General features: G+C 69.1%; 98 protein-coding genes, 1 rRNA gene and 1 pseudogene. 52 read left to right on the top strand and 48 right to left on the bottom strand.

Annotated elements, in window-relative coordinates; translation table 11 throughout:
• Positions 1-74, bottom strand: a 16S ribosomal RNA gene (locus tag ACZ6YV_RS30945); the annotation flags it as partial.
• 484 nt (positions 75-558) lie between these two features.
• Here ACZ6YV_RS30945 and ACZ6YV_RS30940 point away from each other — a divergent pair.
• Together ACZ6YV_RS30940 and ACZ6YV_RS30935 are read left to right on the top strand one after the other, a co-directional pair.
• On the top strand, positions 559-1,362 hold the full coding sequence (locus ACZ6YV_RS30940) for an alpha/beta fold hydrolase (RefSeq protein WP_465512960.1): 804 nt from the start codon (positions 559-561) through the stop codon (positions 1,360-1,362).
• Positions 1,363-1,370: 8 nt separating this feature from the next.
• The gene (locus tag ACZ6YV_RS30935) at positions 1,371-2,129 is read left to right on the top strand and encodes an SDR family oxidoreductase (protein ID WP_465512965.1); all 759 of its coding nucleotides are present in this window, start codon (positions 1,371-1,373) and stop codon (positions 2,127-2,129) included.
• Here the strand turns inward: ACZ6YV_RS30935 and ACZ6YV_RS30930 are convergent.
• The gene (locus ACZ6YV_RS30930) at positions 2,068-3,675 is read right to left on the bottom strand and encodes an IS1634 family transposase (protein ID WP_465512959.1); all 1,608 of its coding nucleotides are present in this window, start codon (positions 3,673-3,675) and stop codon (positions 2,068-2,070) included. The genes ACZ6YV_RS30935 and ACZ6YV_RS30930 overlap by 62 nt on opposite strands.
• A 143-nt stretch (positions 3,676-3,818) precedes the next feature.
• On the opposite strand from ACZ6YV_RS30930, the gene ACZ6YV_RS30925 reads away from it, so the two are divergent.
• The 5 genes from ACZ6YV_RS30925 to ACZ6YV_RS30905 all read left to right on the top strand — a co-directional run bounded on the left by ACZ6YV_RS30925 (position 3,819) and on the right by ACZ6YV_RS30905 (position 10,638).
• Positions 3,819-6,416, top strand: coding sequence for a bifunctional FO biosynthesis protein CofGH (locus ACZ6YV_RS30925; protein WP_465512958.1), 2,598 nt, complete (start codon positions 3,819-3,821; stop codon positions 6,414-6,416).
• 149 nt (positions 6,417-6,565) lie between these two features.
• Positions 6,566-7,417: a HalD/BesD family halogenase gene (locus ACZ6YV_RS30920; RefSeq protein WP_465512957.1), complete on the top strand. Its 852-nt coding sequence runs from the start codon at positions 6,566-6,568 to the stop codon at positions 7,415-7,417.
• Between the two features lie 16 nt (positions 7,418-7,433).
• Positions 7,434-8,282 (top strand): class I SAM-dependent methyltransferase, encoded by an 849-nt coding sequence (locus ACZ6YV_RS30915; RefSeq protein ID WP_465512956.1) that lies wholly within the window; start codon positions 7,434-7,436, stop codon positions 8,280-8,282.
• On the top strand, positions 8,279-10,057 hold the full coding sequence (locus ACZ6YV_RS30910) for a choline/carnitine O-acyltransferase (protein ID WP_465512955.1): 1,779 nt from the start codon (positions 8,279-8,281) through the stop codon (positions 10,055-10,057). Before ACZ6YV_RS30915 ends, ACZ6YV_RS30910 begins: the two co-directional genes overlap by 4 nt.
• A gap of 35 nt (positions 10,058-10,092) precedes the next feature.
• Positions 10,093-10,638, top strand: coding sequence for a DUF4232 domain-containing protein (locus ACZ6YV_RS30905; RefSeq protein ID WP_465512954.1), 546 nt, complete (start codon positions 10,093-10,095; stop codon positions 10,636-10,638).
• A 15-nt stretch (positions 10,639-10,653) separates the two neighbouring features.
• On the opposite strand, the gene ACZ6YV_RS30900 is transcribed toward ACZ6YV_RS30905, so the two are convergent.
• Entirely contained in the window at positions 10,654-11,229 is a 576-nt protein-coding gene (locus ACZ6YV_RS30900) for a hypothetical protein (RefSeq protein WP_465512953.1), read from the bottom strand.
• A 149-nt stretch (positions 11,230-11,378) separates the two neighbouring features.
• On the opposite strand from ACZ6YV_RS30900, the gene ACZ6YV_RS30895 reads away from it, so the two are divergent.
• Both ACZ6YV_RS30895 and ACZ6YV_RS30890 read left to right on the top strand, forming a co-directional pair.
• Positions 11,379-12,068, top strand: coding sequence for a winged helix-turn-helix domain-containing protein (locus ACZ6YV_RS30895; protein WP_465512952.1), 690 nt, complete (start codon positions 11,379-11,381; stop codon positions 12,066-12,068).
• Positions 12,065-13,534 carry a sensor histidine kinase gene (locus ACZ6YV_RS30890; protein ID WP_465512951.1) on the top strand — a complete coding sequence of 490 codons (1,470 nt, stop codon included), beginning with the start codon at positions 12,065-12,067 and terminating at the stop codon, positions 13,532-13,534. Before ACZ6YV_RS30895 ends, ACZ6YV_RS30890 begins: the two co-directional genes overlap by 4 nt.
• On the opposite strand, the gene ACZ6YV_RS30885 is transcribed toward ACZ6YV_RS30890, so the two are convergent.
• The 3 genes from ACZ6YV_RS30885 to ACZ6YV_RS30875 form a co-directional block, all read right to left on the bottom strand.
• Entirely contained in the window at positions 13,500-14,573 is a 1,074-nt protein-coding gene (locus ACZ6YV_RS30885; protein ID WP_465512950.1) for a hypothetical protein, read from the bottom strand. The genes ACZ6YV_RS30890 and ACZ6YV_RS30885 overlap by 35 nt on opposite strands.
• Before the next feature lie 67 nt (positions 14,574-14,640).
• On the bottom strand, positions 14,641-15,078 hold the full coding sequence (locus ACZ6YV_RS30880) for a hypothetical protein (RefSeq protein ID WP_465512949.1): 438 nt from the start codon (positions 15,076-15,078) through the stop codon (positions 14,641-14,643).
• Between the two features lie 14 nt (positions 15,079-15,092).
• Complete coding sequence (locus ACZ6YV_RS30875; protein ID WP_378241006.1) at positions 15,093-16,430, bottom strand: LVIVD repeat-containing protein; 1,338 nt, start codon at positions 16,428-16,430, stop codon at positions 15,093-15,095.
• A 101-nt stretch (positions 16,431-16,531) separates the two neighbouring features.
• Between ACZ6YV_RS30875 and ACZ6YV_RS30870 the strand changes: the two genes are divergently transcribed.
• Complete coding sequence (locus ACZ6YV_RS30870; RefSeq protein ID WP_465512948.1) at positions 16,532-17,977, top strand: peptide ABC transporter substrate-binding protein; 1,446 nt, start codon at positions 16,532-16,534, stop codon at positions 17,975-17,977.
• On the opposite strand, the gene ACZ6YV_RS30865 is transcribed toward ACZ6YV_RS30870, so the two are convergent.
• Positions 17,957-18,856 carry a LysR family transcriptional regulator gene (locus tag ACZ6YV_RS30865; RefSeq protein WP_378241004.1) on the bottom strand — a complete coding sequence of 300 codons (900 nt, stop codon included), beginning with the start codon at positions 18,854-18,856 and terminating at the stop codon, positions 17,957-17,959. The two genes, ACZ6YV_RS30870 and ACZ6YV_RS30865, sit on opposite strands and share 21 nt — an antisense overlap.
• Positions 18,857-18,927: 71 nt before the next feature.
• Here ACZ6YV_RS30865 and ACZ6YV_RS30860 point away from each other — a divergent pair, with 71 nt between their 5' ends.
• Positions 18,928-19,962, top strand: a complete 1,035-nt coding sequence (locus ACZ6YV_RS30860; protein WP_465512947.1) for an SDR family oxidoreductase — start codon at positions 18,928-18,930, stop codon at positions 19,960-19,962.
• A gap of 24 nt (positions 19,963-19,986) precedes the next feature.
• On the opposite strand, the gene ACZ6YV_RS30855 is transcribed toward ACZ6YV_RS30860, so the two are convergent.
• Positions 19,987-20,727, bottom strand: a complete 741-nt coding sequence (locus tag ACZ6YV_RS30855) for an SDR family oxidoreductase (protein WP_465512946.1) — start codon at positions 20,725-20,727, stop codon at positions 19,987-19,989.
• 221 nt (positions 20,728-20,948) lie between these two features.
• Between ACZ6YV_RS30855 and ACZ6YV_RS30850 the strand changes: the two genes are divergently transcribed.
• Together ACZ6YV_RS30850 and ACZ6YV_RS30845 are read left to right on the top strand one after the other, a co-directional pair.
• The gene (locus tag ACZ6YV_RS30850; RefSeq protein ID WP_465512945.1) at positions 20,949-21,356 is read left to right on the top strand and encodes a YegP family protein; all 408 of its coding nucleotides are present in this window, start codon (positions 20,949-20,951) and stop codon (positions 21,354-21,356) included.
• Positions 21,357-21,512: 156 nt separating this feature from the next.
• A complete protein-coding gene (locus ACZ6YV_RS30845; protein ID WP_465512944.1) occupies positions 21,513-22,601 on the top strand; it encodes a substrate-binding domain-containing protein in 1,089 nt (362 codons plus the stop codon).
• Positions 22,602-22,664: 63 nt separating this feature from the next.
• Here ACZ6YV_RS30845 and ACZ6YV_RS30840 read toward each other — a convergent pair whose 3' ends face one another.
• The 3 genes from ACZ6YV_RS30840 to ACZ6YV_RS30830 all read right to left on the bottom strand — a co-directional run bounded on the left by ACZ6YV_RS30840 (position 22,665) and on the right by ACZ6YV_RS30830 (position 28,031).
• A complete protein-coding gene (locus tag ACZ6YV_RS30840; protein WP_465512943.1) occupies positions 22,665-24,560 on the bottom strand; it encodes a S8 family peptidase in 1,896 nt (631 codons plus the stop codon).
• A 229-nt stretch (positions 24,561-24,789) separates the two neighbouring features.
• Positions 24,790-25,674: a sortase gene (locus ACZ6YV_RS30835; RefSeq protein ID WP_465512942.1), complete on the bottom strand. Its 885-nt coding sequence runs from the start codon at positions 25,672-25,674 to the stop codon at positions 24,790-24,792.
• On the bottom strand, positions 25,671-28,031 hold the full coding sequence (locus ACZ6YV_RS30830; RefSeq protein WP_465512941.1) for a hypothetical protein: 2,361 nt from the start codon (positions 28,029-28,031) through the stop codon (positions 25,671-25,673). The genes ACZ6YV_RS30835 and ACZ6YV_RS30830 overlap by 4 nt, the downstream gene beginning before the upstream one ends.
• 197 nt (positions 28,032-28,228) lie before the next feature.
• Between ACZ6YV_RS30830 and pstC the strand changes: the two genes are divergently transcribed.
• From pstC to ACZ6YV_RS30805, 5 genes are all read left to right on the top strand, one after another.
• Positions 28,229-29,218: a phosphate ABC transporter permease subunit PstC gene (gene pstC, locus ACZ6YV_RS30825; protein WP_465512940.1), complete on the top strand. Its 990-nt coding sequence runs from the start codon at positions 28,229-28,231 to the stop codon at positions 29,216-29,218.
• Positions 29,215-30,351, top strand: coding sequence for a phosphate ABC transporter permease PstA (pstA, locus tag ACZ6YV_RS30820; protein ID WP_465512939.1), 1,137 nt, complete (start codon positions 29,215-29,217; stop codon positions 30,349-30,351). The genes pstC and pstA overlap by 4 nt, the downstream gene beginning before the upstream one ends.
• 41 nt (positions 30,352-30,392) lie before the next feature.
• Complete coding sequence (locus ACZ6YV_RS30815) at positions 30,393-31,193, top strand: phosphate ABC transporter ATP-binding protein (protein ID WP_465512964.1); 801 nt, start codon at positions 30,393-30,395, stop codon at positions 31,191-31,193.
• Complete coding sequence (locus tag ACZ6YV_RS30810) at positions 31,190-32,731, top strand: substrate-binding domain-containing protein (RefSeq protein ID WP_465512938.1); 1,542 nt, start codon at positions 31,190-31,192, stop codon at positions 32,729-32,731. The genes ACZ6YV_RS30815 and ACZ6YV_RS30810 overlap by 4 nt, the downstream gene beginning before the upstream one ends.
• Before the next feature lie 218 nt (positions 32,732-32,949).
• Positions 32,950-33,543 (top strand): hypothetical protein, encoded by a 594-nt coding sequence (locus tag ACZ6YV_RS30805; RefSeq protein WP_465512937.1) that lies wholly within the window; start codon positions 32,950-32,952, stop codon positions 33,541-33,543.
• Positions 33,544-33,567: 24 nt separating this feature from the next.
• On the opposite strand, the gene ACZ6YV_RS30800 is transcribed toward ACZ6YV_RS30805, so the two are convergent.
• The gene (locus ACZ6YV_RS30800) at positions 33,568-34,479 is read right to left on the bottom strand and encodes an NADP-dependent oxidoreductase (protein WP_465512936.1); all 912 of its coding nucleotides are present in this window, start codon (positions 34,477-34,479) and stop codon (positions 33,568-33,570) included.
• 100 nt (positions 34,480-34,579) lie between these two features.
• On the opposite strand from ACZ6YV_RS30800, the gene ACZ6YV_RS30795 reads away from it, so the two are divergent.
• Positions 34,580-35,041, top strand: a complete 462-nt coding sequence (locus tag ACZ6YV_RS30795; RefSeq protein WP_465512935.1) for a GNAT family N-acetyltransferase — start codon at positions 34,580-34,582, stop codon at positions 35,039-35,041.
• Here ACZ6YV_RS30795 and ACZ6YV_RS30790 read toward each other — a convergent pair.
• Entirely contained in the window at positions 35,019-35,972 is a 954-nt protein-coding gene (locus ACZ6YV_RS30790) for a helix-turn-helix transcriptional regulator (protein WP_465512934.1), read from the bottom strand. The two genes, ACZ6YV_RS30795 and ACZ6YV_RS30790, sit on opposite strands and share 23 nt — an antisense overlap.
• Positions 35,973-36,035: 63 nt before the next feature.
• On the opposite strand from ACZ6YV_RS30790, the gene ACZ6YV_RS30785 reads away from it, so the two are divergent.
• The 3 genes from ACZ6YV_RS30785 (at position 36,036) to ACZ6YV_RS30775 (ending at position 38,630) form a co-directional block, all read left to right on the top strand.
• Positions 36,036-37,169 (top strand): epoxide hydrolase family protein, encoded by a 1,134-nt coding sequence (locus tag ACZ6YV_RS30785; protein WP_465512933.1) that lies wholly within the window; start codon positions 36,036-36,038, stop codon positions 37,167-37,169.
• Positions 37,169-38,254, top strand: a complete 1,086-nt coding sequence (locus ACZ6YV_RS30780; RefSeq protein ID WP_465512932.1) for a winged helix DNA-binding domain-containing protein — start codon at positions 37,169-37,171, stop codon at positions 38,252-38,254. Before ACZ6YV_RS30785 ends, ACZ6YV_RS30780 begins: the two co-directional genes overlap by 1 nt.
• Positions 38,255-38,330: 76 nt before the next feature.
• On the top strand, positions 38,331-38,630 hold the full coding sequence (locus ACZ6YV_RS30775; RefSeq protein WP_465512931.1) for a hypothetical protein: 300 nt from the start codon (positions 38,331-38,333) through the stop codon (positions 38,628-38,630).
• Between the two features lie 14 nt (positions 38,631-38,644).
• On the opposite strand, the gene ACZ6YV_RS30770 is transcribed toward ACZ6YV_RS30775, so the two are convergent.
• Positions 38,645-39,415, bottom strand: a complete 771-nt coding sequence (locus ACZ6YV_RS30770) for an FHA domain-containing protein (RefSeq protein ID WP_465512930.1) — start codon at positions 39,413-39,415, stop codon at positions 38,645-38,647.
• A 115-nt stretch (positions 39,416-39,530) separates the two neighbouring features.
• Here ACZ6YV_RS30770 and ACZ6YV_RS30765 point away from each other — a divergent pair, with 115 nt between their 5' ends.
• A complete protein-coding gene (locus ACZ6YV_RS30765) occupies positions 39,531-39,902 on the top strand; it encodes a PH domain-containing protein (RefSeq protein WP_465512929.1) in 372 nt (123 codons plus the stop codon).
• 355 nt (positions 39,903-40,257) lie between these two features.
• On the opposite strand, the gene lpdA is transcribed toward ACZ6YV_RS30765, so the two are convergent.
• From lpdA to pip, 4 genes and pseudogenes are all read right to left on the bottom strand, one after another.
• Positions 40,258-41,643, bottom strand: a complete 1,386-nt coding sequence (gene lpdA / locus ACZ6YV_RS30760; protein ID WP_465512928.1) for a dihydrolipoyl dehydrogenase — start codon at positions 41,641-41,643, stop codon at positions 40,258-40,260.
• 47 nt (positions 41,644-41,690) lie between these two features.
• Positions 41,691-42,461 (bottom strand): lysophospholipid acyltransferase family protein, encoded by a 771-nt coding sequence (locus ACZ6YV_RS30755; RefSeq protein ID WP_465512927.1) that lies wholly within the window; start codon positions 42,459-42,461, stop codon positions 41,691-41,693.
• A 63-nt stretch (positions 42,462-42,524) separates the two neighbouring features.
• Positions 42,525-42,932 carry a nitroreductase family deazaflavin-dependent oxidoreductase gene (locus ACZ6YV_RS30750; protein ID WP_465512963.1) on the bottom strand — a complete coding sequence of 136 codons (408 nt, stop codon included), beginning with the start codon at positions 42,930-42,932 and terminating at the stop codon, positions 42,525-42,527.
• Between the two features lie 66 nt (positions 42,933-42,998).
• A pseudogene (pip, locus tag ACZ6YV_RS30745) lies at positions 42,999-43,937 on the bottom strand (prolyl aminopeptidase); the annotation flags it as partial.
• Between the two features lie 38 nt (positions 43,938-43,975).
• Here pip and ACZ6YV_RS30740 point away from each other — a divergent pair.
• From ACZ6YV_RS30740 to ACZ6YV_RS30720, 5 genes are all read left to right on the top strand, one after another.
• On the top strand, positions 43,976-45,016 hold the full coding sequence (locus tag ACZ6YV_RS30740) for a LacI family DNA-binding transcriptional regulator (protein ID WP_465512926.1): 1,041 nt from the start codon (positions 43,976-43,978) through the stop codon (positions 45,014-45,016).
• Positions 45,017-45,094: 78 nt separating this feature from the next.
• A complete protein-coding gene (locus tag ACZ6YV_RS30735; RefSeq protein WP_465512925.1) occupies positions 45,095-46,246 on the top strand; it encodes a dihydrodipicolinate synthase family protein in 1,152 nt (383 codons plus the stop codon).
• Entirely contained in the window at positions 46,246-47,052 is an 807-nt protein-coding gene (locus tag ACZ6YV_RS30730) for a sugar phosphate isomerase/epimerase family protein (protein ID WP_465512924.1), read from the top strand. The genes ACZ6YV_RS30735 and ACZ6YV_RS30730 overlap by 1 nt, the downstream gene beginning before the upstream one ends.
• 76 nt (positions 47,053-47,128) lie before the next feature.
• Positions 47,129-48,613 carry a nitrilase-related carbon-nitrogen hydrolase gene (locus ACZ6YV_RS30725; RefSeq protein ID WP_465512923.1) on the top strand — a complete coding sequence of 495 codons (1,485 nt, stop codon included), beginning with the start codon at positions 47,129-47,131 and terminating at the stop codon, positions 48,611-48,613.
• 76 nt (positions 48,614-48,689) lie between these two features.
• Positions 48,690-49,394 carry a response regulator transcription factor gene (locus ACZ6YV_RS30720; RefSeq protein ID WP_378245810.1) on the top strand — a complete coding sequence of 235 codons (705 nt, stop codon included), beginning with the start codon at positions 48,690-48,692 and terminating at the stop codon, positions 49,392-49,394.
• Here ACZ6YV_RS30720 and ACZ6YV_RS30715 read toward each other — a convergent pair.
• The 3 genes from ACZ6YV_RS30715 to ACZ6YV_RS30705 are packed head-to-tail and all read right to left on the bottom strand — an operon-like array spanning position 49,388 to position 51,671.
• Complete coding sequence (locus tag ACZ6YV_RS30715; protein WP_465512922.1) at positions 49,388-50,503, bottom strand: FtsX-like permease family protein; 1,116 nt, start codon at positions 50,501-50,503, stop codon at positions 49,388-49,390. The two genes, ACZ6YV_RS30720 and ACZ6YV_RS30715, sit on opposite strands and share 7 nt — an antisense overlap.
• A complete protein-coding gene (locus tag ACZ6YV_RS30710) occupies positions 50,500-51,159 on the bottom strand; it encodes an ATP-binding cassette domain-containing protein (RefSeq protein ID WP_465512921.1) in 660 nt (219 codons plus the stop codon). Before ACZ6YV_RS30710 ends, ACZ6YV_RS30715 begins: the two co-directional genes overlap by 4 nt.
• Positions 51,156-51,671, bottom strand: coding sequence for a P-loop NTPase family protein (locus ACZ6YV_RS30705; RefSeq protein ID WP_465512920.1), 516 nt, complete (start codon positions 51,669-51,671; stop codon positions 51,156-51,158). The genes ACZ6YV_RS30710 and ACZ6YV_RS30705 overlap by 4 nt, the downstream gene beginning before the upstream one ends.
• A 77-nt stretch (positions 51,672-51,748) precedes the next feature.
• Here ACZ6YV_RS30705 and ACZ6YV_RS30700 point away from each other — a divergent pair, with 77 nt between their 5' ends.
• Together ACZ6YV_RS30700 and ACZ6YV_RS30695 are read left to right on the top strand one after the other, a co-directional pair.
• Entirely contained in the window at positions 51,749-53,089 is a 1,341-nt protein-coding gene (locus tag ACZ6YV_RS30700) for a sensor histidine kinase (protein ID WP_465512919.1), read from the top strand.
• A gap of 226 nt (positions 53,090-53,315) precedes the next feature.
• Positions 53,316-53,948, top strand: a complete 633-nt coding sequence (locus tag ACZ6YV_RS30695; protein WP_465512918.1) for a TetR/AcrR family transcriptional regulator — start codon at positions 53,316-53,318, stop codon at positions 53,946-53,948.
• A gap of 99 nt (positions 53,949-54,047) precedes the next feature.
• On the opposite strand, the gene ACZ6YV_RS30690 is transcribed toward ACZ6YV_RS30695, so the two are convergent.
• On the bottom strand, positions 54,048-54,785 hold the full coding sequence (locus ACZ6YV_RS30690; protein ID WP_465512917.1) for a TetR/AcrR family transcriptional regulator: 738 nt from the start codon (positions 54,783-54,785) through the stop codon (positions 54,048-54,050).
• Positions 54,786-54,846: 61 nt separating this feature from the next.
• Between ACZ6YV_RS30690 and ACZ6YV_RS30685 the strand changes: the two genes are divergently transcribed.
• Together ACZ6YV_RS30685 and ACZ6YV_RS30680 are read left to right on the top strand one after the other, a co-directional pair.
• The gene (locus ACZ6YV_RS30685) at positions 54,847-55,716 is read left to right on the top strand and encodes an alpha/beta fold hydrolase (protein WP_465512916.1); all 870 of its coding nucleotides are present in this window, start codon (positions 54,847-54,849) and stop codon (positions 55,714-55,716) included.
• Between the two features lie 91 nt (positions 55,717-55,807).
• Positions 55,808-56,206, top strand: a complete 399-nt coding sequence (locus tag ACZ6YV_RS30680) for a hypothetical protein (RefSeq protein ID WP_465512915.1) — start codon at positions 55,808-55,810, stop codon at positions 56,204-56,206.
• Here the strand turns inward: ACZ6YV_RS30680 and ACZ6YV_RS30675 are convergent.
• Entirely contained in the window at positions 56,122-57,345 is a 1,224-nt protein-coding gene (locus tag ACZ6YV_RS30675; RefSeq protein ID WP_465512914.1) for an acetyl-CoA acetyltransferase, read from the bottom strand. The genes ACZ6YV_RS30680 and ACZ6YV_RS30675 overlap by 85 nt on opposite strands.
• Before the next feature lie 130 nt (positions 57,346-57,475).
• Positions 57,476-58,948 carry a carotenoid oxygenase family protein gene (locus ACZ6YV_RS30670; RefSeq protein WP_465512913.1) on the bottom strand — a complete coding sequence of 491 codons (1,473 nt, stop codon included), beginning with the start codon at positions 58,946-58,948 and terminating at the stop codon, positions 57,476-57,478.
• Between the two features lie 130 nt (positions 58,949-59,078).
• Here ACZ6YV_RS30670 and ACZ6YV_RS30665 point away from each other — a divergent pair, with 130 nt between their 5' ends.
• The gene (locus ACZ6YV_RS30665; RefSeq protein ID WP_465512912.1) at positions 59,079-60,044 is read left to right on the top strand and encodes a winged helix-turn-helix transcriptional regulator; all 966 of its coding nucleotides are present in this window, start codon (positions 59,079-59,081) and stop codon (positions 60,042-60,044) included.
• A 74-nt stretch (positions 60,045-60,118) separates the two neighbouring features.
• The gene (locus ACZ6YV_RS30660; protein WP_378245833.1) at positions 60,119-60,307 is read left to right on the top strand and encodes a DUF5302 domain-containing protein; all 189 of its coding nucleotides are present in this window, start codon (positions 60,119-60,121) and stop codon (positions 60,305-60,307) included.
• Positions 60,308-60,394: 87 nt separating this feature from the next.
• Here ACZ6YV_RS30660 and ACZ6YV_RS30655 read toward each other — a convergent pair whose 3' ends face one another.
• The 4 genes from ACZ6YV_RS30655 to ACZ6YV_RS30640 all read right to left on the bottom strand — a co-directional run bounded on the left by ACZ6YV_RS30655 (position 60,395) and on the right by ACZ6YV_RS30640 (position 64,376).
• The gene (locus ACZ6YV_RS30655; RefSeq protein WP_465512911.1) at positions 60,395-61,465 is read right to left on the bottom strand and encodes a Glu/Leu/Phe/Val family dehydrogenase; all 1,071 of its coding nucleotides are present in this window, start codon (positions 61,463-61,465) and stop codon (positions 60,395-60,397) included.
• A 117-nt stretch (positions 61,466-61,582) separates the two neighbouring features.
• Positions 61,583-62,773 (bottom strand): kynureninase, encoded by a 1,191-nt coding sequence (locus ACZ6YV_RS30650; RefSeq protein WP_465512910.1) that lies wholly within the window; start codon positions 62,771-62,773, stop codon positions 61,583-61,585.
• On the bottom strand, positions 62,770-63,558 hold the full coding sequence (locus ACZ6YV_RS30645) for a tryptophan 2,3-dioxygenase (protein WP_465512909.1): 789 nt from the start codon (positions 63,556-63,558) through the stop codon (positions 62,770-62,772). Before ACZ6YV_RS30645 ends, ACZ6YV_RS30650 begins: the two co-directional genes overlap by 4 nt.
• Complete coding sequence (locus ACZ6YV_RS30640; RefSeq protein ID WP_465512908.1) at positions 63,555-64,376, bottom strand: PaaX family transcriptional regulator; 822 nt, start codon at positions 64,374-64,376, stop codon at positions 63,555-63,557. The genes ACZ6YV_RS30645 and ACZ6YV_RS30640 overlap by 4 nt, the downstream gene beginning before the upstream one ends.
• A 48-nt stretch (positions 64,377-64,424) precedes the next feature.
• Here ACZ6YV_RS30640 and ACZ6YV_RS30635 point away from each other — a divergent pair, with 48 nt between their 5' ends.
• Genes ACZ6YV_RS30635 through ACZ6YV_RS30620 form a run of 4 tightly spaced genes read left to right on the top strand, consistent with a single transcriptional unit; the run spans position 64,425 to position 68,162 of the window.
• On the top strand, positions 64,425-65,150 hold the full coding sequence (locus tag ACZ6YV_RS30635) for a creatininase family protein (RefSeq protein ID WP_465512907.1): 726 nt from the start codon (positions 64,425-64,427) through the stop codon (positions 65,148-65,150).
• Positions 65,147-66,649, top strand: a complete 1,503-nt coding sequence (locus ACZ6YV_RS30630; protein ID WP_465512906.1) for a benzoate-CoA ligase family protein — start codon at positions 65,147-65,149, stop codon at positions 66,647-66,649. The genes ACZ6YV_RS30635 and ACZ6YV_RS30630 overlap by 4 nt, the downstream gene beginning before the upstream one ends.
• Positions 66,646-67,338 carry an SDR family NAD(P)-dependent oxidoreductase gene (locus tag ACZ6YV_RS30625; RefSeq protein ID WP_465512905.1) on the top strand — a complete coding sequence of 231 codons (693 nt, stop codon included), beginning with the start codon at positions 66,646-66,648 and terminating at the stop codon, positions 67,336-67,338. The genes ACZ6YV_RS30630 and ACZ6YV_RS30625 overlap by 4 nt, the downstream gene beginning before the upstream one ends.
• The gene (locus ACZ6YV_RS30620; RefSeq protein ID WP_465512904.1) at positions 67,335-68,162 is read left to right on the top strand and encodes an enoyl-CoA hydratase family protein; all 828 of its coding nucleotides are present in this window, start codon (positions 67,335-67,337) and stop codon (positions 68,160-68,162) included. The genes ACZ6YV_RS30625 and ACZ6YV_RS30620 overlap by 4 nt, the downstream gene beginning before the upstream one ends.
• 81 nt (positions 68,163-68,243) lie before the next feature.
• On the opposite strand, the gene ACZ6YV_RS30615 is transcribed toward ACZ6YV_RS30620, so the two are convergent.
• On the bottom strand, positions 68,244-69,305 hold the full coding sequence (locus ACZ6YV_RS30615) for an aldo/keto reductase (RefSeq protein WP_465512903.1): 1,062 nt from the start codon (positions 69,303-69,305) through the stop codon (positions 68,244-68,246).
• A 116-nt stretch (positions 69,306-69,421) separates the two neighbouring features.
• Here ACZ6YV_RS30615 and ACZ6YV_RS30610 point away from each other — a divergent pair, with 116 nt between their 5' ends.
• A complete protein-coding gene (locus ACZ6YV_RS30610) occupies positions 69,422-70,255 on the top strand; it encodes a helix-turn-helix transcriptional regulator (protein ID WP_465512962.1) in 834 nt (277 codons plus the stop codon).
• Here ACZ6YV_RS30610 and ACZ6YV_RS30605 read toward each other — a convergent pair.
• Together ACZ6YV_RS30605 and ACZ6YV_RS30600 are read right to left on the bottom strand one after the other, a co-directional pair.
• A complete protein-coding gene (locus tag ACZ6YV_RS30605; protein WP_465512902.1) occupies positions 70,198-70,518 on the bottom strand; it encodes a group II intron maturase-specific domain-containing protein in 321 nt (106 codons plus the stop codon). The genes ACZ6YV_RS30610 and ACZ6YV_RS30605 overlap by 58 nt on opposite strands.
• A 12-nt stretch (positions 70,519-70,530) precedes the next feature.
• Positions 70,531-71,478 (bottom strand): helix-turn-helix transcriptional regulator, encoded by a 948-nt coding sequence (locus ACZ6YV_RS30600; protein WP_465512901.1) that lies wholly within the window; start codon positions 71,476-71,478, stop codon positions 70,531-70,533.
• Positions 71,479-71,539: 61 nt separating this feature from the next.
• On the opposite strand from ACZ6YV_RS30600, the gene ACZ6YV_RS30595 reads away from it, so the two are divergent.
• Positions 71,540-72,010 (top strand): VOC family protein, encoded by a 471-nt coding sequence (locus ACZ6YV_RS30595; protein WP_465512900.1) that lies wholly within the window; start codon positions 71,540-71,542, stop codon positions 72,008-72,010.
• Here the strand turns inward: ACZ6YV_RS30595 and ACZ6YV_RS30590 are convergent.
• From ACZ6YV_RS30590 to ACZ6YV_RS30570, 5 genes are all read right to left on the bottom strand, one after another.
• A complete protein-coding gene (locus ACZ6YV_RS30590; RefSeq protein ID WP_465512899.1) occupies positions 72,002-72,919 on the bottom strand; it encodes an SMP-30/gluconolactonase/LRE family protein in 918 nt (305 codons plus the stop codon). The two genes, ACZ6YV_RS30595 and ACZ6YV_RS30590, sit on opposite strands and share 9 nt — an antisense overlap.
• Before the next feature lie 10 nt (positions 72,920-72,929).
• Positions 72,930-73,586, bottom strand: a complete 657-nt coding sequence (locus tag ACZ6YV_RS30585) for a histidine phosphatase family protein (protein ID WP_465512898.1) — start codon at positions 73,584-73,586, stop codon at positions 72,930-72,932.
• Positions 73,587-74,651 carry a phosphotransferase family protein gene (locus tag ACZ6YV_RS30580; RefSeq protein WP_465512897.1) on the bottom strand — a complete coding sequence of 355 codons (1,065 nt, stop codon included), beginning with the start codon at positions 74,649-74,651 and terminating at the stop codon, positions 73,587-73,589. It abuts the gene before it with no gap.
• Positions 74,648-75,400 carry an SDR family oxidoreductase gene (locus ACZ6YV_RS30575; RefSeq protein ID WP_465512896.1) on the bottom strand — a complete coding sequence of 251 codons (753 nt, stop codon included), beginning with the start codon at positions 75,398-75,400 and terminating at the stop codon, positions 74,648-74,650. Before ACZ6YV_RS30575 ends, ACZ6YV_RS30580 begins: the two co-directional genes overlap by 4 nt.
• A gap of 99 nt (positions 75,401-75,499) precedes the next feature.
• Positions 75,500-76,750 carry a S8 family peptidase gene (locus tag ACZ6YV_RS30570; RefSeq protein ID WP_465512895.1) on the bottom strand — a complete coding sequence of 417 codons (1,251 nt, stop codon included), beginning with the start codon at positions 76,748-76,750 and terminating at the stop codon, positions 75,500-75,502.
• Positions 76,751-77,010: 260 nt separating this feature from the next.
• On the opposite strand from ACZ6YV_RS30570, the gene ACZ6YV_RS30565 reads away from it, so the two are divergent.
• Positions 77,011-77,961, top strand: a complete 951-nt coding sequence (locus ACZ6YV_RS30565) for a hypothetical protein (protein ID WP_465512894.1) — start codon at positions 77,011-77,013, stop codon at positions 77,959-77,961.
• Here ACZ6YV_RS30565 and ACZ6YV_RS30560 read toward each other — a convergent pair.
• Positions 77,958-79,592 (bottom strand): acyl-CoA synthetase, encoded by a 1,635-nt coding sequence (locus ACZ6YV_RS30560; protein WP_465512893.1) that lies wholly within the window; start codon positions 79,590-79,592, stop codon positions 77,958-77,960. The genes ACZ6YV_RS30565 and ACZ6YV_RS30560 overlap by 4 nt on opposite strands.
• Before the next feature lie 153 nt (positions 79,593-79,745).
• Between ACZ6YV_RS30560 and ACZ6YV_RS30555 the strand changes: the two genes are divergently transcribed.
• The gene (locus ACZ6YV_RS30555) at positions 79,746-81,452 is read left to right on the top strand and encodes a bifunctional 3'-5' exonuclease/DNA polymerase (RefSeq protein ID WP_465512892.1); all 1,707 of its coding nucleotides are present in this window, start codon (positions 79,746-79,748) and stop codon (positions 81,450-81,452) included.
• Between the two features lie 178 nt (positions 81,453-81,630).
• Here the strand turns inward: ACZ6YV_RS30555 and hrpA are convergent, their stop codons facing one another.
• The 6 genes from hrpA to ACZ6YV_RS30525 form a co-directional block, all read right to left on the bottom strand.
• Positions 81,631-85,518, bottom strand: coding sequence for an ATP-dependent RNA helicase HrpA (gene hrpA, locus ACZ6YV_RS30550; RefSeq protein ID WP_465512891.1), 3,888 nt, complete (start codon positions 85,516-85,518; stop codon positions 81,631-81,633).
• A 69-nt stretch (positions 85,519-85,587) separates the two neighbouring features.
• Positions 85,588-86,751, bottom strand: a complete 1,164-nt coding sequence (locus tag ACZ6YV_RS30545) for a lactate 2-monooxygenase (protein ID WP_465512890.1) — start codon at positions 86,749-86,751, stop codon at positions 85,588-85,590.
• A gap of 13 nt (positions 86,752-86,764) precedes the next feature.
• A complete protein-coding gene (locus tag ACZ6YV_RS30540; RefSeq protein WP_465512889.1) occupies positions 86,765-87,982 on the bottom strand; it encodes a cation:proton antiporter in 1,218 nt (405 codons plus the stop codon).
• Between the two features lie 41 nt (positions 87,983-88,023).
• Complete coding sequence (locus ACZ6YV_RS30535) at positions 88,024-88,335, bottom strand: hypothetical protein (protein WP_465512888.1); 312 nt, start codon at positions 88,333-88,335, stop codon at positions 88,024-88,026.
• A 49-nt stretch (positions 88,336-88,384) separates the two neighbouring features.
• On the bottom strand, positions 88,385-88,945 hold the full coding sequence (locus ACZ6YV_RS30530) for a GNAT family N-acetyltransferase (protein WP_465512887.1): 561 nt from the start codon (positions 88,943-88,945) through the stop codon (positions 88,385-88,387).
• The gene (locus ACZ6YV_RS30525; RefSeq protein WP_465512886.1) at positions 88,942-90,417 is read right to left on the bottom strand and encodes an APC family permease; all 1,476 of its coding nucleotides are present in this window, start codon (positions 90,415-90,417) and stop codon (positions 88,942-88,944) included. The genes ACZ6YV_RS30530 and ACZ6YV_RS30525 overlap by 4 nt, the downstream gene beginning before the upstream one ends.
• 203 nt (positions 90,418-90,620) lie before the next feature.
• Here ACZ6YV_RS30525 and ACZ6YV_RS30520 point away from each other — a divergent pair, with 203 nt between their 5' ends.
• Positions 90,621-91,262 (top strand): GOLPH3/VPS74 family protein, encoded by a 642-nt coding sequence (locus ACZ6YV_RS30520; RefSeq protein ID WP_465512885.1) that lies wholly within the window; start codon positions 90,621-90,623, stop codon positions 91,260-91,262.
• Between the two features lie 377 nt (positions 91,263-91,639).
• Positions 91,640-92,491, top strand: a complete 852-nt coding sequence (locus ACZ6YV_RS30515; RefSeq protein ID WP_465512884.1) for a chitosanase — start codon at positions 91,640-91,642, stop codon at positions 92,489-92,491.
• A gap of 341 nt (positions 92,492-92,832) precedes the next feature.
• Here the strand turns inward: ACZ6YV_RS30515 and ACZ6YV_RS30510 are convergent, their stop codons facing one another.
• Genes ACZ6YV_RS30510 through ACZ6YV_RS30500 form a run of 3 tightly spaced genes read right to left on the bottom strand, consistent with a single transcriptional unit; the run spans position 92,833 to position 95,006 of the window.
• Positions 92,833-93,825: a PHP domain-containing protein gene (locus ACZ6YV_RS30510; protein WP_465512883.1), complete on the bottom strand. Its 993-nt coding sequence runs from the start codon at positions 93,823-93,825 to the stop codon at positions 92,833-92,835.
• A gap of 18 nt (positions 93,826-93,843) precedes the next feature.
• The gene (locus ACZ6YV_RS30505; RefSeq protein WP_465512882.1) at positions 93,844-94,347 is read right to left on the bottom strand and encodes a metallophosphoesterase family protein; all 504 of its coding nucleotides are present in this window, start codon (positions 94,345-94,347) and stop codon (positions 93,844-93,846) included.
• A complete protein-coding gene (locus ACZ6YV_RS30500; protein ID WP_465512881.1) occupies positions 94,347-95,006 on the bottom strand; it encodes a GntR family transcriptional regulator in 660 nt (219 codons plus the stop codon). Before ACZ6YV_RS30500 ends, ACZ6YV_RS30505 begins: the two co-directional genes overlap by 1 nt.
• A gap of 34 nt (positions 95,007-95,040) precedes the next feature.
• Here ACZ6YV_RS30500 and araD point away from each other — a divergent pair, with 34 nt between their 5' ends.
• From araD to ACZ6YV_RS30480, 4 genes are all read left to right on the top strand, one after another.
• On the top strand, positions 95,041-96,759 hold the full coding sequence (gene araD, locus ACZ6YV_RS30495) for an L-arabinonate dehydratase (RefSeq protein WP_465512880.1): 1,719 nt from the start codon (positions 95,041-95,043) through the stop codon (positions 96,757-96,759).
• Positions 96,760-96,911: 152 nt separating this feature from the next.
• Positions 96,912-98,714 (top strand): VanW family protein, encoded by a 1,803-nt coding sequence (locus ACZ6YV_RS30490; protein WP_465512879.1) that lies wholly within the window; start codon positions 96,912-96,914, stop codon positions 98,712-98,714.
• 144 nt (positions 98,715-98,858) lie between these two features.
• A complete protein-coding gene (locus tag ACZ6YV_RS30485; protein WP_465512878.1) occupies positions 98,859-100,070 on the top strand; it encodes an MFS transporter in 1,212 nt (403 codons plus the stop codon).
• A 139-nt stretch (positions 100,071-100,209) separates the two neighbouring features.
• A complete protein-coding gene (locus tag ACZ6YV_RS30480) occupies positions 100,210-101,424 on the top strand; it encodes a GGDEF domain-containing protein (RefSeq protein ID WP_465512877.1) in 1,215 nt (404 codons plus the stop codon).
• 4 nt (positions 101,425-101,428) lie between these two features.
• Here the strand turns inward: ACZ6YV_RS30480 and ACZ6YV_RS30475 are convergent, their stop codons facing one another.
• On the bottom strand, positions 101,429-102,781 hold the full coding sequence (locus ACZ6YV_RS30475) for a TrpB-like pyridoxal phosphate-dependent enzyme (protein WP_465512876.1): 1,353 nt from the start codon (positions 102,779-102,781) through the stop codon (positions 101,429-101,431).
• A 73-nt stretch (positions 102,782-102,854) separates the two neighbouring features.
• Between ACZ6YV_RS30475 and ACZ6YV_RS30470 the strand changes: the two genes are divergently transcribed.
• Together ACZ6YV_RS30470 and ACZ6YV_RS30465 are read left to right on the top strand one after the other, a co-directional pair.
• The gene (locus ACZ6YV_RS30470) at positions 102,855-103,739 is read left to right on the top strand and encodes an arginase family protein (protein ID WP_465512875.1); all 885 of its coding nucleotides are present in this window, start codon (positions 102,855-102,857) and stop codon (positions 103,737-103,739) included.
• Positions 103,736-104,425, top strand: coding sequence for a dienelactone hydrolase family protein (locus tag ACZ6YV_RS30465; protein WP_465512874.1), 690 nt, complete (start codon positions 103,736-103,738; stop codon positions 104,423-104,425). The genes ACZ6YV_RS30470 and ACZ6YV_RS30465 overlap by 4 nt, the downstream gene beginning before the upstream one ends.
• A 28-nt stretch (positions 104,426-104,453) precedes the next feature.
• Here the strand turns inward: ACZ6YV_RS30465 and ACZ6YV_RS30460 are convergent, their stop codons facing one another.
• On the bottom strand, positions 104,454-105,167 hold the full coding sequence (locus ACZ6YV_RS30460) for a hypothetical protein (protein ID WP_465512873.1): 714 nt from the start codon (positions 105,165-105,167) through the stop codon (positions 104,454-104,456).
• A 146-nt stretch (positions 105,168-105,313) separates the two neighbouring features.
• Here ACZ6YV_RS30460 and ACZ6YV_RS30455 point away from each other — a divergent pair, with 146 nt between their 5' ends.
• Together ACZ6YV_RS30455 and ACZ6YV_RS30450 are read left to right on the top strand one after the other, a co-directional pair.
• Positions 105,314-106,108, top strand: a complete 795-nt coding sequence (locus tag ACZ6YV_RS30455) for a PIG-L family deacetylase (RefSeq protein WP_378244022.1) — start codon at positions 105,314-105,316, stop codon at positions 106,106-106,108.
• Positions 106,109-106,111: 3 nt separating this feature from the next.
• The gene (locus tag ACZ6YV_RS30450; protein WP_465512872.1) at positions 106,112-106,576 is read left to right on the top strand and encodes a YfbM family protein; all 465 of its coding nucleotides are present in this window, start codon (positions 106,112-106,114) and stop codon (positions 106,574-106,576) included.
• Positions 106,577-106,714 lie beyond the last annotated feature (138 nt).

Below are 106,714 nucleotides of genomic sequence, written 5' to 3'. Positions count from 1 at the left end.
CTTCATCGTTCGACTTGCATGTGTTAAGCACGCCGCCAGCGTTCGTCCTGAGCCAGGATCAAACTCTCCAACAATGTCAAATTTGATCGAGGCAAATTTAATGCACTCAAAGGAACCTCTCACGAGGTTTCAAAAACATAAGCTCTACTGGCTTAGTTCACTAGCACACTGTTGAGTTCTCAAGCAACACACCCCAGATCGCACCGCAGTCACGCGGCCTTATCTGAAGCAGTTATTTTTAGCAGTTTTTGGTGAGACACCCACTCAATCACTCTCGGGATTTTACTCCGAGGTGAGAGCTTGGTTCGCGTCTCTGTCCTTCTCTCTGCCACCCGGTTTCCCTGGCGACTTGGAGAACTTTACATGGCCGGAAACCCCCGAAAACAGGGGGGTACCTTAACGACATTCCCGCAGGTCAGAGTCCGGAAACGGGCTCCGACCCGATGATCACGCGGTGATCGACCCGGGAGACCCCAGGTGAACGCCCCGGCAAGAACATTGCTCCGAGTACATTGCACCGTATTGAACTCTTTGATTGCTCCGATTAGCGTCGGCCTCATGAGTACTGCGGAACTCGACGGCATCTCCGTCGCTTACGACGACCTCGGCACCGGGTTGCCCGTCGTCCTCGTCCACGGCCACCCCTTCAACCGTTCGATGTGGCGTCCCCAGGCCGAGCGCTTCAGCCGGGAGGGCTATCGGGTCATCACCGCGGACCTTCGCGGGTACGGCGAGACCACCAAGCCGCCACACGAGGTGAAGACGGGACTCGACGTCTTCGCCAAGGACATCGCCCGCCTCGCGGATCGCCTCGGCCTCGGGCGCTTCGTGCTCGGCGGCCTCTCCATGGGCGGGCAGATCGTCATGGAGTTCCACCGGACCTACCCCGAGCGCGTCGCCGGCCTCCTGCTCGCCGACACCTCTCCCCAGGAAGAGACCGAAGACGGCAAGCGCGTCCGCAACGAGACGGCCGACAGGGTCCTCGCCGAGGGCATCGGCTGGTACGCCGACGAGGTGCTTACGAAGATGGTCGCCCCCGACAACGTCCGCACGATGCCGGACGTGGCGGCGCACGTCCTACAGATGATGCGCACGACTCCTCCCGAAGGAGCGGCGGCCGCCTTGAGAGGACGGGCCGAGCGTCCGGACTACCGGGAGAGCCTCACCCGGATAAACGTGCCGAGCCTGGTCGTCGTCGGGACCGAGGACGAGTTCACGCCGGTCGCGGACGCCGAACTCATGCACGAGCTCATCCCCGGCTCCACCCTGGCGGTGATCGAAGGCGCCGCCCACATGCCTAACCTGGAGCGCGAGGCCGAGTTCGACGCCGTGTTCGCGCGGTTCCTGAAAGAGATTGGGTGATCGTCTCCATGTCCCGGAAGACCGTTTTCGTGACCGGTGCCAGCGCCGGGTTCGGCGTCGAGATCGTCCGCCGGTTCGCCGCCGACGGCGCCAAGGTCGTCGCGGCCGCGCGCAGCAAGGACCGGCTCGACAAGCTGGCCGACGAGCTGGGCGAGAACGTCCTGCCGTTCGAGCTGGACGTGCGGGACGCCGAGGCGGTGGCCGCGCTTCCCGGCACGCTCCCCGCCGAGTTCGCCGAGGTCGACCTGCTGGTCAACAACGCGGGCCTCGCGAAGGGGCTCGAACCCGCCCAGCGGGCGAAGCTCGACGACTGGGACCAGATGATCGACACGAACATCAAGGGGCTCGCGCACCTCACCCGCGCGCTGCTGCCCGGCATGGTGGAGCGCGGCCGCGGGCACGTGATCAACATCGGCTCGGTCGCGGGCACCTACGCCTACCCCGGCGGCAACGCCTACGGCGCGACCAAGGCGTTCGTGCACCAGTTCAGCCTGAACCTGCGCGCGGACCTGCAGGGCACCGGCGTCCGGGTGACCAACGTCGAGCCGGGCCTGGTCGGCGGGACGGAGTTCTCGGTCGTCCGGTTCGAGGGTGACCAGAGCAAGGCCGATAACGTCTACAAGGGCACGACGCCGCTGACGGCCGCCGACGTGGCCGAGTCCGTCTTCTGGGCGGCTTCGCAGCCGGAGCACGTGAACATCAACGTCATCGAGCTGATGCCGGTGGTGCAGAGCTTCTCCGCGCTCCATATCCATCGAGAGAAGTGAGACCGAAGAGGTCGAAGAGCGCCTGCTGTTCCGGGCTCCGCTCGGTCAGCAGGCGCCGCGTCCGCGGGCGGCCGCCGGTGGACGGGTAGCGCAGCACCGTCTCCCCTATCCCCGCGAGACTGTCCATCAGTTCACGGACCGACAGGTTCATCCCGGCGCGGTCGGCCTCGCGCCGCATGAGGTGCGTGACCGTCGACGCGAGCACCGTGACCAGCGTGTGCACCGCGATCCGGTGCGGGGTCCAGTCCCAGCGAGGGGCCGGGCCGGCGACGGCGGGGCCGGTCAGCCAGCGGAACGTCGAGTCGAGGTGCGTCCGCGCCCGATACGCCGTGACGACCTCGGACACGGGCCAGTCGTGGTCGGTGACCAGCACCTGTTTGCCGAAGAACTCGTCGTGCAGCCGCGACACGGCGGCGGCGTCGACCTTCCAGGTCAGCCGGATCTCCCCCGGCCTGGTGCCCGCGAGTGAAGGTGAGAGCACCCGTTCGACGCGGCGGCCTCGCGTGATCCGCGCGATCTCGGCGTTCACCTGGCCGCGGTCGCCTCGATAGGTGCCCGAGGCCAGCGCGGCGTCGAGGCCGGCGAGTTCCCGGGTCGCGGTGCCCAGTTCCTCGCCGAAAGCGCGGGCCTGCGCGTTGTGCAGGGTGTCCGAATGAGTCAGGATCACGCGCCGCCGCACGCCCTCGACCACGGCTCGGGTGTCGAAGGCGGTCAGCCCGGCGAAGCGCTCCGGGTCGACGGGCTTGCGCGCGGACGCCGGTTTCGCCAGCAGGTCCGGGTGCTCCGAGAGCGGCAACGCGCCGACGAAATGCCGTCCGAGGTCCAGTTGCGCGGCCTGGCCCGCGGTGAACACCAAGGTGACGTCGTTCGCGGGAGACAGCGAGCGGAGGTCATCGGCGAGCGCGGCGAACGGCGGCGCCCCTTCCCTCGGATAGATGTGCGACGCCAGCGGGATCGCGCCGTCCTTGGTCACGACCAGGCCGAGCCCGGCGAGTTCGCAGCGGCAGGGATCGGCCGTGGTGAAGGTGGCGAACTGCGGCACGTCGACGGCGAGTGCGGCGTCCCCCGTCCCCAGCCAGGAGAGCACGGCGCCGGCGACGGTGGTCTCGATCCGCGCGATCCGCTCGGGTGTGAGGCGTTGCAGCGCCCGCCAGTGATTCGGCAGGTCCGCCTGGACGAACTCCCGCGCGACGCCGTCGCGCCACCAGTCGGCCAACTGCGTTTCCGGCGCGGTCGCCCGGTGCAGGACGGCGAGCGCGAGATGCGTCCCCAAGGTGGTCGCGGCGCGCTGGGCTCCGACGGCGTCGTCGACACGGCGCACGAAGTCGAGCCGTCGCAGAGTGGCCCAGACGGCCGCGACGTCGCCGAAGGTCCTGTGCCGCGCTTCGCCGGGCGCGGAGACATCGCCGTCCATCGCGCGCCCGATCTCCTCGGCGGTGCCGAGGTAGCGCTGCGACACCACCCTTGGCTCGCCGTCGACCCGGGCGGAGGTGACGAGGTAGTAGTAAGTCCGCCCGCCGACCTTCTTGCCGATCACCGAAGCCACACTTTAGGTAATACACTCCGACCCCCTGATCGGCAACCGAGATCACGCTCTGACCAGGGCAAACGGTGAGCTTACCCACGTGGGTGACGCGGTGGCGGGATGCGCACTGGCAGCTGGAGCGAGTCCGGCCATAGCGTGCGGGAATGGCATCCCCTGCTGACGCGACCGCCCCCACCACCTCGGCGATGCGCCGTGCGCTCGCCAGGGCCCGCGACGGGAAGACCCTCGACCTCACCGAGGCCTCGATCCTGCTCCAGGCTCGCGGCGACGATCTCAAGACGCTGTCCGACCACGCCTCCCGCGTCCGCGACGCCGGACTCGTCGCGGCGGGCCGTCCGGGCGTGGTCACCTACAGCCGTTCGGTGTTCATCCCGCTGACCAGGCTGTGCCGGGACCGCTGTGGCTACTGCACTTTCGCGACCGTTCCCGGCCGCGTCGAATCGCCGTTCCTCTCCCCCGACGAGGTCCTCGACATCGCGCGCAAGGGTGCCGCGATGGGGGTCAAGGAAGCGCTGTTCACCCTCGGCGACCGTCCCGAGGACCGCTGGACGGCGGCGAAGGACTGGCTCGACGCGCACGGCTACGACGACACGCTGTCCTACGTCCGCGCGATGGCGATCCGGGTCCTCGAAGAGACCGGCGTCCTGCCGCACCTCAACCCGGGCGTGCTGACCTGGCAGGACTTCCAGCGGCTCAAGCCGGTTTCGGCGTCGATGGGCATGATGCTGGAGACGACCGCGAAGCGGCTGTACACCGAGAAGGGTGGCCCTCACTACGGCTCGCCCGACAAGGACCCCGACGTCCGCCTGCGGGTGCTGGAGGACGCCGGCCGCAGTTCGGTGCCGTTCACCACCGGCATCCTGATCGGCATCGGCGAGAACTTCGAGGAACGCGCCGACGCGCTGTTCGCCATCCGCAAGGTCGCGAAGACCTACGGCGGCATCCAGGAAGTCATCGTGCAGAACTTCCGCGCGAAGCCGGACACGAAGATGCGCGCGACCCCGGACGCCGACCTCGAAGAACTCGCCGCGACCATCGCCGTCGCGCGGCTGGTGCTCGGGCCGCGGATGCGCATCCAGGCGCCGCCGAACCTGATCGGCCAGCAGTACGAACTGATGCTGAACGCCGGCATCGACGACTGGGGCGGCGTCTCCCCGCTGACCCCCGACCACGTGAACCCCGAACGCGCGTGGCCGCAGATCGACGAGCTCAAGCGCCGCACCGAAGCGCTCGGGTTCACCGTGCGCGAGCGGCTGCCGATCTACCCGGAGTACGTCAAGACCGGCGAGCCGTGGCTGGACCCGCGGATGAACGCGCACCTCGCGCCGCTGACCGACGCCGAGACCGGGCTGGCGATCGAAGAGGCCATCCCGGTGGGCATCCCGTGGCAGGAGCCGGACGGCGGCTGGAAGGAGGCCGGGCGCACCGACCTGCACGTCGAGGTCGACACCGTCGGCCGGACCGAGGACCGCCGCAGCGACTTCGACTCGGTCTACGGCGACTGGGCCGAGATCAAGGGCAACATCAAGACCGCGCCGCAGCGGTTCGACACGGACATCCGGGATGCCTTGCGCAGCGCGGAAAAGAACCCCGCCGGGCTGTCGGACGACGAGGCTTTGGCGCTGCTGCACGCCGACGGGCCGGAGCTCGACGCGTTCACCAAGATCGCCGACGACCTGCGTCGCGAGGTGAACGGCGACGACGTCACCTTCGTCGTCACGCGGAACATCAACTTCACCAACGTCTGCTACACCGGCTGCCGCTTCTGCGCGTTCGCCCAGCGCCGTACCGACGCCGACGCGTACACGCTTTCGCTGGAGCAGGTCGGCGACCGGGTCGACGAGGCGTGGGCCGCGGGCGCGACCGAGATCTGCATGCAGGGCGGCATCCACCCGGATCTGCCGGGCACCGCGTACTTCGACCTCGCGGCCGAGGTCAAACGGCGTCAGCCGGACATCCACCTGCACTCGTACAGCCCGATGGAGGTCGTCAACGGCGCTTCGCGGACGAACCTCTCGATCGAAGACTGGCTGGCCCAGGCGAAGGCGTCCGGCGTCGACTCGCTGCCGGGCACGGCCGCGGAGATCCTCGACGACGACGTCCGCTGGGTGCTGACGAAGGGCAAGCTGCCGACGTCGGAGTGGATCAACGTCGTCACCACCGCGCACAAGCTCGGCATCACGACGACGTCGACGATGATGTACGGCCACGTCGACACCCCGTCGCACTGGGTCGGGCACCTGAAGCTGCTGGCGAAACTCCAGCGGGAAGGCCTGGAGCGCAACGGGCGGCGCGGGTTCAGCGAGTTCGTGCTGCTGCCGTTCATCCACCAGAGTTCCCCGATCTACCTCGCCGGGCTGGCCAGGGCGGGCACGACATTGCGCGAGAACCGCGCGGTGCACGCGCTGTCCCGGCTGCTGCTGCACGGGATGATCGACAACATCCAGAGCTCGTGGGTGAAACTCGGTGAGGAAGGCAGCCGCGCGGTGCTCCAGGGCGGGGTCAACGACATCGGCGGGACGCTGATGGAGGAGACGATCAGCCGGATGGCGGGGGCGGCGAACGGGTCGTACAAGACGATCAGCGACATGCACTCGATGGTCGAACCACTGGGCCGTCCGCTGCGACAGCGGACCACCGAGTACGGCACGCCGACGCCGGAGCGGATCGCGGCGGCGCAGGCGTCGGACGGCGTCGCGACCGCGGTCCGGCGGCCGCTGCTGCCGCTTGTCACCAGCTGACGAAAAGTCCGTGACGGCCCCCTGACCCGCGTACGGCGCGGGACAGGGGGCCGTCACTTTCCGTGTGGCACCGCTCACAAGTTTCGGGGGTCCGGGACGTTTTCTGTGCTAAACCCGTGAATCACTTCCGGGCAGCCGAGAGGACGTCGATGACCGCGAGCGCAGTCCAGGTGGCCGACACCGCCCGCTATCCGCTGTCCGAACCGGGAAGCCCCGCCTGGCGCGAAATCGTTTCCCGGACCCGCGCCGAACTGCGGGAAACGGGCTGCAGTGTGCTGGCCGACTTCATCCGTCCGGAGTTGCGAGACGTCCTTCGCCACGAAGGCGCGAAGATCGCTCCGGAGGCGTACGCGAAGGTCGAACGCGTCAACGCCTACAACATCGCCATCGACACTCCGCTCCCGGAGAACCACCCCGGCCGCACGATCATGGAACGCGGTAACGCCTTCGTGGCGCGCGACCGGATCCCGGCGACCGCGGTCATCCAGCAGCTGTACACGAGCCCCGAGTTCCAGCGGTTCGTCGCCGACTGCTTCGAACTCCCCACGCTCCACGAACTCGCCGATCCGCTGTCCGGGCTGGTGCTCAACGTGATCGAACCGGGCCGCTCGCATCCGTGGCATTTCGACACCAACTCCTACACCGTCAGCATGCTCACGCAGGAGGCGGCCGACGGCGGTGTCTTCGAATATTGCCCGAACATCCGCTCCGAAGCGGCGGAGAACTTCGACGACGTCCGTGCCGTCCTGGCGGGCGAAGGTAATCACCTGATCCGACGCCTCACTCTGCGTCCTGGCGATCTTCAGCTGTTTCGCGGACGCTTCGCGCTGCACCGCGTGAGTAGTGTTCAAGGGGCAGTCGCCCGCCATTCCGCGATCTTCGCGTACAGCGAGCGTCCTGGGGTCATCGGCAGTCCGGAACGGACGAGACAGCTGTTCGGCCGGGTCCTGCCGGAACACGTCGCTTCGGCGGCCGTCCGGGGCGATCAGCTGCTCGACTAAGTCAGGAGCCTGGCCCGTGCCTTTGGATTCGACCGGCAAGATCTCTTTCGATCACATCTACACCGAGCCCGATCCCCGTGCTTTCTTCGGCACCTTGCGCAGACTGGACTACGACATCCCCCAGCAGGCCAAGGCCTACTTCGCGAAACTGATCGACGAGTACCGCGCGGAGCGGGACGTCAAGGTCCCGACAGTGCTCGACCTCGGCTGTTCCTACGGCGTCAACGCGGTGATGCACCGCTGTGACACCACCATGGAGCGGTTGTACGACCACTACGCGTCCACCGGTTCGCTGAACCGGGACGACCTGATCGCGCGCGATCGCCGGATGGTCGAGAGGCTCGCCATCGCCGACGAAGTCCGCTTCATCGGCCTCGACTCCTCCGCGCCTGCCCTGGAGTACGCGCTCGCCGCCGGATTCATCGACGAGGCGATCCACGCGGATCTGGAGAACGAAGACCCGACGGAGGAGCAGCGCACGCTGCTGGCCGGCGTCGACATCGTCATCTCGACCGGCTGCGTCGGCTACGTCACCGAGAAGACCCTCGTCCGGATCGCGCGGGAAAACCGGCCGTGGATGGCGCATTTCGTGCTGCGGATGTTCTCCTACGGCCCGGTCGCCGACAGCCTCGGCGAACTGGACTACGACACGGCCGGGATCGACGGCGTCTTCCGGCAGCGGATGTTCGCTTCGGAAGAGGAACAGACCCAGATCCTGGACAACCTGTCCGTCGCGGGCGTCGACCCGCGTGGGCTGGAGGACAGCGGCCGGCTGTACGCGCGGTTGTTCGTCTCCCGCCCGAACGGCGCGGCGGGCGGGCTCGCCTCCGCGCTGAACGCCCTTCCCCTTCGAGATCAAGGATGATCGTGAGCAGTCCGGAACTGTCCACCCGCACGTTCGGCAACGAGGAGGTCCTGCCGCGGGTCCCCGTCCCCAGCCTGGAGGACACCTGCCGCCGGTTCCTCGAGTGGTGCTCGCCGCTGCTCACCCCCGGTGAGCTCGCGGAGACCGAAGGCGCCGTCGCCGAGTTCCTCGCGGAAGGAAGCCCGGCGCACGAACTGCAGGGCACGCTGGAGACCTACGAAGGCCGCGAAGGCGTCGGCAGCTGGCTCGACACCTTCTGGCCGTATCGCTACCTCGGCCGCCGCGACCGGATCGCGCTCAACGCGAACTTCTTCTTCCTGTTCACCGAATCCCCGCTCGGGCAGCTGGAGCACGCGGCCGAACTGGCCGCGTCGGCGGTGGACTACAAGCTGAAGCTCGACGAGGAACTGGTGCCGCCGATCGTGCTGCGCGGGCAGCCGCAGTCGATGGTGCAGCACAAGTACCTGTTCTCGGCGACGCGGATCCCCGGCGCCGCGCAGGACACCGTGCGCACGCCGTACCGCGAGGACTGGCCGGGGCCGTCGAGGGCGCGGCACGTCGTGGTCTTCCACCGCGACACCCCGTTCCGGATGGACGTCATCGCGCCGGACGGGCGGCCGTACTCCCCCGAACAGCTGGTCGCGGGGCTGCAGGCGATCGTCAAGTCGGAGAATTTCGTCGAGGATCCGCAGACCGCCGCCGGGCACTTCACCACCAAGGCCAGGGCGGAGTGGGCGGCGACGCGCGAAGCGTTGCTGGCCGCCGGGAACGCTTCCGCGCTCGACGACATCGAGACGGCGCTGTTCTGCCTGTGCCTGGAGGACTTCACCCCTGCGGACACGCAGGAAGCGTGCGACAAGCTGCTGCACGGCGACAGCGGCAACCGCTGGTTCGACAAGGCCGTCTCGCTGATCGTGTTCGAGGACGGCACGGCGGGGATCAACGTCGAGCACTGCGAACTGGACGGGACCACGATCCTCGGGTTCACCGACGCGCTGCTCAGCGGAACGCGGCTGGAGCGGGCGCCCGCCGACGGCGTCCCGGCATCCGAGGTCATCGAGTTCGTCCTGGGTGACGCCCTTCGCGAAGACGCCCGCGCCGCGGCAGCGTCCTTCGCCGCCTACGCAGACGCGACCGCTACGAAGACGGTGTCCTTCACCGACTTCGGTGCGAAGCGGGCGAAGGAGCTGGGGATGTCCCCCGACGGCTTCGCGCAGATGGCGTATCAGCTCGCGCACAAGCGCGCGAAGGGCATCACCGGCGCGACGTACGAATCGATCGCGACGCGGCAGTACCTGAACGGGCGCACCGAAGCGATGCGAGTGGTGACGCCCGAGGTGCTGTGGTTCGTGCAGGTGATGAACGATCCGGACGCCGACCGGCAGACGCGCCAGGCGGCTTTCCGCGCGGCGGCCGCGAAGCACGTCACGCGGGCGAAGGAGTGCCAGGCGGGCGACGCGCCGGAGCAGCACCTGTGGGAGCTGCAGCTGATCCAAAAGCGGCGCGGCGTCGAGGATTCCCCGGCGCTGTACTCGTCGCCGGGCTGGCTGAAGATGCGCAACGACTACCTGAGCACCAGCTCGGCGCCGTCGGTGAACATCCGGTACTTCGGCTTCGGGTCGACCAGCCCGCAGTGCATCGGGATCGCGTACGTGCTGCTGCCGGACTCGTTGAATCTGTACCTGTGCACGCCGAAGCACGTGGCGCACGAGATGGAACTGTTCGCGGCGGAACTCGCCACGGCGGTGGTGGAACTGCAGGAGCTGCTCGCTTAGAAACCGCCGTCCGCGCGGGGCGATAGGATCCGCGGGTGCTGGGGAAAGCGATCTTGACAGTGACGGCGACGGCGTTGGTGGTGGCGGGGTGCAGTGCGCCTCCGCCACCACCGCCGCCGGTCCCGACGGTCCACACTCCCGTGCCGGGCGAAGTCGAACCGGCGGGCTGCCTCGGCACCGGGGTCACGGTGAAATCCGGACCGGTCGAGGTCGCGCTGGGTCACCGCGCGGTCGTGCTGACGTTGACCAACTGCGGGACGACCGCGCGCACGCTCACCGGCTATCCCGAAGTCCGCTTGCTGGACAAGGAAAAGCAGCCGATGGCCGTCGAGGTCGAGCACGGGAGTTCGTACATGGCGATCGACCCCGGGGTCAGCCCGCAGACGGTCCAGCCCGGCGGGACGCTGCTGGCGGTCGTCTCGTGGTCGAACACCGTCACCGCGGGTTCGCCGGAAGCGGGCGCTTATGTGACCGTCGCGGCCGCGCAGGGTGACCCGGAGCAGCGGATCACGGTCGACACCGACCTCGGGACCACGGGCAAGCTGACGCTGACGGCTTGGAACGCCCAGCTCAAGCACTGAGTTCGGGCGCCGTCGTCAGAGCAGCATCCCCTCGAGGAAGTCCGGCGCCGACACGATCACGAGCCCGAGAAGTCCCAGCGGTACGACGACGAAGGCGACGTGGGCGGCCTGCTTGGGCGAGCGGATTCCCCGCCAGGCCACGAACACGATCGCGATCACTGTCGCGACCGCCAGGACTCCGGTATCGGAGCGATCAGACCGCCGGACGAAGTCGGCGAGCAGCAGACCCACGACCGCCGCGGTGGCCACGGTGCCGCGCCGGTCGGTGGGTCGATCCGATAGGGCATGCCCGGGGTACTTGAGGCCGTACATCAGCGCCTTGCCCGGATAGAACGCGAGGACCGCCGCGACCAGCGCGCAAACCGCTCGAACCGCCGCTCGCCTTCGAGGCATCCCGGGAACGACCGCGACGATCAACACGATCCAGATAGTGAAGCTGTGCGCCAGTGGCCGTAGCAGCTCGCTGTAGTAGTAGGCGTAGGCACCGACAGCGCCGGAAACCGCGCCGGCCGCGATCACCGCTACGTCGGAGACTCCGAAGTAGTCGGACGCGCGTTTCCCCGCAGGATCGTTCCCCACCTCGACCGACACGATTCCCCCTCGTTCGTGGATACGACAGTGAAACAGAGAATCGGGGTTTGTGACGAGACCGCACGGCTTCGCGACAGTTCCGCCCCGAGTCCGGGTGAGTGCGACAGAGCGCCCTTACGATCGGTGAGCCTTTCGATCTTGGGGGAACCATGCCGCGCATCCTGCTCGTGGAAGACGACGCCGCCCTGGCCGAAGCGCTCACGCTGGCGCTGCGGGCGCTCGGTCACGACGTCGTCGTCGCGCCGACCGGGGAGCGGGCGCTGGAGGCGCTGTTCACCGACCGGCTGGAACTCGAATTCATCCTGCTCGACGTCATGTTGCCCGGGATGGACGGTTTCGAGGTGTGCCGCCGGATCCGGGCGCGCAGCCGGTTGCCGCTGGTCCTGCTGACCGCCCGCGGCGATCCGATCGACATCGTCGCCGGGCTGGAATGCGGCGCCGACGACTACGTGGTCAAGCCCGCCGAGCCGCGGGTGATCGACGCGCGGATCAAGGCGATCGGGCGGCGCGCCGTCACCGCTCCCGGGCCGTCGGCCGGCCTGTTGCGGGTGGGACGGCTGGAGATCGACGCGGGCGCGATGAGCGTGACCCGTGACGGCGTCGAACTGGCGCTGACCGCGACCGAGATCCGGCTGCTCGTCGAGTTCGCCGAACATCCGAACCAGGTGCTGAGCAGGCAGGCCCTGCTGAAACGGGTCTGGGACTACGGCTACGTCGGCGACTCGCGGATCGTCGACGCGGCGGTCGCGCGGCTGCGGGCGAAGATCGAGGACGATCCGGCGAATCCCTTGGCGCTGAAGACCGTGCGCGGACTCGGCTACCGGCTGGTGAGCGCATGAGGTTCGGACTCCGTGCCAGGGTGATCGCGGCGGTCGTGATGGTGACCACGACGGCGACGGCCGTCATGGCCTTCAGCGCGGCCAGGGTCCAGGAGGACGACGCGCTCGACAGGTTCACCGACGCGGCGAAATCCTCGTTCGGCGCGATGTTCGGGCAGGCATGGCCCCATCTCGAACAGTTCATGGCAGGAAACCCGCAGGCCTTGGACCTGTTCTCCCAGGGCATGGACAAGGCAGCAGCGGACTGGATGCTCGTCACGAGGTACCCCCAAATGACCAACGACGACTTCACGACGTCTGAAGGACCCCCCGAAGTCGTCAAGTCCTCGTCGCGAAGCCTCGATTGGGCGACGGGCGCCAAAAACGCGAGTCCTCCCGACCGAAGGGCCGCGTTGGAAAGCGTGAAGGACGTGGTGCTTCTCCGTACCCAAGGGCCCGGAAACCTGCTGTCGACGGTAACCACCGATCCGGCGACCGGCCGCAAGCTCCTCGTGGTGAGCGCGAACTTCGTCGCGTATTGGGTGGTGCAGTTCTTCGACCTCACGATGTTCGAACAGGACCTGGCGGCCCAGCGGTGGAAGCTGACGTTCATCGCCCTCGGCGTCACCGTTCTCGGCGTGGCGGCCGCCGTCTTCGCGGCAGGCAGGATCCAGCGGCCGGTGCGCCGGGTCGCTTCCGCCGCCCGCGATCTGGGCGACGGCGCCTTCGACGTGCGTGTCCCGGTGAAGGGTCGTGACGAACTCGCCGAGCTGGCCAAGTCGTTCAACACGATGGCCGATCGCGTCGGGACCTCGATCGAGGAGCTGCGCGCCAAGGACCGGCAGCAACAGCGGTTCGTCGCCGACGTCGCCCATGACCTGCGGACCCCGCTCGCGTCGATGGTCGCCACTGTCGACACCCTCGACAGCGCGACCCCCGAGACTCGGACCCGTGCGACGGAACTGCTCGGCACGCAGACGCGGCGGATGGCGCGGCTCGTCGAGGATCTGATGGAGATCTCGCGGTTCGACGCGGGTTCCGCGGACTTCCGCCCCGAACCGGTCGACCTGCCCGCACTCGTCGAGGACGCGATCGAGACCGGCGTGCCGGGAACACCCGTCGAGGTGACGAGCACCGGCGACACGACCGTCGTCGCCGACCCGCGCCGCCTGCACACCGTCGTGGTCAATCTGCTGGTCAACGCCGAACGGCACGGCCGGACCCCGATCACCGTGACTCTGACGGGCGGCGCCGACGCCGTGCGGATCCGCGTCGCCGACTCCGGGCAGGGGATCTCCGAAGACCTGCTCCCGATCCTGTTCGACCGGTTCGTGCGGGGAGATCACGCGCGCCAGGCGACCGACGGCAGCGGGCTGGGGCTGTCGATCGCGCGGGAGAACGTGCTGATCCACGACGGCTCGCTCGACGCCCACAACGACCGCGGCGCCGTCTTCACAGTGCGTCTTCCACGGGAGTCACCAGTGTGAGCCCACGCGGCGCGTAGCCGTCGAAGTACGGCATCGGGACGTGCGTGAGGATCAGGAACAACGCGGCCAGCACCGCGACCTGGCGTGCTTTCAGTTCGCGGTGCCCGAGCCAGAGCCACAGCACCATGAAGAAGTTGGTCACCAGCAGGAATCCCCAGCGGGCATCGTCCCAGCCGCCGAACGCGAGCAGCATCGGCGCCGCGATCGCCGCGACGGGCACCGCGGCGGAGAGCGTCGGGCGGTGCAGGTACAGGAAGCCGACGGCCACCACGATCACGATCGGCAGCAGGTACAGCAGCACTGTGGTGATCGAGTACAGCTGCCAGCTCTCGGCCTGCGTGCGTCCGAACAGGGCCAGCGCGTCGGCACGGTAAGGGAAGTCCGTTGTGGACAGTGTCCGCCGGAGCCTGTCCATGGCGCCGGCGCTGACCGGCGGCAACGCGAGGATCACCGAACCGAGCACCGCGGTCGGGGCGAGCAGTGCGCACGCGCGCCGGAACGGAACCTTCCTCAGCAAGGCGAAACCGAACACCGGTAGCACGGTGAGCAGCGCGATTTCGTGCACCGTCACCGAAAGCGCCATCACCGCGCTCGCGAGCACCGGCCTGTTCCGGTGCACCGCCCACAGCGCTCCGGACAGCAGCAGGTACAGCGCTTGGTCGAGGTAGCCGACTTCGTGGAACAGGTAGCCGCCGGTCGGCAGCAGAAGCCAGACGACGATCAGCCACCGCCGGCTTTCGGTGCGGCTGGTGAAGAAGGCGAGTGTCACGACAGCCAGCACCGCGCCGAGGACGGCGAAACTCGCGACAGCGAAGACCGCGTACTCGTGCCCGAACGGCTTCAGCAGCGTGCCGACGAGGAACCGGCGGTGGAAACCGTCGGTCAGGGACACGGCCTGCAGGGTCGCCGCCCAGTCCCCCGGCAACCGGAACCCGGTGTATCCGGCGACGAGGACGGCGATCGCGAACAGTGCCGTGACGCTTCGCCGCGGAGTCGGCTTGGCGACGGGAGCCGGGGCCCGTTCGAGCAAGGTGGTCATAGCGCCAAGCTAGGAACGGATCATGCGGCTTTCGTGATCGTCTCTCGACAGTTCCGCCACGGTTCCGTTACATGGTTGTCGATGTCAGGAACGCCTTTTCGGAACCTTCGACCACGAACGCGGTCCGCGCCTTGCCGTTCGCGGGCAGCTCGCAGGAAAGCCACGCGACGCCTGATGGCAGAAGCGCCTTCAGCTGTTCCGGTGCAGCCGGGACACCGGCATGACATTCATGGCCGCTCAATACTTTCCGAGCTGCGCCCGGCACCAGCTTCACCAGCGCGGACAGCCGGTAGTCGGTCGGCCCGGGCGCCGCGACGCGGCCTTCGGAGGCGCCCATCTTCTCCTCGACCCAGGACGCTTCGACGATCTCCCCGACTTCCGGGAACGTCTCGGCGACCGGCGCCGGATCGGTGTGGACGGCCACTTCTTCCGGCGGTGCCGGGTCACAGGCCGCGATCAACATGACCGCGGCCGTGACCACCGACGTCTTCCCCATGGTGCGCATGGGGACATCTTTGCTCAGGCGGTGAGCTTCAGGATGTCGATTCCGCGAGTGTTGTCGGCGACGTAGACGTAACCCTTGTGCCAGTAGGGCGCCCACGCGGCGGCGTCCGCCGGCCGGAAGTAGGCGATCTGCTTCGGGTCGGTCGGGTCACTGACGTCGAGGAACCGCGTGCCCTGCGTGTAGAACGACTGCACGAGGACCTTGCCGCGGACGTCGAAGTAGTGCGCGGAGCAGTCGCCCGTCGTCGTGTCGCTGCCTTCCTGCCCGGCGACGCTCCAGGTGCCGACGGACTTGAGGCGGAACGGCTTCTCCGGCGTCGAGCGCCAGCCTTCGCCGTTGTACGAGTTCTGCAGCGACGAGATCGTCAGCACGCCGTCACCGGCGCAGCCGTCGAGGAAGCTCTCTTCGGTGGCGTAGATGAGGTCGCGGCCGCGCCAGCGGTTCGAGTCCGCGCCGTCGGCCGAGCGGTGTCCCGACGGGTGGAAGCTGTTGTGCATGAACTTCGACGGCGCCGCCGTCTCCTCGATCCCGCCGCCCGCGTAGGGCACCGGGCTGAACGCCGTCGCGCGGCGGACCTTGCCCTGCACGGGATCGCGGTGATAGCCGCTGGTCCAGTAACCGCGGACACCGCCGCGGCCGGACACCCACGCCACACCCTCGTCGTCGACCTGGACGTCGTGCACGTAGTCGGTCTTGCCGTCGTTGCGCGCGAGTTCGATCGGGTCCGGAGCGGTCTTGGGGTTGCGCGGATCGCGGATGTCGGTCACCCAGATCGGGCGGCCGCCCCAGTCTGCGGGCTGGTTCGCGGCCTTCGCCGGGCCACCGGTCCAAAGGTAGCGGCAGTCGTCGACGCAGCTGGTCGTGTGACCGGCGGGCACCTTGGTGTAGCTCAGGATGGCCGGTTTGTCCGGGTTCTTCAGATCGATGATGTAGATCCCGGACTCGCCGGTCTGTGTGGTGCCGCCGTAGGCCCGCGGGTCCCGCGCGAGGAAGACGAGCTTGCGCTTGACGTCGACCTCGGTGTCCTCGGTCTCCCACAGTCCGGGCAGGCTGACCTCGCCGATCAGCTTCGGCGCGGCGGGGTTCTTGGTGAGGTCGTAGACCTTCAGGCCGAACTCGCCGGAAACCGCCATGACGTCGCGGTTGCCGTACTGCAGGAACCCCATGGCGATGGCGCCTTGCGCGTCGGGCACGTTGCCGACGGCCTTGACGTTCTTCACCGCGCCGGGCTCCCCCGAGACCCGGACCTTCTCACTCGCCGGCTTGTCCTCCTCGCCGCACGCGGCGGCGGGCAGACCGGTGGCGATCAGGGTCGCGGTGATCGTGGTGAGCGCCAAGCACGAACGAAGCAACCAGTTTCCTCGCACAGAAACCTCCCAGGCTGGTTCCCCCACCCTATGATCAGCCACTTTGCTCGCACAACCGCCGATGGTCGGTGTGGGACTGCTATGACATGACCATGCGCTTGCGTCTTCTGGCCCCGCTCCTCGCCGCCGTCCTGGTCACGGCAGGCTGCACGGAATCCGGTGAATCGCCCGCACCGGACATTCTTCGCGTGGGCATCTCCGCGCCGGCCTCGACCAACCCCGCGGACGTCAGCGATCAGGCAGGCAGGCTCGTCACGAGCGCACTGTGGACTCCGCTGGCCGATTACGACCCCGCGACGGGAAAGACGACGCCGCGGGCCGCGGAATCGATCACCAGCCCCGACCGGATCACCTGGACGGTCAAGCTGAAGGACGGCGGGAAGTTCCACGACGGCACCCCGGTCACCGCGCAGTCCTATGTGGACACGTGGGCGGCGATCGGCAAGGAGGGCTGGGCCGCCACCCGGGTGCTGAAGAGTCTGGTGCGGGCCAAGGAGATCACCGCGCCGGACCCGCTGACCGTGCGGCTCGTCCTCGACCGGCCGTCCGGGCAGATCCCGGCGCTGCTCTCCTCCCCCGCCCTGGTTCCACTGCCCGCGTCCGCGCTGGCGTCCCGCGACTGGGTCCGGTTCTTCTCCCAGCCTGTCGGCAACGGACCGTTCCGCATGGAAGGCGGCTGGCAGGCGACGGGTGCCAAGCTGGTCCGGGTCGCGGAAGCCCCCGGAAAGGCGCGCGTGATCGAACTGAGCATCGGTGACGCGGCGCCGCTGTACGACGGTGTCAAATCCGGGAAGCTCGATCTGTCCACCGTGGTCCCCGGCGACCGGCACGAGGCCATGCACACCGATTTCGCGCAGCGGCACGTGATGTGGGCGCTGCCGAGCGTCTCCTACCTCGGCTTTCCCCTGACAGCGCGGCATTTCTCCGACGCCACCGTCCGGCACGGATTCGCGCTCGGCATCGATCGCGGCGCCATGGAGGCCGGCGTCCTCGGCAAGCAGGCGGACCCGGCGAAGTCGCTGCTGCCACCCGCCGTCGCGCCCGGCGAGCGCAGCAGCACCTGCCGTCCCTGCACGTTCGACGCCGGAGCGGGGAAGTCCCTGCTGACCCAGGCGGAGTTCCCGGCCACCACCCCTGTCCGCTTCGGACAGTCGCAGGTGAACTGGCTGCGTCCGCTGGCCGGGCAGGTGAGCGCCGCCGTCGGCGTTCAGGTCGCCGCGGAGCCCGGCGAAGGGCCTTTCCCGATCGACCTGGCCCTGGTGACGGCGAGCCCGCAGGAAGTGCTGGCGAAGATCGTCGAGCTGACCGGGTATCAGAGCGACGGGTTCGCCGACCTGCTGAAATCGGCCGAGGAGACCGAAGCCTCCGACAGCGGCGAGGTCTACCGTCTGGTGGAGAACCAGCTGCTGCGGGATCTCCCCGTCGCGCCGCTGTGGTCCGGGCACGGGCACGCCGTCTGGGCCGAGCGGGTCGGCGACGTGACGGCGACGACGTTCGGGAGCGTGGACCTGTCAGCGGTTTCCGTGCGCTGACCCGAGCGTGCACTCCCCCGCCACGACGTCGATGAAAGCCGAGGTCAACGGGTCCGGCGTGCTGCGGCAGTAGGCGGCCAGCGTGCGCCGGATCGCGGGTTCGGGCCGCAGGACACGGCCGTGGAAGCCTTCGGGCAGCACGTTGGCCGGGACCAACGCGGGGCCGAGACCCGCCGCCGCGAGCACCGGGGCCGCCGCTGTCTGCTCGGTCCGGACCGCCGCCCTCGGCTGGAATCCGGCCGCGGCGCAGGCCTGGTCGACGAGGTCCGCCAGGCCGTTGCCCGGCGCGTAGTGCACCCAAGCGCAGTCGGCGAGGGTCGCTAGGTCGACGACGCCGGTGCCGTCGTCCTCGCGCGGCCCGTCGATCGGCAGGACAACCACAAACTCCTCGGTGCCGAGCTCGCGCACCGGCCCGTCCCAGCCCGGCGGGACCGGGCCGACCGCGACGTCGGCCTCCCCCGCCGCCATGGCCTCGCGGAGTTCGTCCGCGTGCCGGAACTCGACCAGGCGGACGTCGACGTCCGGCCGCTCCCGGCGCCACACCCGCAGCGCCGCGGGCAGGACGCCGATGCCGACCGAGTAGACCGTGGCGATCTGCAGTTCCCCGGCCTCCAGCCCGGATGCCTGCCGGGCCGCGCACCGCGCGCGTTCGGCGTCGGCGAGGGTGGCGCGGGCGTGCGGGAGCATGGCGCGGCCCATCGGCGTGAGCCGGACGCTGCGCGGGAGGCGTTCCAGCAGCGGGCCGCCGACCCCCTTCTCCAGCGCGCGCATCTGATGCGACAGCGCGGGCTGCGTCACGTGCAGCATCTCCGCGGCCCGGGTGAAGGAGCCGGTATCGACGACGGTCACCAGGTATTCGAGCTGCCGCAAGCTGGTCATGAAGAGAGTTTATCGGAGCGGTGATATCTATGCCTTGGACTTATCGCTTCGACGGGTCCAGGCTCGGTGACATGAACGAAGAACGCAAGGTCGCCCTGGTCGCCGGGGCCAACGGGGTCATCGGCAAGAATCTGATCGAGTACCTGGAAACCCAGCCCGGCTGGCGGGTCGTCGGCCTGTCGCGGCGCGGCGGCCCCGGGCAGATCGCCGTCGACCTGCTCGACGCGGACGACACCCGCGCGAAGCTCGGCGGCCTGGACGACGTCACACACGTGTTCTACGCGGCTTATGTCGACAAGCCGACCTGGGCCGAACTGGTCCCGCCGAACCTGGCGATGCTGACCAACCTGGTCGATGCGATCGAGCCGGCCGCGCCCGGTCTACGCCACGTGAGCCTCATGCAGGGTTACAAGGTCTACGGCGCCCACCTCGGCCCGTTCAAGACCCCGGCGCGCGAGGACGACGCCGGGCACATGCCGCCCGAGTTCAATGTGGACCAGCAGCGGTTCCTGGAGCGACGGCAGGCCGGGAAGACCTGGACCTGGTCGGCGATCCGGCCGTCGGTGGTCGGCGGGACCGCGCTGGGCAACCCGATGAACCTCGCGCTGGCCATCGCCGTCTACGCCTCGATCTCGAAGGAACTCGGCCTGCCGCTGCGTTTCCCCGGCAAGCCCGGCGCGTACGACAGCCTCCTGGAGATGACCGACGCCGGACTGCTGGCGAAGGCGACGACCTGGGCGACCGGCTCGGAGAACGAGGCGTACAACATCGCGAACGGCGACCTGTTCCGGTGGAGCGAACTCTGGCCGAAGATCGCCGCGTACTTCGACCTGGAGGTGGCGCCGCCGCTGCCGATGTCGCTGGACGTCGTCATGGCGGACAAGGAAGAACTGTGGAATTCCGTCTCGGCCAAGTACGGGCTGGAGGTGCCTTACAGCGCGGTCTCGTCGTCGTGGGGCTTCGCCGACTTCGTGTTCAGCTGGGACTACGACATGTTCGCGGACGGCTCGAAGGCCCGGCGGGCCGGATTCCACGAGTACGCCGAGACGTCGGCGATGTTCTTCCGACTGTTCGACGAGTTCCGGAAGGCGAAGGTGATCCCGTGAGCTCGGAAGTCGCGGCACCCAGCGCTAGCCCCGGCCGACGTACGGCATCGTGGTCGCCGTGATGGTCAGGAACTGGACGTTCGCGTCGAGCGGCAGCCCTGCCATGTACAGCACGGCGTCCGCGACGTGCCGGGCGTCGAAGGTCGGCTCGGCCTTGACGCCGCCGTCGGCCTGCGGGATCCCGTCGGCCATCTTCAGCGTCATCTCGGTGGCGGCGTTGCCGATGTCGATCTGTCCACATGCGACGTTCCAGGCCCGGCCGTCGAGGGAGATCGACTTCGTCAGCCCGGTGACCGCGTGTTTCGTCGCGGTGTAGGCGACGGACGCGGGGCGCGGGGCGTGCGCGGAGATCGAGCCGTTGTTGACGATCCGGCCGCCGCGCGGGTCCTGCGCCTTCATCAGCCGCACGGCCTGCTGCGCGCACAGGAACATCCCGGTCAGGTTGGTGTCGACGGCGCGTTTCCAGTCCGCGAAGGACAGTTCGTCGACGGTCCCGCCCACCGATACGCCCGCGTTGTTCACCAGGAGGTCCAGCCGCCCCCACTCCGCGCGCACCGTCTCGAACAGCGCGGCGACGGAATCGGGATCGGCGACGTCGGCGGGCACGGGAAGCGCTTTCGGATCCCCGTCGGCGGTCTCGGCCAGCGCGTCCGCGCGGCGGCCGGCGAGCGCGACCCGGTAGCCCGCGCCGAGTAACGCGCGGGAGATCTCCCTGCCGAGCCCGGAGCCCGCCCCGGTGACGACCGCGGTCTTGCCGTTGCCCATCGATCCTCCTCGCAGACCGTGCCGGACCGATCCGGCTCGGTGATTGTTTTCCGATTACCCGCGTCCGTTCAGGCTAGCGCGCTCCCTTCGGCGGAAAACGTTCACCCGGCGGCCGTCGCGCCTTCACGAAAACCGGTAACCCCTTCACCACATCGAGGCGATTCACCGGATGTGCCCAGGGGGAATTCACACCGTTCACTTCGTCGCCGGAGCGCGGAACGGTGAAGAAGAATCCACGCTTCCAGCTGGTCCAGACCGGTGACCAGACCATCCGATGGCGGTTGCTCGGCGGCAACAACGTGTCGCTGGGTTCGGCCCCCGCCGACTATCCGCGGGCCGAGGAATGCCTTGTCGCGATCGCTTGGCTCAGCACGAACATCGCCGAGCTGACCAGCGATTTCAGTCATCTCAGCGGCGGCCGCTGGCGCTGGCGGCTGCATACCGGCGACCGGATAGTCGCGATCGCCACCCATGCCTACGGACGGCGTATCGAGGCACAGCGTGGACTGGACCGGTTCCGCTCCGCCACCACCGAAGCGGCCGTCGGCGAAGGGATCGAGACCATCGCGGATTGGCGCCGGAAATACCGTCGCGATTCCGGCGGACATTCACCGAATCGTTCTCCGTGACGACTGATCACGGAAAGTGCGTTCCCCGGAGATTAACCACCATGACGTCGGGCGGGAACGCGAAGCACCGCCGCCGGACAGTGTTGCGGAGCGAGGATTGCGGCAAGTCACGGAATCCCGTGACGACTTGGGGACTAGAGAAAGAGTGCAAACAAGATGCGTGCTCGTACCACTCGGTTTCTCGGCGCCACCGCGATCGCCGCGTGTGCCTGCCTCACCCTGACCGGCACCGCTTCGGCTGTCGCCCCGGCCAACGGCCTCGAAGAGGTCATCGCCGCGGCGGGCTCCGACACCACCGCCGACATCACCGGCGCGATCCTGGCCGCCGCGAACACCGGCGCCTGGAACACCGACCCCGACAACTACGTCAACGTGCCGCCGCTGCTGTCCGGCACCCAGACGTTCACCGTCCCGGCCGACCCGTTCGCCGACGCGGTCGTCTACAGCACGGGCAACCCGGCCCCGAACGGTTCGTCGCAGGGCAAGGCCGCGCTGAAGGCCTCGGCCGAAGCGGGCGACGGCAAGATCGACATCGCGCGGTCGTCCTCGACGCGCGGCTCGTCCGACCCCGCCACCTTCGAGTTCTTCGCCTTCGCCACCGACGGTGTCACCTGGGCCTCCTCGGCCACCGGTTCGGGCGCGGGCCTTTCCCTGACGCTGGCGCAGCTTCGCGGCATCTACGACGGTTCCATCACCAACTGGAACCAGGTCGGCGGCGCCAACTCCCCCATCGCGGTCTACCTGCCGCAGACCGGTTCCGGCACGCTGAGCTTCTTCACCGGCACCGTCCTCGGCTTCGACCCGACCACCAAGCCGGTCACCATCAAGCGGTTCCAGGAGCACGACGGCAACTCGATCCCGGCCGCCGACCGCGCCAAGGCCATCGCGCCGTTCTCCATCGCGCAGTGGATCGCGCAGGGCAACGCGGTGACCGCCGACAAGCGCGCGGGCTTCACCGTCAACCCGCTGACCGGCGCCGGCTTCAACGGCTCCCCGGTCTCCGGTTCCGCCGGCAGCTACACCCCGGCGTTCACCACGGCGTTCCTGGGCTCGCGCAGCGTCTACAACGTCGTCGACTCCCGCACCCCCAGCTACGACCAGGCCAAGCGCGCCGTCGGCTTCGACGCCGGCGACTCGGCCTCGACCGCCAGCCCGCTGTGCGGTGGTCAACTCGCCGCCAAGATCCGGCAGTACGGCTTCCTGACCGTGTCGGGCCCGAACGGCCTGTCCTGCGTCAAGTCCTGAAGCCCTGAGCTGACAGAAAACGGCCCGGTGCGCGTGCACCGGGCCGTTTTCCTTGGTGGAGAACTACTTCTTGGGGGCGACGCCCAGCGCGGCGAGCGCCGGGTCGGTCATGATCACGCCGGCCCCGGTGACCGGGTCGTAGCCCGGGGCGCCGAGGTCGATCGCGGTCGACACCAGCGCGTCGCGGATCTCCGCCTGGGTCGCGGTCGGCTTGCCCTGCAGCAGCAGCGCGGCGATCGCGGCGGCACTCGGCGCGGCGGCCGAGGTCCCGAAGAACGGCTGGAAGCCGGTCACCGAGGTCGCGACGCCGTCGGCCGCGGTGATGTCCGGCTTGTTCCGCGTGGCACCGCCGGTCGAGGACACGTTGCCGGGGGTGATCACCGAACCGTCCGGGTTGTAGAACTGGTGACGGCGACCGTCCGAAGTGAACCGCTCCCACTTGCTGGTGGCGGAGAACAGGCCGGGGAACGGACCGGCCGGGTTCGCCGGGTCACCGGTCTCGAGCGCGCGGCCGAAGGCACCGGAAGCCGGGGCTGCCGCGACACTGAAGGCGTTGACGGCGGCCGAGTGGCCGGAGGTGACACCGTTGGTGCTGAAGGCTTTCAGCGAGCCGGAGGGGACGAAGCGGCCGCGGATCACGTTGAGCGCGATGAACCGGTCGGAGCCGCTGTACTTGACCGCGGCGACCTTGAAGCCCGAGCCGCTGGCCGGGACCTGGGCGATCTCGTACGGGTTCTGGGTGCCGTTCTGCGCGTTCTCACTGGAGGCGACGACCGAACCGGACGAGTTCAGGACGAACAGGTCGTAGTCGCTGGTGGCCTTGCCCCACGGGTCGGACCAGAACAGGGTGACGTAGCGGCCGACCGAGTTCGGCGAGAGCGCGTTGTACAGCTGGGTGGTGCCGCTCGGGTCGAAGTCGTGCGGCGTGCCGGTGATCCCGGAGATCTTGCTGGTGGAGCCGCGGAAGTCACCCTCGTAGTAACCGCTGGTGCCGTCGGTCAGGTTGCCCGAGTTCCCCGCGGAGGAGAAGTAGAGCGTGCCCGCCGCGGTCACGTCGTTGACGGCCTGCGCGACCGGGCCGTCCTGGAACGGCGACTCGTCGAAGTAGGACACGTCGTCGACGATGATCGTGCACTTGCCGGTGGTGCGCAGCGCGCGGATGTTGTCGGCGAAGCTCTGCTCGCTGGTGAAGGCGGTCGCGAAACCGAGCGTGGCGCCGGGCGCCATGTCGTGGATGATCTCCAGCATCGCGGTGCCCTCGTCACCGCTGCCCGCCTGACCGGGGAGGACGTCGACGGCGGGGAGTTCACCGGAGGTCTGGGACGCCTGGAGCGACTTGACGCCGTCCGAGAGCACGCAGACCTTCTGCCCGGCGCCGGTGACGCCGTACTTGGTGCGGGCGGTGTCGTTGCCGTGGGCCTTGTCGCCCTCGGCGACCTGCAGCGCGGCGGCGGTCTGCTTGACAGCGGCCTGGCGCCGGTCCTGCGGCGCCGACTCGTTCCACGTCATCGCCTGGGAAGCGGCCTTGACCTCGGCGACGTCGCCGCGTCCGGCGATCGCGTCGACGGCGTCGAGGGGCAGGTCGGCGCGGATCGCGCCGGCGGGAGAGGCGTAACGAACGCTGCCGCCCGCCGCCTTGACGGCGTCCACCAGCGACTGTCCGGCGCCCTTGATGTCGACAGCGACGGTGCCGGCGTCGCTGACGCCCACCCCGGTCCGATATTCGGGCAGCTTGCCCGCGAGGCCCTTGTCCGCGCGCAGGCGCTTTTCGACGACGAGCTGACTCGACTGCTTGCGCTCAGCCGGGGTGAGGCTCTTCTTGATGCTCTGCAGGGCGGTGATCCCGGCCTGCGTGCGTGCCTCCTCCGACGGCTGGGCACCGGAAACCGCGGTCGACAGCAGCAAAGCACCGACCGCGACCGGAACCGAGCATGTGACCACCCGGCTGAATCTGCTCATCGAACTCTCCCTGTTTTGCAGCAACACAGCGCACTCCGGCTAAAGCGCGCTGACGGCGTGACGCCCCGTCACAAGAATTCCTTCGGTTGCCCGAATGAATTACCCCTGACTGGGTGTAATGGGGAGAATCTAAAGAGCTATCGGTGACGAGTCCACCCACCAAAGTCTGGAACGGGCGAAGATCCACAACGTGAGACGGATTTCAGTCCGAAAAGACCGAAATCCTGGATTACGCCCAGGCCGGGAACAATCGCCAAAGCGCCAAGGCCGCGAGCGCACCCATCGTGAGCAGCACCGGCCCGGTGATGACGTAGGTCGAAACCGGACGCCACCGGCGATAAAGGAATGTCGCCCCGGCCGCCGCCGCCACGAAACCACCGAAGGCCAGCACCAGCCCGGCCCACGCGGCGCCGTCGCCGGTCCGGCCGTCCTGCGCGTCCGCCCGGCCGTTCTGCGGAGCGGGCCGGAACGGTCTCCCTTCCAGGACCGCGGTCACCACCGTCGCCTCCTCCGAGGCCAGCGGCCACCAGGACGCCGACGTCACCAGGGTCAGCCGGTCGTTCTGGGTCTTGCCGTAGTCGGCCCCCTCGTCCAGCGGCCTGGTCGCCGTCTCCGTCACCCGATAGACGGACTTGCCCTGCGTCGTCGCCACGACGATCTCGTCACCCGGCCGCAGGGCGTCGAGCGAACCGAACGGGCCGCCATACCCGGCGTTGCGGCCGGCGATCACGGCGTTGCCCGGCTGGCCGAGCCCCGCGGTTCCCGGCACGTGACCGGGGCCGGACGCGGTCTCACTGCTCGACGCGCCCTCGACGACGACCTGCCGCACCTTGAGGGCGGGGATCTCCAGGACGGCCACGGGCTTGCCGAACTCGACCGGTTTGCCCGGCGGCGCGGCCCCGAACAGGCTCTGGCTCGCGCCCAGCGCCACCCCGATCTCACCCCGGATCTCGGTCAGCGCCTTCCGCTGGTCACCCGACTGCAGCATCGGGCCCAGCGCGTAGACGACCAGCGCCAGCGCCACCAGGGTGGTGACCAGCCAGGCGAACACGACCGCGCCGATCCAGCCGGGGCCGAACCGCAGGAACTGCCTTTCTTCGACCTCGACGCTCACGCCACGCCACCCGACGCCCTACGGCGCAGCAGACCGATCAGCACCGCCAGCGCCCTGGTCAACCACGCGGGCACCGGCCGCCCGGCCGCGACATACGCCGTCGCGGACGGCAGGGTCGCCAGGATCACCAACGCCACCAAGGGAATCAGGGCGCCGAGAGCACCGGCGCCTGCGAACTTCGGGATGTCGATGGACTCGGCGAGGTTCTTCGCCGCCCGCACGCTTTCCGGGGTCGGGGCGACCGCGGGAACGGCTCCGGTGGCGGCCGCCACCGGAGCCGATGCCGGCGAACCCTGTCCTCCGGAAGGTCCACCCGGCGACGGGTTGGAAGCGGGCGTGACACCGTTCGCTCCCGGCGGGGGCGGGTTCTTCGCCGCTTCCTTTTCCTCGCAAGCCTTTTCGGGGGTGCCGGTGCCGATCTTGGCGATCCGCTCGGCGGCCGTGGCGGCCAGGGCGGGGCTCAACCGGGCCATGCCGGGCGGAAGCAGCGTCTGTCCGTAGCCCGCCGCGAGACCGGCGAACGCCTTCAGCTGATCCTGCTTCTCCTTCATCGGCTTGCAGGTCGCGTCGATCAGCGGGTTGACCGGGACGGCCATGTACTCGACGAAGGTGAGCGGGTACGCGCCGTCCTTGGCCACGGTGCCGGTCTCGGCCGTTCCGTCGGGGCCGATCTTCATCGCATCGGCCGCCGCCTGCAGGCTCTGCTCGGTCGGCGCGACGAAAGCGCCCTTGCCGTCCGGGAGCGCCACCGGCGTCCAGCGGTTGACCGTCGCCGTCGCGAGATCGGTGATAACCCAGTTCAGGCAGCCCCCGGCGCAATCACCGCCCCGGCCCGCCACGGCGTTGTCCACGGTCTTGCGCACCGACAGCTGGCCGGTCTTCGCGTCGACGTTGTGCACCTGCGAACTGCCGGGGTCGAGCACGCTCAGATCCGAGATCACCCCGGGGGTCTTCCCGTCCAGGGCACCGAAGTACTCCTTGCCGAGCGCCGGGAAGACCCACTCCTTCGGCGCGGTCGCGGCGAGCACCTTGCTCAGGGCGAGCGGGATCGTCCCCGGTCCCGTTTCCCCGGTCACGCCGAAGAAGTCGGGGTTTCCCCCGTACCCGGCCCGGCGGTTCACCGCGATCACCCCGGCGGGCTGGCCGTCCTTGATGGCCGAGAGCGCGGGATTGCGCTCGACCAGGGGCGAACCGTTCTTGAAGATGCCGCCCCGGCCGGCTGCGTCGGGGTTCTGCCCGCCCTTGGTGAACATGTTCGCCAGCTCGGCGGTGGTGAACGACATCGTGCCTGCGAGCTTCGAGCCGAGGGGGTTGCCTTCGTCGTTGACGTCGGTCGGGGACCAGCCGACAGCGGCGATCACGGTCGCGTTGACCCCGACGGGGACGTACTCCCTGGACCGGACGGTCTGCGCGGCCAGCGCGTTCCCGCTGCCGGTGATCATGAGATCGGAGGCGCCCTTGTCGAACGCGGTCAGCCCGGTGTCCTCGGTCTCGCTCACGATGTTGGTGGGCTGGTCGGCCTTCGTGGGGGCGCACAGCGCCTGGTTCCAGGCGACCGCGGCCCGGCCGAGCCGTTCCGGCATGCTGGCGTCGAGGGTGTTCCGGCCGATCCCCTTGCAGCCCTTGACCCCGATGCCCGGCAGGTACGGGGTGAACTTGATCGAGTCGTCGACCCAGGTCACCGTCTTGCCCGCGGTGTCCTGCGCGGTGATCTGGATCGTGACGCTGCACGGATTGTTCTCGTCGCAGGTGAAGGAGAACTGCCTTCTGCTTTTCGCGCCGGTCACCGGATCGACGACCACGGGATTGTCCGCCCACGGGACCTTGGGGAATTTGTCCCCGGGATTCACCGCTTTTTCATAAGTGGTGTAGAGCGGATCCCAGGCCACCGGATGCGGCCGCAAGGTTCCGCGCGGGATCGTCGTGTCGAAGACGATGTCACCGGTCGTGCTGCTCCGCACCCGTTCCATCGACTGCATTCCCGCGTTCTTCCCGGCGAATTCGTCGCCGAACTCGTCTTGGCAGTACGAGGTCACCCTGGTCAGCAGCGTGCTGTCCTTCGGCCACGGCGGGACGTAGACCTTCTTCATCAAATTGTCCGGCACGTCTTTCGGGCAGATGACGAGTTTCGCCCTCGCCCCCTTGGGCAAGCCCGAAAGCGTGATCCGCAGCGGGTCGCCGTTCTGGACCGCCGAAAGATCGGCGGGTTCGGTCTTGAGCCGGTACACCGGATCGGCGGGCGGCTGCGCCCGAGCGGCGGGAACGGACACCCCCGCGACCGCCAGGAGCCCGCAGATCAGCACGAACCCGACTCGTCTTGCGCGGACCAGGAACACGGACGACTCCCCAGATTTCACGGGACCCAACGTCCCCGAATCACCCGTTCGGGGTCAACGGGCCGGGACCGTATGCCCGCACTGATTCACAAACGCCCCGTCGGGCGTTCTCCGCGTGGACACCTTTCCCCGTCGCGGGCACCACATACTGGCCGCATCGAGGGGCGACGTGGTGTGCCCTGAACTCCTTTACCTGCCAACACGAAGGAAGGCCGCTCGTGACCATCGCGCCACCCCGGCCAGACCCGGCCCCACCCGGAACCCCGGTGCGGCGGGCGATCACCGAAGTCCTGTCGCGGGCCGACCGCGCGTTCCGCCGGGTCACCACCGGCGCCGGGCTGACCATGCTGGCGATCCTCGTGGTCATCGGCTTCTTCCTCGTCTACCGGTCGGGGCCGGCGTTCGACACGAGCGGTTTCGGGTTCTTCACCACCATCCGGTTCGATCCGGCCTCGGGTGTGCTCGGTGTACTCGGCCTGCTCTTCGGGACGATCGTGGTCGCGCTGATCGCGGTCCTGATCGCGGTCCCGCTGAGCATCCTGGCCGCGCTGTTCATCACCGAGTACTCCAGCGGGCGGATCCGCGGCTTCCTGACCGGGCTGGTCGACCTGCTCGCCGCGATCCCGAGCCTGCTCTACGGCCTGTGGGGGTTCGCCTTCCTCGGCCCGCAGATCGTGCCGATCTCGTTGTGGCTGACCGAAAACCTCGGCTGGTTCCCGCCGTTCTCGGCCAAGGAGAACGCGCTGTACATCCAGTCGATGTTCATCGCGGGCCTGGTGGTCTCGCTCATGGTCCTCCCCATCACGACGTCGGTGATCCGGGAGGTGTTCGCGCAGACGCCGGCCGGTGAGAAGGAGGCGGCGCTCGCGCTGGGCAGCACCCGCTGGGGCATGGTCAAAACCGTCATGCTGCCGTTCGGCCGGGGCGGGATCATCGGCGGCTCGATGCTCGGCCTCGGCCGAGCGCTCGGCGAGACGATCGCCGTTTCCCTGCTGCTGCCACAGGTTCCGGAGATCACGCAACACGTCCTCCAGTTCGGCGGCGCGACGATCTCCGGGTTCATCGCCAACAACTCCGGCGCGTCCGGGCTCGCGCTGTCCGGGCTGATGGCGGCGGGCCTGGTGCTGTTCGTGTTCACGCTGGCGACGAACTTCACCGCGTCGGTGATCATCTCCAAGAGCCGTTCGGGCGCGGGGGTGGACGCGTGACCACGATCCTGACTCCCCCTGTCGCGCCCGCCCCGCGCAAGCTCGTCAGACGGCGTCCTTCGGAGACCACCAGGCAGGATCGGCTCGCGGCGCTCGGCTGCGCGGTGTCGGCCACGCTGCTCACCTGGTTCGTCATGCACTTGCTGCTGGACTCCCCTGGCCGGCTGGCCGACCTGATCGTCGCGTACCTGCTCTACCTGACGATGCTCTACCTGGTCACCCGCGACAGGCTGGGCAGGCTCGCGGCGTCGGACCGGCTCGTTTCCACCGTCGTCGTCACCGGGGCGCTCGTCCTGCTCGCCCCGCTGCTGTCGCTGCTGATCTACATCGTCGCCGAAGGCGCGCCGTACCTGCGTCTGGAGTTCTTCACGCATGACATGTCCACGGTCGCGCCGACCGATCCGGTCACCGCCACCGGAGGGCTGCACGCGATCGTCGGCACCCTCGAACAGACGGCGTTGACCCTGGTCCTCGTCGTCCCGCTGGGCGTGCTCACCGCGGTGTTCCTGAACGAGACGCGCTCCCGGTTCCGGCGTCCGGTGCGGATCATGGTCGACGCGATGAGCGGGCTTCCGTCCATTGTGGCCGGTCTGTTCGTCTACGCGGCACTGATCATCCCCGGCATCCAAGCCGGTGTGGGTTTGTTCAGCTACAACGGGATGATGGCCACGCTGGCCTTGACCATGGTCATGCTGCCGACCGTGACGCGGACCGTGGACGTGGTGCTCCGCCTCGTCCCGGACGGCCTGCGCGAGGCGTCGCTGGCGCTCGGCGCGAGCCGGGCCCGCACGGTGTGGTCCGTGGTGCTGCCGACGGCGCGGACCGGGGTGACGACCGCCGTGATCCTCGGCATCGCCCGGGTGGCGGGCGAGACCGCGCCGCTGCTGTTCACGTCGTTCGGCGCGCTCGGGATGAACGCCAACCCGTTCTCCGATCCGCAGGAGAGCATCCCGCTGTTCATCTACCGGTTCATCAAACAGCCGCTGGAGAACGTCCAGCAACGCGGTTACGTCGGCGCGCTCGTGCTGATCCTGCTCATCTTCGCCCTGTTCGCGATCGCCCGTGTGGTGGGCCGCGACCGGTCGAAGCGGAAGGCCAAGAGAACCACCGTGAAGACACAGGAGAACCGGTGACCGACACTGAAGTGTCCTACGTGGACAGTCCGGCGCGCCCGCTGGTCGAGCTGACCGGTGGCCCGCCGCCCGGCGCGGCGGACCTCGAATCCCGTGAGATCGGCGCCTGGTTCGGTGACCGCCTGGTACTCGAAGGGGTTTCGCTGCGGATGCCCGCCAAGGAGGTCACCGCGCTCATCGGCCCGTCCGGCTGCGGCAAGTCGACCTTCCTGCGGATCCTCAACCGCATGCACGAACTGGTGCCGTCGGCGTCGCTGACCGGCGAGGTCCTGTTGGACGGCAAGGACATCTACGCCGACGGGACGCGTCCGCAGCAGGTCCGGCTGCGCATCGGCATGGTGTTCCAGAAGCCGAACCCGTTCCCGGCGATGTCCATCCGCGACAACGTGCTGGCCGGGTTGAAACTCGCCGGCGTCAAATGCGGAGACAAGGACGCGCTCGTCGAACAGAGCCTGGAGCGGGCCGGGCTGTGGCGCGAGGTCCGCGACAGGCTGAGCTCCCCCGGCGGCGCGCTGTCCGGCGGGCAGCAGCAGCGGCTCTGCATCGCGCGGTCGCTCGCCGTGCAGCCGAACGTGCTGCTGATGGACGAGCCCTGTTCCGCGCTCGACCCGACGTCGACCCGGCGGATCGAGCAGACGATCGCCGAGATCGGGCACGAGGTGACGGTCGTCATCGTCACGCACAACATGCAGCAGGCCCAACGGGTTTCGGACCACTGCGCGTTCTTCCTCGCGGCCGAGAACGAGCCCGGCCGGGTGATCGAACACGGCCCGACGGACACCATCTTCAACGCGCCGTCGGACGAACGCACCCACGACTACGTGAACGGGCGATTCGGATGATCCGCCGGCTGGCCGCGCTGGGCGGGGTCACGGTGTTGCTGTCGCTGGCTGTCACTCCCGGAGCGGCGGCGCTCACCCCGGTCACCGGCTCCGGGTCCAGTTATGTCGGCCCGGCGATGAACGACTGGCAGAACGGCGCGAAGTCGCGCGGTATCCCGGTCAACTACTCGGCCAACAACTCGCCCGCCGGGGTCAACCAGTTCGGCGACCGGACGGTCGACTTCGCCGGGACCGAGGCCGAAGTCTCGTCACTCGTCGCGGCGGGCGCCGGTGGCTTGTCCGCGCAGACCCGCGGCTACCAGTACGTCCCGGACGTCGCCGGCGCGATCGCCCTGATGTACAACGTCAACGACCAGGCCGGGAACCGCGTCGACTACCTGCACCTCAGCCGGGAGGTGATCGGCCGGATCTTCAGCCGGGACATCACCCGCTGGAGCGATCCGGCCATCACCGCGACCAACGGCGGGAAGGCGTTGCCGGATCAGCCCATCACCCTGGTCGGCCGGACCAGCCAATCGGGCACGACGGCGCTGTTCTACGACTTCATCGCGAACGCGGCACCCGATGCCTACAACCGGTTCGTCTCGCGCAACGTCGGGAACGGGATGGGGAACCTGCCCGCGGGCGTCCGCCCCATCCAGCTTCCCGGGCAGGGTCCGGACGCCGAGTGGTATCGGCTGCTCGCGGACTCCGACCAGATCGCCAAGGCCATCAGCAAGGCGACCATCCCCTTCTCCATCGCCTACGACGAGTTCGCCTACGCCCAGCTCTACAAGGTGCCGGCGGCGTGGGTGCAGAACGGCGCGGGCCAGTACACGCAGCCGTACGCGGAGAACATCGCGGCCGCGTTGAAGCACGCGGAACTGCGGCCGGACCTGAGCCAGAAACTGGACAGGGTCTACTCGAACACCGATCCGAAGTCGTATCCGATTTCGGCGTACTCGTACGTCATGATGCCGTGCACCAACGGTCGCGACACCTGCCGCGGCGGCTACGGCGACCAGGGCAAGACCGACACGATCACCGCGTTCCTGGAGCACGTCGCCTGCGACGGCCAGGTCAACATGGCCCGGGTCGGCTACTCGCCGCTGCCGCCGAACCTGTCGCAGGAGATCATGAACTCCAACGCGCGGCTCACCGGGCAACCGGCGAAGCGGCTGAACGCGGACAACTGCGGCAACCCGACCTTCCACGGCAGCCTCGGCGCCGACGCGGCCAGCCCGCCCGACCCGCTGGTGACCGCCGGGATCATCAACCCCGATGGGAAACCCAAGGTCGATCCGGGGGCGGCGGGTCCCAGCGCTTCCGCCGGGCCCAGCGCGGGTCCGGCCAGTGGCGACAAGACCGCGACCGCGACGGCGGGCCCCGACGACGAATCGGCGGGCGGCGGCTCGAAGAACTGGCGAGAGGCCTCACCGGCGGCCTACGACGACGGCGGGTTCGGCGGCTTCGGAGGCTGGGCGGCGCTGGTGCTCTTCGTGGCGATCGTGGCGCCTTTGGCGGTGCGCGGGGTGATCCGGAAGCTGCGGGCCTCCTAGCGCCTCGTGAGTGGCAAGTGTCGTTTCTAGTGAGGGGTCTTGTCGGCCGCGGTGAAGGGGACCTCAGATGCCCCCAATGTGGCATTGGGGACACTCACCGTCCCCAATGCCACATTGGGCGCACACCTCACTTGACGCGCCCGGATCCGTCGGCGTAACACCGCGCACAGATCGGACGAGTTCTTCCCGCAAGTTCCACCACCAAGCGGGAGAGCACCATGTACATCCCACCCGAACCGTCCGCATACCCGGCAAAGCCCCGACGCTGGCCTTGGATCCTCGGCGCCGTCATCGCCGTGGCCGCACTCTCGACGACCTTGGTTCTCGTACTGCTCGGCAACGAACGCGCCGAGCCCGCGAGTGCGTCGAAGTCGACCTCGTCACCTTGCAAGAGCAAGGATCTGAAACCGCCATGCCAAGGTGTCAACGGCTGGGTGCTGGCGGACGGCTCCTACGAAAGCACCACGCGCGCGACCTCGCCCGCATACGTGGCGCCGACGACGACCAGCCTGCCGCCGCTCGCCCCCGACGATTTCACCCTGGAGCCGAAGACCCATTCCAAACAATGTTTCGGTTCCGCCGGATGCGTCTGGGTCGTCGAACCCGCCGTAACCTACAAGGGCACCCCGGAGGCCATGCTGAGCCACGGAATGTGCTCGATGACCTACGAAATCACCGGGGACAAGTCCGGTACGATCACCGACACACTGACCTTTATCGGAACGAGCGTGACCATGCACCGCTCTGTACTTTCGACGCCGTCCTCGAAGACCAAAGTGACCGTCAAGATCGTCAGCGTTTCCTGCCCCTGACCGGAGCAGGAAACGCCACGAGACCTACGGGAAGGTCAGCACGACCTTTCCGCGCCCGTGCCCGGTCTCGATCTCCCGATGCGCCGCCGCGGCCTCGGCGAACGGGTACGTCCGCCGCACCAGGAAGCGCAGCTCCCCCTTGGCGTACAACGACGCCAGCATCCCCAGCCGCTCGGCCGACCGCGTGCCGGTGACCATGCGCGCCCCCGCCTCGGGCGCGCGGGCGTGATCGACCAGGGTGAGCACGCGGTCCGGATTCCCGACCAGCTCCAGCGACAGGTCGAAGGCGACCCCGCCCGCCCCGTCCAGCGCGGCGTCGACACCGGACGGCGCGAGGGCACGCACCCGGTCGGCGAGGCCGTCGCCGTAGACCAGCGGTTCGGCGCCGAGGGAGCGGACGTAGTCCTGGTTCGCCTCGCTCGCCGTCCCGATCACGCGCGCGCCGCGCAGCACGGCGAGCTGGACGGCGGCGGTGCCCACCGAGCCCGCCGCCCCGTGGATCAGCAGCGTCTCGCCCCGGACGATCCGCAGGGAGTCCAGCGCCAGGTACGCCGTCTGCGTCCCCGCCGTGAAGCCGCCCGCGACCTCCCACGGCATTTCCGGCGGCTTCGGCGTGACGTTCTCCGCGGGCACCACGATGTACTCGGCGTAAGCCTGGACGACGGTGAAGCCGAGCACCTCGGCCCCCGCGACGAGGCCGGTAACCCCGGAACCGACCTCGTCGACGACCCCGGCGAACTCGTTCCCCGGGACACGCGGCCAACGCAGCTCGAGCCCCGCGGGTTCCCAGCCCGCCCGCACGGCCGCGTCGTACGGCTGCACCCCCGCCGCCTTCACCCGCACCCGGACCTCTCCCGCCCCGGCGTGCGGCTCCTCCAGTTCCAGCACCCGGAGTACTTCCGGGCCACCCGCTTCCGTGAACGCGGCCGCTTTCATCTCGTTCCTCCAGTTCGTTCCCCAGCTGACGGAACCCAGCCTGATATCTCCACTTAACTGGAGGTCAAGAACTGTCGGTGTGACGTTCTAAGCTTCGAGAGTGACGAGCTACCGCATCTCCAGGGCAAGCGCTTCCGACGCCGGGCGGGTGACAGCGCTGTTGCGCGAGTCGGCCGCCTATCAGGGGGAGTACGCGTCGATTCTCGAGGACTACCGGGTCACCGAGGACTACCTCGCCACCCATCCCTCGTTCGTCGCCCACGCTCAGCGGGACGTGATCGGCTTCTACAGCCTGATCGAGTACCCGGCCGAGCTGGACCTGTTGTTCGTCGCCGATTCGGCACAGGGCACGGGGATCGGCGCGTGGCTGGTCGAGCATCTGCTCGGGCAGGCCGCGGACCTCGGCATGACCGAGATCCGCGTCGTCTCCCACCCGCCCGCCACCGGGTTCTACGAGCGGATGGGCGCGCGCCGGGTCGGCGTCGTGCCGCCCAGCCCGCCGAAGATCACCTGGGAGCGCCCGGAACTGGTCTTCGACGTCAAGCGTCCACCGCGCGGCTGAACCGGTCGATCAGTTTGCGCAGGTGGCCGGCGAATTCCGGTGAGTCGACGACGTCGAAGTCGGTGTCGAGCAGGCCGAGGTAGAGCGCGAGGTAGTCCAGCGTGTCCGCACCGGCCTTGAGCAGGCAGGTCCGCTCGTCGACGGCTTCGACCACGACGGCGGGCGGCACCTTGGCCGCGACCGCGGCGGCCGAGGCATGCACCCGGATCGTCACGTGGTGCCGCCACAGCGCCGAGCCCACGCCTCGCTGCAGGTAGGCGACGACGCCGCCTTCGGGTGGTTCGCGCTGCTCGAAGCGTCGTCCGTTAGGGGTACGCGGCCGCACCCGATCCGCGCGGAAAGTGCGCCAATCCTGCCTCTCGACGTCCCAGCCGACGAGGTACCACCGGCGGCTCATGTGCACGACGCGATGCGGCTCGACCTGCCGCCGCGTCTCGGATCCGTTGTGCCCCACGTAATCGAACCGCAGTTTCTCGCTGTCACGGCAGGCGTTGGCGATGACCGTGAGCACTTCGGCTTCGACGGTCGGGCCGCTGCCCCGCACCGCCAGCGTCGCGGAATTCAGCGCCTCGACGCGGCGGCGCAGCCGCGAGGGCAGCACCTGTTCCAGCTTCGCCAGCGCGCGCACCGACGTCTCCTCGATCCCCGCGATCGTGCCGCCCGCGGCCGTGCGCAAGCCCACCGCCACCGCGACGGCCTCCTCGTCGTCGAGCAGCAGCGGCGGCATGGCCGCGCCCGCCCCCAGGGTGTAGCCACCCGAGACACCCGGGGTGGCGTCGACCGGATAGCCGAGTCCGCGCAACCGCTCGACGTCGTTCCGGATGGTCCTGGTCGTGACGTCGAGCCTGCCCGCCAGTTCCGGGCCGGTCCAAACGCGTCTCGCCTGCATCAGCGACAGGAGCCGCAGCAGTCTTGCCGAAGTTTCCGCCATGGATTCCACCTTGTCCGCAATCGCGGAACGAACCTTTCCGCAATTGTTCCTAACGTAGCCCCCATGACCGAAATCAAGCCCTTCCGCATCGCCATCGACCAGGCCGACCTGGACGACCTCAAAGACCGCCTGAACCGCACCCGCTGGCCGCGCGAGGTCACCGGCGACTGGAGCCGGGGCGTCCCCGTCTCGTATCTCAAGGGGCTGGCCGAGTACTGGGCCGACGGCTTCGACTGGCGGGCGCAGGAGGCGACGCTGAACGAGATCCCGCAGTTCACCACCGAGATCGACGGCCAGACCATCCACTTCCTGCACGTTCGCGCCGCCGCCCCGGACGCGCTGCCGGTGATCCTCACGCACGGCTGGCCGAGTTCGCCCTTCGAATTCCGCGAGCTCATCGACTCGCTGGGCGGCGAGTTCCACCTCGTCATCCCGTCCCTGCCCGGCTACGGCTTCTCGACGTCAGGAGGTCCCGGCTGGGGCAACCTGTTCCGCGTCGCCCAGGCGTGGACCACCTTGATGGACCGCCTCGGCTACGAACGCTTCGGCGTCCACGGCACCGACGCGGGTGCCGGGGTCGCGGGCATCCTGGGGATGATCGCGCCGCACCGCGTGGCCGGCGTGCACCTGACCGGCACCGGCGCCGCCATGCCGCTCGGCCCCGCCCTGGACCTCGACGGGCTGTCCGGCAAGGACCGTGACCGGGCCGAACAGTTCAACCAGCGGCAGCTCGACGGGTTCGGCTACCTGCACCTTCAGTCGACCAGGCCGCAGACGCTGGCGTACTCGCTGAACGACTCCCCCACCGGCCAGCTCGCGTGGATCGTGGAGAAGTTCGCCGAATGGACCGACCCGGCCAAGAAGCTGCCGGAGGACGCCGTCGACCTGGATCATCTGCTGGCGTCGGTGAGCCTGTTCTGGTTCACCGGCTCGGGCGCGTCGTCGGCGCACGCGGTGTACGAAGGCATGCAGGTCTACCGGCAAATGTCGCAGGGCGGCTGGGACAGCGACGGCGAAACACCCGCCGGTCCGCCGCGCGGCATCGCCGTCTTCGCCGGGGACACCACGATCCGGTGCCTCCAAGACGGCCCGGTGGAGCACTGGACCGAGCATGACGCTGGTGGCCATTTCCCGGCGATGGAGGTCCCCGACCTGCTCGCCGAAGACCTCCGCGCCTTCTTTCACGAGCACCGCTGATGACGACGGAGATCTTGAACCCGCGAGCGCTCAACCGCGCGACCCTGGCCCGGCAACTCCTGCTGGAGCGCTCCGAGCTGTCCGCCGTCAGCGCGATCAAGCAGCTGGCCGGACTCCAGGCGCAAGCGCCCGACGCTTCCTACGTCGGCCTTTGGTCGCGGCTGCGGGGCTTCCAAACGGACGATCTGGCGAAACCGCTGGCCGCCCGCGAGGTCGTCCGGTCGACGCTGATGCGGGGAACGGTGCATCTCGTGACGGCCGAAGACGGCCTCGCGCTGTGGCCGACCATCAAACCGGTGGTCGAACGCGGTTTCCGCGGCCACTACTCTCGGGAGATCGCCGGGCTCGACCTCGGCGAGATCGCCGACGCGGGGCGGGCTCTGCTGGCCGAAGGTCCCCGGACCCGCGTCGAAATCCGGGCCACGCTGGCCGCCCGCTGGCCCGGCATCGATCCCGCCACCCTCGGCTACGCGGTCGGCGGGCTTCTCCCGCTGGCGCACGTGACACCGCGTGGCCTGTGGGGACAGACCGGCCCGGCCGCGTATTCACTGCTCGAAGACTGGGTCGGCGCACGGATCACCGAAGGGATCCCCCTCGACGACCTGGTGCTGCGCTATCTCGCGGCGTTCGGCCCGGCGACCGTCCGCGACGCGCAGGTCTGGTCGGGACTGACCAGGCTGAAGGAGGTCTTCGAACGTCTCCGGCCGCGGCTGCGGACCTTCACCGACGGCGCGGGAAAAGAACTGTTCGACCTCCCGGACGCGCCTCGGCCCGACGCGGAAACCCCGGCGCCACCCCGGTTCCTGCCCGAGTACGACAACGTCCTGCTCTCCCACGCCGACCGCGCGCGGGTGATCCCGGACGGTCGCCGCGTGCCACTGCCACCGGGTAACGGCGGCCGCCGGGGCACGCTGCTGGTCGACGGTGAATTCCTGGCCATTTGGGCGATCAAAGGGGCGACACTGACGATCGAATCGCGGGAACCGTTGCGAGATCAGGATTCGATCGCCGAAGAGGGGGCACGGTTGCTGGAATTCGTGGTGCCGGCGCAGAGCCACGACGTACGTTTCGGTATCGGCGGATAACGGTCCGGCCTTTTGCCGTAACGAAGGGCGGCGTTCGGGCGAAGCAAGGCCACAAGGAGCCTGAAGGGAGCGGGCCATGACCAGGAACTATGGATTCTTGACGGTGCTGGCGGGGCTGAGCGCGCTCGCGGTCATCACGGTCGCGGCGGTCATGCGGTATCCGAACACGACGGACGTCACGCCGGTGATCACCGCGGCGGGAACGGTGATCGGCACGGTGGTGGGCGCCTTCTTCGGCGTGAACGCGGCGTCGGCGGGGCGGATGAAGGCCGAAGAAAGCCGGGATCAGGCCACGGCGGCTCTGGTGAAGGTGGCCACCAAGGCGGACGAGGACAGCGACGTCGCCAAGGCGGCGTTGGAAGGCGTGGGCCCGTAGTCCACTATGGACATTCAGCCGAGCGCGTCGAGCAGGCCGAGATCCGGCGGGACGAGGGTGGTGGAGAGCACCAGCTCCCGCAACAGGTTGTCGTTCAAGGCGTTGCCGACCGGCTCGCCGACCTCTTCGCGCCGCAGGCCGTAAACGCCGCCGGCGGACAGGCGGGCCCGGACGTCGATGACGACATGCTCGACCCGGCGGCTGGTCCACGTCTCGTCGGGGCGGAGTTCGGCGAGCACCTCGGCCGTCTGCTGACGGGACAACGGCTGCGGGTTGAGGTCGTGCAGGAGATAGCGCTGGCCGAACACCACCAGGACCAGCCGTTCGTCCGCGCTGAGGCGCCAGCGGCGGGGCGGCACGGTGACATCGTCGTGCCGGGTGGCGGGCTGCCCGCCGTCGGGACCGGCGACGTACAACTCGAGCAGATGCTCCCGCCTGCCCGAGCCGCGGACGAACAACGGCGTGTAACCATCCGACAGGGGGATCGGCTCCTCGCCGAGGGACAGCCAACGGGAGTTCGGCAGGCGGATGGGCAGCTGGCCGGTGTTGCTGACCCACCACTGCCCGCCGGTGAAGTTCAACAGGCCGTGCCTGCGGCTGACCTGCAGGTCGTTCTCCCCCACACAGACGTCGACCTGCGGCCGATTACGTCCGAAGGAGATCTCGCCACCCTCGCCGGGGTCGACGGACACGCCGCCCGCGAGCGTCAGCGCGAACACCGCGCCGGGGGCCGACCGGGGCACGCCGAGCGCCAGGCTTTCGTGCGCCGTCGTGAGCCGCTTCATCCGTGCCTCCTCCTGTCCCCCGGAAGTATGCGGGACGCTGCTGGGGAGGGGTCCCGGCGCCTTACGGCTGTTCGTCCGGCGGCCTGATGTCGCGTTCGTCAGTACCTTGGAAAGCATGATTGACTTCTCCAAGGACACCGTCTTCAAGCTCACGCCGTGCAAACCGAAGGACATCGCGCCGACGGTGCAGCCGATCATCATCCCCGGGGAACAGATCGTCTCGTCGTTCAAGGCGGTGCGCGACTTCGTGGTGTTCACGAACAAGCGGCTGATCGCGGTGAACGTCCAGGGCATGATCGGCAAGAAGAAGGACTTCACCTCGTTGCCCTACAACAAGATCCAGGCGTTCTCGATCGAGACCGCGGGCACGTTCGACCTGGACGCCGAGCTGGACCTGTGGTTCAGCGGGCTGGGGAACGTGCGGCTGGAGTTCCGGGGTTCGGACATCCGGGCGATCGGCCAACTGATCGCTACGCACACGCTCTAGCCTCCTTCCTTCCGCACTTAGTCGACTACTTGCGGGCTTAGGGAGCGGGCGAGTCGGCAGGTTGCGGTCCCGGGGGGCCTGGCCGCGGGCAGGCGGGCTGCGGTCGGGCGTGGGTCGGGGTGGTCGTGAGTGGTAAGTCGCGTTCTAACGTCACTTACCCCTCACGACCCGCTGCGGCGGCTTGCCTTGCGCCGGCCCTACACGTTGCGAAAGTGGCTTTCGCAACGCAGGCACCTCGTGACTGTGTGGATTTTGTAGCGTTAGACGGGTCAAAATCCACACGGTGCCGCCTCATCGGCCCAGTCATGACGGGCGACCGACCGAAGCGACGACGGCATGCCCTACTCACGAGGGCTTACATGTTGATCATGTGGCCCGCCAGGCCGTGGATGGCTTCCTTGACGGCCTCGCCCAGCGTCGGGTGAGCGTGGACGTTCCGCGAGATTTCGTGCACCGTCAGGTCCCACTGCTGTGCCAAGGTCAGCTCCGGCAGCAGTTCGGTCACCTCAGGCCCGATCAGGTGCGCGCCCAAAAGCTCGCCATGGGTGGCATCGCTCAGGATCTTCACGAAACCGACGGCCTCGCCGAGGCCGTGCGCCTTTCCGTTGGCGCTGAAGGGGAACTTCGCCGCCTGGACGTCGAAGCCCTTTTCTCGGGCCTGTTCTTCGGTCCAGCCGAAGCTGGCGATCTGCGGCTGGCAGTAGGTGGCGCGCGGGATCATCACGAAGTCGAGTTCCATGGTCTCGGCGCCCGCGATGGTCTCGGCGGCGACGACGCCCATGGACTCCGACGCGTGCGCGAGCATCAGTTTCGCGGTGACGTCGCCGATGGCGAAGAGGTGCGGGACGTTGGTGCGGCCGCGCGAGTCGATGGCGATCGCGCCGCGGTCGGTCAGTTCCACGCCGGTCTTGTCCAGGCCGTAGCCCTCGACCCGCGGCTGGAAACCGATGGCCTGCAACACCTTGTCCGCTTCCAGGACGCGGGACTCGCCGTTCTTCGACACGGTCACCAGCACGCGGTCGCCGGTGTCGTCGATCGTCTCGACCTTGGTCGAGGTGAGCACCTCGATACCGAGTTTCCGGTAGCGGCGCGCGAGTTCGGCGGAGACTTCGGCGTCTTCGAGCGGGACCATCCGGTCGAGGTATTCGACGATGGTCACCTTCACGCCGTAGTTGTGCAGCACGTAGGCGAATTCGACGCCGATCGCGCCCGCGCCGGCGATGACGATGCTGTCCGGAAGTTCGTTTTCCATGATCTGCTGTTCGTAGGTGACCACGCGGTCGCTGCGCGTGGTGCCGGGCAGCAGGCGCGCGGTGGCGCCGGTGGCGATCACACAGTTGTCGAAGGTGATCCGCTCGCCGTTGACCTCGATGGTGTTCGCGTCGAGGAAGGTGCCGTGCCCGTCGTATTCGGTGATCTTGTTCTTCTTCATCAGGAAGTGCACGCCCTTGACGCGACCGTCCGCGACCTTGCGGCTGCGGTCGTAGGCGGCCTGGTAGTCGAAGGTGACCTGACCCTCGACCTGGATCCCGAACGACTTGGCCTCTTTGGTGACGATGTGCGCGAGTTCGGCGTTGCGCAGCAGTGCCTTCGACGGGATGCAGCCGACGTTGAGGCACACCCCGCCCCAGTATTTCTCCTCCACGACCGCCGCGCTCAGCCCCAGTTGCGACGCCCGGATCGCCGCCACGTAACCGCCGACCCCGGCGCCCAGAACAACGACGTCATAGTGTGCGCTCATACTTCGAAACCTACCCTTCACCGGCACTGTCCGAAGGGTGAGACTGCCTACTCGGGGCGGGAGCCGCGGACCTCGATCAGCAGCTCGGTCACCGCGGCCATGATCCGCTCGGTCGCCTCCTCCAGCACCTCGCGTGACGGCGAGGGCGTCATGAGGTCCGAGAGGTCCACCGGCGGGCCCGCGATCAGGTTCACGGTCTTGCGCGGGAAGGCACGCGGGAGCACGGCGTCCGACGGCAGCAGGTGGTGCGTGCCCCAGTTCGCCAGCGGGACGACCGGGACGCCGGTTTCCAGCGCGATCCGCGCGATGCCGGTCTTGCCGCGCATGGGCCACCCGTCCGGGTGATCAGTGAAGGTCGCCTCCGGGAAGATGACGACGCATTCACCCTCACGGACGGCGCTGACGGCGTCGCGGTACGCGTCCGACGCGGTGGCCGCCCCTCGGTAGACCGGGATGTGCTTGCCCGAGCGCATCACCGAGCCGACCACCGGCGCGTCCCACAGGCTCGCCTTCGCCAGATAACGCGGGACGCGGCCGTGCGCGAGGCAGTACGCCGTCACGGTCGTGGGATCGGCGAACGAGAGGTGGTTCGACGCGACCAGGAATCCGCCGGTCGAGGGCAGGTGTTCGCCGCCGCGCACCCGGAACCGGGTGAACAGCACCAGGAACGGCCACACGACGTTGATCGCGAGGCTGAACCAGAACCCCCGGCCGGCGCGGGCGAAGCGCCGGCCGAAGGCGATCATCTGGCGGAACGTCAGCAAGTCACCCGAAACGGGGCTCAGCGCGGTCCAGCGTTCACGGGGTATCGGCACCATGGACGTAATTCGTAGCCGAACCCGGTCCGGTTCGGCTGGATCCCCGCGTTAACGCGGCGCGGATCACACGCGTTCGAGGACCACCACGGGGATCTCACGGTCGGTCTTCTTCGCGTACTCGTTGTAGTCCGGCCAGACCGCGGCGAGCTTCTCCCACAGCTTCGCGCGCTCCTCGCCCGAGATGGTCCGGGCCCGCGCGGTGAACTTGTCCGCCTTGACCTGGGCCTGGACCTCGGGGTTCGCCTGCAGGTTCTTGTACCAGCCCGGGTCCTCCGGCGCGCCGCCCTTGGAGGCGACGATGACGGGGTTGTTCTCGTCGTCGAACTGGTAGATCAGCGGGAACTTGCGGTCCTCGCCGGTCTTGCGGCCCTTGGTGGTGAGGATGAGGCAGGGTGCGCCCTTCTCCCAGTCGTGGCCCACCTCGCCGTCGGTCTCTTCGTAGCGACGGACGTGCTCGTCACCGAAAAGCATGTCTGCGTTCCTCTCCTCGTGCCGGTGTGTGCTCACGCCCTGCCAGTCTGACGCGAACCTGTCGGTCGCGCTGATCAACTCGTGCAGGGTGCCGGGCTCGTCGAACGCGTGACCCGAGTCGCCGACCATCACCAGTTCGGCGCCTGCCAGCACCTGGCTGAGCTCCCACGCGGTGATGGCCGGGGTGACCACGTCGTAGCGTCCCTGGACCAGAACGCACGGGATGCCCCGGAGCTTCCCGGCGTCCCGGAACAGCTGGTCCTCGGCCAGCCAGCCGCCGTGCCGGAAGTAGTGGTTCTCGATCCGCGCGATCGCGAGGGCGAACGTGGGATCGCTGAACGCGTCGATCACTTCGTCCCGCGGGCGCAGTTTGACCGTTTCCCCCTCCCAGCGGCTCCACGCGATCGCGGCGGGACCGTGCACGGCGGGATCCGGGTGGCTCAGCAGTTCGTGGTAGACCTCGATCAGGTTGTCCTGGCGGCGCGAAAACGGCACCGGGGCCAGGAAACGCGACCAGGCCTCGGGGAAGAGGAACGCCGCTCCCCCGCCGAAAAGCCACTGCAGTTCCTTCACCCGCAACGTGGCCACCCCGCGGAGGACGAGTTCCGTGACCCGCGCGGGATGGGTTTCCGCGTAGGTCAGCCCGAGCACACTCCCCCACGAGCCGCCGAAGACCATCCAGTGTTCGATGTCGAGATGCTCGCGCAACCGCTCGATGTCGGCGACCAGGTGCCACGTCGTGTTGACCGAAAGATCCGCTTCCGGGGTGGCACAGTTCGGCGTGCTGCGGCCGCAGCCGCGCTGGTCGAAAAGGACGATCCGGTACCGCTCCGGATCGAACAGTCTGCGATGTCTCGGGCTCGAACCACCTCCGGGGCCACCGTGCAGGAAGATCACCGGTTTGCCCTCGGGATCGCCGCATTCCTCCCAATAGATCTCATTGCCGTCACCGACAGGCAACATCCCTTGGACGTAAGGTTCGATTTCCGGGTAAAGGCCGAGCATGTCCGCCACTATGCCCCAAACGCCAGCTTGGAGGATCGATGAAGGCCCGCCCTCACGTGACGCTGGAAGATGTGGCGCGCACCGCGGACGTCTCGCTCGCGACCGCTTCCCGCGTACTCAACGGCACCGCCACCGTCCGGGGAGATCTCCGCGAACGAGTGATCGCCGCGGCCGCCGACCTGTCCTATACGCCCAATGCTCACGCTCAGGCATTGGCCGGTGGCTCACAGCCCACCGTCGGGGTGATCTGCCACGACGTCGGCGATCCCTATTTCGCGGCGATCGCCGGCGGGGTCATGCGGGTGGCGAGTGAAAACGATCTTCTCGTGATGCTCGCGAGCACGTTCCGCGATCCGGCGAAGGAGGTCGCGTATGTCTCGACGCTGCGTGCGCAGCGCGCGTCGGCCATCCTGCTGATCGGCTCCGCGTTCGAAGACAAGGCGTGGGAAAAGGCGATGGCCGCCGAACTCGAGCCGTACCGGCGCGGCGGCGGGCACGTCGCCGCGGTCAGCAGGCACCGCGGGCTCAAAGTGGACTCCGTCCAGCCCGACAACCGGGGTGGCGGCGCCGAACTGGCGAAAGCGCTGCTGGACCTGGGGCACCGGCGGTTCGCCGTACTCGCCGGGCCGAGGAGCCTGACCACCGTCGTCGACCGCCTCGACGGCTTCGCCGCGGAGCTGCTGGAGAACGGTGTCGAGCTGGCCGAGGACGACGTCGCCGAGGCGGCGTTCACCCGCGACGGCGGCTACGAAGCTATGGACAAGATCCTCGCCCGGCCGCGCAAGCAATGGCCGACGTGCGTGTTCGCGGTGACCGACGTGATGGCGATCGGCGCGATGGCGGCACTGCGTGACGCGGGTGTCTCCGTGCCCGGCGAGATGTCCATCGCCGGTTTCGACGACATCCCGGTAGTGCGCGATCTCACGCCGGCGCTGAGCACGGTCGCGCTGCCGCTGGAGAAGCTGGGCGAACGGGCCATGGACCTGGCACTCAAGGCCTCTCCCGGGACCAGACCGCGCGTGGTGCGCATGTCCGGCGAGGTCGTCCTGCGCGCCAGCACCGCTTCCCCCGCTCGCTGAAACCCTTGTGCGGCGCCCGCGGCGTGACTTAACGTGGTCCGAGAAAGCGCTTTCTCACCCCCGCGCCACGGAGACCCGATGACCTTGATCGCCCTGCCCACCGCCGACGGCGGACTGGTGGAGTGGACGCCGCAAGGGGCGGAAACGCCCGCGAAACCGGCGTCGCCGCCGACCTCCCGGATCGCCTACGCGGCCGCGCACGTGGTCGCCGATCCGCTCGCCGCCGCCGATCCCGAAGAAGGCGCGGTGCTGGACTGGGACACGACGCTCGCCTTCCGCGAACACCTGTGGTCCTGCGGTCTCGGCGTGGCCGAGGCGATGGACACCGCGCAGCGCGGCATGGGCCTGGACTGGGACATCACCAAGGACCTCATCCGCCGCACCGGCGCGCTCGCCGCCGGACGGCCGTGGGTCGCGGGTGTCGGCACCGACCAGCTCCCCGGCGGCGACGCGACCGCCGAGTCCATTGTGGACGCCTGGCGTGAGCAGCTGGACCTGGTCGGCGAGGCCGGGGCGATCCCGGTCGTGATGGCCAGCCGGGCGCTGGCCGCGTCGGCGTCCGGTCCCGAGGATTACCATGCCGCGTACGGGAAACTGCTCTCCGGTGCCGACCGTCCGGTCCTGTTGCACTGGCTGGGCGAGCAGTTCGACCCGGCGCTGGCGGGCTACTGGGGCCACGGCGACGTCCGCGAGGCCGCCAAGGAACTGGGCAGGCTCTGCACCGAGCACGCCGGCGTGATCGCGGGCGTCAAGGTTTCGGTGCTCGACGCGTCGATCGAGACCGAGTTCCGCCGCGCGCTGCCCGAAGGCGTCAAGTGCTACACCGGCGACGACTTCAACTACCCGGAACTCATCGCCGGGGACGACCACGGCCACAGCGAAGCACTTCTGGGCATCTTCGACGCCGTCGCCCAGGTCGCCGGTGCCGCGCTCGCCCGGCTCGACGACGGTGACAAGGCCGGTTTCCACGGTCTGCTGGACCCGACGGTCGCGCTCTCGAGGGCGATCTTCCGCGCGCCCACCAGGAACTACAAGACCGGCGTCGTCTTCCTCGCCTACCTCAACGGGCACCAGGAGCATTTCCGGATGGTCGCGGGCCGTGAATCGGCCAGGTCCATCACGCATCTGGCCGAACTACTGCGCCTGGCGGACGCCGCCGGGGCGCTCGCCGACCCGGAGCTCGCCGTCGCGAGGATGCGGCCGCTGCTGGCCGCGGCGGGGGTGGCCTGATGGACCGGTTGAGCCTGAACCAGATCACCACCAAGGCGTGGTCGCTGCCGGAAGCCGTGGCTGGGTGCGCCGAGGCGGGCGTCCGCTGGATCGGCCTGTGGCGGGACAAGGTCGCCGAGACCGGCGTCGAGGAAACGGCCCGGCTGCTCAAGGAGTACGACGTCGGCGTGTCGTCATTGTGCCGTGGCGGTTTCTTCACCGGGATCACCCCGGAAGGGTCCCCTGTGGACGGTGTCGCGCAGACCAGGGAGGCGATCGACGAAGCCGCCGCGCTGGGGGCGGACGTCCTCGTCCTGGTCGTCGGCGGGGTGAACGGCGACCTGGCGTCGTCGCGGCAGCGGGTCGCGGACGCCGTCGGCGAGCTGGCACCGTACGCCGGTGAGCGCGGGGTGCGCCTCGGCCTGGAGCCCCTGCACCCCATGCAGTGCGCCGAACGCTCGGTGCTGTCCACTGTGGATCAGGCGCTGGCCGTCGCGCTGGAGCATCCGGCCGAGCAGGTCGGCGTGATCGTCGACGAGTTCCACGTGTGGTGGGACCCGCGGATCGAGGAGTCGATCGCGGCGGCGGCCGGGCGGATCGCCGGATTCCATGTGTGCGACCAGAAGGTTCCCTTGACCGACACGCTGCTCGGCCGGGCGCTGCCCGGTGACGGCCCGATCGACCACCGGCACTTGAAGGCGTGCGTCGAGGCCGCCGGGTACACCGGGCCGATCGAGGTCGAGGTGTTCGACGCCGACCTCTGGCGCCGTCCCGGCGGCGAAGTCCTCGCGGAGACCATCGCCGCGTACCGGGACCACGTCGCTTAAGACCTGACGAAAGTAAGGGACACCTGCTGCCCTTGGCCCGCTGTCAGGGCGGCCGTGGTTTCCTACCGTTCGCGGTATGAAACCACGGTTGCCCTGGTGGCTGGGCACGGCGCTGCTCCTGCTCGCCGTCCACACCGATTGGAACGTCCCCCTCGCCGCCTGGGTGTTCCCGATCTTCCTGCTCCGCTACGCCCGGCAGGTCCCCGTCCGGCGCGCGGTCCTGATGGTGGGCCTGTCCCTGCTGCTCGGGCAACTGTTCTGGCTCGGGGTCACCGGCCTGCTGTTCGTGCTCTCCGGGTTGCTCGCCTTCATCCTGCTCGCGGTGCTGCAGACGACGGCGTTCCTGGCCGACCGCCTGCTCGCCGAACACGCGGGACCGCTGAAGACGCTGGTGTTCCCGGTGACGCTCGTCGCGGGCGAGTACCTCTTCACGGTGATCACCGGCTTCGGGGACTTCGGCGCGCTCGGCAGCACCCAGTCCGGGAATCTGCCGCTGCTCCAAACGGCCTCCGTCACCGGCGTGTACGGCATCACCTTCGCCCTCGCGTGGTTCGCCTCGGTGGTGAACACCGTTTGGGCCGAAGGATGGCCGCGGGTCAAGCGCACGGCGCTCGTCCACGCCTGCGTGCTCGGCCTGGTGTTCCTCGCCGGTGGCGCGCGGTTGCTGTTCGACGCCCCGACGACGCAGACCGTCCGGATCGCGGGGATCAGCCCCGCCTCCGGCGCGGACAGGGCGAGTTCCGACGCGCTGGAGCGGCTCGGAGTGAAGTACTGGCGCGCCGAAGAAGTCAGCGCCGCCGATCCCGCGGCGGTCGGCGCGGCCTTCGCGCCGGTCACCGACGATCTCGTGACCAGGACCCGGCAGCAGGCGTCGGCGGGGGCGAAGATCGTCGTCTGGCCGGAAACGCATGCCCGCGTGCTGGAACGCGACCAGGACGCGCTACTGAAGCGGGTCGGCGCCGAAGCGAAGCAAGCGGGTATCCACGTTGGACTCGCCTACGCGCTCTACACCGCGCAAGCTCCCTACATCCGCAACGTGGCCGTGCTCGTCGCCCCGACCGGCGAAGTGTCTTGGACCTACGACAAGACGCATCCGACACCGATGGAACCGATGACTCCCGGCCCCGGCGTCGTCCCCACCGCGGATTCGCCGTACGGACGGCTCGCGACGGTCATCTGCTACGACGCGGATTTCCGTGAACTGATGCGCCAGGCAGCGGACAAGGAGACCGCGCTGATGCTCGTGCCCGCCAACGACTGGTCGGGATTCGGCACTTTGCACGCGGAAAAGGCCACGTTCCGCGCGGTGGAAAACGGTTACTCGCTCTTCCGCCACTCTGTCCACGGAAATTCCACAGCTGTGGACAGTCAGGGCCGCGTGCTCGGGCACGCCGACTACTTCCGCACCGATCAGCAGACGCTCGTCGCGGATCTTCCGGTCCAGCCGAGAACACAGACCGTGTACGGCCGTGTCGGCGACGTGTTCGCCTGGCTGTGTCTCGCCGCCGCCGCGCTCTGTCCTTTGTGGACATACCAGCGGAAGCGCACAGGGAAACGTTAGCGCCCTGTTACAGAAGGGGTGGCGTTCGTAACGTCTTAGCCGAAAAGAACAGTGTTCAACGGTTAAGCTCCCCCGCATGCCGAAATTGCTGGTGGTGGAAGACGACGACGCGATTGGTGGCGTCCTCGAATCGACCCTCCGCCTGCACGGTTACGAGGTTTCCTGGCAGCGCGACGGGCGCACCGCGCTCGCGGCCGCGGCGGCCGACGACATCGACTTCGTCCTGCTCGATCTCGGGTTGCCGGATCTGGACGGGGTCGAGGTCTGCCGTCGGCTGCGCGCGGCGCTCCCCGGCGCGGTCCTGGTGATCCTGACCGCCCGCCAGGAGGAGATGGACGTCGTCGTGGGCCTGGAGGCCGGCGCCGACGACTACCTCACCAAACCCATCCGCCTCGGCGAACTACTCGCCAGGGTGCGGGCGCATCTGCGGCGCGGGACCGCTCCGCCGGAGAGCAGGCCCGCGATCGCCGTCGGGCATCTGCGGGTGGACACCGCCGGTCGGCGGGTCAGCGTCGGCGGCCGGGAGATCTCGTTGCGGGCCAAGGAGTTCGATCTGCTCGCGCGGCTGGCCGAGCAGCCGGGCGTCGCGGTCAGCCGGGACACCTTGATGTCGGAGGTGTGGGACGCGCACTGGTACGGCTCCACGAAGACCCTGGACGTCCACATCGCCGCGCTGCGGCGGAAACTGACCGAGTCGGCGCCCACGCCCGAACAGGCACCGAGGATTTCGACCTTGCGTGGCCACGGCTACCGGCTCGAACAGCCCTTCGAGAGTCAGTAGTCCCGAAGGTCCGAGACCTCGTCGCGGGCGGCGAGTTGCGCTATCCGCGCCGACGCCGCCACGCACGAAACGATCACCACCGCCCCCAGCATCGCGAAGTACCCGTGGGGGAAGGCCACCCATTCCGCCGGCGTGAGCACGACGAACAACACGCCCAGCAGGTGCCCGGCGATCAGTCCTCCGCCGCCGACGATCAGCGCGTCGCCCGCGATGAACGTCGCCACCTGACGGCGTTTCCCGCCGAGGGTGCTGACGATCAGCAGGTCACGGCGGCGTTCGTTGAGCGCCAGCCCGAACGACGGCCCCGCCGCGGCGGCCGCGAGCACGAGCGACGCCATCCGGTCCACATCGGCCGCGACACAACCGTCCCGGGTGAGGGCGGACGAGATCGCGAAGCCCACCGCCAGCGCGACCAGCGCCACCGATCGCGCCAGCAGCGCGCTCCGCCACGAAATGGACAGCGCGAGCACACCCGCGAGCCCGGAGACGAGCGGCCGGAGCACCCCGCCGATCGCCCGCTTCCCCTTGCGCAGTCCCAGCTCCACCAGCCGCCACAACAGCATCGTGCCGCCCGCCCAGCCGAGCAGCGGCCAGACGAAGGCGAACGCGAGCAGGATGAGATCGAGGCCGTAGGGCGACCACCAGGGCGGCCCGTCGTCGGCGGGCATGAAATACCACTCGCGCACCACCGGGGGCAGGACGGCGACGGCCGCGACGAACAGCCCGGCGAGCAGCAAGAGAACGATTTCCCAGACGAGGGACAAGCCGGTTCCGGGCAGAAAACCACCTGCCAGCGAAAGCACGATGCCGAAGAGAGCACCGGCCAGCCCCGCGGCCACGGCTTCGGCCGCGGCCAGCCCGAGCACTTGCGCCCCTGTCGCGCCGCGGGCGCGCAAGAGGTCCTGATCCCCGCGCAGCGAACGCTCCGACGGGGCGGCGAGCAGCACCACGAGCACCGCCGCGGGCACCCACGGCGGCGCCGGCTCCCAGGCCCAGCCGTGCACCGCGAGCAAGGTGGTCACGATCGTGACCCCGGCCGCGGGAATGCCGAGCCGGACGGGCCGCACCCGCGCGATCCCGCCGACCCACAACGCCATCGCCGCGATCACCGGTCCCGCACCAGCTTCCCGTCGACCATCGCCCAGCGTTCGCCGAACAGCCCATCCGGCGCCTGCTCCGCCGTGGCCACCAGCAGCCCGGCGGCCAACCGGTCCGCCGCCCGCACGAGCCTGTCGAGAAGCCGTTCGCCCGCCCGCCGGTCCAGCCAGCCCGCCGGGTCGTCGGCGAGGATCAGTTTCGGCGCGGGCGCGAGCGCCCTCGCCAGGATGGCCAGCCTGATCTGCTCGCCGGTCAGGTCACGGGGCGCCTTCTTCGCGAAGCCGGTGAGGCCCACCAGGTCCAGCGCGCCGTCGACGGCGTCGCGGACAGCGGTGCCTGTCCGGCCCGCGAGGACCAGCGGCAGGGCGACGTTGAGCCGGACGTCGAGATCGCGCAGCAGCCCGCCGTCCTGCAGGACCAGCCCGATCAGGTCGGGACCCGGCGGCGACGGCTCGAACGCGGGCCAGGCGACGGTGCCCGCCGTCGGTTTCTTCATCCCGGCGAGCAGATGCAGCAGCGTGGTCTTCCCGGCACCGGCCCGGCCGGTCACCACCGCGCGGGTGTCCGTGCCGATCACGCAGCTGACGCCGTGCACGGCGACCACCGCGGTCAGCCCGGATCCATAGGTGTGCGCCAGTTCGTCGGTGCGGACCAGTGGTGCCGTCACGCCACTCTCACGATCCGGTGCGCGGCCGCCGCGATCTCGGGATCACGCGTCGCCACGACGACGGCCGTCCCGCGGGCCGCGACGGAGCACAGCAGATCCATGAGTTCGAGGGCGGCGAGCCCGTCGAGTTCGCCGGCCGGTTCGTCGGCGACGACCACCTCGGGCACCCCGGCGAGGGCGACCGCGACCCCGGCCCGCGCGCCTTCCAGCGCCGACAGCGTGTCCGGATAGGCGTCACCGCGGCCGGGCAGGCCGACCAGTTCGAGCAGGTCGTCGGCACTTTCGAAGGCGCGGCGACCGGCCAGCCGTCCGGCCAGCAGGACGTTCTGCCCGACGGTGAGATGGCCGAAGAGGTTCCCGCGCCTGAGCAGCACGCCGACGCCGGGAGCACCACCGGGGGCTTCGCCACTTCCGGCGGGCAGCACGGCCACACATTCGCCCGGGACGGCGAACCGGACGAGGGGGACGGATCCGGGCCCCGGGCCTGCCATGACGGCGGCACGTCGGCGCATGGCCCCAAGGTAAAGCGAACGGGGCCAACATCGCCTTGATCTCAGGTCAACGGACGGCAAAATATCGCGTCGGGTGGGTGATCCTCGTCCTCTTCGGCCACACTCGGTCCGTGCGCCGCCGGATCGTCACCCTCACCGTGCTGGCCGCGGTGCTGGCGATCAGCCTCTTCGGGGCGCCGCTGGCCATCGCGGTCGCCAGATTCCACGAGGGCAACTCGACCCACGATCTCGAACGGGTCGCCGACACGGTCGTCCTCGCCGTGACCGGGGACCTCGCCAACGGCAGGCTCCCGGAGCTCAGGCCCGCCAAACCGGACGAGGACCGGATCCGCGGCATCCGGGTCGCGGTCTACACGCCGACAGGCAGGCTCTTGCTCGGTGACGGCCCCGCCGCCGAAGACCGCTTCGTTCGCGAGGCGCACTACACCGACATGGCGACCGGGACGCGGGACGACGAGGTGGTCCTGGCCGTCCCGGTGCTCAGCGGACCGTCGCTGGTCGGGGTGGTCCGCGCCGCCCATCCCCGGTCCGAGCTGGACGACCGGATCCGGCTGACCTGGCTGAAGATGGCGGGGCTCGCCGTCATCGCGATCGGGGCCAGCTGGCTGATCGCGCGCCGGATCGCCACCCGGCTGGCACGGCCGCTGGAGGATCTCGCGGGCACCGCCGAACGCCTCGGCGAGGGCGACTTCACCGTGCGCGCCGGCCGCACCGGTGTCCGGGAGATCGATCAAGTCGCCGAAGCGCTCGACGTGACCTCCGAGCGGATCGGCGAGACCCTCGAACGGGAGCGGACCTTCTCCTCCGACGCCTCCCACCAGCTGCGGACCCCGCTGACCGGGCTGCGCCTGCAACTGGAGGCGGCGCTGGAAAGCCCCGATCGCGACCCCTACGTGACGATCCGCGACGGCATCGTGTCGGCCGACAGGCTGGAGCGCACGATCGACGACCTGCTGGCGCTGGCCAAGCAGACCAGGGCCCCGCGTGCGCTGCTCGACCTGGGCAAACTCTTCGAAGAGGTCCGCCAGAGCTGGCACGGCCTGCTCGCCGGACGAGGCCGGGCGCTGCGGATCAGCGGCCGCGAGGCGCTGCCGGCGCGGGCGGCCGACGCGGCCGTACGGCAGGTGCTGGCCGTGCTGCTGGACAACGCGGCGACACACGGGCGGGGCACGGTCACCGTCCTCGCGCGCGACGCCGGGGACGCGCTGGCCATCGACGTGAGCGACGAGGGCGCCCTCGCGGACGGACAGGATCCGTTCGTGACCGAGGAACGGTCTGAGGAACGCGAAGGGCACGGGATCGGGCTGCGACTGGCGCGGAGCCTGTCCGAGGCGGAGGGCGGGCGGCTGCGGCTGACCAGTCCGTCGCCGACGACGTTCACGCTGCTCTTGCCCGCCGAGCGGCCTTCACCGCAATAAGAAGGCCCGGGCCTGGCGAGCTAGGGGGGGTTACTCGCCAGGCCGGGCCGGTAGGAGGCAAACGCGCCCCGACAGCGCGCACGGCATGCCACCTGAAAGAAGACGGTAAAGACCAGCGGGCCAACAGACGGTACACGCCGGATTAACTGACACTTTGCTTTTATATGTCACACCGAATCCGGCGACCAGGCGGCCCGGCTGAATCGATCGTGGGAAGATATGACGTATGACCACCGAGCCGACGCCGAGATGGCGGAGACTGGAACCGGACGAGCGCAAGGAGCAGATCTTCGCCTGCGCGGCCCGTCTTTTCGGGGCCCGTCCTTACTCGGAAGTGTCCACATCGGACATCGCGGCGGAGGCCGGGGTGGCCCGGGGTCTGATCAACCACTACTTCGGTACCAAACGAGAGCTCTATCTGGAGATCATCCGGCGGGCACTGACCGTGCCGCGGCTCGCTGTCGAGATCCTGCCGGACGGCCCGCTCGAACTGCGCGCCGACGCCGCCATCGACTGGTTCCTGGACATGGTCACCAGCCAGGAGAAGATGTGGCTGGCCGCGATCGCGCCGGAGGGCATCGGCCGCGACCTCGAAGTCGAACGGATCCTCGAAGAGGCCGATCGCGAATCGGCGGACAGGGTGCTCGAAGCGGTCGGCCTCTCGCGCGAGAGCGAACACGGCCAGGAACTGAACGCGCTCGTCCGCGCGTTCGGCGGCATGGTCAAGGCGGCGGGCCGCGAATGGCTCGTGCGCGGTTCACTCGATCGCACCCAGGTGCACACGCTGCTCAGCAAGTCGCTGGTCACGCTGGTCGGCGACGTCTTCCCCGAGATCCAGCGCGCCGCCCCGCGAAGCTGACGTAAGAAGCCCCCGGCACCTCGAGGGGGAGGTGGGTGCCAGGGGCTTCGGGACCGGTGACGAAGCACCGGTATTCCTCCACACTACGCCGATCGGCTGTCACGGCTCTGTCAAACTTTCGAGAGCGGTCAGCTGGGTGAGCCGATGTTCGAGCCCGTCGAGACAGCGCTCGACCGCGTAACCGTAGAGACGCCCGTAGTAGCCGGCCGCGAGATCGGGATCGGCGACCAGCGCCGCGACCGACTCGCCCAGCGCCGCCATCCCCGGCAGGTCCGTGCGGGTGCGGTACGCCGCGTAGCCCTCGGTGCGGTCGAGCTGCAGCGCCATCGCGCTCTCGCGGTCGTCCTCCATCGCGATGAACTGGCAGGCGGTGGCGAGCAGCAGGTTGTAGGCGAACGGCGCTTCGGTGCCGAACCCGGCCGCGAGCAGACGGCCGATGCCGGTGTTCATGGTCGGCACGGCGGCGGCGACCGACGGCCCGAACAGGGCCAGCCGTCGCGCCGAACCGGGATAGCGGCGCAGCACCGACCGGACGGTGGCCAGGAACTCCTCGAACCAGGCCCGCCACGGCACGGCCTCCCCGGGCAGGGTCAGTTGCCCGACCACCCGGTCCAGCACCGCGACGACGACGGTGTCCCGGTCGCCCACGTGGTGGTAGACCACCGCGGGGTAGGCGTCGATGGCGGCCGCGAGCTGCCGCAACGTCCAGTTCTCCAGGCCCGCCTCGGCCGACAGCTCCAGCGCGGCGTCGATGATCCGGTCCTTGGTGACGGCCGGCCGTCCGGAAGCCGCGCGCGACCGCGGCCGGGAACCCGCGTCTTCGGAGAAAGTCGGCATGCGGGCTACCGTATCCGCCGCTGACTGGTCGCACGGCGGGGGCTTCCGGCAGGATCGTGCCATGCCCCGCGCGCGTGTGAACGGCCTCGAACTCGAGTACGACACCTTCGGCTCCCCCGCGGATCCGCCACTCGTCCTGGTGATGGGCCTCGGCGCCCAGATGGTCACCTGGGAGATCGGCTTCTGCGACCTGCTCGCCGAGGGCGGGTTCCACGTCGTCCGCTTCGACAACCGCGACATCGGCCTCTCGTCCTATCTGGACGATCTCCCCGCACCGGATCTGGCCGCGCTCGCCTCGGGCGACCTGACCTCCGCGCCGTACCTGCTGTCCGATCTCGCGGCCGACGTCACCGGGCTGTTCGACGCGCTCGGCTTCGGGCGCGCGCACGTCGTCGGCGCGTCGATGGGCGGGATGATCGTGCAGCAGCTCGCGATCGACGCGCCGGAGCGGCTGCTGAGCCTCACGTCGATCATGTCGACCACCGGGGACCCCGCGGTCGGGCATCCGGAGCCTGCCGCGCTCGCCGGGCTGACGCGCCCGCCCGCCGCCACGCGGGAGCAGGCGATCGAAGACGGCGTCGCGTGGTTCAAGCTCGTGGGCTCGCCAGGGCACCCTTCCGACGACGAGTTCCTGCGGATGAAGGCCGCCCGCAACTACGACCGGGCGAACCACCCCGCGGGCGGGTTGCGGCAGGCCGCCGCCGTCGTCGCTTCGGGTGACCGCACGGCGAAACTGCGCGAAGTCCACGTCCCGACGTTGGTCATCCACGGCGAGAGCGACCCGCTGATCAACGTCTCCGGCGGGAAGGCGACCGCGGAAGCGATCCCGGACGCCGAGTTGCTGCTGCTCCCCGGGATGGGGCACGAGCTGCCGCGGCAGCTGTGGCCCGCGATCGCCGAAGCGATCATCGCGCACGCGCGCAAGGCCTGAGGCGTCAGGATTTCGTCGAGAATCCCGGCCGGGGCGTAGAAAACCCGTTCACTCCGGCGACACGGCCGGTGACGCGGAGTTGACTGTCCGGATGAGGAATCCCGAGAGTTTCGGTTTCCCGTTCGGTTGTGTCTCCGTCGTCGTCGCGGCGTCGGTGGCCGGGCTCCTCGGCTCGGCACGACATCATGGTATTTCCTTGGCGGCCTTGGCTTTGGTCGTCCTCGTCACCGGTGCCGTGACGAGTCTGGCGGCCGCGGCCGGGACGGCGGCGATCGCCTGGAGTGTCCACTCGGGCTTCACCGCGGGATCGCTGGGCGCGCTCGAATTCAGTCCCGAAACCGGCGTCGCCGCCGTCGTCTTCTTCGGGGCGACACTCGCCGGAGCGGCATACCGCGGCCGCTGGGTTCAGCGGGCGACGACCATCGCGACCACGGTCGTGAAGGATCCGCCGACGTTCAAGGTCAGCACCTTCCGCACGCCGTCGATCTGAAGCGGCCCGGCGGTTCCCGCGACCTGGCGCGCCGCGTCGTGCACCATCCGCACCCCGGTCGCGCCGACCGGGTGACCGAGCCCGAGCAGCCCGCCGCCGGGATTCACCGGGAGGACGCCGTCGCGCGCGATCCCGCCGGATTCGATCAGCCGTCCCGCCGTCCCCGGCGGAGCGGCGCCGAGGTGTTCCAGCGCCACGAGCGCGGTGATGGTGAAACAGTCGTGCAGTTCGACGACGTCGATCTCCTCGGCGCCGGAGACCTTCGCGCGCCAGTACGCGTCGAGCACCGCGCCGCGCAGATGCGGGAACAGGTACTCGTGTCCTTCGGCGCGATCCAGCTTGCCCCGCAACGACAAATGCGCCGTCCGATGGCCGAAGCCCGCCAGCCTGGGGACTTCCGCGAGGTCGCGGCCCACGCGTTTCGCCCAGTCTGCGGCGAAACGCGGTGAGGCGAGCACGATCGCGGCGGCCCCGTCGGTGATGCGGCCGCAGTCGTTCTTGCGCAGCACCCCCGCCACGACCGGATTCAGCCGGTCGTCCTGGTCGAACGAGCCGTCGGGGAAACCCCAGTCCCGCGCCTGCGCCATCGGGTTGAGCGCGGCGTTCGCGAAAGCGTTGCGGGCGAACAGGCCGAGATGCGCGGGATCGAGCCCGTACCGCCAGTCGTAGACGTCGGCGACGTCGGAGAACAAGGCAGGCCAAGGGAATTCGGCCGTTTGCGCCTCTTCGCCGACCCAGGCCGCGGAACCGAGGTGGCCCGCCGCGGACCGCGCGTCGGTGTTGCGCATGAACTCAAGCCCGGTCACCAGCGCGACGTCGTACCGGCCGGACTCGATGTCCGCGCTCGCGGCGAGCACCGCCGTCCCGCCCGAGGCGCACGCGGCCTCGTGCCGGGTACTCGGCACCCCGTCCAGATCGGGGACCGCCGCCACCAGCAGCCCGCCGAGGTGGGCCTGGCCGGTGAACAGCTCGGCGGCCAGGTTGGCGACGTGGGCGACGCCGATGTCGTGCGTCTCGACCTGCGCGTCCACCAAGGCGTCGGGCACCACTTCGGCGAACATCTCGAAGAGCCCGCCGCCCTCCTTCGCGAAGTTCCGCGCGAAGTCGGTCTGTGCCCCGCCCAGTACGAAGACCGTCATCGGCCCGATCCGCTCTCTGGTGCCGTGCCCGAGTCGCCCCACCCCCTGGAAGGGGCGACTCGGACGGCGGCTTTCCGGCCCCTCGCCGCCTGCCCACACCCCTCTGGTGGGCGGGCGCGAAGGGGATGACTCACTTACAGGAAGGTTCCAGCTGGTCCGCCCGGACCCAGGTCGCGTGAAAACCGAGCGGGACACGCTGGGGCAACAGGACCCTGGCCACGGGTCCGGCAGCGAGATCGGCGGCGTCGAAGATGTCCAGTTCCGAGCGCCCCTCGCGCTCGTCCTGGACGAAAGTCACCAGATAGCCGTCATCGGAATCGGCGGCCGCGCCGTCGCGAGGTGCGAACGGCGCCTCACTGCCCCACCGGCCCGGACCGAAACGATATTCGGTCTTGGCGCCGGCACGATTGTCGTAACACACCAGGCCGTCGAACTTGAGCGTCGAATCCGGCGAGATGTGCACCGCGTAGGAGAAGCGATTCCGGCCGCCGACCACCCTCGAGTCGACGGACGGAAACTCGGTGTTGTCGTCGTCGAGCGGACTCTCCAGGCACTGTCCGGTCCGCAGGTTGAACCGGTAGCGGTGCAGCGAGGCGTCCAGCCGCAGGTACGACAGCATCTTGGCGAGCGGGGTGTGCGCGTCGGCGCGGGGTTGCGGGCGCTGGACGCGGCAGACGTCGAGGACGATTTCCTCGCCCTGCTCCCAGGAGTTGACGACGTGGTAGATGTAGCACGGGCTGGCTTCGAACCAGCGGATCTGGCTACCGTTACCGTAGCGGGGAAGCACCCCGAACCGGCTCGGCAGCGAGCGGTCGAACAGTAGCTTGTGCCTGCCGTTGCGGGCCGCTTCCATGTCCTGGACCAGCGGCAAGTCCATCAGCACGGCGTAGTTCTCGGTGATCGCCATGTCATGCGGCAGGCGCGGGCCGGGGAGTTCGATCTCGGTCGTGCTCACGACCTTGCCGTCGGCGCTGATCACGCCGTAGCGCAGGTAGGGCGGCCGCGGCCCGTAGTCGAACCAGAACATCTCGCCGGTGCGCTCGTCGACCTTCGGATGGGCCATCATGTCGCCGACCAGCGTGCCGAGGAAGTCTTCGGCGCCCAGCGTCTCCAGGGAGAGCGGGTCGACCGCGTACGGCGTGCCGCACATGTACCAGGTGGAGAGCACCTGGCCGCGGTGGAAGATCAGGTCGGTGTTGGCGCTGTCCTTGACGTTCAGCCCGTGCGTGTTGCCGAACGGGTTGTCCTTGGGCGACTCCATGACGCCCTTCCAGAGCGCCTTGCCCGCCGCGGATTCGGCCTCGAACGCCTTGGTGCGGACCCAGCGGTTGCGATAGCGGGCCTTGCCGTTCTCCAGGTGGACGGCGTGGATCATGCCGTCGCCGTCGAACCAGTGGTAGCGGCCCTCCGGCTCGAACCGCGGGTTGGGCCCGTTGCGCAGGTACACGCCGTTGAGGTCGGCGGGGATCTTGCCGATGACCTCGAGATCGCTCGCGTCGATCTCTTCGCCGACCGGGGCGTAGACGCCCATCAGGTACGGGTTGACCTCGGGTTCCCCGGTGGCGGCCGCCACCAGGATCGGTTGCTCGGAGGTACTGGTCATCGGTTCTCCCCGGTTGGTTCGCGTTGACCGATTGGCTGAGACACTATGATTTCTGTAGCCAGCTGTCAATAGGCTTCGTTTGCTGTAGTCAGTAGTACGCTGACAGCGACACCGTCAGAGAGGCACGTACGTGACAGAGGCGACCGCGCACCGCGTCAGGCCGGCGGGCGATCCGCTGCGCCGGGCACTCGAACTGCTCGGCGATCAGTGGACCCTGCTGATCCTGCAGAGCCTTTTCCTGCGCTTCCGCCGCTACGAGGAACTCCGGCTACGGCTCGGCATCTCCCCCACCGCGCTGTCCGGGCGGCTACGCGAAATGGTCGACGCGGGCATGCTCGTCCGCACGCCGTATCGCGACGCGCGCCGCACCAGGCACGAGTACCGGCTCACCGAACGCGGCCTCGAACTGTGGCCGCTGCTGATCTCGATCTGGGCCTGGGAACGGGAATGGGTCGAGGGACGGCGTGCCGTGCTGCCGACACTGATCCACCTCGACTGCGAACTGGCCACCTCGGCGCCACTCGGCTGCGCCTCCTGCGAACGCCGGGTCGACGCACGCGACGTCCGCGCGCGACGGCTCGACGACACCGGCGTCGTCGAAGCGACCGCGACGAAACGCTTCCGCCGCAAGGACGCCGAGTCCCTCGCGGGCGATCCGCTGATGTTCTTCCCCGACACCATGGAACTCCTCGGCGACCGCTGGTCGACAGGGCTGGTCGTGAGCGCGCTGCTCGGCGCACGGCACTTCTCGGAGTTCGAACGCGAACTCGGCATCGGGCCCAGCGTGCTCTCGGGCAGGCTGTCGAAACTCGTGGAAGTCGGCGTCCTGCGGACCGGGATAGCGAGGACCCGCACCGACGCGCACGACTACCGGCTGACGGCGAAGGGGCTCGCGTTCTTCCCCGCGCTCGCCTTCATCGCCGAGTGGTCACGGGGCTTCGAGATTCCGGGACAGGAGCCGGACATCATGCTGGAGCACGTGGACTGCGGCAACCGGCTGAAGCCGATGCTGCTGTGCGACCACTGCTGGCGGCCCCTGCTGCGGAACCGGATCGAGTTCGGTGGCCCGGTCCAGCTGCCCGCCCCGCCGAGGTGACGTAAATCGACTCGCCAAGCCGGTCTGTTCCTGACAGGCTGGCGTGGTCACACGTCGTCACCTCGGAGGTAGCAATGACTGAACCGGCACCGTCCCCAGCGGATGGCGAAGAGGACGACACGAAGCGCAAGTTCCGTGAGGCGCTGGAGCGCAAGCAGGCCCAGTCCCGCTCCGGCTCGGCCCACGAGAACGCGGGCGGCAAGAACCTGCACGCGCACGGTCCGGCCGCGAACAAGCGCACCTTCCGTCGCAAGAGCGGCTGAGTCCCGCCACGCACGTGTAATGAACGGGACTTTCATTGCAAATTTTGCAATGAAAGTCCCGTTCATTACATCTCTGAGCCTTAAGAGCTACACCGTCAGGATCGACCGCAGGCCGCCGACCTCGGTCATCCGGCGCTCGGCCAGCCTGTCGGCCGCCGTCGCCGGCGGGACCCCGTCGGCCTTGGCCAGCGCGAACACCGCCTTGGTGGTGTCGAAGATGGCCGTCGTCTTGCGCTTCGCGCGCGCGAAGTCGAAACCGTGCCGCTCGTCGTCGACCTGGATCACGCCACCGGCGTTGACCAGGTAGTCCGGCGCGAAGAGGATGTCGCGGTCGTCGAGCTGCTTGCCGACGCCGGGGTGCGCGAGCTGGTTGTTGGCCGCGCCGCAGACGATCTTGGTGCGGAGCTCGCCGACGGTCTCGTCGGTGAGGACCCCGCCCAGCGCGCACGGCGCGAAGACGTCGAGTTCGGTGCGGATCAGCGTGTCGAGGTCTTCGACGACCTCGACGGCCGGGTACGCCGCGCGGGTGCGCTCGATCGCCGCGGGCGAGACGTCGGTGATGACCACCTGCGCGCCCGCTTCGATCAGGTGCCCGACCAGGATGTGCCCGACCTTGCCGACCCCGGCGACGCCGACCTTGCGGCCCGCGAGGTCCGGGACGCCCCACACGGCGTCCGCGGAGGCGCGCATGCCCTGGTAGGTGCCGAAAGCGGTGAGCACCGAGGAGTCGCCGGCGCCGCCGTTCTCCGGCGAGCGGCCCGTGACGAACTCGGATTCACGGGCGACGATGTCCATGTCCTGCACGTAGGTGCCCACGTCGCAGGCGGTGATGTAGCGGCCGCCCAGCGTCTGGACGAACCGGCCGAAGGCGCGAAGCAGCGCTTCGGTCTTGTGCTTGTGGGGATCGCCGATGATGACGGCCTTGCCGCCACCGAGGTCGAGCCCGGCGAGCGCGTTCTTGTAGGCCATCCCCTTCGACAGCGCGAGGACGTCCGCGAGCGCGGCTTCCTCGGATCCGTAGGGATAGAACCGGGTCCCGCCGAGCGCTGGTCCCAGCGCCGTCGAGTAGATCCCGATGATGGCCTTCAGGCCGGTGGCCTGGTCTTGGCAGAAGACGACCTGTTCATGGCCGGTACCTTGGCCGAACACTTCGGTCACGGTGGTGACTCCTTGTCATGGAGTGCACGCCGCTTGTGGCGAGCGTGCGAAGTTCCTGGAACAAGCACAGCCCCCGCACGAAGGTCATCCGGCGGCGACGGTGCCACATCCGTAAACCTAGCGGACTGTCTCGGCCAGGATGCGGAGCGCGGAGTCGAGCTGGCTGTCGGAGAGATACGGCGCCGGGCCGAACCTCAGGTACGCGCCGCGGCTGTCGGTCCGGACGCCGCGTTCGGCGAGCGCGGCCTGCAGCGCGCCGGCGTCGGCGCACTTCAGCGACAGGAAGCCACCGATGCGGTCCAGCGGGGTCTCCCGGTCACGGGTGACGACGTTTTCGGGCAGCCCGAGCTTGTCGAAGCCCTCGGCGAGGAACCCGACCTGGTGCCGCGACACCTCGCGCAGGAACTCGGGAGAGAGCCCGTACTCGGCGAAGAACCGGAAGACGCGGGCGCCCCGGTAGTGGCTCGTCGGGTCGTAGGTCGCACCCGCGAACCTGTCCGATCCGCTGGCGTAAGCGACCTGACCGGGTCGGCGCTCGTCCGCGAGCGCGCCGAATTCGGCGTACCAACCGGTGACGACCGGCCGCAGTTCCTGGGCGTGCGCGGGCATCCGCAGGAAGCAGTTGCCCTCGCCGAGCTGGAGGTACTTGTAGCCGCCGCCGAGGACCCAGGCGTTGGTGAGCCCGAGGTCGTGCAGCGCGAACGGGACGACGCCGAGCGCGTGGTAGGCGTCGACGACGAGGTTCACCGACTTCGAAAGGCAGACGTCGGCGAGGTGCGCCAGGCCCGGCACGAGCCGGGAGGTCTCGAACAGCACCGCCGAGACGAGTACGGCGGCGGTGTCCTCGGTGACCTCGGCCGCGACGCGTTCGGCCAGCGTGCTGACCGGCGTCGAGGGGACGCGGACGACCTCGACGCCTTCTTCGGCCAGCCGCGCCAGCTGACGGCGCAGCGTGTGGAACTCCCCGTCGGTGGTGATCAGGCGCGGGCGCCCACGCAGGTCCATCGCCGACAGGAACCGGATCACCAGATCGTGGGTACTGGCGCCGAGCGCGATGCCGCCGTGCGGGTCGCCGAGCAGCGCCCGGAACCCGGCCCGCAGCTCGTCGGCCTTCGCGAAAGCCCTCTCCCACTTCGTGTCGACCTCTTCGGCCGCGTCTTCGAAGGCTTCGAGAAGGCCTTCCCGCGCGACGTCCGGCCACGCCTGGTGCGAGTGGCCGGTCAGCAGGATCCGGTCCGTCACACCGAATTTCGTGTAGTGCGCCGCGAGCGCGTTGGGGTCGCGGCGGAGTTCGTCGAGGGTCGTCAAAGCCTGCTCCGCACCGCCCAGAGGTCCGGGAACATCGGGGCGAAAAGTGTCGTACGCAGGTAGTGCGCGCCCGACGAACCCCCCGTCCCGGTCTTGTCTCCGATGGTGCGCTCGACCATCTTCACGTGCCGATACCGCCACTCCTGCATCCCTTCGTCCAGATCGACCAGGTGCTCCGCCACCACGGACGGCCCGGTGTCATCGCGATAAACCCGCAACAGAACCTCTTGGAGCGCCGGAGAGGGTTCGAGTGGCTTGGTGACATCGCGCCCGGTCGGGACGTCGTACCCCTTCACCGCGAGGTAAGTGGTGAAGGAATCGAAGAGCGACGGCCGTGACATCGCGTCCGAGATCTGGGCACGCTGGTCACCGCCCTCGGGATAATGCGCGAAAACCCGCTCGTCCCGGCGGCCGAGAACGGCCTCCAGGACGCGGAATTGAGCCGACTGGAACCCGCTCGAAGCGTCGAGTCGCGCACGGAAACTGGTGAACTGGCTCGGAGTCATCGTCTCGAGCACGTCAATCTGCGCGACCACCACCTTGAAGATAGTCAGGATTCGCCTCAGCGTCCGGGTGGCGTGAGCGGTGTTACCCGCCTCGAGTTGCTCCTGCAGGTAAAGCGCCTCGTGGAGAACTTGTTTGAACCAAAGTTCATACACTTGGTGGATCACGATGAAGAGCAGTTCGTCGTGCTCGTCGGACCGCGGATGCTGTGCGTCCAGCACTTCGTCCAGCGAAAGGTAGGACGTGTAACTCAATGCGGCCTGAGTGTCGCTGTCATTCATGGTTCGGTCACCTCGTCGAAGTGGCGCTGGGCCGCGGGGGCCAGCGCCTGATACAGATCATGGAACAGCTCCACCGCGGCCGCCCGGCTCGGCGGAGCGGGCACCAGCCCGACCGGGAGTTCCGGATCGAGTGACGGGAAGGCGCGGAAGGTGTGCGTCAGCCAGGTTCGGACCTGGAACGCCTCGGCGTCAGGCAGGTCGCCTGAATATCCGCCGAAATCTCGGACGAACGCGTCGTAACGCGCGGCGAGGCCGTCGAGGTCCCAGGCCCGGCCGGCGAACCGCCGGACGTCGAGCCCTGCCGACGGCTTGCCGAGCATCAGCCCGGCGTGTTCGGAGACGTCGAGTTCGGCCAGCAGGGTGAGCACCTCGGCCTCGCGGTCGTGCGGGGCGATCCAGGTGCCGTCCTGCACCGGGCCGAAGCCGAGGAAACGCAGGCGGCGCACGAGCCGTTCCCGCGCCTGGCGGCGGCTTTCCGGGATGCTCTGCCACAGCACGGTCCACTCCCCGACCTCGCGTTCGCGACGGCCGAGGGAGAAGATCCGGCGGTCACCGTCTTCCAGCAGCGCGAGTGTGCGGCGGGTCAGCGAGTAGTGGACGAGCCTGCCCGCCTTGTGTCGCGCGAGCAGATCGCGGCGGGCGAGCCTGGCGAGCGCGATCCGCGCGGCGCCGTCGGAGAAGCCGAGCCCGGCGAGCACGCCGACCAGACCGCCGGACCAGACACGGCGGCTCTCGCGCGGCGACACGTAGGTGCCGAGCAGCGTCATCACCAGTTCCTGGGGACCTGGGTCGCCGTGGGGCGGGGCCGATTCGGGCATGCGCGCAACTCTATACACCTCAGGCCGCTGCGGTGTAGCTTGATTCGAGTGACGTACTTCGCGGAGTTGAGCTCGCGTCAGGTGGCCGCGCTCGCGTCCGACGCACGCGTTCCCGTGCTGCTCCTGCCGGTGGGTGCCGTCGAACCGCACGGACCGCACGCGCCGCTGGGCACCGACCCCCTGATCTCGCGGGGGATGTGCGAACGCGCCGCCGCCCGGCTGGCGGGCGATCCGGGCGTTCGCGTGCTGATCCTGCCAGAGGTGCCCTACGGCGTGACCAGGTTCGCGGCCGGGTTCGCGGGCGGCGTCTCGATCGGCGAGGAGACGCTGTACTCACTGCTCACCGACATCTGCGGCGCGCTCGTCGAGCAGGGACTCCCCCGGATCCTGCTGGTCAACAACCATTTCGAACCGGCGCATCTGGCCGTGCTGCGGCGCGTGGCGGAGACCGCCGAAGTCGGCCTCGTCGACCTGGTCCGCCGCCGGTACGCGGCGCGGCTCACCGACGAGTTCCGCTCCGGCGAGTGCCACGCCGGGCAGTACGAGACATCGCTGGTGCTCGCCGACCGGCCGGACCTCGTCGACGCCGTCGTCCAGCGCGGGCTGCCCGCCGTCCACGTCGACCTGGCGCGCGGCGGAGTCACGGACTTCGCCTCGGCCGGGATGACCGAGGCCTACTGCGGAACCCCCGCCCAGGCGAGCGCCGAAGAAGGCGAGAAGACCTTCTCGGTGCTCACCGACATCCTGGTCGAAGCGATCCGGGAGCTGGTATGACCTTCAACCTGGCGACCCATTTCGTCGACCGCCTCCCCGGCGAGCGGACGGCGTTGCTGTGCGGCGACCAGGAAGTCACGTACGCGGAACTGGCCGCGCTGGTGAACCAGGCCGGGAACGTGCTGCGTGACCTCGGTGTCCGAAGTGGACAGCGGGTCCTACTGGCGCTGAACGACAGCGTCGAGTTCGTGGCCGTCTGGTACGCGGCGCAGAAGATCGGCGCGGTGACCGCCGAGGTCTACTCCTTCTTGCAGCCCAAGGACTACGCGTACTACCTGGCCTATACCGAGGCCGTCGTCGTCATCGCGGACGGCTCGACGCTGCCCGCGCTGCGCGAGGCCGGGGCGCGGAACCTGCTGGCGATCGGCGATGCCGCCTTGGAACCGGGCGAGCACTCGTTCGCCACGCTCGTCGCGGCAGCCTCGGCCGAGCTGGAGGCCGCGCCGACCACGCTGGACGACGTCGCGATCTGGAAGTTCACCACCGGGAGCACCGGTTCGCCCAAGGCGTGCGTGCACCCGGCGCGCAGCGCGCTGGAGAGCTTCGACCGGTACGCGCTCGGCGTGCTCGGCCTGCGCGAGGACGACCGCGTGCTGGCCGTGCCGAAACTGTTCTTCGGCTACGCGCGGGATCTGACCGCGTTGTTCCCGTTCGGCGTCGGCGCGTCCGGGATCGTGTTCCCCCAGCGCAGCACCGCCGACCTGCTGTTCTCGCTGATCGAGCGCTACCGGCCGACGATCCTGGTCAACGTGCCGACCATGATGAGCGCGATGATCGCCCACCCCTCGGCATCCACTGTGGACATGAGCTCGCTGCGGCTGGCGACGTCGGCGGGCGAGGCGTTGCCCTCGGAACTGCATCGCAAGTGGGACGCCCTGTTCGGTGTCCCGGTGATCGACGGGATCGGCTCGTCGGAGGCGTACCACATCTATCTGTCCAATGTGCCCGGTGCGCAGCGGGTCGGCAGCCTCGGCCGCGAGGTCCCCGGCTACACCGCGCGGATCCTGGACGAGAGCGGCGATCCGTTGCCGGACTGCGAGATCGGCACCCTGGAGGTCACCGGTCCGACGATCGCGCGCGAGTACTACGGCGACGCGGAGAAGACCGCGCGGACGTTCCACGGCGAAAGCCTGCGCACCAGCGACCTTTTCAGCCGCGACACCGACGGGTACTTCCACCACCACGGCCGCGCCGACGACCTGCTGAAGGTGTCCGGTGTGTTCGTCGCGCCGAGCGAGATCGAAGACTGTCTCATCGGGCACCCCGCCGTCGTCGACTGCGCGGTGCTGGGCGTGACCGTCGACGGCCTGGTGGTCCCGCGGGCCTGCGTCGTCCTGGCGGAGGACGCTTCCGTCACCCCCGAAGAGCTGAAGGACCACGCGCGGACCCAGCTGGCGAAGCACAAATATCCGCGCGAGGTGGTGTTCGTGACCGAACTCCCCCGCACCGCCAACGGAAAACTCGATCGGCGCGCGTTGCGCCGGGTGGAGGCAGAGTGAGCAGGATCGTCGTCGTCACCGGCGGGACACGCGGGATCGGCGCGGCCATCGCCGCCCGGTTCCAGGCCGCCGGGGACAAGGTGCACGCCCCCGGCCGGGCCGACTGCGACGTCACCGACGAAGACGCCGTCGCCCGGTACTTCGACGGCCTCGGCCCGGTGGACGTGCTGGTGAACAACGCCGGGATCTCGGCGAGCGCGCCGCTGGCGAAGACGTCGCTGGAACAATGGCGGACCCAGTTCGAGGTCAACGCGACCGGTGCTTTCCTTTGCACACGCGCTGTTCTGCCCGGCATGCGGTCGCGCGACACGGGCCGGATCGTCACCGTCGCCTCGACGGCGTCGCATATCGGCTACCGCTACACAGCCGGGTACACCGCGTCGAAGCACGCCGCCGTCGGCCTGATGCGGGCGACCGCCGCCGAGGTCGCCGGCACCGGCGTCACCGCGAACGCCGTCTGCCCGGCCTTCGTGCGCACCGACATGACGGCCGCCTCGGTGGCCCGGATCCAGGAACGCACCGGCCGCGACGAGGCCGACGCGGAAGCCGCCCTCGCCGCCGCGTCCCCGCTCGGCCGCCTGCTCGAACCCGACGAGGTCGCCCACGCGGTGACCTTCTTCGCGGCGGCCGAAGCCGCCGCGATCAACGGACAGACACTCGTCCTCGATGGAGGTGGGATCCAGTCATGAGCCCGTTCCGCGCCACGCCGCCGATCACGGCGAACTGGGAACACTTCGAGTTCACCGTGGACGACGGCGTCGCCACGGTCACCTTGGACCGCCCCGAAAAACTGAACGCGCTCACCTTCGACATCTACGCGGACCTGCGCGACCTGCTGGCCGAGTTGCCGCACCGCGGCGACGTCCGGGTGCTGGTCATCACCGGCCGCGGGCGAGGGTTCTGCTCCGGCGGCGACGTCGAGGAGATCATCGGCGAACTGCAGAAAATGGAGTCCGCCGAGCTGCTGGAGTTCACCCGCATGACCGGGGCGGTGGTGAAAGCGCTGCGCGAGTGCCCCATCCCGGTGATCGCCGCGGTGAACGGTGTCGCCGCGGGCGCGGGTTCGGTGATCGCGCTGGCGAGCGACTTCCGGCTTCTGGCGTCGTCGGCGAAGTTCGCTTTCCTGTTCACGAAGGTCGGACTGGCCGGGGCGGACATGGGCTCGGCGTACCTGCTGCCGCGGCTGGTCGGTTTGGGCCGGGCGACGGAACTGCTGATGCTGGGCGACAAGGTCGACGCCGCGCGGGCGGAGGCCATCGGACTGGCTTCGCAGGTGGTCCCGGATTCCGACTTGGCTTCTGCTGCTTCCTCTCTGGCACGACGATTGGCCGACGGGCCTGCCTTGGCGTACAGCACGACGAAGGTGTTGCTGACGCGGGAACTGGACATGGACCTGGGGAGTTCCATCGAACTCGAAGCGATCACGCAGGCTTTACTGATGACGGCCAAGGACCACGGGGAGTTCTATGCGGCCTGGACGGCTGGACGCTCGCCTCGGTGGACCGGCCGGTGACCCCCTCATCGAACTCGTGATGCTCGCGGGTATACAGCCGAGGGGTCGGACCCGCGGACGTCCGGTGTGATCGGTCGGGTATCAGCCGCGGGTCTCGATCGACAGATCACCGCTGTTGAACGCGCGGCCCCTGTCGCCGGCGAGCAGATCGTGTGGGTAGCCGAGTTCGATCGCGCTGGCCTGGTCGAGGCGGACCAGCTGGGCGGCGGTGAAGTCGACCTCCAGTGCGCCCAGGTTGTCCTCCAGCTGCGCGGGGGTGCGTGCGCCGATGATCGGTGCCGTCACGCCCGGGTTCTGCAGGGTCCAGGCCAGTCCGACCTGGCCGGGTGGGCGGCCCATCTCCGTGGCGACCTCCTTCAGGACGTCCGCGATCGCGAGGTTGCGTTCGGTGACGTCGCCGTTGGCGATGTTGAAGCCCTTGCGGGTGCCGTCGGCGTCGACCTTCGCCGCGGTCAGGTCGTCACGGCTGTACTTGCCGGCGAGCACCCCGCCTGCCAGCGGTGAATACGGGATCACTCCCAGCCCCAGCTCGCGTGCCATGGGGATCAGGTCCCGTTCCGCGGTGCGCTGGACCAGGTTGTATTCGACCTGCAGCGCGACCAGCGGCGACCAGCCGCGCAGGTCGGCGATCGCCTGCATCCGTGACACCTGCCAGGCCGGGACGTTGGACATCGCCACGTACAGGATCTTGCCCTGGCGGACCAGGTCGTCCAGGCCGCGCAGGACCTCGTCGACCGACGTCGTGAAATCCCACACGTGCAGGTAGAGCACGTCGAGGTAGTCCGTGTTCAGCCGTCGCAGACTGGTTTCCACCGACGCGAACAAGGTCTTGCGGTGACTGCCCCCGGAATTCGGATCGCCCGGGCGGCTCAGCGTCGAGTATTTCGTCGCCAGCACCAGGCTCTCGCGGTTCTCGCGGGTGAATTCGCCCAACAGGCGCTCGGAGCTGCCGTTGGTGTAAGTGTTCGCGGTGTCGATGAAGTTGCCGCCGCGCTCGACGTAGAGGTCGAACAGCTTGCGCGCGTCGTCCTGCTCGGCGCCCCAGCCCCACTCGGTGCCGAAGGTCGCCGCGCCCAGCGCCAGCGGTGAGACCCGCAGCCCGGAGCGGCCCAGCAGCCGGTACGTGTCGAGGGTGAGCGACATCGTGGCCTCCTGTGCTCGTGATCGGTTGTCGAAAGCGAGTCTGCGACCACCGCGAACAGGGGATAAGGGAAAGAACTTCCTGGGAACGGCAGTCCTACCCTTCTGTAGAATCGAAGATCATGACCCGCACCGTGGACACGTCCCAGGAGCTGGCCGCGTTCCTGCGGACCCGGCGCGAGCGCCTGGACCCGCACGATTTCGGCCTGCCGTCGCGTCGGCAGGCCCGGCGGACCCCGGGATTGCGCCGCGAAGAGGTCGCCGAACTGGCAGGGGTCAGCATCGACTACATCGTGCGGCTGGAACAGGCCCGCGGGCTGCGGCCCTCGGCGGACGTGGTGGAGGCGCTGGCGGGCGCTTTGCGCCTGGCCCCGGACGAACGCGCCTATCTGTTCGACCTGGCCCAGCAGCGCCCCCGCACCGCCGACAAGCTCGCCACCACCGCGGCGGCGCCACTGGCACGGCTGGTCGCCGACCTGTCGCCGCTGCCGGCCATGCTGATGAACCACCGCTACGACATCCTGGCCTGGAACGGCGAAATGGCGAGGCTGCTCCTGGATTTCGACACCCTGCCACCGCCGCAGCGCAATTCGATGTGGCTGTGCCTGATGCATCCGGGAACGCGCGAGTTCTACGTCGACCGCGAACGGGTCGTGCGGGAGAGCGTCGCCCACCTGCGCGCCGCGTGGGCCGCGCATCCGGAGGATCAGGCGTTGACCGACCTCATCGCCGAATTCACCGCGGGCGACGAGGAATTCGCGCACTGGTGGGCCGAGCAGGACGTCAAGGTCAAGGGCCGCGGACGCAAGGTGCTGCGACATCCTGACGTCGGCACGATCGCGGTGGATTTCGAAACGCTTACGCCACTTCAAGATACGGACCAGCTGCTGGTGATCTACCGCGCCGCGGACGAGGAGAGCCAGTCGGCACTGGACCGGTTGCGGCCACGGTGATGCCGAACCGTCTGTTCGGCTCCCGTTGTCGAACCTGCCGGGAGTGCACCATGTCGCCAATGTACGAACATGCCCTGGTATTGGCTAGCGATCTGGGCGATGCGCTTCCGGGCTTTCGATGGCCACCGGTGCGGGTGTTTGAATTTGCGCATGGCCCACCGGACCAGATGAGGATTGATCCGATCGGCAAGGAAGCTGATCAACAGGGATTTGCAGAAGCGCCCATAGTAGTTGATCCAGCCCGCCACGACACGGTTGATCATCGCGGCGATCTCTCACGACCCCGAAACCGCCGCCCCCAGCAACCGTTCGGCCAGCACCCGGCACCGCTCCCCCAGTTCCACCGGCTCGATCACCTCGAAAGAATGCCCCAGCAACACCACATGCATCAACAAGAAGTCGAGATCCCCGGCCCCACTCAACACTTCGCACCGCGAACGTCCACGCGAGCGAACCACCGCCGCCGAAGCCGGAATCTGTTCCCGCACAACCGAAGCAGGCGCATGCACCAGAAAGCGCGCCTGATGCCGATACACCCGGCTCGCCACGTTCTCCTGCACATAAGCCGCCGCATCAGGCGCCGGACGCGGACGGAAACGCCACGACCGCACGGAAACCTCGGTCATCTTGTCGACGCGGAAAGTGCGCCAGTCGTCGCGGTCCAGGTCGAAAGCCAATAAATACCAACGCGGACCGGAAGCCACCAGGCGGTACGGCTCCACCCGCCGAGTAGCGACCCCAGAGGAGGACGGATACCCGAAGCCCGCCTCGACCTCGTCGCGGCACGCGCGAGCCAGCGTCATCAGCATGTCGGGGTCGATCGGCGCGCGGCTTCCGTCGAAGGAGACCACCGAGCCGGACAGCGCTCGCACCTCGTGCCGCAGCCTGGTCGGCAGCACCCGGTCGAGTTTCGTCAGCGCCCGGAGCGTGGCGTCACCGCTGCCCGCGCCGGCGAGCAGCGAGACCGCGGTGGCGATCGCCTCCTCGTCGTCGAGCAAGAGCGGCGGCATGTCGTGGCCGGCGCCGAGCTGATAGCCGCCACCGACACCGTTGCCGGCCTGCACCGGATAGCCCAGCGCGCGCAGCCGCTCGACGTCCCGCCGGATCGTGCGCGGGGTGACGCCGAGCCGTTCGCCCAGTTCAGGGCCGGTCCACACCGCGCGCTGCTGGAGCAGTCCGAGCAGGGTGAGCACCCGCTCGGTCGTGCCCCGCTCGTCCTCCATACCGCCAGAATGCCAGAGATAGCGGACCGATCCTGTCCGCTAGGCATGTCAGAGTGGTCCCATGAACCGCAAGAGCCGCGAAATCCAGGTCAGCTTCGACGCCCTCGACCCGAAAGCCCTGTCGACCTTCTGGCGCGACGCCCTGGGCTACGTCCACCCCGGCCCGCCCGGGGTCGAGGTGCCCGAGGGCACCGATCCGCTGGACGCGTGGGACGAGTTCCTCGAGCGGGTCGGCGTGCCCGTGGAGCAGCGCAACAGCCGCTCGGCCCTCAACGACCCCGACGGGGAAGGGCCGAGGATCTTCTTCCAGCAGGTCCCCGAAGACAAGATCGCCAAGAACCGCGTCCACCTCGACATCCGGGCCGCTCCCGGGCTCCAGGGGGACGAGCGCATGGCGGCGCTCGAGGCCGAGTGCGACAGGCTCGTCGCCCTCGGCGCGAAGCGGGTTCAGCGCTTCGAGCCCGAGCAGCCGCTGAGCCTCGGCTTCATCGTGATGAACGACCCGGAAGGCAACGAATTCTGCCTAGACTGACGTGACGGCGATCGCGTTATCCTCCAGGGAGCCGAAGTACAGCTTCCCGGCCTGTTCGCGGACTCCGACGAGCACGTGGAACCCGTCGATCTCCCCGCGCAGTTCGTGGACCTGCTTCCCGTCCGGGGTCACCCCGCGCACCCCGCACTCCCGCGCGGGCGCGGGCTGCAGGGCCGTCGGCAGCGCGCGGACACCGGCCCGCAGCGGCGCGGGAAGCTTCTGTATCAAGGAAAGCGCGGGCACCTTCGGGCTCGCCACGGTGATCCAGATCAGCCCGTCGCTGCCGGTCGAGATGTTGTCGGGGTAGCCCCACAGGTCGTCGACCAGATAGTCCCGCGTGCCCGCCTTGTCGCCCGTGAGCCACACGCGCGCGACCCGGTAGGCGCCGGTCTCGGCGACGGCGACGTAGGACTCGTCGGGCGGCAGCGCGACGCCGTTGGCGAACTGGAAACCGTCGGCGAGCTGCTCGATCTTCCCGTCGGGCGTCCGGCGCAGCAGCCTGCCGCCGCCGGTCTGCTCGATCAGGTCGTCGCGCCACTTCTCGATGCCGAAGCGCCGCGACGAGTCGGTGAAGTACACGGTGCCGTCGGCGGCCACGGCGGCGTTGTTGCAGAACACGAAGTCCAGCCCCACCGCCGACGTCGCCAACGTGGTGATGGCGCCACCGGCCAGCGGCATGGTGAGCAGCCCGGCCTTGGCGTCGCAGATCAGGAGGTCGTCGCCGAAGAACTCCAGCCCCAGCGGGCGGCCGCCGGTGTCGCCGAGGACGTCGATCCGCTTGCCGTCCGGCGAGACGCGCAGGATCCGCCCGTCGTCGACGCCGGTGTAGATCCGGCCCTGATCGTCGACCACGACGTCCTCGGGACCGTGCCCGTTGACCGGGATGACCGTGACCTCGCCGAACGCCATCTCGTGTCTCCTAGCGGTAGGTGAGCAGTTCCGCGGCTTCCGCCTCGAAATGCGGATGTTCGTTGAACGACAACAGGGTCACCCCGCCGCGGCCGGACACCAGCTTGGTGATGCCAGCGTTGACGGTGACCCGGTTCAGCCTCAGCAGGCCCGCCTCGGGCGTGCCCATGAGCGCGCCGCAGACCGTCGCGATCACGCCACCGGAGCTGAACACGACGGCATGCTCACCCTTGCCCAGCGACGCCACGACATCCGCCAGCGCAGCTTTGACCCGCTCCAAGAACTGAGGCCAGGTCTCGGCGCACGGACCGGAATCCCCTGCCGCGACCCAGGCACTCAAAGCACTGTCCAAAGCGGACTGATACGCCCTGGAATCGTTCTGCCGCACGCCGTCCGCGTGGTACTTCGCGATGTCGACGTGGTCGTACTCGTTCCAGCGTTCGTCCTCGACGACGACGGCCCCGGAGCCGAGCACCTTCAACGCCGTCGCGGCCGTGTCCCGTTGGCGGGCCAAGGAACCCGACCGCGCTTGGGTGAACTCGACGCCGCGCCGCAGCAGTTCCTCACCGACCACAGTGGACTGTTCGAAGCCAAGCGGCGAGAGCTGGTCGTAGTTCTCCGCACCGAACGAAGCCTGGCCGTGCCGGACCAGGTAGATCGCGCCCATTTACGCCTGCCCCTTCGCGATGATCCGGCGGCAGCGCCCGTCGAGATAGCCGACGAACTGCCAGAGATCCTTCAGCGCCGGGTTGGCCGTCTGTCCCTCGTGGAACCGGTAGTAGATCTGCTGGATCACCACCGCGAGCCGGAACAGGCCGTACACCTCGTAAAACGTCCAGTCGCCGATTCCGAGGCCGGATCGCTCCGCGTACCGCCGGACGAACTCCTCGCGTGTGTACATCCCCGCCACGTGCGTCGGCTGACGGCGGCTGAGCTTCATGACGTCGTCATCGTCGTCCTGCACCCAGTACGCCAGGGTGCTGCCCAGCTCCATCAGCGGATCGCCGAGGGTCGCCATCTCCCAGTCCAGGACACCGACGATGTCGAGGTCGTCGTCGAGCACCAGGTTGTCGAGCCGGTAGTCGTTGTGGATCAGGCAGATCTTCACTTCGGACGGCCGATTCTCCTTCAGCCACGCCATCACCTCGGCGCAGTCCGGGACGTTCTCCGTGCGCGCCTTGAGGAACCGTCCCGACCAGCCGCGCACCTGGCGCTCGACGTAACCGGAGCCCTTGCCGAGATCGGCCAGCCCGGCGGCTTCGACGTCGACGGCGTGCAGCTCCACCAACCTGTCGACGACCTTGCCGCACAGCTCGCGCGCGCTTTCCGGCGGCAGATCGAGCCCTGCGGGCAGATCTCCCCGCAAGATCAGGCCTTCGAGGCGCTCCATCACGTAGAAGTCGTCGCCGAGCACGGCTTCGTCGTCGCAGAAGGCGAGAACCTCTGGCACGTAAGGGAAGACCGGCCGCAGCGCCTGCTGGACCCGGAACTCGCGGCGCATGTCGTGCGCGGACGCGGCCTTGTGCCCCAGCGGCGGGCGGCGCAGGATCAGCTGTCGGTCCGGATAGGTCAGCAGGTAGGTGAGATTCGAGGCGCCGCCAGGGAACTGGCGGACCTCGGGCGGCGATTCGCCGAGCCCGGGCACCCGTCCGGCCAGCCAGGCGTGCACGGCGGCGGGGTCGAAAGCGTCCTCGCCGCGCACCTCGACGGTCTTGTCCGCGGACAGGGTCACCCGAACTTCCTCAGCACCGACACCGGCACGAACCGGAACACCTTCGCCAGCACGCTCCACGGCCACGACGGCACGAACGCCTTCGGTTTCTCGGGTTCGATCGCCTTGACCAGCGCCTGCGCACCCGCCTCCGCCTTGGTGGCGAGCGGGATCTTCGAGATGTCCACGTTCATCTCCGACTCGATGAACCCGGGCAGCAGCTGGGTGACCTTGATCGGCGTCTTCATCAGCTCGATGCGGGTGCCCTCGGTCAGCGCCGAGACGCCCGCCTTCGAAGCGGCGTACGCGGTCAGGTTGCCGGGGAAGGCGCGAAGAGCGGAGAAGGAGGAAACCACGACGAGGTGGCCTTCCTTCTGCTTGCGGAAGATGCCGACGGCGGCTTCGATCTGGGCGGCCGCGGCGAGGAAGTTCGTCTGCAGGGTCTGACGGTTCGCGTCGAACCGGCCGGAGCCGATCGGCTGTCCCTTGCCGAGGCCCGCGTTCACGATCACGCGGTCGAGGGAGCCGAGCTCCTCACGGAATTCCTCGAAGACGGTGAAGACCTGGTCGTGGTCGTTCACGTCGAGCTTCCGGGTGACGACGGTGATGCCGGGATACGCCTTCTTGAGCTCCGCGGCGAGGGCGTCGAGCCGATCGAGACGGCGGGCGGCCAACGCCAGATTGCGGCCTCTGGCGGCGTACTGCCTGGCCATTCCCTCGCCGAGTCCGGAGCTCGCCCCGGTGATCAGGATGTTCTTCCGCAGGACCATGGCTGGAGCTTACCCGTTGGTAACAAGTCCGGCGCCCCTCGGACGGATGGCTGCCCCCGGCGCCTGGAGTTCGCCGGGGGCAGCCTGTCCGATAGGGCTTTACTTCACCTGGAGCAGCTTGTTCGCGGTGCCCCCGGTCGGGTTGCTGATCTTGCCGTCGGCAGCCGCGGCGACCAGGCCTTCGGAGACCTGGGCCGGAGTGGCGTCCGGGTGGGCCGAGAGGTACAGCGCGGCAGCGCCGGCGACGTGCGGCGAAGCCATCGAGGTGCCGCTGATGGTGTTCGTGGCGTCGTCACCGGTGCCCCACGACGACGTGATGTCGACACCCGGGGCGTACAGGTCCACGACCGAACCGTAGTTCGAGAAGCTGGCCTGCTTGTCGGTCTTGTCGCTGGCGGCCACCGTGATGGCCTCCTTGACGCGGGCCGGGGAGGTGGTGCCGGCGTCGGCGGACTCGTTGCCCGCCGCGAGCGCGAAGGTCACGCCCTTGCCGATGGCTCCCTTGACCGCCTCGTCCAGGGCGTCGTCCGCGCCGCCGCCCAGGCTCATGTTGGCGACCGACGGACCCTTGGCGTTCGCCGCGACCCAGTCGACACCGGCGACGACGCCCTCGGTGGTGCCGCTGCCGTTGGCGTCCAGCACGCGGACGCCGACGATCTTGACACCCTTGGCCAGGCCGTGGTCCGTGCCGCCGATGGTGCCGGCGACGTGCGTGCCGTGGCCGTGCTCGTCCTGGGGAGTGTCGTCGTTGTCGATGAAGTCCTTGCCGCCGGTCGCGCGGTCACCGAAGTCCTTGTGCGAACCGCGGACACCGGTGTCGATGACGTACGCGGTGACGTTGTCGGCCTTCGTCGGGTAGGTGTACTTCTGGTCGAGCGGCAGGTCCGCCTGGTCGACGCGGTCCAGGCCCCACGACGGCGGGTTGTCCTGGGTCTCGCTGATCTTGAACGTCTTGTTCTGGACGACGTACGCGACCTGCGGGTCGGCGGCGAGACGCTTCGCGGCGGCCTCGTCGGCCTTGATCGAGAAGCCGTTCAGCGCCGAGCCGAACGTGCGGGACAGCGTGGTGCCGTACTGACCGGTGAGGCCCTGCGCCTTGGAAGCGACGTTCGCGGTGATCTCGTTCGCCGCGGCCACGCCCTGGCCGACCGCGGTCGGCTTGAGGACGACGATGTAGCTGCCGCCGACCGCGTTGGCCGCGCCGGCGCCGCGGATCTCGCCCTGCTGGTCGGCGCTGGCCGCACCCGCGCCGAACGTGGCGACAGCCGCTGTCACACCGGCGATGGCGACACCCGCCACGAGGCCGCTACGGGTCTTTCGGGACTTCAGGTTCTTCCGGGACTTGCTCACTGGTTCCCTTCCTGCCGCGCCGTGCGGATCACCCGGGAGGATGATCGTTGCTGAGGCCATGCAAGCCGGTGCGCCAGGGGGCGGGCAATGATTCACAGTTACCAGTACTAGGCCAAAAGGAGTAGTGACGCTCGTCCGGAAAGGCGTTTTCGCCTGGCAGAAGGCGCCCCTGGGGTGTTACCCCCGACTGATAAAGTTATTCGTGTTGTTATCAATCGGACGGTGGCGCGAAACAGCAGGCGGGGGCGGTCGGGCGGCATATGGTGGCGGGGAGCGCGGCGGACCGGGTGACCACGGACGATGAAGACCAGCCGCGGACCGCGTTCGCCACGGCGTTGCGCTCGGCCATCGCCACCAGCGGCCTGAGTCTCGACCGTATCCAGGCGCGGCTCCTGGCTCGCGGTGCGTCGGTCAGCGTCACCGCATTGAGTTACTGGCAGTCCGGGAAACGGCAGCCGGAGCGGCAGAGCTCACTCTCCGCGGTCAGGGTCCTGGAGGAGGTCCTGGCGATCCCCGCCGGTTCACTGCTCAGCCTGCTGCCGCCGCCGCGGCCGCGCGGGGCGTCGTCACGCCGGAGCCGGGCGACGACCGAGCAGCCGCTGACTTTCCCGCTCGAAGCGCTCCAGGCACTGCTGGAGAAGGTCGGCGCGCCCAACGCGCTCGAACAGCACCATCAGCTGAAGCTGGTCGGCCTGCACGACCTGTGCGAGATCGCCGAGGACGGCGGGCAACGCGCGGTGACCGCGCGGGCGGTGTTCCAGGCGGGCGCGGACGGGCAGGACCGCTGGCTGCTGGTCTACGCCCAAGGCGATCCCGGGGCGGGCCCACCGGTGCTGAACACACTGCGCAACTGCCACGTCGGCCGCGCCGAGGTCGACGACGAACACGGGCTCACGGTGGCCGAACTGCTCTTCGACCGGCCCATCGACCGCGGCGAGACCCACCTGATCGAGTACTCCCTGACCAACCCCGGGCCGCCGTACCCGGAGTGCCGGAACACGCACTACCGCGAATTCCGGCGCCCCGTGCGCGAGTACCTGCTGGAGATCCGGTTCGACCCGGACACCATCCCCGCGAGGTGCTGGCAATACAGCAGGCAAGGCACGTCGCCGCTGGATCGCCGGGACTTGAAGCTCGATCAGAACAACGGCGTCCACGCCGTCGCGCTCGACTTCGGTCCCGGGGTCTTCGGCATCGACTGGGAGTACTAGTGCAGCTTGTTGCGCAGCACCTTCCCGGTCGCGTTGCGCGGTAGCTCGTCGAGGAACTCCACGTCGCGCGGCACCTTGTACCGGGCGAGGTTGGCCTTGACGTACTCGCGCACCCCGTCGACGTCCAGGTCCGACTTGTCGGCCCGCACCACGAACGCCTTCAGCCGCTGCCCGAACTCGGGATCGTCGACGCCGATGACGGCCGCCTCGAGCACGTCCTCACGCTCGACCAAGAGGTTCTCCACCTCGATCGGGAAGACGTTCTCGCCGCCGGAGACGATCATCTCGTCGTCACGGCCGTCGATGAACAGCAGGCCGTCCTCGTCGAAGTGGCCGACGTCGCCGCTGGAGAGGAGCCCGTCGATGATCTCCTTGTTCCGGCCGTCGGTGTAGCCCTGGAAGCTCAGCCCGCTGCCGACGAACACCCGGCCGGTGACGTGCGGCTCGGTGATCTTGCCGCCCTTCTCGTCGTACAGCGCGACCTTGCAGCCCACCGGCGCGCGGCCGACCGTGCCCGGCGCCTTGCGCCAGTCCTCGGGGGTGGCGACAGTCGCGACCGCGACCTCGGTCGAGCCGTAGAGGTTGTGCACGACGTCGCCGAAAGCGGCGGTCGCGCGGTTCCCGAGGTCCGGGGACAGCGCGGAGCCGGCGACGAAGATGATCCGCAGGCACGAGGTGTCGTACTTGGCCCGGATCTCTTCGGGCAGGTCGACGATCCGCTGCAGCATCGTCGGCACGAGGACCAGCGTGGTGCACCGGCTCTCCGCGACTCCGCGCAGCGTCTCCTCCGGCACGAACTTGCGCCGCATGACGACCTTCGAGCCGAGCGCGAAGGACAGGATGAACTGCGAAAGCCCGGTGCCGTGGAACAGCGGCGCGCCCATGTAGGTCGCCTCGCCGGTCCGCAGCGGGATGCGGTCGAGGAACTGCGCGGACGCGAGCGCGGAGGTGTGCGGTCGCGGCGCGCCCTTCGGCGTCCCGGTGGTGCCGCTGGTCAGCAGGATGAACCCACCCGGTTTGGCGGGCGCGGGCCACACGCGGTCGTCGGTGCTGGCCACCAGTTCGGTGACGACCGGGATGTCCCGTGGGCGTGCGGTGTCCGAATCGACCCACGCGAGGTAGTGCTCGACGTCGCCTTCGACCGCGTCCAGCAGGGCGGTGAACTCCTGGTCGTACACGAGCGCCGTGACACCTTCGCGCTTCGCGACGTCCGCGAGCTGCGGTTTGGCGAACCCGGTGTTCATCAGCAGCAGCTTCGCGCCCAGCTTGCCGGAGGCGAGCATCGTCAGCACGAGACCGCGGTGGTCGCGGCACAGCGCGGCGATCACCGAACCCGGGCCGAGTCCGCGTTCGGCCCAGGCCCTGGCCAGCGCGTTCGACTGGGTGTCGAGCTGCTTGAAGGTCAGCGGGCCGAGCTCGTCGATGATGCCTGTCGCGGTCGGGTCCCGGCGGGCGGCGATCATGTTCGCCCCGGCGAACGGACCCCACTTCCGCACCATGACCAGCGAACGCAGGCCCTCGTCGACCCGCGGGATCGGGAGCAGGCCCGCCTGGCGCATCACGTCGATGCTCCGCACGGTCTCGGTCACCTTGCCCGCCACCAGGGTGGCGAGGCCGGTGGGGTTTCTCATCCGGGCACCTCCGTTGCTGCTGCGGCGAGACACCATGCCGACGGTGGGTGGTTCGCGTACCGGCGGTATGGGTTGCTACTCGACAGTAGCCGACCGATAGCGCAGGCGCACTAGCCGTCTGGTGACAGAAATGTCGGTGGGAACCACCACAATGTGAGTGTGCAGGCGATCGCAGGTCAAGAGGAAGAGGGCGGCTTCGCGATCTCGATTACCGGGCAGCCGCTGCGTCAGGGCCTGAAGCTCGCGGAGTTCGTGAGCGAGGTACGGGGTCTGGAGGCGGAGCACTCCCCTCGCTGGGTGTTCGCGTCCGTCGAACGCGCGTACCCGGCGTTGATCAAGGCAGGCGTCCGGGTGCGGCGATGTCACGACCTGACGCTGACCGAGGGACTGCTCCTGGCTCACGAGGGCCGCCCGCAGGAGTCGCGGAGCCTGCGTGCCGCGCTGGCCAGGGCGAACGGGCAGGAGGCGCCCGCCGACGAGCCGCCACTGTGGGCCGAGGACGACCAGCCGACGCTGTTCGAGACGCGCGGCCCCCGGCTGCCCGACGGCGTCACCATGATCGAGGCCGCCCGCCGGGTGCTGGCCGAGCAGGAGAAGCGGGTCGCTGTCACCGAGCATCCGGAGCGGCTTCGGCTGCTCTTCGCGGCCGAGTCGGCGAGCGCGCTGGCGGCCGCCGAGATGTCGGCCGACGGGCTGCCGTGGCGGGCCGATCTGCACCTCGCGCTGCTCGCCGACCAGCTCGGGCCGCGCGTCCCGGCCGGGCACCGGCCGAAGAAACTGGTCGAACTGGCGGCGAAGATCAGCGACGCGTTCGGCGGGCGCCCGGTCAACCCGGACGCCCCGGCCAGCGTCGTCCGGGCGCTCGGACGGGAGGGCATCGAGGTCACTTCGGCCAGGAAGTACCTGCTGCGCGACATCGACCACCCCGCCGTCCCTCCGCTGCTGGAGTACAAGGAGCTCGCGCGGCTGCATTCGGCCAACGGCTGGACCTGGCTCGACGAGTGGGTGCACGACGGCCGGTTCCGCCCGCACTACATCGTCGGCGGGGTCGTTTCGGGACGCTGGGCGAGCCGGGGCGGGGGCGCGCTGCAGATCCCGAAAGTGCTGCGGACCTGCGTCCGGGCCGATCCGGGCTGGAAACTGGTGGTCGCCGACGCCGCGCAGCTGGAGCCGCGGGTGCTGACGGCGTTGTCCGGGGACCGCAAACTGGCCGACGTCGCCGCGTCCACCGATCTGTACGCGAGCCTCGCCGAGGCGATGTTCTCCGGAGTGCGCCGGGTGCCGGTGCCGGTCTGGGACGACAGGGACGATCGGGACCGCGCGAAGATCGCGATGCTGTCGGCGATGTACGGCGGCACGTCCGGGGAGGCGGGGCCGCTGCTGGCGTTGCTGCGGACCAGGTTCCCGGACGCGGTGTCCTATGTGGAGCGTGCCGCGCAGGCCGGGGAACGCGGCGAGCGCGTCCGCTCCCGGCTGGGCCGCACCTCACCCGCGCCGTCGGAGGCCTGGCGCGCGCTGACAGGCGGTGTCGCGGAGGACGAGGCCGGCGAGGTGAAGGCGCGCCAGGCGTCCCGCAACTGGGGCCGGTTCACCCGGAACTTCGTCGTGCAGGCGAGCGCGGCGGACATGACCGCGGTCCTGCTGGCGACCCTGCGCGGCAAGCTTCCCGACCCCGCGCATCTGGTGTTCTTCCAGCACGACGAGGTCCTGGTGCACACCCCCGCCGAGTTCGCCGACGAGGTCTCGCAGTCCATTATGGACAGCATGGCCGAGGCGGCGCGGATGCTGTTCGGGGCCGCCTGCCCGGTCCGGTTCCCGCTGCACATCGCCGCCGTGGAGACCTACGCCGACGCGAAGTGAGTCCCGGCTCCAAGCACGCGAGATCCGCCTTCGATCACGCGAGTTCCGCCTCTGATCACGCATGTCCCGCTTCCCCGCCGCGGAACATGCGTGATCAGAGACGGGACATGCGTGATTGGAGACGGGACTCGCGTGATTGGAGACGGAACATACGTGATTGGAGACGGGACTCGCGGGGTCAGGAGGCGGCGGCGTCGTCGAGAGCCTTGATGACCCGCTTCAGCGAGACGGGGTGGGCGGTGCCGAGCGTCTGGGCGAAGAAGCTGACCCGCAGTTCCTCGATCATCCACCGGATCTCTCGTAGCGCGGGAGACGAAGTCCCCGGCGGCAGCGCGTCCAGCGCCGTCTTGTACTCGGTGCGCAGCCACGCGATGTCGCCGGTCCGCTGGATGTCGCGCGTCGGCTCGGTCGGGAGTTTCTCCAGCCGCCGTTCGATCCCCCGCAGGTACCGGACGACGTGCTTCAGCCTGTCCTGCCCGGTTTCGGTCACGAAACCCTTGTGCACCAGCCCGTCCAGCTGCGCCCGGACGTCCGCGAGCGAATCCGCCGGGCCGCGGGTGTCGGACAGCCGCGTCTCGACGTCGTTCGCCGCGCGCAGGATCTTCTCGACGTTGGTCAGCACGTCGAGCACTCCGGCGTTCAGCCCGGCGCGCACCTTTTCCAGCAGGACGGCGAAACCGGCCTCGTCCCAGCGCGGTCCGCCGTTTTCGGCCACGAGTTTGTCGACGGCGCAGTCGACGCAGTCTTCGAGCAGCGCCGCCACCGAACCGTGCGGATTCCGGTTCAGCACGAGCTTCGAGGAGTTGCCGAGGTTGCGGGTGATGAACTTCATCGGCGACGGGATGTTCAGCCGCAGCATCCGCCGCGTACCCGCCCACATCGACGCTTCCTGCTGCCCCGGCGTGTCCAGCAGCCGCACCGCCACGGTGCCGCCTTCGTCGACCAGCGCCGGATACGCCTTGACGTCGTGCCCGCGCTGCTTGCTGGCGAACACCTTCGGCAGCTCGCCGAACGCCGGTGTCGTCAGGCCCTGACGCTCGATGCTGTCGGCGGCCTTGGAGATCGTCGCGCGCACCTGGCCGCTCAGGTCTCGTTTGAGCGCCTCGACGTCCTTGCCCTCGGACACCTTCTTGCCGCGGACGTCGACGACGCGGAAGGTCATCTTCAGGTGTTCGGGGACCGTCGACAGCTGCCAGGCGTCGTCGGGGATCACCACCCCGCGCAGGGCCTCGAGTTCGTCCGCGGCGGCGTGCAACAGCGGCCCGTCGGCCGGGCCGACCCGCGAAAGCACCAGCTTCGCGTGATCGGGCGCCGGCACGAAGTTGCGCCGGATCGCCTTGGGCAGCGACTTGATCAGCTGCGTCACCAGTTCTTCGCGCAGGCCGGGGACCTGCCAGTCGAAGCCGTCCGCGGTGACCTGGTTCAGCACCGGCAGCGGGATGTGCACGGTGACGCCGTCCGCGTCCGCCCCCGGCTCGAACTGGTACGTGAGCTTGAAGGTCTGGCTGCCCTGCGTCCAGAAGTCGGGGTAGTCGGCCTCGCGCACGCCCCCCGCGGTCTCGTTGATGAGCATCGTCTTCTCGAAGCTCAGCAGATCGGGCTCGGTGTGCCGCGTCTTCTTCCACCAGCTGTCGAAATGCCGCGCGGAGACGACGTCGGCCGGGACGCGCTGGTCGTAGAACTCGAAGAGCGTCTCGTCGTCGACCAGGATGTCGCGACGGCGGGCGCGGTTCTCCAGGTCCTCGACCTCGTCGAGAAGCGCGCGGTTCTCACGGAAGAAGTGGTGCCGGGTCTCCCAGTCGCCCTCGACCAAAGCGTGCCGGATGAACAGCTCGCGGCTCGTCTCCGGGTCGATCCGGCCGTAGTTGACGCGGCGGTCGGCGACCAGCGGGACGCCGTACAGCGTGACCTTTTCCAGGGCCATCACCGCGCCCTGCTTGCGTTCCCAGTGCGGCTCGGAGTAGTTCCGTTTCACCACGTGACCGGCGAGCGGCTCGATCCATTCCGGCTCGATCCGCGCGTTGACCCGGCCCCACAGGCGCGAGGTCTCGACCAGTTCGGCCGACATCACGAACCGCGGCTGCTTCTTGAACAGCGCCGAACCCGGGAACACCGAGAACCGCGCCCCGCGCGCGCCGAGGTAGTCGCCCTTGGCCGGATCCTTGAGCCCAACATGGGACAACAGCCCGGCGATCAGCGACGTGTGCACACGTTGCGGATCGGCCGGGCCGTCCGAATTGAGGGTGATACCGAGCGGTTTGGCCAGCTGACGCAGCTGGCTGAAGATGTCCTGCCATTCGCGGATGCGCAGGTGGTTCAGGTACTCGTTGCGGCACAGGCGGCGGAACTGGTTGGAGGACAACGCCTTCTGCTGCTCGCTGACGTACTCCCACAGGTTCAGGTACGCCAGGAAGTCGGACGTCTTGTCCGCGAACCGCGCGTGCTGCTCGTCCGCCGCCTGCTGCTTCTCCGCGGGCCGCTCACGCGGGTCCTGAAGGGACAGCGCGGCGGCGATGATCATCACTTCGCGGACGCAGCCGTTGCGCGAGGCCTCCAGGACCATCCGCGCCATTCGCGGGTCGACAGGGAGCAGCGCGAGCTTGCGGCCCGTTTCGGTGAGCTTCTTGCCGTCCGACATCTCGAAGGCGCCGAGTTCCTGCAGCAACTGGACGCCGTCGGTGACCTGACGGCGGTCCGGCGGTTCCACGAACGGGAACGCCGCGATGTCGCCGAGGCCGAGCGAGGTCATCTGCAGGATGACCGACGCCAGGTTGGTCCGCAGGATCTCCGGATCGGTGAACTCGGGCCGCGCGTCGAAGTCGTCCTCGGAGTAGAGCCGGATGCAGATCCCGTCCGACGTCCGGCCGCAGCGGCCCTTGCGCTGGTTCGCCGACGCCTGCGACACCGGCTCGATCGGCAGCCGCTGGACCTTGGTGCGGTGGCTGTAGCGCGAGATCCGGGCGGTGCCGGGGTCCACGACGTACTTGATGCCCGGCACGGTCAGCGACGTCTCGGCGACGTTGGTGGCGAGCACGACGCGGCGCCCGGTGTGCCGCTGGAACACCCGATGCTGATCCGACGACGAAAGCCGCGCGTACAGCGGGAGGATCTCGGTGTTCTTGAGGTCCTGTTTGGACAAGGCGTCCGCGGCGTCGCGGATCTCCCGCTCGCCGGAGAGGAACACCAGGACGTCGCCAGGTCCCTCGTGCTGGAGTTCGTCGACGGCGTCGCAGATGGCCTGCGTCTGGTCTCGGTCGGTGTCCGCGTCCGGATCGTCGGGGTCGATGATCGGCCGGTAGCGGACCTCGACCGGATACGTCCGGCCGGAGACCTCGACGATCGGCGCGTCGCCGAAGTGCTGGGAAAACCGCTCGGGGTCGATCGTCGCCGAGGTGATGATCACCTTGAGGTCGGGACGGCGCGGCAGGAGCTGTTTGACGTAGCCGAGGATGAAGTCGATGTTGAGGCTGCGCTCGTGCGCCTCGTCGATGATCAGCGTGTCGTACTGCCGGAGCATCCGGTCGGTCTGGATCTCGGCCAGCAGGATGCCGTCGGTCATCAGTTTGACCAGCGTGTCCTGACCGGACTGGTCGGTGAACCGGACCTTGTAGCCGACGGCCTCGCCGAGTTCGGTGTTCAGCTCGGAGGCGATGCGGTCGGCGACCGTGCGCGCGGCCAGCCGCCTCGGCTGCGTGTGCCCGATCTGGCCCCGGATCCCGCGGCCGAGTTCGAGACAGATCTTCGGCAGCTGGGTGGTCTTCCCGGAGCCGGTCTCGCCCGCGACGATCACCACCTGGTGGTCGCGGATGGCCGCGGCGATCTCGTCCTTACGCTGGCTGACCGGCAGCTCTTCGGGATAGGAGATCTTCGGGACACCGTCGCGACGGCGGGTGACCCGCAGTTCGGCGGCCTCGATGTCGGCCTCGATCTGCGCGGCGGCGCTCTCGCCGTCGCGCGCTTTCCGGGCACCGTCGAGCCGGCGCCGGAGGCGGTGCTCGTCGCGCGACATCAAATCGGGCAGGCGAGCGCGCAGGGCGCCGAGCGGGGAAGTTGTGGAACCAGCCATGACCGGCACCAGGATAGCCGTGCGTGACGATCAGGGCCTCCGAATATGCCGGAGACGACATCCTGCTGGTCAGGCGTGCCGGAGGGACGCAGGCGTGAGGTCGGCGAGCGTCCGGTGCCCGGACAGGCCCATGGTCAGGTCGAGGTCGGCGAGCAGGCTCCGCAGCACGTGCCGGACACCCTCCTCCCCCGCGTGCGCCAGGCCGTAGACCCACGGCCGCCCCACCAGCACGGCCTTCGCCCCCAGCGCGAGCGCCTTCGCGATGTCGGCGCCGGTGCGGATCCCGGAGTCGAACAGGACCTCGAGCCGCTCACCGACCGCGGCCACGATCTCCGGGAGCACGTCGAGCGAGGCGACGGCGCCGTCGACCTGGCGGCCGCCGTGGTTGGACACGACGATCCCGTCCATCCCGGCGTCGACGGCGCGGCGCGCGTCGTCCGGGTGCTGGATGCCCTTGAGCACGATCGGCCCGTCCCAGTGCTCGCGCAGGAACGGCAGCCGGTCCCAGGCGAGATCGCTGCCGGTGATCATCGAGATCCACCGCAGGATCGCGGTGGGCGGGTCCTCTTCCGGCGTCTTCTCCAGCAGGCCGCGGAACACCGGGTCGCTCAGCGGGACACCGAGTCCCTCGCCCTTGATGAACGGCAGGTACGCCTGGTCGAGGTCGTTCGGGCGCCACGCCAGGGTCCAGGTGTCGAGCGTGACCACGAGCGTGGTGAAGCCCGCGGCCTTCGCCCTGGCCAGGATGCTCGCGCAGACTTCGTTGTCGGTGGGCCAGTACAGCTGGAACCAGCGCTGCCCGTCGCCGCTGGCCTCCGCGACGTCCTCGATGCTCGTCGAGGACGCCGTCGACATGACGTAGGGCAGGCCGACCGACGTCGCGGCCCGCGCGACCGCCGGCTCGGCCCCCTCGTGCACGATCGACTGGACACCGACCGGCGCCAGCAGGACAGGCGCCGGTACGCGCGTCCCCAGGACCGTCGTCGAAAGATCGCGTTCGGTGGAGCCGGTGAGCATCCTGGGCACCAGGCGCCAGCGGTCGAACGCCTCCCGGTTGGCGCGGGCGGTGGCACCCGAACCGGCCGAGCCCGCGACGTACCAGAACGGACCGGGCTCCAGGATCTCCCTCGCCGACTCCTCCAGCTTCGTGGCGTCGGTGGAGCACGGCGGGAAGGTCCCGCCGAGCCCCTGCAGGTAGATCTCGTTCTGGTAGCCGCCGAACCGCTCGGTCACCCAGGCCTCCTCGTCACGTCACCGGTGCCGGCTCGTCGCGGTCCCGGGTGGTCGAATCCTCCCGGACGATACTCGCCGGTAGCAGCCAGGTGAGTTTCTCCGACCGGATGACCGCGACTGGACCGATCACGGCCAGCAGGAGGACGTAGCCAGCGACGAACGGCGCGACCCGCGAGTCCAGTCCGGCGGCGGTCGCCATGGCGGCGAGCACGAGCGAGAACTCGCCCCGGGTGAGCACGGTCAGCCCGATGTTCACCCCCTCCTGACGGCCGAACCCGTTCAGCCGCGCGGCCAGCGCGCCCGCGCCCAGGTTCAGCACGATCGTCAGCGCCACCGCGATCAGCACCGGCACGACGACCGAACCGACCGCGTTCGGGTCGATGCTGAGCCCGAAGATGAAGAAGAACAGCGCGCCGAACGCGTCCCGCAGCGGGAGCACCAGCTTGTGGATGCGCGGCGCGACCTTCGATCCGCCGAGCATCATGCCGACCATGAACGCGCCGATGGCGTCGGACACCCCGACCTCTTCGGCGACGGCGGCGCCCATGACGGCGACACCGACGAAGCAGACTGTCAGCAGTTCGTCGTCGGCCGAACCGAACAGTTTCGACACCACCCGGCCGCCCCAGCGGGCGAGCGCGGCCATCACGATCAGGAACGCGAAGGCCTTGCCGAAGTCGGCCATGGCCGAGCCGAAGCTGCCCGCGCCGGACAGCACCGGCTGCAGCATCGCCAGGTACAGCGCGAGGAACAGGTCCTCGATCACGATGATGCCCATGATCAGCCGGGATTCGGGGTTGTTCATCCGGCGGGCTTCGAGCAGGAGTTTGGTGACGATCGCCGACGACGAGATGCCGACGGCACCGGCGATGACCAGCGCTTCCCGGGTTCCCCAGCCCAGCAGGAAGCCGAAGGCGAGCCCGCCGCCGATGTTGAGGATCAGGTAGACCAGCCCGGACCAGACGAGTTTTCGCCCGCCCTTCGCGAGGTCGTCCAGGGAGAACTCGAGACCGAGGTAGAACAGGAGGAAGACGAGACCGAGCCCGGCGAGGACACCGAGCTCCTTGGGATCGTCCACAAGGGACAGTCCGGGGGTGTTGGGGCCGAAGACGAATCCGGCCAGCATGAACAGGGGGATGGTGGGCAGCCCGATGCGGGCGCCGGCTCTGGCGATGACACCGGCGGCGAGGAACGCCCCGCCGACGGCCAGCAGGGCATGACCGGAACTCATGGAGACCTCCGATGGTGGCTGATGCGGAATGAGGACGCAGATCAGCCAGGAGGCGCCCGTGCGGGAGCCTGGGGCACCGCACGGGTGACGACGACGGGTTCGCCCTGTTCAGGGACGGGGCCGGCGTCGAGGAGGTCGACGGTCTCCGCTTCGGCGGGAACGTCGGCGAGGGGAACGGCTTGGCCGCCGTGGAAGGCGGGCAGCGGATGGGTCGCGAAGACGGCGACCGGGTCTTCCTTCACCGTCCGCCCGTGCCCATGGGGAACGGTCGGGGTGACGAAGGCGAAGACGAGCAGGATCAGCAGGAAGTAGACGGAACGGTGCCGTGGGGCGGGGGCACGGTTCGTCGTCATCTGGCGGGGACTTTACCAGTCCTTTATAGACATATCGACGAGAGATCTGTCACGGTGCCCGCCACAGGGGCCACATCGGCGGCCCGCCCTCGACGGCGAAAGCCGGGCCGTGCTCGCGGAAACCCAGCCGCCGGTACAGCTTCGCGCTCTCCGCGCTGCTGGCCTCCAGGTACGCGGGCACGGCGCCGTTGCGGTCGAGTCCGTGCCGCAGCAGCCGCGCGCCGATCCCCTGCCGCTGTGCGCCCACGCGGACGCCGATGAACTGCGCGTGGTGGTACTCGCCGCCGGGGGCGCGCTCGGTCATCAGCTCGAACAATGCCGCGAGTCTGCCCAGTTCTCCCCTGTCGAGCCCGGCGAACGCGTCTTCGCCGGTGTCCTCCTCGCCGCCGGGCGTCCAGAGGACGGCGGCGGACAGGTCGTCGGTGACGTCGACGTGGCCGCCCGCGGCCAGTGTGCCGCGCACGATCGCCCGGTGGAAGATCGACAGCCCCGCCGCGCGGCGCTCGTCGTCGGGGAAGACCCACACGCTGACCGGGTCCGCGTGGAAGGCCTCGGTCAGCACGTCGGCCACGGTGTCCATTTCGGACGGTTCGGCGGCACGGACGATCATCGGCCCGCCCTCAGCGTCGCGGGTTCTTCGTCTTCACCTTCGAGCGGACCGCCGATCGCGGCGTAGGTGTCGGGATCCCTTGTCCGCAGCACTTCCGCCCGCAGGAAGCCGACCAGCGCCGCGACGACCACCAGGCCGGGCAGCCCCCAGCGCAGCACGAAGTTCCCGGCCGGGCCGAGCAGCACGTCGAAGTTGAGCAGGATCAGCCCGAGCACGGCCGACAGCGCGAGGATCGCCAGACCCGGCGCGATCCAGCGGCGCCAAGCGTTTTCGGCCTCACGGCGGCGTTTGAAAAAGCCGATCACCGAAAGCGAGACGGCGATCATGATCACCACGACACCTGTCGACGCGGTCGTGCCGAGCCAGGTGAACAGTTCGGTCACCGGGTCGCGGCCCGCGATCGCGAACAGGGACACGACCACGAGGGCGAGCGCGGTCTGCGTGAGCGAACCGGCGGCGGGCGCGCCTGTTCGCTTGCTGGTCTTGGCCAGCGAGCGCGGCAACAGCCCTTCCCTGCCCAGCGCGAAGAAGTAGCGCGCGACGGCGTTGTGGAAGCTCAGCAGCGCCGCGCACTGGCCGGTCACGAAAAGCGTGTACGCGATGTCGGAGAACGTGCCGCCGAGATGCTGTCCCGCCAGGTTGAACAGCAGATCCGGGCCCTGGGCGGCCGCGGTGGTGACGATGACGTCGGGTCCGGCGCCGACGGCCAGCGCGAGCGACGAAACGACGTAGAGCACCGCGGTGAGACCGATCGCGGCGAACGTCGCCCGGCCGACCGTGCGGCTGGGGTCGCGCGTCTCCTCGCCGTAGGTCGCCGCGCCCTCGAAGCCGATGAACGCGGCGGCGGAGAACGCGAACACCGCGCCCACACTGGTGGTGAACAGGCTGGATGGCTCCAGCGGAACCCAGGAAACGCTGCCACCGGCGGGATTCGCGAACAACGCGATGTCGACGATCGCGACGACGGCGACCTCCAGGCACAGCGCCACCCCGAGCACCTTGGCGTTGAGATCGACCCGCAGGACACCGAGCGCGCCGACGATCAGCACCATCACCAGCGCGCACAGCCACCACGGCGGCGGGGATCCGGTGAGCGTGCCCAGCCAGGTCGACACCGACCAGCCGAACAGCCCGTAGATGCTGATCTGGATGGCGTTGTAGGAGATCAGCGTGACGAACGCGATCCCGGCGCCGGTGGATTTGCCGACCCCGTTGGCGACGTAGGGATAGAACGCGCCGGCGTTGGTGATGTAGCGGCTCATCGCCGCGTACCCGACCGCGAACAGGCCCAGGATCGGGGCGAGCAGGAGGAACGACAACGGGACACCGACACTGCCGGTGACCGAGTAGTTGGTCGGGACCCCGCCCGCGATGGCGAAGAGCGGACCCGCCGCCGCCACCACGAAGAAGACGATCTGAGCGGCTCCGAGCCGCCGTTGGCCGAGACCGCGCCGCGGTCTGTGCGTACCCATGTACCCGTCCCCCCGGACGTCGATTTGTCGGCGAACACGGTCGGTTCGCGTTCTTGATCTTGCGAAAGCCATCCCACCTTAGGGCCGGGCACCCCGCCGAGATACGTCCGTTCAGGCTAAAAACGGACCTCGGGTCGCAGTGGTACGCGGGCTACCGCTACTTTGGCCGTCCCGCACTTTCAACGCCGGAGGGCGTGCCATTCATGCGTCGGCTGACCTTGGTCGATTCCCTGTTCTTCCTCGCCCACGACGAGTTCACCGGAAAACCCGCGCTGCGCCGCACGGGACTCGGCATCGGAATGGCCGGTGCCGCGCTCTGCGATCTCCTGCTCGCCGAGCGGATCACCGTGGAACGCAAGCGAATCAGGCCGCTGTCCCGGCGTGGCCTCGCCCATCCCGCGCTGGATCGGGTGTTCTCGGAAATCCTCGGCGAACGCGAGTGGCACACCGTCCGGGAATGGGTCGACCACCTTCGCCAAGATCTCGGGGAATCGGTCGCGGACAATCTGCTCGCCGCGGGAGTGATCAACCACGAGACCGACCGGGGGCTCATGCGGAAGAACCACCGGTACCCGCCACGGGATCTGCTGATGTCGACGGCCGCGCGCAGCAAGGCGAGGGCGGCCGTGCTCGGCACCGAACGGCCGGATCCGCATTCGGTCTGCCTGGCCCTGCTGGCCTGGACCGTCGGGCTCGACGACCTCTGCGAACCGGAACTCGACCGCGCCGGCCTGCGGACCTGGGCCGAAGCCACTCACCGGGAACTCCCGAAGGCGCTCGCCGAGCTGATCTCGGGGGTGGACGCGGTGGGCGCCGCCGTCGTCTACACCGGCGACAGACGGTGACCGGCGGTCTGACGGCGGAGTATCTCGCGCGCACCGCGTCGCCCGGTCTGCGCCCGGCACTGGCCGGATGCGACCTCGGCAAGCTGGAAGCGTTGCGGGGAAAGCTTTTCGCACTGAACCCGGACTTCGGCGGATCGCCACTGTTGCGAGCCGACGTCTCCGATGTGGACTCGCCGCGGAAGGTCGCGGAGTCCACAAAGGTCGTCACCACCACCGTCGGACCGTACGTGCACCCGCTTCCGGCGTACGGCCCTGTAGCAAAAATCTTCCACCGAATCGACCCCTTGCCGGAAACTGTCACCCATGGTTATCGTGTGCGCACGCCGCAGCACCACCTGACAGAAGATGACAATTCTCTGTGGAAAGGGACACCTTTCATGAGTGACACCCTGCGGCCCGCGATGCGTCGTGCTCTCGGCGCGGTTTCCGTTCTCGCTCTCGCCGTTTCCGGACCCATCGCGCTCTCTTCACTGGCGTCCGCCGAGCCCGTCCCGGCGTCGGCGTCGATCTTCGCCTCCGGTGGCGACCTCGCCTCGCCGGAGAAGAAGGAGATCGCGATGCAGATCGTCTCCAGCGCGGAAAACTCTTCGCTGGACTGGAAAGCGCAGTACTCCTACATCGAGGACATCGGTGACGGACGCGGGTACACCGCCGGCATCATCGGGTTCTGCTCCGGCACCGGCGACATGCTCGACCTCGTCGAGCGCTACACGAACTCGGTCCCGGACAACCCGCTCGCGGGCTACCTCCCGGCGCTGCGGAAAGTCGACGGCAGCGATTCGCACGAAGGTCTCGGCAGCGGTTTCGAAAACGCGTGGCGGGAGGCCGCCGGCCGTTCGGACTTCAAGGAAGCCCAGAACGGCGAACGCGACCGCGTCTATTTCGACCCGGCGGTGAACCAGGCGAAATCGGACGGCCTGGGCGCACTGGGACAATTCATCTACTACGACGCCATCGTGATGCACGGTCCGGGCACCAGCCAGGACAGCTTCGGCGGCATCCGCTCCGCCGCGATCCAGAAGGCGAAGCCGCCGTCCCAGGGCGGTGACGAGACGGCGTACCTGAAGGCGTTCCTCGACGCGCGTCGCGTGGTCATGAAGCAGGAAGAGGCGCACGCGGACACGTCGCGGATCGACACGGCCCAGCTGGTGTGGCTCAACGACGGCAACCTCGACCTGCACACCCCGCTGAAGTGGAAGGTCTACGGGGACCCGTACGAGATCAACTAGCGTCCCGCCACGCCTCGGGTCTCGTGAGTGGCTAGGACGGTTCTAACCGTCGTTACCACTCACGAGGTCTGGACCTCCTTGGTGCCGGGTCTTTTGCCCGCTTGAAGTACGTGAAGGCCCCCTTCACTGCGCTAGGCGCAATGAAGGGGGCCTTCACGTACTTGGGGGAGGTGCGAAGGTCGAGTTTCCTCGGCTGAGCCGAGGGAAGGGGTCCTTCACGCGCATCCTTCGTGACTACTGGTGCGCGTGGGGCGAGTGTGGCGATCAGCAAGCCCGCGATCAACCGCAGCCAGAATCCGGTAGGTACCTAAGACGCCCTTGGTCCTAACCAGCCTTGCCACTCACGAGGCCAGCAGGTCCTCGGCGGTGCGCGTGTTGATCACCCGGTCCGGCTCGATGCCCAGTTCGGTGGCCCGCACGCAGCCGTAGACCAGCCAGTCCAGCTGGCCCGGCGCGTGCGCGTCGCTGTCGATCGCGAAGTCGCAGCCCAGGTCCACGGCCAGGTTCAGCAGCCGCGTCGGCGGGTCCCGGCGCTCGGGACGCGAGTTGATCTCGACGGCGACCCCGTTGTCGCGGCACGCGGTGAACACCGCCTCCGCGTCGAACTCCGATTCGGGCCGTTTCCCGCGCGCCCCCATCACCAGCCGCCCGGTGCAGTGCCCCAGCACGCGGACCCGCGGATGCTGGACGGCGGCGATCATCCGCGGCGTCATCTCCCTGGCGGGCATCCGCAGTTTCGAATGCACGCTCGCGACGACGAAGTCCAGCCGCTCCAGGAGGTCTTCCTCCTGGTCGAGCGTGCCGTCGAGGTGGATGTCGACCTCGATGCCGTGCAGGATCCGGAACGGCGCCATCGTCTCGTTCAGTTCCGCGACGACGTCCATCTGCCGCCGCAGCCGCTCGGGCGAGAGGCCGTTGGCGACGGTCAGCCGCGGCGAATGGTCGGTCAGCACCATCCATTCGTGCCCGAGCGCGCGGGCGGCCTCGGCCATCTCCTCGATCGGGCTCCCGCCGTCGGACCAGTCCGAATGGGTGTGGCAGTCGCCGCGCAGCGCCGCCCGCATCGGGCCGCCGTCGGGCAGCTTCGGCTCGCCGATCTTCTCGAAGTACGCGGGACGGCGTCCGGCGAGGACGTCTTCGACGACGGCGGCGGTCGCCTTGCCGATGTTCGGCAACGCGGTCAGCGTGCCCGCCTCGGCACGTTTGCGCAGGTCGTCCGGCTTGACCTTGGCGATCACCGAGGCCGCCTGCCGGAACGCCCGCACCCGGTAGGTCGGCTCGCCCGCGCGCTCCAGCCGGAACGCGATCTCCCTCAACGCCTGCGCCGGTTCCATGGCTACCTGTCTACCCCGTCAGCGGCGGAGAGGCAGCTCATGCAGAGCGACATCGCGCAACTCGCCGTCGCGGATCTCGGCGGTCTGATACGTGCGGAACGGCTGCCGCCGCCGGTCGGTCGGCGAGCCGGGGTTCAGCAGCCGCAGCCCGTTCGGCGTGACCGTGTCCCAGGGGATGTGGCTGTGCCCGAACACGAGGACGTCGGTGTCCGGGAACTGGTCGTCGCAGCGACGCTCGCGCCCCTGTTTGCCGCCGGTTTCGTGGATGACAGCCAGCCGGACACCGCCGAGTTCCGCCCGCGCGATCTCGGGGAGCCGCGACCGCAGATCCGCGCCGTCGTTGTTGCCCCAGACCCCGATGAGCCGCTCGCTGCGAGCCGCGAGTTCGTCGAGCAGGGCGGCCTCGACCCAGTCGCCGGCGTGGACGACGACGTCCGCCTCGCCGACCTCGCGCCAGACCTGATCCGGCAGCGCCTTGGCGCGCGGCGGCAGATGGGTGTCGGCGATGAGCAGCAGGCGCATCACTGGTCTCCGATCGCCCCGAGGATCCGGTCCAGGAAGTCACCGATGTGGGTGCGCAGCAGCTCGGCCGCGCCGTCGGCGTCGCCCTTCCTCGCCGCCGCCAGCACCGCCTTGTGCTCGGTCCATTCCTTGCGCCAGCTGGGATTCGCCTCCCAGCCGACCACGCTGATCAGTGCGGCGCGATCCTTGAGGTCGTCCAGCATCGAGACCATCAGCGGGTTGCCGCAGCCGCTGTAGAGCGCGCGGTGGAACCGGCGGTTGAGCAGGCTGAGCGCGGCCTGGTCCTTGTCCGAGATCGCCGCCGACGCCTCTTTCAGCGCCTCCGCGGCGTCTTCGAGCAGATCCGGCGAGCGGCGCTGCACCGACCGGCGCACGGCCTCGGGCTCCAGCACCATGCGGACGTCGTAAACGGACCTCGCCAGCTCCGCGTCCACCACGCACACGGACGCGCCCTTGTACGGGCTGAACGTCACGAGCCCCGAGTTCGACAGGACCTTGAGCGCCTCGCGGACGGGCGTCTTCGACACCCCGAGCCGGGCCGCGAGTTCGGCTTCGACCAGCGGCTGCCCTGGCTTGAGCTCACGGGTGAGAATGCCGCGGCGGATCTCCTCTAGCACCACTTCGGTGCGCGAAGCGGGCAGGCTGAAGGTCGATGACATAGGCCGATCATATATGAGATGCCATACTCGGGTGATGAAAGACCCCGAGGAACTCCGCAGCCACCGCTGGTTCGGCGGCGACGAGCTGCGCGGCTTCAGCCACCGCGCCCGGAGCAGGCAGCTCGGCTACAACCCGGAGGAGCACCTCGGGAAGCCGGTCATCGCGATCCTCAACACCTGGAGCGACATCAATCCCTGCCACATGCATCTGCGCGAGCGCGCGGAACAAGTCAAGCGCGGGGTGTGGCAGGCGGGCGGATTCCCGCTGGAGTTCCCTGTCGCGACGCTTTCGGAAACCTTCCAGAAACCGACGCCGATGCTCTATCGCAACCTGCTTTCGATGGAGACCGAAGAAATCCTGCGGTCCTATCCGATCGACGGCGCTGTCCTCATGGGCGGCTGCGACAAGACGACTCCCGCGTTGCTGATGGGCGCGGCGAGCGCGGGACTCCCAGCGATCTTCGTGCCCGCAGGGCCGATGTTGCGCGGGCACTGGCGGGACGAGGTGCTCGGCAGCGGCACCGACATGTGGAAGTACTGGGACGACAAGCGTGCCGGGCTGATCGGCGACGCGGAACTGTCCGAATTGGAGCGTGGGCTCGCGCGTTCCCCGGGCACCTGCATGACGATGGGCACCGCGTCCACGATGATGTCGGTCGCCGAAGTGCTCGGGCTGACCTTGCCCGGCGCGGCGTCGATCCCCGCCGTGGACTCGGCGCACCATCGGATGGCCGCGGCGAGCGGCGCGCGCGTGGTGGACATGGTGTGGGAGGACCTCACCATCACGAAGATCCTCGACAAGCGCGCGTACGCCGACGCGATCACCACCGTGCTGGCGCTCGGCGGCTCCACCAACGCCGTCATCCATCTGATCGCGATGGCCGGTCGCGGGCGGATCCCGTTGTCTGTCGACGATTTCGACGCTATCGCGCGCCGGGTGCCGGTACTGGCGAACATCCGGCCCGGCGGGGACTGGCTGATGGAGGACTTCTATTACGCGGGAGGGCTTCCCGGCCTGCTGTCCCGGCTGACCGACTTGCTGCACACCGATCGCGTCACGGTCACCGGCCGGACCCTGGGCGAGACACTGGAAACGGCGCGGGTGCACAACGACGACGTCATCCGCCCCCGCGACAATCCTGTCGCCGCCGAAGGAGGAGTCGCGGTGCTGCGCGGCAATCTCGCTCCTTCGGGCGCGGTGATCAAACACCTCGCCGCTGAGCCGCATCTGCTCGTCCACACTGGACCCGCCGTGGTTTTCGACGACTACAAGGACTTGAAGAAGCGCATCAACGATCCCGCCCTCGGCATCACCGAAGATTCCGTCCTGGTGCTGCGCGGATCCGGCCCGCTCGGCGGCCCCGGCATGCCGGAGTACGGGATGCTGCCGCTGCCCGATCACCTGCTGGCCAAGGGGGTCCGGGACATGGTCCGCGTTTCCGACGCCCGGATGAGCGGCACCAGTTACGGCGCGTGCGTGCTGCACGTCGCGCCGGAATCCCACGTGGGCGGGCCGCTCGCGCTGGTCCGCGACGGTGATCCGATCACTTTGGACGTCCCTTTGCGACGGCTGAGCCTCGACGTCGATGATGCGGAATTGCAACGCCGCCGCGCGGAGTGGACCACACCCGCTCCGCGGTACGAACGAGGTTACGGCGCGTTGTACTCCGAACACATCACGCAAGCCGACGAGGGCTGTGACTTCGACTTTCTCGCCAAAGTAGGTGAAAACCCGGAACCTGACGCCCAGTGACCACCCGACGGAGTGACCCGCTCACCCAACCGGGCGAGTTGCAGGCCCACAAAACGCGCCCCGTATCTTGATACATACGTCCGGAACGTGTGGAAGGCCCGGATGTTCGATCACGACGTCCGGTGTACCGCCGGACCGTGGAGGGTGGAGAGTTGCCGCAGGAACCGCGCTGGCCCGAGTCCCACGCTGAGCAGACGGACATTCTCCCGGTCGTCACGCCCGGGTTCGCGGAGTCTGCCACGCCCCAGGAGCCCACGCCACCGAAGCGTCGTCGCAGCTACCGCAAGGCCGCCTTCATCGGCGGCGGCGTGTTCGGCCTGCTGGTCGTCGCGTACGCCCTCGACGTGCTGGTCTCCCAGGGCAGCGTCCCCCGCGGCGTCACCGTCGCCGGGGTCGACGTCGGCGGGATGGACCGCACGGTGGCCGAGAAGGAGCTCAGGGGCGGCATCGAGCCGCGGCTGACCCGGCCGGTGAAGGTCGTCGCGGGCGACGCCGAGGAGTCGCTGGCGCCGAACAAGGCGGGCCTGCTCCTCGACTGGCCCGCCACCCTGGACCAGGCGGGCGACCAGCCGCTGAACCCGTTCACGCGGATCGCGTCGTTCTTCACGACCACCGAGGTCGGCGTCGTCACGCAGACCGACGACGGCAAGCTCACCGGGGCGCTGGAGAACCTGCGCGACAAGGTCGACCGCGACCCCGTCGAGGGCACCGTCCGCTTCGAAGAGGCCAAGCCGGTCGCGGTCGAGCCGAAGACCGGGCAGAAGCTCGACGTCGAGGCCGCCAAGAAGACCATCCTGGACCGCTGGGCCACCGGCGAGCCGCTGACGCTCGCGGTCACCCAGACCCCGGTCAAGGTCTCGGCGGAAGCCGTCCACGCCGCCCTCGACCAGATCGCGAAGCCCGCCGTGGCGGCGCCGGTGGTCGTCAAGGGCGAGGGCAAGGACGCGATCCTCAAGCCCGAAGCCATCGCGACCGCGCTGACCTTCGAACCCGCCGACGGCGGCGTGCTGAACCCGAAGGTGGACAACAACAAGATCATCGAGGCCGCGGGCCCGCAGCTGAAGTCCACCGAGAAGGAGGGCAAGGACGCGCAGATCGTCTTCGAAGGCGGCAGGCCGACCGTCCAGCCCTCCGAGGACGCCAACGTCGTCGACTGGGAGCCGAGCCTCAAGCCGGTGCTCGACGTGCTCAAGGTCACCGGGACCCGCGAGCTGCCGGTGACCTACAAGAAGACCCCGGCCAAGGTGACCACCGAGCAGGCGAACCAGCTCGGCATCAAGGAGGTCGTCAGCGAGTTCAAGACCTCCGGTTTCGCCGCGGACTCGGGGACGAACATCCGGGTCGTCGCGCAGAAGGTCAACGGCGCCATCGTGAAGCCGAACGAGACGTTCAGCCTCAACGGGTTCACCGGACCGCGCGGCGCGCCGCAGGGCTACGTCGAGGCCGGTGTCATCAAGGACGGCGCGCCCGGCCGCGAGGTCGGCGGCGGGATCTCGCAGTTCGCGACCACGCTGTACAACGCCTCGTACTTCGCCGGCATGAAGGACACCGAGCACAAGGAACACAGCTACTACATCAGCCGCTACCCCGCCGCGCGCGAGGCGACCGTGTTCCAGAACCACGGCGGCGGCAGCGTGATCGACCTGAAGTTCACCAACGACGGTGACACCGGTGTCGCGATCCAGACCATCTGGTCGCCGTCGGACATCACGATCCGGCTGTGGGGCACCAAGAAGTACACCGTCGAGTCGGTACCCGGCGGCCGCAGCAACCCGTCGGACCCGCCGACCAAGCCCGGCCCGGCCGAGAACTGCAAGCCCAGCAACGGCGCCCCCGGCTTCACGACGTCGGACACCCGGATCATCAAGGACGCCGCGAGCGGCCGCGAGGTCCGGCGCCACACCCGGAACGTGCACTACAACCCGCAGCCGAAGATCACCTGCGGCACGGAGTAGCCCCCGGGACCCGGAAGTACGTGAAGGCCCCCTTCATTGCGTCTAGCGCAGTGAAGGGGGCCTTCACGTACTTCCAGGGTTCACTACACGCGTCCAGGGCAGTACTCTGAGTGGCGAACCCGACCGAGCGGGGGTGGCCACGACATGACCTCGACGGCGACCTTCCGGCAGATCCTCGCGGTCGGTGAACTGCGGGCGATCTGGTTCGCGGAACTCCAGTCGATCCTCGGCGACCAGGTGGCCAGGGTCGCGCTGTCGGTCCTGGTGTTCCAGCGGACCGGTTCGGCGACCTGGCCCGCGCTGACCTACGCCCTCACCTACCTGCCCGACCTGATCGGCGGGCCGCTGCTCGGCGGGCTGGCCGACAGGTTCCCTCGCCGCGCGGTGATGGTCTGCTCCGATGTCGTCCGAGCGCTCCTGGTCGCGGTCCTCGCCGTCCCAGGCATCCCCTTGGCCGTGCTCGCCGCCGTCCTGGTGGTGGTGCAGCTGGCGAACGCGCCGTTCACCGCCGCGCAGGCCGCCGTCCTGCCGTCGGTCCTGAGCGGGGACGACTACGTGCTGGGCCAGTCCCTGCTGAAGATCACCAACCAGGTCGGCCAACTCGCCGGCTTCGCTTTGGGCGGCGCGGTGATCGCCGCGATCGGACCGGGACGCGGACTGGCCGTCGACGCGGTGACTTTCGGGATCTCGGCGATCGTCCTGCGGCTGGGTGTCCGCGCCCGGACCGCTCCGGGTTCCGGCGGACCGGCGACGTCGACCCTGCGGCGGCTTTCGGCGGGCGCCCGCACGATCTGGCGCGACCGCCGGTTGCGCGCGCTGGTCGGCCTGGCGTGGCTGGCGGGTTTCGTGATCGTGCCGGAAGGCCTCGCCGTGCCTTACGCGGCGGAGATCGGCGGCGGGGCGGCGACGGCGGGACTGCTGCTCGCGGCGCATCCGGCGGGGATCGTGCTCGGGGTGTTCGCGCTGGGCCGTCTGGTGCGGCCCGACGTGCGGCTGCGGCTGGTCGGGGTGCTGGCGCTCGGCGCTATCGTGCCGCTCGCGGCGTTCTGGTTCCGGCCCTCGCTCCCCTATGCCGCCGGATTGCTCGTACTGTCCGGGATGTGCGCGGCCTACCAGGTCACCGCGAGCACCACGTTCATGCGGTTGGTCCCCGACACCGAACGAGGCCAGGCCTTCGGCCTCGCCGGGTCGGGACTCATCGCCGTCCAGGGAATCGGGCTGATCGCCGGCGGCCTGCTCGTCGGCGTGCTCGGTTCACCCGCGACGACGGTCTCGGTCATCGCGTTGGCCGGTCTCGTAGTGGCTGTTCCGGCCACCCGGGCTTGGCGCCATGTGGCCCCGCTTCACCCCCTTTGACCGGAACCGGATGTTCACCAGTTCTGCCCGCGCATGGAGCTCACCCCCTCCGCTTCCCCGTCCCGGTCACGCGTGGTGCACCCACGCCTACCCATACAGCGTAGTGACACCTAGTATCCAACCGATTACGTTCGTCGCCATGGCGCTAACGAATTGGGCGCTGTGGCGGCTCCCCAACCGCGGCTTGATCGGCTTCGTCCTCCTGGTGGACGTCGCGGCGATCGCCGGATCCGCCTGGTCTTTTCTCCGCGTCCCGTTCACTCAGGGCGACGCGGTCCCTTTCGCGATCCTGATCACCAGCATCGTGCTGTACACGGAATTGTCACGTCCGGTGGAGCGGGTGCGGGAACGGTTCGCGGGCACACCGCACATCTCGCTCGACAGCGTCTGGACCTTCGCCGCCGTCCTGCTGGTGCATCCCGGGCTCGCCGCGCTGGTCATCGTCGTGTCCTTCTTCTACCGCTGGTTCCGCGGGCAGCCGAACCCGTTGTTCCGGCGGATGTTCTCCACGTCGGCGACAGTGCTCTCGGGCTTCGCGGCCGCCGCCTACCTCGCCCGGTACGCGTCCCCGTTCGACGTCCTCCCCCGCGATCTCTCCTCGTTCGGGTCCGTGGTCGCGGCCGGCGGGGTGTTCCTGCTGGTCAACACCGCGCTGATGACGGTCGCGGTGTACTACGGCACCCCGCACGACAGGCTGCGCGACGCGCTGGCGACGCCTTTCGAGTACGCCCTCGAAGCGGCGACGATCGCGCTCGGTGTCATCGTGGCGTGGGCGCTGCGGGACTGGCCGGTGGTGCTGCTGCTCGTCGTCGGGATCACGCTGGTGCTGCACCGCGGGGTGCTGCTGCGGCAACTGAAACGGCAGGCGAGCAGCGACGCCAAGACCGGGCTGCTCAACGCCAAGGCGTGGCGCGAGGCCGCGACCGACGAACTCGACCGCGCTCGGCGCGCGGGACGGCACACCAGCCTGCTGATGGTCGACGTCGACCGGTTCAAACTGATCAACGACCGGCACGGTCACCTGATCGGCGACCGGTATCTGGCGGCGATCGCGGAAACGCTGCGCACCGAGGTGCGCGGCACGGATCTGGTCGGGCGGTTCGGCGGGGAGGAGTTCGTCGTCCTGCTGCCCGGTACCTCCGCCGTGCACGCCCACGCGATCGCGGAACGGATCCGGTCGAGCGTGGCTTCTCGACACGGTGACCTGCCGGAGCACGTCACCGTGTCGATCGGGTTGGCGGACAGGCCCGGTGTCACCGACCTCGACGCGGTGATCGCCATCGCGGACCGGGCGCTTTACGAGGCGAAGAACACCGGGCGGAACCGGACCTCGGGCTACCAGGTGACCGGCTGACCCCTCACGGGAGCCCGGCCAGGGACTTCGCGAGGACCTCGTCCGGCAGCGCGTGGTCGGAGATGTCGCCCGCCAGGTAAGCGCCGTACGCCGGAAGGTCGAGGTGCGCGTGCCCGCACAGCGCTGTCAAGATCACCTTCTCCTCCCCGGTTTCCTTGCACCGCGACGCTTCCTGGATGCACGCGGCGAGCGCGTGCGTCGGCTCGGGCGCCGGGATGATCCCCTCGGTCCTGGCGAACTGCACACCGGCGGCGAAGCACTCCTCCTGCCCGATGGCGAGCGCTTCGATGAGCCCGAGTTCGTAGATGTGCGAGATCAGCGGCGACATCCCGTGGTAGCGCAGGCCCCCGGCGTGAATGGGGTCGGGGATGAAGTCGTGACCGAGGGTGTGCATCTTCAGCAACGGCGTCAGCCCGGCGGTGTCACCGAAGTCGTACGCGTACTTGCCGCGGGTGAGCGTCGGGCAGGCGGCCGGTTCGACCGCGCGGATCACCGGGTCCATCCGCCCGGCGAGTTTCTCCCGTAGGAACGGGAAGGCGAGCCCGCCGAAGTTGGACCCGCCGCCGGTGCAGCCGACGAGGACGTCCGGGGTGTCACCGGCCAGTTCGAACTGCTTGAGCGCCTCTTCGCCGATGATCGTCTGGTGCAGCAGCACGTGATTGAGCACGCTGCCGAGCGCGTAGCGGGTGTTCTCCGCCTGCGCCGCCTGCTCGACGGCCTCGCTGATCGCGATACCGAGGCTCCCGGTCGAGCCCGGGTCGGCGGCCAGGATCGCGCGGCCGGACGCGGTCAGCTCGGACGGGCTCGGGTGCACCGTCGCGCCGAACGTCTCCATCATCAGCTTGCGATACGGCTTCTGGTCATACGATGCGCGGACCTGCCACACCTCGCACTCGAGCCCGAAGGTGGCGCAGGCGAACGCGAGCGCGCTTCCCCACTGTCCGGCGCCGGTCTCCGTCGTCAGCCTCGCGACGCCCTCCGCCGCGTTGTAGAACGCCTGCGGTACGGCGGTGTTGGGCTTGTGAGAGCCGACTGGGCTGACACCCTCGTACTTGTAGTAGATGCGGGCGGGGGTGCCGAGCGCCTTCTCCAGCCGCCTGGCGCGGAACAGCGGCGAAGGACGCCAGAGCCGGTAGACGTCCAGGACCTCTTCCGGGATGTCGACGTAGCGTTCGGCGGTGACCTCTTGGGCGATGAGCGCCTGCGGGAAGAGCGGCGCGAGATCGTCCGGGCCGATCGGTTCGCGGGTGCCCGGATGCAGGGGCGGCGGCGGTGGCTCGGGGAGATCCGGGATGACGTTGTACCACCGGGCCGGCATGTCAGCTTCGTCGAGGATGTACTTCGTCCGCTCCGCCATTGAGCCTCCTCCGTTCTCTCCAACCTAAAGGGACGGACGGCGCGACACCAGGGACGACTACTACGGTGGGGCGATGGGGAATCTCGTACTGCTCGACGCACCGTCCAACCTCGGCCTGCGGCCGCCCGCCGAAGGAGTGGTCCCTGGCTGCTACAAGGCGCCGGGCGCGCTGCGTGACCACGGCCTGCTCACCCGTTTGGGCGCGACCGACGGCGGCGTGGTCACTCCGCCGCGGTACCTGCCCGACTGGTCGCCCGACAGCGGCGTCCGGAACGCCGCCGGTATCGCGACCTACACGGCCGCCCTCGCCGCGCGGCTCGCGAAGATCCGCGCGGACGGCGGCTTCCCGGTCGTACTCGGCGGGGACTGCTCGATCGCGCTCGCCGCGATGCTGACCCTGCGTCGCGAAGGACGCTTCGGCATCGTCTACTTCGACGGTCACGACGACTTCCGGCATCTCGGCAACTCCGACCACGTCGCTTCCGTCGGCGGCGAGGCCCTCGCCGTCGTGACCGGTCGCGGCACGCCGGAACTGGCCGATGTGGACGGCCTTTCGCCCTATGTCCGCGACGAAGACGTCCTAGTGCTCGGAGTTCGCGCGGAGGAGTCCGCCGAGGCGCGGGAAGCCGGGCTTCGCATCGTGACCAGCCAGGAGATCATGGCGTCCGGCACCGACGGCGCGCTCGCCGCCGCCCGCGAGATCTTCGCACCGCTGGACGGTTTCTGGATCCACATCGACATCGACACGCTCGACCCGGAGTTCGTGTCCGCCGTGGACAGTCCCGATCCCGGCGGGCTCAGCCCGGACAAGCTCGTCGAGCTGCTGCGCGGCCTCGTCGCGCTCCCCGGCGCGGCCGGACTGGAACTGACCATCTTCGATCCCGACCTCGACCCCGACGGCACACAGGCCGCCCTCGTGGCGGACTGTCTCGTGCGCGCTCTGGAAGGAACCCGATGACCCAGGTGACCGTCGCCGACGGCTCGTTCGACGCCCCGCTCTGGCTGCCCGAATCCGGCTCCGGCCCGGGTCTGGTGCTGATCCAGGAGATCTTCGGCCTCGACGACTACCTCAAGTCGGTCGCCGCCGATCTCGCCAAGCTCGGCTACGTCGTCGCCGTGCCCGAACTGTTCTGGCGGATCGCGCCCGGCTGGTCGGCCACGCACGACGAAGCCGGTATCTCGGCGTCGATGGAGGTCTCCGGCAAACTCGACCCGGCGCGCGCCGTCTCCGACGTTCTCGCGACCCTGGCGATGCTGCGCGCGCTGCCCGAAACCGGCGGCCGAGCGGGCGTCTTCGGCTTCTGCCTCGGCGGCTCGATGGCCTACGCGGCCGCCGCCGAGGGCGACCCGGACGTCGCGGTTTCGTACTACGGGTCGACCGTGCCGGGGCAGATTCCGTTGCTGGACAAGATCAGCTGCCCGATCCAGTTCCAGTTCGGCGGGGCGGATCCCTATATCCCCGTCGAAGGGGTGCGTCGCCTGGCCGACGCTGTCGCTTCTCATGACGGCGCGGAGATCCACATCCACGAGGGCGCGGGGCACGCGTTCCACAACCACGTGGCGCCGATGTTCCATCAGCCCGAGCCCGCCGCGGCGGCCTGGGAGCTGACGCTGGAATTCCTGCGGCGAACCTATCCTGTGTAAGGCCGCGGAAGGACTTTCAGGACAGCGCCTAGCAGCGGCAGAGACCGTCGTCGCGGACCGCGATACCGCAGCCGTCGCAGTAGTCGACCCCGGCAGGTCGCGTCGGGGTCGACGTCGGGCGAACGATCGAGCGACGGGACGGTTTCGCCTTGCCGGGTTTCGCGTCATGGCGGAGCTTGGAAATCGCCGCGTTGGTGACTCCGACATACCCCGCTTCCTCGACCGCCTCCCGCCATTTACGGTTGCTCGCGCCCGGATGAGTTCGCAACCACTGGACGGCGAAGCCTTGCCACGATACGGCTCCGGTGGCACGGCGCCGCTTGTTTCCAGAAGTGCTCCGCCGGGTGTCGCCGACCGCGGCCTTGGCTTTCGGCGGCGGCGGCGGTGTGGCGGCGGGCAGGTCGCGCCGTAAGCGCTCGATCACTCGGGTCGTCGCCTTCAGGTGGCCCGCCTGTTTCAAGGCACGCTCGCACTCGCGGTTCGTGCCCTGCGGGAAGGCGGTCAGCCACTTCCGGGCAGCTGATTGCCATGCGCCTCCAGAGACGGCGGGTGGCAGCTTGCGCGGCCCCTTGGGCGCCGAAATCCGCAGCTTGTGCCGGGGCTGTCCACCGCTGTGGATGCTCCACCCGTGAGCCGGGGCCTCCCCGAAAGCAACCGGATCCGGGATGTCGTCGTCTGGGTTGTACTCCGGCTGTACGTCGCCCCGATGTGCGCGGGTCTGGTACCAATCGTCGATCCCCATCACGGCCGGCCGCCCCCTCTGCCTCCTGTTACCGGTGAATCTTGAGTCGTGCCGACGGCCGAATCCGCAACATGCGGAAGATCAACTGTTATGCGGGAGCGTCGTCGCGCCGGAATATGTCGGTGCCCCGCGATAGTTTCCCCATCATGGCCACATTGGTGAGTTTTCACGCCCACCCCGACGACGAGTGCATCGTCGCGGGCGGCGTCATGCGGAAGGCCTTCGAGGAAGGCCACCGTGTCGTGCTCGTCGTCGCGACCAGGGGCGAGGTCGGCGAGGTGCCGGACGGGTTCCTCGACGACGGAGAGGAGTTGTGGCAGCGCCGCGTGCAGGAGACGCACGCTTCGGCCGAGGTGCTGGGGGCCAAGCGCGTGGAGTTCCTGGGGTACACCGACTCCGGCATGATGGGCGAGCCGCGCAACGACGTGCCCGGCACGTTCTGGCAGGCCGACGTCGAGGAGGCCGCCCAGCGGCTGGCCGAGATCCTGCGCGAGGAGCAGGCCGACGTCCTGACCGTCTACGACGACAACGGCGGCTACGGGCATCCGGACCACATCCAGGTGCACCGCGTCGGCATGCGCGCGGCCGAGCTGGCGGGCACGCCGCGGGTCTACGAGGCGACGAGCAACAGTGACGAGATGCGCCGCGGCATGGAAGAGGCGGTGCGGACAGGCCAGCTGAAGGCCGAGGACCTCCCCGACTTCGAGGACGGTGCCGAGTTCGGCAAGCCGGAGGAGATCCTGACGGCAAGGGTCGACGTCGCCGCGTACCTGCCGCAGAAGCGGGCCGCGATGCGCGCGCACGCCAGCCAGATCAGTGAGGAATCGTTCTTCCTCGCGATGCCCGACGAGGGTTTCGCGCAGGCGTTCGGCGTCGAGTGGTTCATCCGCGCGGGCCAAGGGCCGGGCATCACCGAAACCGATCTCATGGCGGGGCTCTGACCGATGGGCATGTGCGGTGCGTACCTGCGCGTCACCTCCGGTGAACTGCGCGAGCTGATCGAAAAGCCCGAACGATACTGGGAGTACGCCGAGAAGGCCGACGGCACCGAGCGGGCGGTGGACATCGACAAGGCCTGGCACGCGCTGTGGTTCCTGGTCCAGCGAGCCGGGTTCGAGGTCGACTTCGTACTGGGCGGAACCCTGCTGGGAGAGGCCGACAGCGACGGGCCGCCGCGGCACTTCAGCGCGGACGAGGTCCGGAAGATCTCGGCGGAGCTGTCGCGGACCGGATTCGAGAAGCTCTCGCAGGGCGTCGAGCTCTCGGAACTCGACGCCGCGGGGATCTACCCGTCGATCTGGGACGAGCCCGACGCGCTGGACTACGTGCGCGGCTACTACGACGAGCTCCTGCCCTTCTTCGCCGGAGCCGCGAAGGCCGGCGAACCGGTCGTCACGATCATCACCTGACGACGCGGGTCACGGTGGTGGGGGGGGGGGGGGGGGGGGGGGGGCGCCCCCCCCCCCCCCCCCCCCCCCCCCCCCCCCCCCCCCGCGCGGGGGGGGGGGGGGGGCGGTGGGGGGGGGGGGGGGGGGGGGGGGGGCGGC

Source organism: Amycolatopsis sp. NPDC102522, assembly GCF_055584485.1.
This window is presented reverse-complemented; position numbering and strand designations above follow the sequence as displayed.

Coding starts and splice junctions, on each gene's coding strand:
- ACZ6YV_RS30940 (WP_465512960.1), top strand. CDS start 559: ATGAGTACTGCGGAACTCGACGGCATCTCCGTCGCTTACGACGACCTC.
- ACZ6YV_RS30935 (WP_465512965.1), top strand. CDS start 1,371: ATGTCCCGGAAGACCGTTTTCGTGACCGGTGCCAGCGCCGGGTTCGGC.
- ACZ6YV_RS30925 (WP_465512958.1), top strand. CDS start 3,819: ATGGCATCCCCTGCTGACGCGACCGCCCCCACCACCTCGGCGATGCGC.
- ACZ6YV_RS30920 (WP_465512957.1), top strand. CDS start 6,566: ATGACCGCGAGCGCAGTCCAGGTGGCCGACACCGCCCGCTATCCGCTG.
- ACZ6YV_RS30910 (WP_465512955.1), top strand. CDS start 8,279: ATGATCGTGAGCAGTCCGGAACTGTCCACCCGCACGTTCGGCAACGAG.
- ACZ6YV_RS30895 (WP_465512952.1), top strand. CDS start 11,379: ATGCCGCGCATCCTGCTCGTGGAAGACGACGCCGCCCTGGCCGAAGCG.
- ACZ6YV_RS30890 (WP_465512951.1), top strand. CDS start 12,065: ATGAGGTTCGGACTCCGTGCCAGGGTGATCGCGGCGGTCGTGATGGTG.
- ACZ6YV_RS30885 (WP_465512950.1), bottom strand. CDS start 14,573: ATGACCACCTTGCTCGAACGGGCCCCGGCTCCCGTCGCCAAGCCGACT.
- ACZ6YV_RS30880 (WP_465512949.1), bottom strand. CDS start 15,078: ATGCGCACCATGGGGAAGACGTCGGTGGTCACGGCCGCGGTCATGTTG.
- ACZ6YV_RS30870 (WP_465512948.1), top strand. CDS start 16,532: ATGACCATGCGCTTGCGTCTTCTGGCCCCGCTCCTCGCCGCCGTCCTG.
- ACZ6YV_RS30865 (WP_378241004.1), bottom strand. CDS start 18,856: ATGACCAGCTTGCGGCAGCTCGAATACCTGGTGACCGTCGTCGATACC.
- ACZ6YV_RS30860 (WP_465512947.1), top strand. CDS start 18,928: ATGAACGAAGAACGCAAGGTCGCCCTGGTCGCCGGGGCCAACGGGGTC.
- ACZ6YV_RS30855 (WP_465512946.1), bottom strand. CDS start 20,727: ATGGGCAACGGCAAGACCGCGGTCGTCACCGGGGCGGGCTCCGGGCTC.
- ACZ6YV_RS30845 (WP_465512944.1), top strand. CDS start 21,513: ATGCGTGCTCGTACCACTCGGTTTCTCGGCGCCACCGCGATCGCCGCG.
- ACZ6YV_RS30840 (WP_465512943.1), bottom strand. CDS start 24,560: ATGAGCAGATTCAGCCGGGTGGTCACATGCTCGGTTCCGGTCGCGGTC.
- ACZ6YV_RS30810 (WP_465512938.1), top strand. CDS start 31,190: ATGATCCGCCGGCTGGCCGCGCTGGGCGGGGTCACGGTGTTGCTGTCG.
- ACZ6YV_RS30805 (WP_465512937.1), top strand. CDS start 32,950: ATGTACATCCCACCCGAACCGTCCGCATACCCGGCAAAGCCCCGACGC.
- ACZ6YV_RS30800 (WP_465512936.1), bottom strand. CDS start 34,479: ATGAAAGCGGCCGCGTTCACGGAAGCGGGTGGCCCGGAAGTACTCCGG.
- ACZ6YV_RS30790 (WP_465512934.1), bottom strand. CDS start 35,972: ATGGCGGAAACTTCGGCAAGACTGCTGCGGCTCCTGTCGCTGATGCAG.
- ACZ6YV_RS30785 (WP_465512933.1), top strand. CDS start 36,036: ATGACCGAAATCAAGCCCTTCCGCATCGCCATCGACCAGGCCGACCTG.
- ACZ6YV_RS30780 (WP_465512932.1), top strand. CDS start 37,169: ATGACGACGGAGATCTTGAACCCGCGAGCGCTCAACCGCGCGACCCTG.
- ACZ6YV_RS30775 (WP_465512931.1), top strand. CDS start 38,331: ATGACCAGGAACTATGGATTCTTGACGGTGCTGGCGGGGCTGAGCGCG.
- ACZ6YV_RS30770 (WP_465512930.1), bottom strand. CDS start 39,415: ATGAAGCGGCTCACGACGGCGCACGAAAGCCTGGCGCTCGGCGTGCCC.
- ACZ6YV_RS30765 (WP_465512929.1), top strand. CDS start 39,531: ATGATTGACTTCTCCAAGGACACCGTCTTCAAGCTCACGCCGTGCAAA.
- lpdA (WP_465512928.1), bottom strand. CDS start 41,643: ATGAGCGCACACTATGACGTCGTTGTTCTGGGCGCCGGGGTCGGCGGT.
- ACZ6YV_RS30755 (WP_465512927.1), bottom strand. CDS start 42,461: ATGGTGCCGATACCCCGTGAACGCTGGACCGCGCTGAGCCCCGTTTCG.
- ACZ6YV_RS30750 (WP_465512963.1), bottom strand. CDS start 42,932: ATGCTTTTCGGTGACGAGCACGTCCGTCGCTACGAAGAGACCGACGGC.
- ACZ6YV_RS30740 (WP_465512926.1), top strand. CDS start 43,976: ATGAAGGCCCGCCCTCACGTGACGCTGGAAGATGTGGCGCGCACCGCG.
- ACZ6YV_RS30735 (WP_465512925.1), top strand. CDS start 45,095: ATGACCTTGATCGCCCTGCCCACCGCCGACGGCGGACTGGTGGAGTGG.
- ACZ6YV_RS30730 (WP_465512924.1), top strand. CDS start 46,246: ATGGACCGGTTGAGCCTGAACCAGATCACCACCAAGGCGTGGTCGCTG.
- ACZ6YV_RS30725 (WP_465512923.1), top strand. CDS start 47,129: ATGAAACCACGGTTGCCCTGGTGGCTGGGCACGGCGCTGCTCCTGCTC.
- ACZ6YV_RS30720 (WP_378245810.1), top strand. CDS start 48,690: ATGCCGAAATTGCTGGTGGTGGAAGACGACGACGCGATTGGTGGCGTC.
- ACZ6YV_RS30705 (WP_465512920.1), bottom strand. CDS start 51,671: ATGCGCCGACGTGCCGCCGTCATGGCAGGCCCGGGGCCCGGATCCGTC.
- ACZ6YV_RS30695 (WP_465512918.1), top strand. CDS start 53,316: ATGACCACCGAGCCGACGCCGAGATGGCGGAGACTGGAACCGGACGAG.
- ACZ6YV_RS30690 (WP_465512917.1), bottom strand. CDS start 54,785: ATGCCGACTTTCTCCGAAGACGCGGGTTCCCGGCCGCGGTCGCGCGCG.
- ACZ6YV_RS30685 (WP_465512916.1), top strand. CDS start 54,847: ATGCCCCGCGCGCGTGTGAACGGCCTCGAACTCGAGTACGACACCTTC.
- ACZ6YV_RS30680 (WP_465512915.1), top strand. CDS start 55,808: ATGAGGAATCCCGAGAGTTTCGGTTTCCCGTTCGGTTGTGTCTCCGTC.
- ACZ6YV_RS30675 (WP_465512914.1), bottom strand. CDS start 57,345: ATGACGGTCTTCGTACTGGGCGGGGCACAGACCGACTTCGCGCGGAAC.
- ACZ6YV_RS30670 (WP_465512913.1), bottom strand. CDS start 58,948: ATGACCAGTACCTCCGAGCAACCGATCCTGGTGGCGGCCGCCACCGGG.
- ACZ6YV_RS30660 (WP_378245833.1), top strand. CDS start 60,119: ATGACTGAACCGGCACCGTCCCCAGCGGATGGCGAAGAGGACGACACG.
- ACZ6YV_RS30645 (WP_465512909.1), bottom strand. CDS start 63,558: ATGAATGACAGCGACACTCAGGCCGCATTGAGTTACACGTCCTACCTT.
- ACZ6YV_RS30640 (WP_465512908.1), bottom strand. CDS start 64,376: ATGCCCGAATCGGCCCCGCCCCACGGCGACCCAGGTCCCCAGGAACTG.
- ACZ6YV_RS30630 (WP_465512906.1), top strand. CDS start 65,147: ATGACCTTCAACCTGGCGACCCATTTCGTCGACCGCCTCCCCGGCGAG.
- ACZ6YV_RS30620 (WP_465512904.1), top strand. CDS start 67,335: ATGAGCCCGTTCCGCGCCACGCCGCCGATCACGGCGAACTGGGAACAC.
- ACZ6YV_RS30615 (WP_465512903.1), bottom strand. CDS start 69,305: ATGTCGCTCACCCTCGACACGTACCGGCTGCTGGGCCGCTCCGGGCTG.
- ACZ6YV_RS30605 (WP_465512902.1), bottom strand. CDS start 70,518: ATGATCAACCGTGTCGTGGCGGGCTGGATCAACTACTATGGGCGCTTC.
- ACZ6YV_RS30600 (WP_465512901.1), bottom strand. CDS start 71,478: ATGGAGGACGAGCGGGGCACGACCGAGCGGGTGCTCACCCTGCTCGGA.
- ACZ6YV_RS30595 (WP_465512900.1), top strand. CDS start 71,540: ATGAACCGCAAGAGCCGCGAAATCCAGGTCAGCTTCGACGCCCTCGAC.
- ACZ6YV_RS30590 (WP_465512899.1), bottom strand. CDS start 72,919: ATGGCGTTCGGCGAGGTCACGGTCATCCCGGTCAACGGGCACGGTCCC.
- ACZ6YV_RS30585 (WP_465512898.1), bottom strand. CDS start 73,586: ATGGGCGCGATCTACCTGGTCCGGCACGGCCAGGCTTCGTTCGGTGCG.
- ACZ6YV_RS30575 (WP_465512896.1), bottom strand. CDS start 75,400: ATGGTCCTGCGGAAGAACATCCTGATCACCGGGGCGAGCTCCGGACTC.
- ACZ6YV_RS30565 (WP_465512894.1), top strand. CDS start 77,011: ATGGTGGCGGGGAGCGCGGCGGACCGGGTGACCACGGACGATGAAGAC.
- ACZ6YV_RS30560 (WP_465512893.1), bottom strand. CDS start 79,592: ATGAGAAACCCCACCGGCCTCGCCACCCTGGTGGCGGGCAAGGTGACC.
- hrpA (WP_465512891.1), bottom strand. CDS start 85,518: ATGGCTGGTTCCACAACTTCCCCGCTCGGCGCCCTGCGCGCTCGCCTG.
- ACZ6YV_RS30540 (WP_465512889.1), bottom strand. CDS start 87,982: ATGAGTTCCGGTCATGCCCTGCTGGCCGTCGGCGGGGCGTTCCTCGCC.
- ACZ6YV_RS30535 (WP_465512888.1), bottom strand. CDS start 88,335: ATGACGACGAACCGTGCCCCCGCCCCACGGCACCGTTCCGTCTACTTC.
- ACZ6YV_RS30530 (WP_465512887.1), bottom strand. CDS start 88,945: ATGATCGTCCGTGCCGCCGAACCGTCCGAAATGGACACCGTGGCCGAC.
- ACZ6YV_RS30525 (WP_465512886.1), bottom strand. CDS start 90,417: ATGGGTACGCACAGACCGCGGCGCGGTCTCGGCCAACGGCGGCTCGGA.
- ACZ6YV_RS30520 (WP_465512885.1), top strand. CDS start 90,621: ATGCGTCGGCTGACCTTGGTCGATTCCCTGTTCTTCCTCGCCCACGAC.
- ACZ6YV_RS30515 (WP_465512884.1), top strand. CDS start 91,640: ATGAGTGACACCCTGCGGCCCGCGATGCGTCGTGCTCTCGGCGCGGTT.
- ACZ6YV_RS30510 (WP_465512883.1), bottom strand. CDS start 93,825: ATGGAACCGGCGCAGGCGTTGAGGGAGATCGCGTTCCGGCTGGAGCGC.
- ACZ6YV_RS30505 (WP_465512882.1), bottom strand. CDS start 94,347: ATGCGCCTGCTGCTCATCGCCGACACCCATCTGCCGCCGCGCGCCAAG.
- ACZ6YV_RS30500 (WP_465512881.1), bottom strand. CDS start 95,006: ATGTCATCGACCTTCAGCCTGCCCGCTTCGCGCACCGAAGTGGTGCTA.
- araD (WP_465512880.1), top strand. CDS start 95,041: ATGAAAGACCCCGAGGAACTCCGCAGCCACCGCTGGTTCGGCGGCGAC.
- ACZ6YV_RS30485 (WP_465512878.1), top strand. CDS start 98,859: ATGACCTCGACGGCGACCTTCCGGCAGATCCTCGCGGTCGGTGAACTG.
- ACZ6YV_RS30480 (WP_465512877.1), top strand. CDS start 100,210: ATGGCGCTAACGAATTGGGCGCTGTGGCGGCTCCCCAACCGCGGCTTG.
- ACZ6YV_RS30475 (WP_465512876.1), bottom strand. CDS start 102,781: ATGGCGGAGCGGACGAAGTACATCCTCGACGAAGCTGACATGCCGGCC.
- ACZ6YV_RS30470 (WP_465512875.1), top strand. CDS start 102,855: ATGGGGAATCTCGTACTGCTCGACGCACCGTCCAACCTCGGCCTGCGG.
- ACZ6YV_RS30465 (WP_465512874.1), top strand. CDS start 103,736: ATGACCCAGGTGACCGTCGCCGACGGCTCGTTCGACGCCCCGCTCTGG.
- ACZ6YV_RS30460 (WP_465512873.1), bottom strand. CDS start 105,167: ATGGGGATCGACGATTGGTACCAGACCCGCGCACATCGGGGCGACGTA.
- ACZ6YV_RS30455 (WP_378244022.1), top strand. CDS start 105,314: ATGGCCACATTGGTGAGTTTTCACGCCCACCCCGACGACGAGTGCATC.
- ACZ6YV_RS30450 (WP_465512872.1), top strand. CDS start 106,112: ATGGGCATGTGCGGTGCGTACCTGCGCGTCACCTCCGGTGAACTGCGC.